Origin of the sequence: Mammaliicoccus sp. JADD-157 (assembly GCF_049310805.1) — a bacterium.
GTDB classification, from domain to species: Bacteria; Bacillota; Bacilli; order Staphylococcales; family Staphylococcaceae; genus Mammaliicoccus; species Mammaliicoccus lentus.
This window is the reverse complement of the sequence record NZ_JBMOVZ010000001.1, coordinates 115,344-230,686: the sequence shown is the minus strand read 5'-3', so window position 1 is coordinate 230,686 and position 115,343 is coordinate 115,344. Positions and strand designations below refer to the sequence as shown.

Annotated in this window: 107 protein-coding genes (2 of these 107 cut by a window edge); 37 read left to right on the top strand and 70 right to left on the bottom strand. The window is 31.3% G+C overall.

The features are described 5' to 3' along the window. Both ACO6VN_RS01150 and ACO6VN_RS01145 read right to left on the bottom strand, forming a co-directional pair. Window positions 1-198 carry the 5' portion of a Na+/H+ antiporter NhaC family protein gene (locus ACO6VN_RS01150; protein ID WP_194200643.1) on the bottom strand. It extends 1,317 nt beyond the left edge of the window, so the window shows 198 of its 1,515 coding nt (coding positions 1-198); it begins with the start codon at window positions 196-198; its stop codon lies off the left edge, out of view. 438 nt (window positions 199-636) lie between these two features. Beyond that, complete coding sequence (locus ACO6VN_RS01145; protein WP_422404124.1) at window positions 637-1,596, bottom strand: zinc-binding dehydrogenase; 960 nt, start codon at window positions 1,594-1,596, stop codon at window positions 637-639. A gap of 507 nt (window positions 1,597-2,103) precedes the next feature. Between ACO6VN_RS01145 and ACO6VN_RS01140 the strand changes: the two genes are divergently transcribed. After that, window positions 2,104-2,526, top strand: a complete 423-nt coding sequence (locus ACO6VN_RS01140) for an NUDIX hydrolase (protein ID WP_064211484.1) — start codon at window positions 2,104-2,106, stop codon at window positions 2,524-2,526. 402 nt (window positions 2,527-2,928) lie between these two features. Here ACO6VN_RS01140 and ACO6VN_RS01135 read toward each other — a convergent pair whose 3' ends face one another. From ACO6VN_RS01135 to ACO6VN_RS01125, 3 genes are read right to left on the bottom strand one after another with little or no spacing between them, the layout of a single operon-like run. Next, window positions 2,929-3,942: a LacI family DNA-binding transcriptional regulator gene (locus ACO6VN_RS01135; protein ID WP_194200641.1), complete on the bottom strand. Its 1,014-nt coding sequence runs from the start codon at window positions 3,940-3,942 to the stop codon at window positions 2,929-2,931. Further along, entirely contained in the window at window positions 3,942-5,174 is a 1,233-nt protein-coding gene (locus ACO6VN_RS01130; protein ID WP_368733960.1) for an MFS transporter, read from the bottom strand. The genes ACO6VN_RS01135 and ACO6VN_RS01130 overlap by 1 nt, the downstream gene beginning before the upstream one ends. Window positions 5,175-5,198: 24 nt before the next feature. After that, on the bottom strand, window positions 5,199-6,620 hold the full coding sequence (locus tag ACO6VN_RS01125; protein WP_422404123.1) for a GH32 C-terminal domain-containing protein: 1,422 nt from the start codon (window positions 6,618-6,620) through the stop codon (window positions 5,199-5,201). A gap of 685 nt (window positions 6,621-7,305) precedes the next feature. On the opposite strand from ACO6VN_RS01125, the gene ACO6VN_RS01120 reads away from it, so the two are divergent. Next, on the top strand, window positions 7,306-8,532 hold the full coding sequence (locus tag ACO6VN_RS01120) for a hypothetical protein (protein WP_194200639.1): 1,227 nt from the start codon (window positions 7,306-7,308) through the stop codon (window positions 8,530-8,532). A 30-nt stretch (window positions 8,533-8,562) separates the two neighbouring features. Here ACO6VN_RS01120 and ACO6VN_RS01115 read toward each other — a convergent pair whose 3' ends face one another. Genes ACO6VN_RS01115 through ACO6VN_RS01090 form a run of 6 tightly spaced genes read right to left on the bottom strand, consistent with a single transcriptional unit; the run spans window position 8,563 to window position 15,444 of the window. Further along, entirely contained in the window at window positions 8,563-10,038 is a 1,476-nt protein-coding gene (locus ACO6VN_RS01115; protein ID WP_422404122.1) for an aldehyde dehydrogenase family protein, read from the bottom strand. A gap of 10 nt (window positions 10,039-10,048) precedes the next feature. Beyond that, complete coding sequence (dapA, locus tag ACO6VN_RS01110) at window positions 10,049-10,930, bottom strand: 4-hydroxy-tetrahydrodipicolinate synthase (RefSeq protein ID WP_422404121.1); 882 nt, start codon at window positions 10,928-10,930, stop codon at window positions 10,049-10,051. A gap of 25 nt (window positions 10,931-10,955) precedes the next feature. Beyond that, a complete protein-coding gene (gene nhaC, locus ACO6VN_RS01105; RefSeq protein ID WP_064211487.1) occupies window positions 10,956-12,413 on the bottom strand; it encodes a Na+/H+ antiporter NhaC in 1,458 nt (485 codons plus the stop codon). Between the two features lie 25 nt (window positions 12,414-12,438). Further along, entirely contained in the window at window positions 12,439-13,245 is an 807-nt protein-coding gene (locus ACO6VN_RS01100) for a hypothetical protein (RefSeq protein WP_282862583.1), read from the bottom strand. Window positions 13,246-13,261: 16 nt separating this feature from the next. Then, window positions 13,262-14,278: a proline racemase family protein gene (locus ACO6VN_RS01095; protein WP_017000674.1), complete on the bottom strand. Its 1,017-nt coding sequence runs from the start codon at window positions 14,276-14,278 to the stop codon at window positions 13,262-13,264. Window positions 14,279-14,280: 2 nt separating this feature from the next. Further along, the gene (locus ACO6VN_RS01090) at window positions 14,281-15,444 is read right to left on the bottom strand and encodes an NAD(P)/FAD-dependent oxidoreductase (RefSeq protein ID WP_107360096.1); all 1,164 of its coding nucleotides are present in this window, start codon (window positions 15,442-15,444) and stop codon (window positions 14,281-14,283) included. Window positions 15,445-15,576: 132 nt separating this feature from the next. On the opposite strand from ACO6VN_RS01090, the gene ACO6VN_RS01085 reads away from it, so the two are divergent. The 5 genes from ACO6VN_RS01085 to ACO6VN_RS01065 are packed head-to-tail and all read left to right on the top strand — an operon-like array spanning window position 15,577 to window position 19,930. Further along, a complete protein-coding gene (locus tag ACO6VN_RS01085) occupies window positions 15,577-16,947 on the top strand; it encodes a sigma-54 interaction domain-containing protein (RefSeq protein WP_422404120.1) in 1,371 nt (456 codons plus the stop codon). 56 nt (window positions 16,948-17,003) lie between these two features. Next, window positions 17,004-17,270, top strand: coding sequence for a (2Fe-2S)-binding protein (locus ACO6VN_RS01080; RefSeq protein ID WP_064211492.1), 267 nt, complete (start codon window positions 17,004-17,006; stop codon window positions 17,268-17,270). After that, a complete protein-coding gene (locus ACO6VN_RS01075; RefSeq protein ID WP_422404119.1) occupies window positions 17,263-17,598 on the top strand; it encodes a (2Fe-2S)-binding protein in 336 nt (111 codons plus the stop codon). The genes ACO6VN_RS01080 and ACO6VN_RS01075 overlap by 8 nt, the downstream gene beginning before the upstream one ends. Continuing rightward, window positions 17,591-18,784: an NAD(P)/FAD-dependent oxidoreductase gene (locus ACO6VN_RS01070; protein WP_216683655.1), complete on the top strand. Its 1,194-nt coding sequence runs from the start codon at window positions 17,591-17,593 to the stop codon at window positions 18,782-18,784. The genes ACO6VN_RS01075 and ACO6VN_RS01070 overlap by 8 nt, the downstream gene beginning before the upstream one ends. A gap of 39 nt (window positions 18,785-18,823) precedes the next feature. Then, on the top strand, window positions 18,824-19,930 hold the full coding sequence (locus tag ACO6VN_RS01065) for a M24 family metallopeptidase (protein WP_422404118.1): 1,107 nt from the start codon (window positions 18,824-18,826) through the stop codon (window positions 19,928-19,930). A gap of 124 nt (window positions 19,931-20,054) precedes the next feature. On the opposite strand, the gene ACO6VN_RS01060 is transcribed toward ACO6VN_RS01065, so the two are convergent. Further along, window positions 20,055-21,371 (bottom strand): MFS transporter, encoded by a 1,317-nt coding sequence (locus ACO6VN_RS01060; RefSeq protein WP_064211494.1) that lies wholly within the window; start codon window positions 21,369-21,371, stop codon window positions 20,055-20,057. Between the two features lie 365 nt (window positions 21,372-21,736). Here ACO6VN_RS01060 and ACO6VN_RS01055 point away from each other — a divergent pair, with 365 nt between their 5' ends. The 3 genes from ACO6VN_RS01055 (at window position 21,737) to ACO6VN_RS01045 (ending at window position 24,640) form a co-directional block, all read left to right on the top strand. Then, a complete protein-coding gene (locus tag ACO6VN_RS01055; RefSeq protein ID WP_422404117.1) occupies window positions 21,737-23,062 on the top strand; it encodes an MFS transporter in 1,326 nt (441 codons plus the stop codon). A gap of 34 nt (window positions 23,063-23,096) precedes the next feature. Next, a complete protein-coding gene (locus tag ACO6VN_RS01050) occupies window positions 23,097-23,870 on the top strand; it encodes a sugar phosphate isomerase/epimerase family protein (protein WP_422404116.1) in 774 nt (257 codons plus the stop codon). Between the two features lie 107 nt (window positions 23,871-23,977). Further along, a complete protein-coding gene (locus tag ACO6VN_RS01045; protein WP_422404115.1) occupies window positions 23,978-24,640 on the top strand; it encodes a YIP1 family protein in 663 nt (220 codons plus the stop codon). A gap of 96 nt (window positions 24,641-24,736) precedes the next feature. On the opposite strand, the gene ACO6VN_RS01040 is transcribed toward ACO6VN_RS01045, so the two are convergent. Further along, a complete protein-coding gene (locus tag ACO6VN_RS01040; RefSeq protein WP_064211496.1) occupies window positions 24,737-25,297 on the bottom strand; it encodes a GNAT family N-acetyltransferase in 561 nt (186 codons plus the stop codon). A 226-nt stretch (window positions 25,298-25,523) separates the two neighbouring features. Between ACO6VN_RS01040 and ACO6VN_RS01035 the strand changes: the two genes are divergently transcribed. The 3 genes from ACO6VN_RS01035 (at window position 25,524) to ACO6VN_RS01025 (ending at window position 27,179) form a co-directional block, all read left to right on the top strand. After that, window positions 25,524-25,892, top strand: coding sequence for a hypothetical protein (locus ACO6VN_RS01035; protein ID WP_017000663.1), 369 nt, complete (start codon window positions 25,524-25,526; stop codon window positions 25,890-25,892). A 179-nt stretch (window positions 25,893-26,071) separates the two neighbouring features. Continuing rightward, window positions 26,072-26,701: an NAD(P)-dependent oxidoreductase gene (locus tag ACO6VN_RS01030; RefSeq protein WP_017000662.1), complete on the top strand. Its 630-nt coding sequence runs from the start codon at window positions 26,072-26,074 to the stop codon at window positions 26,699-26,701. 70 nt (window positions 26,702-26,771) lie between these two features. Continuing rightward, window positions 26,772-27,179 carry an Rrf2 family transcriptional regulator gene (locus ACO6VN_RS01025; RefSeq protein ID WP_017000661.1) on the top strand — a complete coding sequence of 136 codons (408 nt, stop codon included), beginning with the start codon at window positions 26,772-26,774 and terminating at the stop codon, window positions 27,177-27,179. A 175-nt stretch (window positions 27,180-27,354) separates the two neighbouring features. Here ACO6VN_RS01025 and ACO6VN_RS01020 read toward each other — a convergent pair whose 3' ends face one another. The 8 genes from ACO6VN_RS01020 to ACO6VN_RS00985 form a co-directional block, all read right to left on the bottom strand. Next, window positions 27,355-28,506 carry a polysaccharide deacetylase family protein gene (locus ACO6VN_RS01020; RefSeq protein WP_103268733.1) on the bottom strand — a complete coding sequence of 384 codons (1,152 nt, stop codon included), beginning with the start codon at window positions 28,504-28,506 and terminating at the stop codon, window positions 27,355-27,357. Window positions 28,507-28,591: 85 nt separating this feature from the next. Further along, window positions 28,592-29,245, bottom strand: coding sequence for a CPBP family intramembrane glutamic endopeptidase (locus ACO6VN_RS01015; protein ID WP_070045783.1), 654 nt, complete (start codon window positions 29,243-29,245; stop codon window positions 28,592-28,594). A gap of 87 nt (window positions 29,246-29,332) precedes the next feature. Continuing rightward, window positions 29,333-30,376 (bottom strand): sensor histidine kinase, encoded by a 1,044-nt coding sequence (locus tag ACO6VN_RS01010; RefSeq protein WP_422404114.1) that lies wholly within the window; start codon window positions 30,374-30,376, stop codon window positions 29,333-29,335. Continuing rightward, a complete protein-coding gene (locus ACO6VN_RS01005) occupies window positions 30,377-31,057 on the bottom strand; it encodes a response regulator transcription factor (RefSeq protein WP_422404113.1) in 681 nt (226 codons plus the stop codon). A gap of 4 nt (window positions 31,058-31,061) precedes the next feature. Continuing rightward, on the bottom strand, window positions 31,062-31,499 hold the full coding sequence (locus ACO6VN_RS01000) for a DoxX family membrane protein (protein WP_282862566.1): 438 nt from the start codon (window positions 31,497-31,499) through the stop codon (window positions 31,062-31,064). A 71-nt stretch (window positions 31,500-31,570) separates the two neighbouring features. Then, on the bottom strand, window positions 31,571-32,077 hold the full coding sequence (locus ACO6VN_RS00995; RefSeq protein WP_282862565.1) for a DM13 domain-containing protein: 507 nt from the start codon (window positions 32,075-32,077) through the stop codon (window positions 31,571-31,573). A gap of 92 nt (window positions 32,078-32,169) precedes the next feature. Then, complete coding sequence (gene rpiA / locus ACO6VN_RS00990) at window positions 32,170-32,850, bottom strand: ribose-5-phosphate isomerase RpiA (protein ID WP_282862564.1); 681 nt, start codon at window positions 32,848-32,850, stop codon at window positions 32,170-32,172. A gap of 211 nt (window positions 32,851-33,061) precedes the next feature. Beyond that, entirely contained in the window at window positions 33,062-34,204 is a 1,143-nt protein-coding gene (locus ACO6VN_RS00985; RefSeq protein WP_422404112.1) for an NADH-dependent flavin oxidoreductase, read from the bottom strand. A gap of 339 nt (window positions 34,205-34,543) precedes the next feature. Between ACO6VN_RS00985 and ACO6VN_RS00980 the strand changes: the two genes are divergently transcribed. The 4 genes from ACO6VN_RS00980 to ACO6VN_RS00965 are packed head-to-tail and all read left to right on the top strand — an operon-like array spanning window position 34,544 to window position 38,064. After that, entirely contained in the window at window positions 34,544-34,990 is a 447-nt protein-coding gene (locus ACO6VN_RS00980; protein ID WP_216683647.1) for a PTS sugar transporter subunit IIA, read from the top strand. A 10-nt stretch (window positions 34,991-35,000) separates the two neighbouring features. Next, entirely contained in the window at window positions 35,001-36,407 is a 1,407-nt protein-coding gene (locus tag ACO6VN_RS00975; RefSeq protein ID WP_216683646.1) for a PTS fructose transporter subunit IIC, read from the top strand. Beyond that, entirely contained in the window at window positions 36,407-37,270 is an 864-nt protein-coding gene (locus ACO6VN_RS00970) for a ketose-bisphosphate aldolase (protein ID WP_216683645.1), read from the top strand. The genes ACO6VN_RS00975 and ACO6VN_RS00970 overlap by 1 nt, the downstream gene beginning before the upstream one ends. Before the next feature lie 23 nt (window positions 37,271-37,293). Beyond that, entirely contained in the window at window positions 37,294-38,064 is a 771-nt protein-coding gene (locus ACO6VN_RS00965; RefSeq protein ID WP_194200618.1) for a DeoR/GlpR family DNA-binding transcription regulator, read from the top strand. Window positions 38,065-38,251: 187 nt separating this feature from the next. On the opposite strand, the gene ACO6VN_RS00960 is transcribed toward ACO6VN_RS00965, so the two are convergent. The 7 genes from ACO6VN_RS00960 to ACO6VN_RS00930 all read right to left on the bottom strand — a co-directional run bounded on the left by ACO6VN_RS00960 (window position 38,252) and on the right by ACO6VN_RS00930 (window position 45,823). Then, window positions 38,252-39,613, bottom strand: a complete 1,362-nt coding sequence (locus ACO6VN_RS00960) for a PTS ascorbate transporter subunit IIC (RefSeq protein ID WP_135031510.1) — start codon at window positions 39,611-39,613, stop codon at window positions 38,252-38,254. Between the two features lie 21 nt (window positions 39,614-39,634). After that, window positions 39,635-39,919 carry a PTS sugar transporter subunit IIB gene (locus tag ACO6VN_RS00955; protein WP_017001091.1) on the bottom strand — a complete coding sequence of 95 codons (285 nt, stop codon included), beginning with the start codon at window positions 39,917-39,919 and terminating at the stop codon, window positions 39,635-39,637. Between the two features lies 1 nt (window position 39,920). Beyond that, a complete protein-coding gene (locus ACO6VN_RS00950) occupies window positions 39,921-40,361 on the bottom strand; it encodes a PTS sugar transporter subunit IIA (RefSeq protein WP_422404111.1) in 441 nt (146 codons plus the stop codon). A gap of 2 nt (window positions 40,362-40,363) precedes the next feature. After that, window positions 40,364-42,310: a BglG family transcription antiterminator gene (locus ACO6VN_RS00945; RefSeq protein WP_422404110.1), complete on the bottom strand. Its 1,947-nt coding sequence runs from the start codon at window positions 42,308-42,310 to the stop codon at window positions 40,364-40,366. Between the two features lie 209 nt (window positions 42,311-42,519). Then, on the bottom strand, window positions 42,520-43,497 hold the full coding sequence (locus tag ACO6VN_RS00940; protein WP_017001094.1) for a fatty acid desaturase: 978 nt from the start codon (window positions 43,495-43,497) through the stop codon (window positions 42,520-42,522). Window positions 43,498-43,839: 342 nt separating this feature from the next. After that, window positions 43,840-44,916 (bottom strand): M42 family metallopeptidase, encoded by a 1,077-nt coding sequence (locus ACO6VN_RS00935; protein WP_017001095.1) that lies wholly within the window; start codon window positions 44,914-44,916, stop codon window positions 43,840-43,842. A 181-nt stretch (window positions 44,917-45,097) separates the two neighbouring features. Beyond that, the gene (locus tag ACO6VN_RS00930; protein ID WP_017001096.1) at window positions 45,098-45,823 is read right to left on the bottom strand and encodes a GTP pyrophosphokinase; all 726 of its coding nucleotides are present in this window, start codon (window positions 45,821-45,823) and stop codon (window positions 45,098-45,100) included. Between the two features lie 205 nt (window positions 45,824-46,028). On the opposite strand from ACO6VN_RS00930, the gene ACO6VN_RS00925 reads away from it, so the two are divergent. Beyond that, window positions 46,029-46,616, top strand: a complete 588-nt coding sequence (locus ACO6VN_RS00925) for an AAA family ATPase (RefSeq protein ID WP_422404109.1) — start codon at window positions 46,029-46,031, stop codon at window positions 46,614-46,616. 556 nt (window positions 46,617-47,172) lie between these two features. On the opposite strand, the gene ACO6VN_RS00920 is transcribed toward ACO6VN_RS00925, so the two are convergent. The 11 genes from ACO6VN_RS00920 to ACO6VN_RS00870 all read right to left on the bottom strand — a co-directional run bounded on the left by ACO6VN_RS00920 (window position 47,173) and on the right by ACO6VN_RS00870 (window position 57,087). After that, window positions 47,173-48,198: an NAD-dependent formate dehydrogenase gene (locus ACO6VN_RS00920; protein ID WP_218707801.1), complete on the bottom strand. Its 1,026-nt coding sequence runs from the start codon at window positions 48,196-48,198 to the stop codon at window positions 47,173-47,175. 166 nt (window positions 48,199-48,364) lie between these two features. Then, a complete protein-coding gene (locus ACO6VN_RS00915; RefSeq protein ID WP_135031574.1) occupies window positions 48,365-48,724 on the bottom strand; it encodes a DUF2294 domain-containing protein in 360 nt (119 codons plus the stop codon). 89 nt (window positions 48,725-48,813) lie between these two features. Next, window positions 48,814-49,215, bottom strand: coding sequence for a PTS sugar transporter subunit IIA (locus ACO6VN_RS00910; protein WP_064211211.1), 402 nt, complete (start codon window positions 49,213-49,215; stop codon window positions 48,814-48,816). 26 nt (window positions 49,216-49,241) lie between these two features. Next, a complete protein-coding gene (locus tag ACO6VN_RS00905) occupies window positions 49,242-50,099 on the bottom strand; it encodes a PTS system mannose/fructose/sorbose family transporter subunit IID (RefSeq protein WP_017001103.1) in 858 nt (285 codons plus the stop codon). Continuing rightward, entirely contained in the window at window positions 50,086-50,973 is an 888-nt protein-coding gene (locus tag ACO6VN_RS00900; RefSeq protein WP_216683638.1) for a PTS mannose/fructose/sorbose/N-acetylgalactosamine transporter subunit IIC, read from the bottom strand. The genes ACO6VN_RS00905 and ACO6VN_RS00900 overlap by 14 nt, the downstream gene beginning before the upstream one ends. A 17-nt stretch (window positions 50,974-50,990) precedes the next feature. Next, on the bottom strand, window positions 50,991-51,470 hold the full coding sequence (locus tag ACO6VN_RS00895) for a PTS system mannose/fructose/N-acetylgalactosamine-transporter subunit IIB (protein ID WP_216683637.1): 480 nt from the start codon (window positions 51,468-51,470) through the stop codon (window positions 50,991-50,993). A 28-nt stretch (window positions 51,471-51,498) separates the two neighbouring features. Then, on the bottom strand, window positions 51,499-53,283 hold the full coding sequence (locus tag ACO6VN_RS00890; RefSeq protein ID WP_216683636.1) for a glycoside hydrolase family 35 protein: 1,785 nt from the start codon (window positions 53,281-53,283) through the stop codon (window positions 51,499-51,501). Window positions 53,284-53,305: 22 nt separating this feature from the next. Beyond that, window positions 53,306-54,250: a tagatose 1,6-diphosphate aldolase gene (locus ACO6VN_RS00885; protein ID WP_216683635.1), complete on the bottom strand. Its 945-nt coding sequence runs from the start codon at window positions 54,248-54,250 to the stop codon at window positions 53,306-53,308. Beyond that, window positions 54,251-55,186, bottom strand: a complete 936-nt coding sequence (locus tag ACO6VN_RS00880; RefSeq protein ID WP_422404108.1) for a 1-phosphofructokinase family hexose kinase — start codon at window positions 55,184-55,186, stop codon at window positions 54,251-54,253. 12 nt (window positions 55,187-55,198) lie between these two features. Next, complete coding sequence (locus ACO6VN_RS00875; protein ID WP_070045756.1) at window positions 55,199-56,308, bottom strand: SIS domain-containing protein; 1,110 nt, start codon at window positions 56,306-56,308, stop codon at window positions 55,199-55,201. Window positions 56,309-56,370: 62 nt separating this feature from the next. Continuing rightward, window positions 56,371-57,087, bottom strand: coding sequence for a GntR family transcriptional regulator (locus ACO6VN_RS00870; RefSeq protein WP_194200605.1), 717 nt, complete (start codon window positions 57,085-57,087; stop codon window positions 56,371-56,373). A gap of 404 nt (window positions 57,088-57,491) precedes the next feature. Here ACO6VN_RS00870 and ACO6VN_RS00865 point away from each other — a divergent pair, with 404 nt between their 5' ends. Further along, the gene (locus tag ACO6VN_RS00865; protein WP_422404107.1) at window positions 57,492-59,111 is read left to right on the top strand and encodes a peptide ABC transporter substrate-binding protein; all 1,620 of its coding nucleotides are present in this window, start codon (window positions 57,492-57,494) and stop codon (window positions 59,109-59,111) included. Between the two features lie 93 nt (window positions 59,112-59,204). Next, complete coding sequence (locus tag ACO6VN_RS00860) at window positions 59,205-60,467, top strand: Gfo/Idh/MocA family oxidoreductase (protein ID WP_194200603.1); 1,263 nt, start codon at window positions 59,205-59,207, stop codon at window positions 60,465-60,467. A 260-nt stretch (window positions 60,468-60,727) separates the two neighbouring features. On the opposite strand, the gene ACO6VN_RS00855 is transcribed toward ACO6VN_RS00860, so the two are convergent. The 3 genes from ACO6VN_RS00855 to ACO6VN_RS00845 all read right to left on the bottom strand — a co-directional run bounded on the left by ACO6VN_RS00855 (window position 60,728) and on the right by ACO6VN_RS00845 (window position 63,437). Continuing rightward, entirely contained in the window at window positions 60,728-61,519 is a 792-nt protein-coding gene (locus tag ACO6VN_RS00855; protein ID WP_422404106.1) for a class I SAM-dependent methyltransferase, read from the bottom strand. 167 nt (window positions 61,520-61,686) lie between these two features. Further along, window positions 61,687-62,118: a universal stress protein gene (locus ACO6VN_RS00850; protein WP_064211219.1), complete on the bottom strand. Its 432-nt coding sequence runs from the start codon at window positions 62,116-62,118 to the stop codon at window positions 61,687-61,689. A 176-nt stretch (window positions 62,119-62,294) separates the two neighbouring features. Continuing rightward, on the bottom strand, window positions 62,295-63,437 hold the full coding sequence (locus tag ACO6VN_RS00845) for a polysaccharide deacetylase family protein (protein ID WP_422404105.1): 1,143 nt from the start codon (window positions 63,435-63,437) through the stop codon (window positions 62,295-62,297). A gap of 308 nt (window positions 63,438-63,745) precedes the next feature. Here ACO6VN_RS00845 and ACO6VN_RS00840 point away from each other — a divergent pair, with 308 nt between their 5' ends. After that, window positions 63,746-65,116, top strand: a complete 1,371-nt coding sequence (locus ACO6VN_RS00840) for an MFS transporter (protein ID WP_315293952.1) — start codon at window positions 63,746-63,748, stop codon at window positions 65,114-65,116. A 500-nt stretch (window positions 65,117-65,616) separates the two neighbouring features. On the opposite strand, the gene ACO6VN_RS00835 is transcribed toward ACO6VN_RS00840, so the two are convergent. Continuing rightward, the gene (locus ACO6VN_RS00835; protein WP_194201163.1) at window positions 65,617-65,955 is read right to left on the bottom strand and encodes a hypothetical protein; all 339 of its coding nucleotides are present in this window, start codon (window positions 65,953-65,955) and stop codon (window positions 65,617-65,619) included. Window positions 65,956-66,218: 263 nt separating this feature from the next. Here ACO6VN_RS00835 and ACO6VN_RS00830 point away from each other — a divergent pair, with 263 nt between their 5' ends. From ACO6VN_RS00830 to ACO6VN_RS00820, 3 genes are all read left to right on the top strand, one after another. Continuing rightward, window positions 66,219-66,326 carry a putative holin-like toxin gene (locus ACO6VN_RS00830; protein ID WP_235854121.1) on the top strand — a complete coding sequence of 36 codons (108 nt, stop codon included), beginning with the start codon at window positions 66,219-66,221 and terminating at the stop codon, window positions 66,324-66,326. Window positions 66,327-66,661: 335 nt separating this feature from the next. Continuing rightward, window positions 66,662-66,769, top strand: a complete 108-nt coding sequence (locus ACO6VN_RS00825) for a putative holin-like toxin (RefSeq protein WP_016999361.1) — start codon at window positions 66,662-66,664, stop codon at window positions 66,767-66,769. Window positions 66,770-67,094: 325 nt separating this feature from the next. Further along, entirely contained in the window at window positions 67,095-67,202 is a 108-nt protein-coding gene (locus ACO6VN_RS00820; RefSeq protein WP_016999360.1) for a putative holin-like toxin, read from the top strand. 205 nt (window positions 67,203-67,407) lie between these two features. Here the strand turns inward: ACO6VN_RS00820 and ACO6VN_RS00815 are convergent, their stop codons facing one another. Continuing rightward, the gene (locus ACO6VN_RS00815; RefSeq protein WP_194201162.1) at window positions 67,408-68,376 is read right to left on the bottom strand and encodes a quercetin 2,3-dioxygenase; all 969 of its coding nucleotides are present in this window, start codon (window positions 68,374-68,376) and stop codon (window positions 67,408-67,410) included. Window positions 68,377-68,608: 232 nt separating this feature from the next. Continuing rightward, window positions 68,609-68,929: a MazG nucleotide pyrophosphohydrolase domain-containing protein gene (locus ACO6VN_RS00810; RefSeq protein ID WP_016999358.1), complete on the bottom strand. Its 321-nt coding sequence runs from the start codon at window positions 68,927-68,929 to the stop codon at window positions 68,609-68,611. 387 nt (window positions 68,930-69,316) lie between these two features. On the opposite strand from ACO6VN_RS00810, the gene ygjK reads away from it, so the two are divergent. Continuing rightward, window positions 69,317-71,659, top strand: a complete 2,343-nt coding sequence (gene ygjK, locus ACO6VN_RS00805) for an alpha-glucosidase (protein ID WP_216683272.1) — start codon at window positions 69,317-69,319, stop codon at window positions 71,657-71,659. A 96-nt stretch (window positions 71,660-71,755) separates the two neighbouring features. On the opposite strand, the gene ACO6VN_RS00800 is transcribed toward ygjK, so the two are convergent. Together ACO6VN_RS00800 and ACO6VN_RS00795 are read right to left on the bottom strand one after the other, a co-directional pair. After that, entirely contained in the window at window positions 71,756-73,081 is a 1,326-nt protein-coding gene (locus ACO6VN_RS00800; RefSeq protein WP_135031551.1) for a 6-phospho-alpha-glucosidase, read from the bottom strand. Window positions 73,082-73,102: 21 nt separating this feature from the next. After that, window positions 73,103-74,677, bottom strand: coding sequence for an alpha-glucoside-specific PTS transporter subunit IIBC (locus tag ACO6VN_RS00795; RefSeq protein WP_016999356.1), 1,575 nt, complete (start codon window positions 74,675-74,677; stop codon window positions 73,103-73,105). A 151-nt stretch (window positions 74,678-74,828) separates the two neighbouring features. On the opposite strand from ACO6VN_RS00795, the gene ACO6VN_RS00790 reads away from it, so the two are divergent. Beyond that, window positions 74,829-75,590, top strand: coding sequence for a MurR/RpiR family transcriptional regulator (locus ACO6VN_RS00790; protein ID WP_016999355.1), 762 nt, complete (start codon window positions 74,829-74,831; stop codon window positions 75,588-75,590). Between the two features lie 46 nt (window positions 75,591-75,636). Next, a complete protein-coding gene (locus ACO6VN_RS00785; protein ID WP_016999354.1) occupies window positions 75,637-76,590 on the top strand; it encodes a 2-hydroxyacid dehydrogenase family protein in 954 nt (317 codons plus the stop codon). 53 nt (window positions 76,591-76,643) lie between these two features. Here ACO6VN_RS00785 and nagE read toward each other — a convergent pair whose 3' ends face one another. From nagE to ACO6VN_RS00725, 12 genes are all read right to left on the bottom strand, one after another. After that, window positions 76,644-78,131 (bottom strand): N-acetylglucosamine-specific PTS transporter subunit IIBC, encoded by a 1,488-nt coding sequence (nagE, locus tag ACO6VN_RS00780; protein ID WP_194201157.1) that lies wholly within the window; start codon window positions 78,129-78,131, stop codon window positions 76,644-76,646. A gap of 297 nt (window positions 78,132-78,428) precedes the next feature. Next, window positions 78,429-79,811: an MDR family MFS transporter gene (locus tag ACO6VN_RS00775; protein WP_194201156.1), complete on the bottom strand. Its 1,383-nt coding sequence runs from the start codon at window positions 79,809-79,811 to the stop codon at window positions 78,429-78,431. Between the two features lie 213 nt (window positions 79,812-80,024). Next, window positions 80,025-80,378 (bottom strand): zinc ribbon domain-containing protein YjdM, encoded by a 354-nt coding sequence (locus tag ACO6VN_RS00770; RefSeq protein ID WP_016999351.1) that lies wholly within the window; start codon window positions 80,376-80,378, stop codon window positions 80,025-80,027. A gap of 69 nt (window positions 80,379-80,447) precedes the next feature. Then, on the bottom strand, window positions 80,448-81,035 hold the full coding sequence (locus ACO6VN_RS00765) for a hypothetical protein (protein ID WP_016999350.1): 588 nt from the start codon (window positions 81,033-81,035) through the stop codon (window positions 80,448-80,450). Window positions 81,036-81,049: 14 nt separating this feature from the next. After that, window positions 81,050-82,642, bottom strand: a complete 1,593-nt coding sequence (locus ACO6VN_RS00760; protein ID WP_194201155.1) for an ABC transporter permease — start codon at window positions 82,640-82,642, stop codon at window positions 81,050-81,052. Between the two features lie 2 nt (window positions 82,643-82,644). Further along, window positions 82,645-83,541 (bottom strand): ATP-binding cassette domain-containing protein, encoded by an 897-nt coding sequence (locus tag ACO6VN_RS00755; RefSeq protein ID WP_422404104.1) that lies wholly within the window; start codon window positions 83,539-83,541, stop codon window positions 82,645-82,647. 6 nt (window positions 83,542-83,547) lie between these two features. Continuing rightward, window positions 83,548-84,183 carry a TetR/AcrR family transcriptional regulator gene (locus ACO6VN_RS00750; protein WP_016999347.1) on the bottom strand — a complete coding sequence of 212 codons (636 nt, stop codon included), beginning with the start codon at window positions 84,181-84,183 and terminating at the stop codon, window positions 83,548-83,550. 172 nt (window positions 84,184-84,355) lie between these two features. Then, window positions 84,356-86,233 (bottom strand): BglG family transcription antiterminator, encoded by a 1,878-nt coding sequence (locus ACO6VN_RS00745; protein WP_147640969.1) that lies wholly within the window; start codon window positions 86,231-86,233, stop codon window positions 84,356-84,358. 37 nt (window positions 86,234-86,270) lie between these two features. Continuing rightward, window positions 86,271-87,653, bottom strand: a complete 1,383-nt coding sequence (locus ACO6VN_RS00740; RefSeq protein WP_422404103.1) for a glycoside hydrolase family 1 protein — start codon at window positions 87,651-87,653, stop codon at window positions 86,271-86,273. Beyond that, entirely contained in the window at window positions 87,650-87,964 is a 315-nt protein-coding gene (locus ACO6VN_RS00735) for a PTS lactose/cellobiose transporter subunit IIA (RefSeq protein WP_016999344.1), read from the bottom strand. The genes ACO6VN_RS00740 and ACO6VN_RS00735 overlap by 4 nt, the downstream gene beginning before the upstream one ends. A 17-nt stretch (window positions 87,965-87,981) precedes the next feature. Further along, entirely contained in the window at window positions 87,982-89,262 is a 1,281-nt protein-coding gene (celB, locus tag ACO6VN_RS00730) for a PTS cellobiose transporter subunit IIC (RefSeq protein WP_422404102.1), read from the bottom strand. Between the two features lie 9 nt (window positions 89,263-89,271). Then, window positions 89,272-89,586, bottom strand: coding sequence for a PTS sugar transporter subunit IIB (locus ACO6VN_RS00725; protein ID WP_016999342.1), 315 nt, complete (start codon window positions 89,584-89,586; stop codon window positions 89,272-89,274). A gap of 188 nt (window positions 89,587-89,774) precedes the next feature. On the opposite strand from ACO6VN_RS00725, the gene ACO6VN_RS00720 reads away from it, so the two are divergent. The 3 genes from ACO6VN_RS00720 (at window position 89,775) to ACO6VN_RS00710 (ending at window position 94,948) form a co-directional block, all read left to right on the top strand. Continuing rightward, entirely contained in the window at window positions 89,775-91,769 is a 1,995-nt protein-coding gene (locus ACO6VN_RS00720; protein WP_016999341.1) for a catalase, read from the top strand. A 405-nt stretch (window positions 91,770-92,174) separates the two neighbouring features. After that, on the top strand, window positions 92,175-93,536 hold the full coding sequence (locus tag ACO6VN_RS00715) for an amino acid permease (protein ID WP_016999340.1): 1,362 nt from the start codon (window positions 92,175-92,177) through the stop codon (window positions 93,534-93,536). Between the two features lie 407 nt (window positions 93,537-93,943). Then, window positions 93,944-94,948 (top strand): LacI family DNA-binding transcriptional regulator, encoded by a 1,005-nt coding sequence (locus ACO6VN_RS00710; RefSeq protein WP_135022085.1) that lies wholly within the window; start codon window positions 93,944-93,946, stop codon window positions 94,946-94,948. 20 nt (window positions 94,949-94,968) lie between these two features. Here ACO6VN_RS00710 and ACO6VN_RS00705 read toward each other — a convergent pair whose 3' ends face one another. Together ACO6VN_RS00705 and ACO6VN_RS00700 are read right to left on the bottom strand one after the other, a co-directional pair. Next, window positions 94,969-96,189: an Nramp family divalent metal transporter gene (locus ACO6VN_RS00705; protein ID WP_135022083.1), complete on the bottom strand. Its 1,221-nt coding sequence runs from the start codon at window positions 96,187-96,189 to the stop codon at window positions 94,969-94,971. A 38-nt stretch (window positions 96,190-96,227) separates the two neighbouring features. Continuing rightward, a complete protein-coding gene (locus ACO6VN_RS00700) occupies window positions 96,228-97,172 on the bottom strand; it encodes a dihydrodipicolinate synthase family protein (protein WP_422404101.1) in 945 nt (314 codons plus the stop codon). Between the two features lie 387 nt (window positions 97,173-97,559). Here ACO6VN_RS00700 and ACO6VN_RS00695 point away from each other — a divergent pair, with 387 nt between their 5' ends. The 4 genes from ACO6VN_RS00695 to ACO6VN_RS00680 all read left to right on the top strand — a co-directional run bounded on the left by ACO6VN_RS00695 (window position 97,560) and on the right by ACO6VN_RS00680 (window position 101,951). Continuing rightward, window positions 97,560-98,726: a hypothetical protein gene (locus ACO6VN_RS00695; RefSeq protein ID WP_216683266.1), complete on the top strand. Its 1,167-nt coding sequence runs from the start codon at window positions 97,560-97,562 to the stop codon at window positions 98,724-98,726. 19 nt (window positions 98,727-98,745) lie between these two features. Then, window positions 98,746-99,966, top strand: a complete 1,221-nt coding sequence (locus ACO6VN_RS00690) for an amidohydrolase family protein (protein ID WP_422404100.1) — start codon at window positions 98,746-98,748, stop codon at window positions 99,964-99,966. Between the two features lie 234 nt (window positions 99,967-100,200). Beyond that, complete coding sequence (locus tag ACO6VN_RS00685; protein WP_016999337.1) at window positions 100,201-101,052, top strand: ABC transporter permease subunit; 852 nt, start codon at window positions 100,201-100,203, stop codon at window positions 101,050-101,052. Then, complete coding sequence (locus ACO6VN_RS00680) at window positions 101,052-101,951, top strand: ABC transporter permease subunit (protein WP_064211234.1); 900 nt, start codon at window positions 101,052-101,054, stop codon at window positions 101,949-101,951. The genes ACO6VN_RS00685 and ACO6VN_RS00680 overlap by 1 nt, the downstream gene beginning before the upstream one ends. A gap of 200 nt (window positions 101,952-102,151) precedes the next feature. On the opposite strand, the gene ACO6VN_RS00675 is transcribed toward ACO6VN_RS00680, so the two are convergent. Continuing rightward, the gene (locus tag ACO6VN_RS00675) at window positions 102,152-103,162 is read right to left on the bottom strand and encodes a hypothetical protein (protein ID WP_422404099.1); all 1,011 of its coding nucleotides are present in this window, start codon (window positions 103,160-103,162) and stop codon (window positions 102,152-102,154) included. Window positions 103,163-103,318: 156 nt separating this feature from the next. Between ACO6VN_RS00675 and ACO6VN_RS00670 the strand changes: the two genes are divergently transcribed. Further along, entirely contained in the window at window positions 103,319-104,167 is an 849-nt protein-coding gene (locus tag ACO6VN_RS00670) for a CPBP family intramembrane glutamic endopeptidase (RefSeq protein ID WP_422404098.1), read from the top strand. 90 nt (window positions 104,168-104,257) lie between these two features. Here ACO6VN_RS00670 and aldA read toward each other — a convergent pair whose 3' ends face one another. Next, a complete protein-coding gene (gene aldA, locus ACO6VN_RS00665; protein WP_422404097.1) occupies window positions 104,258-105,682 on the bottom strand; it encodes an aldehyde dehydrogenase in 1,425 nt (474 codons plus the stop codon). 83 nt (window positions 105,683-105,765) lie between these two features. Next, window positions 105,766-106,899, bottom strand: a complete 1,134-nt coding sequence (locus tag ACO6VN_RS00660; RefSeq protein WP_422404096.1) for an MFS transporter — start codon at window positions 106,897-106,899, stop codon at window positions 105,766-105,768. Window positions 106,900-107,035: 136 nt separating this feature from the next. On the opposite strand from ACO6VN_RS00660, the gene ACO6VN_RS00655 reads away from it, so the two are divergent. Further along, window positions 107,036-107,866: a LysR family transcriptional regulator gene (locus ACO6VN_RS00655; RefSeq protein WP_231051445.1), complete on the top strand. Its 831-nt coding sequence runs from the start codon at window positions 107,036-107,038 to the stop codon at window positions 107,864-107,866. Window positions 107,867-108,260: 394 nt separating this feature from the next. Here ACO6VN_RS00655 and ACO6VN_RS00650 read toward each other — a convergent pair whose 3' ends face one another. From ACO6VN_RS00650 to ACO6VN_RS00630, 5 genes are all read right to left on the bottom strand, one after another. After that, window positions 108,261-109,631, bottom strand: coding sequence for a sugar porter family MFS transporter (locus ACO6VN_RS00650; RefSeq protein ID WP_016999332.1), 1,371 nt, complete (start codon window positions 109,629-109,631; stop codon window positions 108,261-108,263). Between the two features lie 48 nt (window positions 109,632-109,679). After that, window positions 109,680-111,101: an L-arabinose isomerase gene (araA, locus tag ACO6VN_RS00645; protein ID WP_422404095.1), complete on the bottom strand. Its 1,422-nt coding sequence runs from the start codon at window positions 111,099-111,101 to the stop codon at window positions 109,680-109,682. Between the two features lie 20 nt (window positions 111,102-111,121). Then, window positions 111,122-111,814 carry an L-ribulose-5-phosphate 4-epimerase gene (locus ACO6VN_RS00640; protein ID WP_194200132.1) on the bottom strand — a complete coding sequence of 231 codons (693 nt, stop codon included), beginning with the start codon at window positions 111,812-111,814 and terminating at the stop codon, window positions 111,122-111,124. A 10-nt stretch (window positions 111,815-111,824) separates the two neighbouring features. Continuing rightward, complete coding sequence (locus ACO6VN_RS00635) at window positions 111,825-113,426, bottom strand: xylulokinase (RefSeq protein WP_422404094.1); 1,602 nt, start codon at window positions 113,424-113,426, stop codon at window positions 111,825-111,827. Between the two features lie 127 nt (window positions 113,427-113,553). Further along, a complete protein-coding gene (locus ACO6VN_RS00630) occupies window positions 113,554-114,642 on the bottom strand; it encodes a GntR family transcriptional regulator (protein ID WP_422404093.1) in 1,089 nt (362 codons plus the stop codon). A gap of 186 nt (window positions 114,643-114,828) precedes the next feature. Here ACO6VN_RS00630 and ACO6VN_RS00625 point away from each other — a divergent pair, with 186 nt between their 5' ends. Further along, entirely contained in the window at window positions 114,829-115,011 is a 183-nt protein-coding gene (locus tag ACO6VN_RS00625) for a VraH family peptide resistance protein (RefSeq protein WP_422404092.1), read from the top strand. 67 nt (window positions 115,012-115,078) lie between these two features. Here the strand turns inward: ACO6VN_RS00625 and alsE are convergent, their stop codons facing one another. Next, a protein-coding gene (gene alsE / locus ACO6VN_RS00620; protein WP_422404091.1) for a D-allulose 6-phosphate 3-epimerase crosses the window boundary here: on the bottom strand, window positions 115,079-115,343 show its 3' portion. Its footprint extends 419 nt past the window's final position; the window shows 265 of its 684 coding nt (coding positions 420-684); its start codon lies off the right edge, out of view; its stop codon occupies window positions 115,079-115,081.

Sequence of the window (115,343 nt, the reverse complement as noted above, 5' to 3'; positions counted from 1 at the left end):
ATTTCCATCATCAGACATTGTTGTATAGATAAAATCTTTAATTAAAACTTTTAATGATTGTATAATATGGAAATTATTTAATAATAATATTCCTGAAAAAAGCCCTATAAATAAAGAAATAATCACACTTCTTGTAAGCAATACCATAAAAATTGCTATTATCGGTGGTATTAACGATAAAAACCCGAACTCATCCATAAAATTCCCCTTTGTTTTAAAATTTCTAAAAATTCTGCAAACTAATACAGATAATTTTACTAAAATATAAGCAAATAGCAATAACTTTTAATGTAATTGCATCTTTTTTATTCAAATTATTTATTCATTTTCTAAATTATAAATACTATTGAAACATATTAAAATAAAGTGTAAATTTTATAACAAAACAAAAAAACTCACTACCGCAAATAGTGAGGGGGTTGATGCATTATTACTACTCTTTTTCGTTAATTGAATTATAAACGTCATCATCGGACAGTTTATAGAAAATCGTAAATATTAAAAATATTATATAAATAGATAATAATCATGTGTCAAAACGAGCGTTTTTAAACAGTAAAGACACCAATAAAATAAATACTCCTATAAAGATATGCCATGTATATGGCATCCTTCTACCAACTTCTTGTTTATTCTTTAATTAATATTTATAACAACTCTTTCCCCATTCTGAGGTTGGTATTCCCAAGCATCAGAAATATCGTTGAAATCAAATTCTTTTATAGGAACAGAGATGTTACCTTTATCTAATAACTTAAATACAACATTCTCAGCTTTTTTTAAAGTATCCTGATTATAATAATGAACAAAACCTACTATCTCGACCCCAGAAGTACGTATAGAAGTAGCATCGATAGATATTCTCTTTCCTGCTGATTGTCCAACTTGAAATAGCTTAGTTACTGTTGAAAAATCAAAAGACTCTGGTATTAGGCTACCTAAAATTAATTCAGTAGGTTCTCCCCATAAATAATCAATTATCAAATGAGGACGATTATTTTTAATTGATTTTGCTAGTAAGTTCTTTTCTTCTGTTAAATTAAAAACTTTATCTGCACCTAATGATAATAATTTATTAAGTGTTTCTTTGTTTCGTCCTGTAGCAATAATAGTTTTTGCGCCTAAATGTTTAGCAATTTGTACAGCTATTTGTCCCGCAAATCCAGTTGCCCCATTGATTAAAACAACCTTTTCTTTAAGAGTTTCTTTTGAAGCCACTAATGGTATTGCAGAAGTCATAGCTGATTTTGGTACTGTAGCTATTTTTTTCAAATCAGTTTTTGCAGAAACATATGTTAAATTTTTTTCAGAAACATAAGCAAATTCAGCAAGTGATCCATAAGGAGGTTGTAAATTAGAAAAAGAAACAGTCTCCCCTGTATCAAGTTTACCGATGCCGCTCAAACCGGGAATAAAGGGTTTAATTTCAGTAAATTGACTACTTGTATAATGTTGTCCAGAAAATATTAATTTATCTACATTTTCTAAAGCTACTGTTGAAACGTTAACTTTTACTAACTCATTATTATTTTGCGGTTCAGGGAATGTTCCGATTTCTGGTATGCTATTTGTATTTTCCATAATGGCTACTTTCATAAAAAACCTTCCTTTCTTAATATCGAAATTGTATCACTTGATTCTACTGTAGATTCACATGCTCTTTTGACGCTAGTTTTTTTAAATCGTAGTGCATTCTACTAGGCTTTTTGTTTCTTCGAAAGGGGCTGGAGTTAGGAGTTGATTCCAAAATCAATTTTTACAGTAACTACATGATTATAAATATATAAAAATTGTATCTTATCAGTAATTACTTTTCAAAAATTCATTTAATAATTCCTCAGAAAGAGCTTTTATTGTAGTCTCTTTGTTTATAGCCGGTTAAGAGTGTATAGAGTATGTATACTAAATCCAAATATATTAATTCATAAAAAGGTTTGGTTAAAAAACAATATGTTTTATGGTATAAATAGTTATCAGAAACAAAATATTTTGGTGCTAAAATTAGTGAAATATTTATTGTATATTGAATTTGAACTTAAAAGAAAACTAAAAACAATTTTAAAAACAGATTAGTTTTTAGTTATTAAAAAAGGTGGGTTTTAGATGAACGAAGTGAAAGTCGTTTATGGTTTAGTAAAAAATGAGAATGATGAAATATTGGCTGTTCATAATATTAAACATGATACTTGGAGTTTACCTGGTGGATCTGTTGAAATAAACGAAACTTTGAGAGAAGCAGTAATAAGAGAGTTCTATGAAGAAACTGGCTTTGATGTAGAAGTAAAAAATATAGTTGCAATTAACGAGGGAAAAATCTTGAATCATAACAATCATGCTTTATTTATTACATTTAATTGTAAAATAACAGGTGGAAATATTAATAATAATTCGCCGAAAGAAATATCAAAAATAAAGTGGATAAAAAGCAATAAAATAGATAATTATATTACATATTATCAATCACCAATTAAAGATTTATTTAATTATAATGCTGAATATTTTTACGAAGGTGAATTCGAAATATAATTTTTCAACCATCAATTAACAGGAAAGTAATTTAAAAATCACGCTTTAAGACCTGCCAATTTCGAGCAACATTAATCCACACTAAAAAATCCCCTCACTATTCGCAGTAGTGAGGGGATTAGTATATAAATTAATACTTATTTTCGTTAAACCAATAATGGCATCGTACTGGATGAAATACAAAATAAGATTTTATCTATATCGAAATTTTAAATTTCACTATATTATTCATAATTTTTTCAGATTTCTTGCTAATGTTAAAGACAATAAAATATTTGGAGGAATAATAATATGGTCAAGGATTATATCTAGTATTGTTATAGGAATAATTATTTTTTATAATGACTTAGACTTTTTCATATCTTATTAAATAAACTGAGTCTCTCCTAAAATTTCTTGTGTTTATAAACTTTTAATAGATTGTCTTTTTATAATAGGTGTATCTATATATATTGATTTTGAATCTGGATGCTCACCAACACAATCGTTTAATTTTAACAACTCCCTGACTCCACGGACTCCCAATTCATAATGAGGTAAAGCAACTGAAGTTAATTCAGGATAAAGATTTTCTGAAATAATTTTTTGGTTATCAAAACCGATAATAGATATATCTTCTGGTATAGAAATGCCTTTTTCTTTTAATCCATCATATAAACCCATAGCTACACGATCATTATGACAAAATACTGCAGTTGCTTTTGATTGAATTATTTCATCAGTAACTTTGAATCCTCCTTTTTGCGTTGGATCTGTATAAATTACTAAAGATGGATCAAATTTTAAGCTATAATTTTCTAGTGCTTTTTTATATCCTTTCAACCTATATTCCTGGGCAGGTGATTTTTTATTTGTATTTATAAAAGCAATTCGATGATGTTTACATTTAATTAAAGTTTCAGTAGCAGCTTTTCCACCCTGAAATTCATTAGGTATTACAGAAATATAATTATTTTGGGGATCAAAACAATTAACTAATACTGCATCAGTTCTTTCCAACAACTTTGGTGTAGTTATAGAATGATGATACCAAGTAGAATAAATAACTCCTTTAACTTGGTATTCAATCAACATATCTAAGGCTTGTTTTTCAATGTCTTCTTTACCTTCCGTATTAACTATTAAAAGGAGACTTCCATTTTTCCAAGCCTCTTCTTGAGCCCCTTTAATAATTTCTCCCGCAAAAGGAGACGTAGCTACATCATCTGTTACAAAACCTATCAGTTTAGACTTTCTATCCACTAAACTTTTAGCTAAAGCATTAGGGAAATATCCTAATTGTTCAGCAGTTTCACGGACTTTTATACGAGTACTTTCTGGTATTCTTGATTTATTTTTATCATTAATAGCCCAAGAGGCTGTAGCTACTGAAACATTGGCTGCCTTAGCTACATCATGTAAAGTTACTTTTTTCATCAATTTACTCCTTTTATTTTCCAAACAGAAAATGCTGCTATAATCGTTATTATAATAGCAACTGGAAATACAATATTATATGAACCTGAAATGGTTACTAATGTAGATGTAACACCAGAACCTATAGCTTGTCCCGCTGTGGTAGCTACATTAATAAAGCCTAAATCTTTCCCAGCATTTTCTTTATTAGGCAAAACATCAATATTTAAAGCTTGATCAACAGACATATACATACCATAGCCTAATCCTGCTATACCTGCAAATAGCAACATTCCAGTAACTGTAGGAAAAACCCAAGGTATCGCTATCCCGATAGCATAAAGAAAACACGAGAGAATTACAGGAGCCTTTCGTTTACCAATTTTATCAGATATTGGTCCTGATGTCATTGTAGCCAAGAGAGATACAGCCATAGTTATTATCGACATTATTGATATAACACTAGCAGCACTTTCTTTATTCTGACCGACGTGATCTTCAAGAATATACAATTGGTAAGACACAATCATCTGATAAGCAATTATTAAACTTGAACGACATATAAAAGCTTTCCAAAAATCTGGCGCTTTCATTGGCGGTGTAAAAGATTGTATAATTATAGACCAAATACGTTCTTTTTCACTATCTGAAGGTTTCATATTGCTACTTTTTTCTTTAGGTAGTAGCAAGAATGTTATTATCCCAGCCACTATATACATAGAACCTGAAGTAATAAACCCTGCTATTGTATGGAATATAAATAATGAACCAAGTAAAGTACCCATAGCTTGGCCTATTGTAATCCCTCCGCCATAAGATGCAGATACTAATCCTCTATTCTTTTCTGGTACTCTATCTGATAGAGTTGCTACTATAGGAGCTGTCATCATATTTTGACCGATATTGGCAAAACAATAAGCTATTAAAATGCCATAGCCTGTTCCAGGTATGCCTATTAAAAAAAAGGATAGTGCTGCTACTATTGCTCCTCCCATATACCAAGGAGTTCTTTTGCCAAATCTTGACCTTGTCCTATCAGACATAGCACCTACAAAAACGTTAATAAATAAAGATAGTACAGCTCCAGAAGCGTTTATAGTTCCTAAAAAAGCTTCTGGATGAGCCAACCCAATATCTTTTAACCTAGATGGCATTAAAACAGAGGCAATCATATAAAACCCCATATTCTGTAATATTGCAAACAATCCAAAACCTATAGTGAAACGAAAAGTATAAACCTTACCTAAATTCACATGTCATCCCCCTTAGTCTCTAAATTATTGTTTTAAAGTTTTTACTTCAAGGTTTGTTAAAGTCATTTTTCCATCATTTGAAAAATAACCAATTCTTCCGGTTTGTCGGTTATAAACCCTCGTACTCAGTGATATTTCATCATCTAAAATAATCATTGCTATACTACCTTCCAATAAAATCTCAATTTTGTGTGCGCCTTCTTGAAGATTACAAGGACGTTCTAGTTCTAAATAAAAAGGAACGTCTCCTGAAACCTGCCATTGCTCATTTCCTGTTTGTTTTCTAGGCCATCGATCAAATACCATTCTTGATTGGTTGGGTTCTAAACGAATAGCATAGTTTTCATTACCATCTTCAGAAGCACGTAATAATAAACCACATTCTTTAGTGTTTTTACCTATATTTATATTAGCCTTAATATACGCAGTATTTGGAATTTCTTCTTTGGATAAAATATATTTATAACTATCCCATGAATTCAACACTTTTTTTTCTATGGAAATTGGCAGCTCCTCTTTAAATTTATTTTTTAGAGAGCTTGGTAGACTAAATGCTAAAGTTCCATCATCCTTTTGTTTAGCTTCTAATGTAGCTATATTACCAGCCCACTGCCAGTCACCATCATCATTTTCATTTGTTTTTGTAGAAATCCATCCGGTAAAATAACGACGTCCTTTTAAAAATGTACTTTTAGATGCATAAAAGGCTCTACCATCGATTGTATCTTTTTCAGGTGCGAACCAAGGACCGTCTAGGCCTTTCGACATTCTATATCTCGTAGTAAATTTATCAGTGAATTCCGAATAAATTAAGTACCACCAGTCCCCCCATTTAAAAACTTCTGGACACTCCATAGCAACAAATCGATTAGGATCCCAAAAAATCTCACTTTCTTCCCAGTCATATAAATTATTTGATTTATATTGTGCTATAACACCTCTTCTTCTTTCAGGACCGTAATTTTTTCTAGCAGTAATTAACATACGCCACACATTATTTTCATCTTTAAATACAAATGGATCTCTCCAATCGTATTTTTCATACCCAATACCTGGACCAAATGTACAATTATATTTACGATGCCATGAATTCATATCATCATAACTTATAGCATGCATAATAAATTGTTGAGATTTTCCATTTTCATCAATCATTTTAGGATTATTCCCAGTATAAAAAAGATGATGGTTTCCTTTTTCATCAGTAACTACACTACCTGTATAACAATTAAAATCTATTTCTTCTATGCCACCAGATGAAAAAGCAATATTATAATCCTGAAAATGAGCGTAGTCATTTGTTGTTAATAAAGACCAAGGTGTCCCACTATTCTTATCTTTTCTATTTTCTAAAAGATAATATAAATATACATTACCATTTTCTTGAAAAGGTATTACATCACCAACATAAGCCCCTTCTGGACGGTAAAAAATTTCATGTTTCATAATAAATTAACTCCTTTTTAAATTTTTGCTTAAACGTTTAAGCATGTTGTTTGTTATTATGCAATCGCTTTCTAAAAAAGTCAAGGGATAATTATTTTAGTGCTAACTTCATATCTTTTTGACTATTTATAGCAAATGATACACAAATGACTTAATTCTGAACTATATTATTAATGGATTATTTGAATTACTATTATCAAAAATTGCGATAAAAAATAAAAGCGCTACAAGTTTTGATTTTGTAGCGCTTTTATTTTATAAATCTATCTTTTTCAAATTATTTCGGATATATCATTTTATTGTTTTTATGCTTCTTTATCTTCTTGCTGTTGGTCAATGTACTAGCATTTATATAATATATTATAGTTTCTATCATAAAATATTCTCTACTAAATATTCTCAAAAGAATAATTAAGTTGCTTTTTGTTCTAATATATTTTCATATTTTTAATCTACTCTTTAAAAATCTTTTCGAAGTTATGGTCATTTTGAATAAAATATGTATTTAACTACTTTATCTTTCTATGTTTAAATGTTTTATATTATGAATAAATCGTTTGTTTCTTAGTTGTCTTGTAAACAGTATGCTAAATTTCAATTTTGGTGTAAAGTAACAATTAAAGGTGATAATAATTCCATTTTACCAATGATTTTATTATATTCATTTGAGAAAGGTGGTAATTTAATGAGTATTGAACAATTATTAAGTAATGATCTGCAATTATCTAATTATCAAATTCAATCACTTAAGATTCTTTCTTATAAACAAGAAGAGATTATTCAATATTTATCCCGATTAGAAAGTAATTACCCTTATATTCAATATAAATCTAATAATAGCGATAATACTATGTCTATGGATGACTATAGATGGACTAATAATAATATAAGAGAAGATTTAATCGAACAACTTTTAGATTATAATTTAAATAGTAAAAATTTTAGTGTTGCTAAATTTATAATTTTAAATCTTGATAATAAAGGTTTTTTTGATATAGATCAAAAGTTATTCTGTGATCAGCAAAATATTGATTTCGAAGAGTTTATATCAATTAAAGAGATTATACAAAATTTATCACCTATTGGTTGTGCTAGCAAAGATACTTTTGATTTCATCTCATTTCAATTGCGAAAAAAAGGTTTATGGGATAGCTGTTTATTCAATCTATTTCGAAATCATCTTAATGATATCGCTAATCAAAATTTTACTTTTCTTGATAATCACGATATATCAAACGAATCATTTACAAATTATTTAACTTATATCAAAGAGCAAGAAATTTTCCCTTATCTTGAATCTAATACTCCACAAAATGTTATTCCGGAAGCATATATAACCATAAATAATAATGGGTTTAAAATTAAAATGAATGATGATTATATCAATGCTTTATCACTAGATGAAAGTGTTCCTATTCACGATGAAATATATAAGCAAAATGAAAATAAATTTAATCATTTAAAAACTATGCTCTCTAAACGTTCTGAAACTCTATATAAAATAATTCATATGATTATTACTTTCCAATATGAAGGTCTCTTGTCTAATAATCAATTAAAATATCGACCATTAACTCAAAACATGATTGCAGAAGGTGTTAATCTTCACCCTTCTACTATTAGTCGTGGCGTTCAATCGTGCTATATACATATAAATAATAATTTATATAGTTTATCCGATTTATTAGTTCGACCACACAATTCAAACATTTCAACTAATTATGTTAAACATATGATTAAACATATAATAAAAAACGAACCTTTTAAACAACCTTTTTCTGATGAAACGCTTGTCTCTTATTTGAAAGAGCAAGATATTTCAATATCTAGAAGAACTGTTGCTAAATATCGTAATGAGTTACAAATAAAAAACTGTAATCAACGTAAAAAACTATACAAAGAAAAAAATTAAAAGAATAGGAGGACAATTCCTCCTATTCTTTTATAATTTTACCCATACAAATTTAACTTCAGTATAATTGTCTAATGCATAAGTGCCCATTTCTCTACCAATACCTGATTGTTTATAACCACCAAATGCTGCAGCTGGATCTTCTAAATTATAATCATTTATCCAAACTGTCCCTGCCTCTAATTGGTTTGTAACATTTATTGCTCTTTGAATATCTTTTGTCCATACTGCTGCAGCTAGACCATATTCACTAGCGTTAGCTCTTTCTACTACTTCTTCTTCTGTTTCAAATGGCAATATACATGCCACAGGTCCAAAAATTTCTTCTTGAACAATACGCATATCATCTGTTAAATCTGTAAACACAGTAGGCGGTACAAAATATCCTTTATTGTCTTTTAAAGTTTGTTGATAAGCTATATTTCCGCCTTCTTTAACACCTATGTCTATATATTCTTGAACACGTTGCTGCTGTTTACGTGAAATTAATGGTCCCATATCGATACCTTTTTCAGTACCTACTCCGATTTTAATCTTTTTAGTTTGTTCAATGAATTTTTCTATAAACTCTTCATAAATCGAAGACTGAACAAATATTCTTGTACCTGCACTACAATTTTGACCATGGTTATACATGACCCCATCAACTGCAGTATTTGCCGCTTCAGACAAGTCAGCATCCTCAAATATAATATTGGCTGATTTACCACCTAATTCTAATGTAATGTTTTTGACTGTATCTGCAGCTTTTTTCATTATTTCTTTACCTGTTACCGTAGAGCCTGTAAAAGCGATTTTACGTATTTTAGGATGAGTTGAAATCGCTTTTCCTGTTATTGTGCCTCTTCCTGGAACCACATTAACAACACCTTCTGGAATACCAGCTTCTTTAATTAATTCCGCAGCATACAATAATGATAAAGGCGTTTGTTCTGCAGGTTTTATTAAAATTGTACAACCTGTTGCGAGTGCAGCTCCCATCTTCCAGGAAGCCATGTTTAACGGAAAGTTCCAAGGAATGATTTGACCTACGACTCCGATAGGTTCATGTACTGAATAATTAAAGTATTCAGGGCTGATAGGCGTTGTTTGTCCTAATACTTTTGTAGCCCATCCAGCATAATATCTAAATTGATTAATTGCTCCTGGTATATCGTCTGTAAGTGCAATTTCATATGATTTACCATTGTCTAAAGCTTCTAAATAAGCTAACTCTTCTTTGTTTTCTTCTAATAAATCTGTGAATTTTATAATAAGATCACTACGCTCTTGTGCAGATAATTGACTCCACTCACCTTTAAAAGCTTTTTCAGCACATTGTACTGCATAATCAATGTCCTCAGTTCCCGCTTCTACAACTCGTGTAATAATTGTATCGTCGGCTGGGTTATATACTTCAAAGCTATCACCACTTTTACTACTCACATATTCATTATTAATAAATAATCCTATATCGTTATTAATAAAAGTTTTTACCTTTTCTGGCATCTCTATTTTATTTGTCATAGTATTCCTCCTAATTTAAAGTTGTCATAATTTTTTTCAATTTATTAATTTCTTCTTCCTTTAAACTCCTTCTTGGCGGTCGACTAGGTCCCCCATTTAAACCTTTAATTTCCATTCCCGCTTTGACAATTTGTACATACTTCCCACTATCTTCTATAAATTGTAATAAAGGTAATAATTTTTTATAAATTTCATGCGCTTCTTCAAATTCTTTTGATTGTATTTTTTCATATAATTGTTTAGCTAAATTTGGTGCTAAATTTCCTGCAACTGAGACCCATCCTTTTGCGCCCATTACAAAAGATTCAAATGCTAAATCATCACTACCACAGAATAATGTTAAATTGTCACCTGTCGCGTAATGTATATCTCTTAATTTTTGAATAGAGCCACTAGACTCTTTCAAATGAGTAATGTTTTTCACATTGTTACCTAAATCAATTAATGTATCTTGACTGATATCTATTCCTGAAGTGAAAGGATTATTATAAATCATCACTGGCAAAGAGGTACTATCAGCAATATCTTTAAATTGATGATAAACTTCTTCATCTGTAGGATGAGCATAATATGAATTAATAACTAAAACGCCATCTGCGCCTAATTTTTCGGCAGTTTGTGTTAAACGAATAGCGTCATTCGTATACTCACTAGCTGTACCAACAATAATAGGAAACTCGCCATTCACAGCGGACACAACTGTTTTAATGATTTCTTCTTTTTCTTCTTCTGTTAGTGATACAAATTCTCCTGTACTTCCATTTATTATTAGACCGGAAACTTTTTGTTTAATAAAATAATTAATATTTTCTTTTAAACCTTCATAATTCACTTCATAATTTTCTTTCATTGGTGTCACAATAACTGGATATACCCCATTAAAATTTTTCATTTCTCATTTCTCCTTTATTCTTATTTTATGAACTAACAATATTTTTATTCTTATCTTTATTGGCTAAACCATTTTCTGTCTCCATGTTTTCTTCGTTATAATATTCATCTGACTTCCACATGAAAATTCCTTTAAATCCATAAATAATCGAAATAATAATAACTACAATTGGATACCACAAGAAAGGCACGTAATGTATAGTAGAAACACCTAAAGTGGTAGCCATAAATACGCCACCATCAGACCACGGTACCATTGGTGTAGTTACTGTTCCTCCAGCTTCTGTATTTCTAGATAATACTGTTCGCTTAATCTTTAACTTATCATAATTTTTTTCTGTCATTTTTGTTGCTGTAAGTAGAGATACATATGCAGCACCACCAAAGACGTTTCCAAATATACCGGCTAACAGCGTAGTTACAGTTAAACGACCTGGGTCAGAAGCCCATTTACTAAACATATCACTTATTTTTTGAGTAACACCTATCGCTTCCATTAACCCTCCTATACCTAAAGCTATTATTACAAGCAATACTGTTTCCAACATGAAAGTAATGCCCCCACGGTTTAACAAATTATCGATAAATGGTACGCCTGAGGAAATATCGTTACCTCTATATAATATTTTGATACTTTCAACAAAAGGAATGCCTTGGAACCAAACAGCCCATATTGCACCTAGTAAACTCCCGAATAATATTACTGGCACAGAAGGTATCTTTAATGCTAGTAGCACTATAACAACGATTAATGGGATTACCATCCACCATGAAATGTTAAATTGGTCATTTAATTGACCCATGGCTTTTTCTGCTTGCGCCAAACTTCCGTCTTTACTTTTTATCGTCAAGTTAGTGATTCCAAAAAGTATTAAAGTAATAATTATGCTTGGAATAGATACAAATGACATAGACTTGATATGATCAAACAAGTCGACTTTAGATAAAGACGCTGTCATAACTGTTGTATCAGATAGCGGAGACATTTTATCTCCTACATAACACCCAGAAATAACTGCTCCAGCCACAAGTGCTAATGGTAAACCAAAGCTTGTTCCTACACCGATCATTGCAATACCCGCTGTTCCTGCTGAACCAAAAGATGTTCCAGTCGCTAACGAAGTCACCATACATATGATAAATGCTGTCACAAGAAAGAATGTTGGATTTATAATATGTAATCCCGCATAAATAATACTTGGAACAATACCACTGGCAATCCATGTACCAATTAATGCACCAATTGAAATCATTACCAGTATTGCTTCCATCCCTTCATATATTCCTTTACAAAGCCCTGCCTGAAGTTGATTATATGAATGCCCTATTTTTAGACCTACCGGGATTATGATGAACCATATTAGTAATAATGCTAGCTGAATAGGTAATTCTAAATAAATCACTACTACAAACATGGTTATCATGAATGCTATAAGAATAAATAAAATTTCTTTTCCTGTCGGTAATCTGTAATTGTTATCCATTTTTTCCCCACCCTTTTGTTAACGCTTATTGTAAAATGAATCCTTTTTTAAACGGATCTGTATCAGACATATAAAATTGGCTAGAGCTAAGTAATGATCCTTCTAATATGAATTTTTCATTTTGAATTTTTATACGTTGCTTTGTCATTGTTAATAAACTGGTTATATTATTGTGTCGATGATAAATGATAGAATACGCTGCTGTATCGGGTAGTCTCACAATTTCGTCTTTATGCATAACTAACACACGATGCGTTTCACTATCAAAATATATATAATTATCAACATTATTGTATTGATATATTTTTTGGTAAGAATTATATAAGTCTAAGATGTTTTGTATTGTCATGGATTTTAAATCAATTGTTTTGATAAACCCATAACTTGTATTATCAACTTTATAAATATCCATCTCCTTAGTCTCTTTCAACAATTTTACTGATGATACCGTAACTTCCATATGCTTATCTTTGTTTGAAGTCCCTGTATATAAACCATTAATTTCAATATCAAAATTCATACCTTTATATGCTGTGTTCTGTAACATAAATATAGTTGCTTGAGAAATTTCATGATGTTGTAATGAATGTCCTAACGGCTGAAACGTCACCACTTTACATTTGTCACCAATTATTGTATAAACACAAAATAATAAATAAGGGTGCCCTCGAGGTTCGGTGTATATCGCTGATAACTTTGAAATATGCCGTTCTTTCCAATCTGCGTTTAATACTTGATCTGTAGAAGTTTTAAGTTCTTCAAAAGGAACAAACCTAAAGAGACCACCTCCAATTTCACAATCATAACTCGTACATAATAATTGAGTATCCATCATTTATCCCCCTATGTTAATTTAATGGTGGTATGAATAAGTAATTATCTTCGGTCGTTTTTTGATTATAATAAAAATCATGACGCCCCATCGGCCAAGCTCTTCCTGAAATGTTAATATCCACATATTCGTATCCATTCACATTTGTATTAGCTAACACCGTCCCTTTAAAAACAGACCCTATAATACTTTCATGTAAAAACACATTTCCTTTTTCTAGTTCACCTTTATAAACTAATGTAGCTATTTTAGCTGAAGTCCCTGTTCCACATGGAGACCTGTCAATGCCGCCTGGGGGTACCACAACAGTATTTTTATAATTAACATCTTTATTGACTACCTTTTTAGAAGAAAATTCAATATGTGTTAATCCTTGTATAAATGGTTTTTCAGGATGTTGAACATTGTATGTTTTATTAATTTCATTTCTAACTTCAATAGCTTTCTCAACAATATACTTACTATTTTCAGGTGCTAATTCAATATTTAATCGATCAGCGTCTATAATGCCATAAAAATTCCCACCATAACTGATGTCTACAGAAAATTCTCCTAGCACCTCATGGTTTACATTTACCGTTTTTAAATAAAAACTTGGAACATTTGTAAAACTCACTTCTTGAACTTCTCCATCTTGAATCTTTGTTTCTGTTTTTACTAAACCAGCTGGCGTATCAATATTAATTTTTGTAATTGGTTCATTTTTTTCAACATAGCCTAGTTCAATAAGTGCAGTACAAAAACCGATAGTGTCATGTCCACACATAGGAAGGTATCCACCTGTTTCTATATAAATTGCTCCAAAATCAGCTTCATCGTTACATGGGTCTACCATAACTACCCCACTCATTACTTCATGACCTCTAGGTTCGTTCATTAAAAACCTACGATAATGGTCATAATGTAATTTCATATATTGCATTTTTTCTGCTACTGTATTTCCTATCATTTCAGGCATACCGCTTAAAATCGTACGCGTTGGGTTTCCCCCAGTATGTGTATCAAATGTTGAAAATAAACGATCATATTTCATAATTAGGCCTCCTTGAAACGGTTCACTGATAGAGGGGAAATATCAATTTCTGTTTCTTTTCCTGAAATGAGTTGTTCTATAAATAAACCTGTTATTGATGATAATCCAATACCGTCTCCTTCATGTCCTGCAGCAACATAAAAGCCCTCAACGTCTGTTTCACCGACAATTGGTAAATGGTCTTCTGTAAAAGGTCTTAATCCACAATAAGTTCTAATCAAATTCATGTCTTTTAATTTAGGATAAAAATGAATTGCTCTTTGTGCGATTAACCGATTAACTTTTGAACTAACTTTTTTATCATATCCTTTAAATTCTCTACTTGACCCAATAAGGAAATTTTGACTTTCAGTAGGTTCAAATACTAAAGCAATTCCATAATCTTTCATCTCTTTAGATACTTGTCTCTCCCCTTCAAATTTGGACATCAAATATCCAAACTCCATTACTTTTCTTAGTCCCATTGTTTCATTTCTAGATGCTACTAATATCTGACCTTTTCTTGGATAAATAGGTATATCAATATTTAGCATTTTTCCTATTTGAGGAGCATATATACCACATGCGTTAACAACTTTATTTGCATAAAAATAGTAATTAGTAGTCTCAACAAGAAACTTTTCATTATCCTTGTTCACATTATTTACATGTTCATATTCGTATACTTTTAATCCATATTGCTTAGCAGATTCAATAAAACTGTACGTTAGCATATAAGGATTAACTGTCGAATCTGTTGTACATTCTAAGCCTCCGAGTATATGGTCAGAAAAATACTTTGATTCATTTTTAATATCTTGCTTATTTAACATCTTAAAATCTAAACCATAATCACATTGTTGTTGCACCCATTGTTCTGCAGCTTGCATTTCTTCATCATTTTCACAGACCAATATACTTCCAGGTCTGCGATATTCAAAAGGTAAAATTAATTCTTTACTCAATTCATGAATCAATTTTTGACTGAGTAACGTCATTTGACTATCAAACCCTGGTGTTTTATCAATCGCTAAAATATTTCCATCACAATGCGAAGAAGTTAAAGAAGCAATTTCTTTACTTTCAACTAAGCCAACATCATAACCAGATTTTGATAAAAAATAACTAATACTTGCCCCTATAATGCCACCACCAATTATGAGGACCTCATGATTTATAGTATTCAAAATTTCCACCCCCTTACTAATTCATAAGCAACTTATATGCCAATAATGAAATTTTAAAATCGTTGTAAAGCGCTTTCGTAAGTGTTAAGTTTTATATAATATTTATGACTTTTTTTACATAGGGGGGCTAAAATGAATAATTTAGAGTTAGAGTCATTAGTTGAAGTATTAATTAATTTCAACCATCAAAGCTATACAATTGTTGATAAAGACGGCCGGGTAGTTTATTGGAGTAAGGAAGCATCTAACATATTTCAAATTTCAAACGAAGATATTATAGGGAAACCAATTAGCCAATTTTTTAAAAAGAAAGATTTAGTTATTTTAGAAACTTTGAAAAAAGCTAAACCTTATCAAAAAAAAGAACATTACGCTGGTAATGATAAGTATGTAGATATCATTTCAAAGCCTATAATTGCTAATAATGAGGTTGTTGGAGCAATTGTTACGGAATTAGATGTAAGCGATCAAGTTCATAACCGTAATAGAATAAAACAATTTGAAAATCAAATTTCAATACTAGAAAATCAAATTTCAGAATACAATAATCATGACGCCTTTAGTTCTATAATCGGTAATAGTAGCAATATGACCCGTGTAAAATATTTAATAAAAAAAGCAGCACAATCCGAAGTTAATACATTGATTACTGGCGAAAGTGGTGTTGGAAAAGAATTATTTTCACGCAGTATACATGATTTCAGTAAACGATTTAAACAATCGTTTGTAACAGTTAATTGTGGAACTATACCAAATAATCTTTTCGAAAGTGAAATGTTTGGATATGAAAAAGGCGCTTTTAGCGGTGCTAATCAAAAAGGAAAAGAAGGATTGATTGAAAGAGCTCATAAAGGCACACTTTTTCTTGATGAAATAGCTGATATGCCTCTTGAAATGCAAGTTAAATTACTCAGAGTAATTCAAGAGAAAAAGTTTTATCGTGTGGGTAGCACTAAAGAACGTTCTATTGATATACGTATAGTTGCAGCTACAAATAAAAATTTAATGGAGGAAGTACAAAAAGGAAACTTTAGAGAAGATTTATTTTATAGACTTAACGTAGTAAATATCGAAATCCCCCCTTTACGCGATAGAAAAGAAGATATAGAAACATTATCATATCACTTCTATCAACTAGCTAAACAAAATTATGAAATCAAACTGCACCCTATTCCGCTAACTTTAATGCAAAAATTTAAAAATTACTATTGGCATGGGAACGTCCGTGAATTAAGAAATATAATCGAAAGATTAGTTATTTTTTCAGAAGATGGTTTAATACAAGAAAGTATCTTTGATGATTATATTAACTTTAAAAATACTAATAATCCAGAAGTTATAGAAACAGGTAGTAGTCTATCAGAGCAATTACGATATCACGAAGGTCAAATTATAAAAAAAGTTTATGAACAATGTAATTATAATAAAAAAACGACAGCTACAAAGCTAGGTATTTCAAGACCCACATTATATTCAAAATTAAGCCTCTACAATATTACTTAATAAGTTTGGCATCAAATTTGCTATATATTTATAAAATAGTAAATGAGGTGTTACTTATGGAAGATACAATTATTTGTCGTTGTGAAAATGTAACTTTAAAACACATATTAGAAACCGTAGAAAAATATGATAGTAGCGTCAGAGAAACTAAGTTGCGTACTAGAGCAGGAATGGGATTTTGCGGTGGTAGGACATGTAAAAATCATATTGATAAAATTATAAATAAAAACAAAAAGATAAGTAATGAATTTACAACAATGAAAGTTCAACCTCCAGTACGTCCTATTACATTTGGGGAGATTGGAGATGATTACAATGACTGAACGTATTTATAACCATCCTTTATTAAAAAACATTGAAACCGAACGCGTTGAAATATCCTTTAACCATCAACCTCTAACATGTAATATAGGCGAAAGTGTGGCAAGCTGTTTACTAGCCAATGATATCCGCACCATTCGGCGTCATGAAGAGGATGGTTCTCCTAGAGGTATATTCTGTAATATCGGTCATTGCTTTGAATGTAGAGCTAATATAGATGGTAAAAGTGGTGTGAGAACTTGCCTTACACCAGTAAAAGAAGGAATGTCTGTAATTAGTGGTGAATCTCTTCCTCACGATGTAAAAGAATGGAGTAAAAATCATGTTTGATGTAATAATTATTGGCGCTGGACCTGCTGGAGCTTCTGCTGCACGCATACTTATGAAAGATAAAAAAGTATTATTATTAGATGAATATTACAGGATAGGCGGAAGATTAATCGGACAACTCTATGAAGAGAATAATGGATCAATATGGAATGGATATGAAAAAGCAGAAACATTATCTGATGATTTACATCATCCTCATTTAACCGTGAAATTATCAACAAGCGTTACTGATATACAACACTTTAAAGAATACTACCGTATTAATACTACAAAAGGTAACTTTGAATCTAAATACTTAATTGTATGTACCGGCGCTCAAGAATTAACACCAGCTTTACCTGGCGCAACATTACCAGGAGTAATGACTGTAGGCGCTGCTCAAGTATTAACTAATGTTCAACGCGTTGCTCCAGGAAATAAAGGAGCAATTGTAGGTGTAAACGTCTTAAGTAGTGCTATTTTATCAGAGCTACATATGGCAAACATCGAAATAAAATCGATGTCTATTCCATACCACAATAAAATTAATACAGAGGAAGCTAAACCTCTCTCTGTATTCAACAGCATGTTGAACGTTTCACATATGGCTCCAAATATCTTCATAAAACTAGGAACAAAATTATTAAAAGCTATACCTAAAATTCAACCTCTTGCGTTTAAATTCCTTCCTCGAAAAGGAATAAAGATTTTTGATACACCTGTTTATTTTAAAAAAGCAGTTACATCTATTAATGGAAAAGAAAAAGTAGAATCAATCACCTTAAAAAACGTAGACAAGCATGGCAATATAATTTCAAATAAAGAAGAAATTGTACCTGTAGATTTTGTATGTTTGTCTGGGGGTTTAACACCTTTAGCCGAGTTACTCGGGCTATTAAACGTATCATTCATCTATATAGAAAGTTTAGGTGGATATATTCCATTACACAATGATGTTATGGAAACAGAGGTGAATAACCTTTACGTTGCTGGAAATATAACAGGAATTGAAGGTGCTAAGGTAGCTATGAAACAAGGAGAAATAGCAGCTTATCAGATTTTAGGTTCTTTTGAAAAAGTAAAAGAAACTAAAAACAGTCTAGCAACTGAAAGAAAACAGGCAACAATCCAGTTTCATAATAATATTAATAAAGGACGGGAAAGTATTCAAAATTACTGGGAGTTGTCATTACACAAAAATAGGTGATAACATTAAGGAATTGGAAAGAATTATAGGAGGTCAAACATGATTAATTACAATCAACGTATGAATACATTAACAACAAGGTTAAAACAAGAAGGTGCTGACTTAGCTATTATTATGGACCCTTCAAATATTTTCTATTTTACTGGCTTTAATTCAGATCCTCATGAACGCTTTATGGGATTAATAATTAACTTAAAGATAGAAAAATACACACTTTTTGTACCTGCATTAGATGAAAGTGCAGCTGCCGAAGCATCAGCAGTGCAAAATATTGTAACTATAAGCGATGAACAGAATCCATTTGAAATTGTTCAATCCCATATAAGCAAGGAAGGTATATCTAATATTTATCTTGAGAAAGGATATATCAATATTGCACGTTATGAAGGTTTCCAAAACATCTTTGATAAATCTTCATATCATGATATGAGTTCAATAATTAATGAACAAAGATTGATAAAATCACGTCAAGAAATCGAATACTTACAAGAAGCTGTTGATATTATTGAGAAAGTATTATCAGAAGGTATTAAAAAAGTTAAAGTTGGCATGACTGAGTTAGAACTTACAGGGGAATTAGAATTATTAATGAAAAAATACGGCGCAATTGGACCTTCATTTTCGACTACTGTGTTATCAGGTGAAAAAGCTGCTTTACCACATGGTTCTCCTGGTGAAAGACAATTTAAAAATGGTGATTTCTTACTTATCGATTTTGGTGTAATCACACAAAAAGGTTACTGTTCTGATATGACACGTACCTTTATTATTGGTGAAGCAGACGAAAAGCAAAAGAGCATTTATAATATTGTTAAAGATTCTAATCAAGCGGCTCTCGATTTGGTTAAATCAGGAGTGCCTTTGAAAGAATTCGATATTGCTGCACGTGAAGTCATTAAACAGAATGGCTATGATGAATATTTTAATAATCGTGTTGGCCATGGTTTAGGTATAGAAGTACACGAAGCTCCATCAATCCATGAATATAATGAAGATATTGCAAAAGCTGGACTATTCTTTACAATCGAACCAGGAATTTACATTCCTGACTATGGCGGTGTTCGTATTGAAGACGAAGTATATATTAATGAAAATGGCGAAGGAGAAATATTAACTTCCTTCCCTAGAGACTTAAGAATATTATAAAAAGTTAACGAAATAAAAACCCTCACTACCACAAATAGTGAGGGCTTTTTATTGATGTATAATTGAATACTTATTTACATTAATTAAACTATAAATACTCAAATATGTTTGTTAAAATACTTTATCACCCTTCTGCATCAACATTGGGTTTTGACCCTTTAAGTGCTTTGTTAGAAGTAGCTTTAAAATACATCGCAAAAACAATTAATCCAATTAAATTAATAAACATTAAATAAAATGCTGGTGCCAAGCTACCATTTTTTAAATTACCTAGTACCGATAAGATAAATGGTGTAACCCCGCCAAATATAGCTGTCCCTAAATTGTATATAATTGAAAGGAACTTCATTCGTACGTTTGTATGAGTAATTGCTGGGAGTGTTGAAGGCATTACGCCATTAAAGACAGATAGCATAATCGCGAGTAACATTACGCCTATGAAAACTGTCAATAGATGATGATTGGAGTCCATAAGAAGGAACGCTGGTATTGAAAAGCATACAAAGCTAGACAACCCAAATAACAGGACCCTTTTGTTATTGAATTTGTCACTCAATACACCGAACATAAAGATAAATGGTAACATCAATATTAATGCAATTGCATTAATAATTGTAGAATACTGAGCATCTATTCCTACATTACTTTTTAGAAATGAAGGTAAATAAGTTAAGAACATAAAATTATTCACATTTAAAAATATAACGCCTACAGCCATTAAAGCCGCTTCTTTTTTATAATCTTTAAAAGCTTTTAAGATATTATTCTCTGAGTCCTCTACTTTATTTGTAAAGGACGGCGTTTCGTCTAGTTTAAGTCTTAAATAAACAACTACAAGACCAAATGGCGCTGCTAGTAAAAATGGTATTCTCCAGCCCCAAGTTTCTATTTGATTTCCAGTTAAAAAGTATAAAAGTGCCGCTACAGTTATTGCAGCTAAAGCATTACCTACCATAGTTCCCATTTCTAAACCGCTCGTAAGTTTACCCCTTTTGTTATCTGGAGAACTTTCAACAATATAAGTCATGGCGCCACTGTATTCACCACCTGTAGAAAAGGATTGCGCCATCCTCACTACTAATAACAATATGGGTGCCCATATCCCTATCTGATCAGAAGTAGGAAGTAATCCGAGAGCTAATGTAGAGACGGACATAATAGTAATCGTAATCGTTAACACAACTTTTCTACCATGTTTATCACCAACATATCCAAATACCAATGAACCAATTGGTCGCATTAAAAACGCTATGGCAAATGTACCAAAAGTAAACATTAATTGATTTTGGCTAGCTACATCTCCGAAAAAGTTATGGCTAATATAAGTTGCTAATTGTGCATATAAAGCAAAATCAAACCACTCAATAGCATTTCCCATAGATGTTACAACGACTTTCTTTCTTGCTCTTGAAGTTTTTACTAAGTTCTGAGATGTATCCATAAATTGCCCCTCCCTTTAAAATATTACAAATTTCTTATATTAATATTTTATAATTAGAGAATATTAGAAACATACTGTAAACTCCCAGATGTAATAACCCGGTATCAGAATGTATTCAATAAATTCCCTTAGTATAAGGCTTTAAACGTTCATCTCTTTTTATGTATTAGATAGGAGTATTATTTCTACTGTTATAAGACATTTTATGTTTACAGCATTTTAATACCGACTTAATACGTAATCAATAGTTCCTTTGTAAAATTAAATAGTAATATATAATTTTAAAATATTATAAGTAAATTATGTTATTACAAATTTATTGTGGGTACATTTTTTTAACAACTACGGAAAACAAGGAGACGTATATGAGTTTTAATTATCTAGATTATCCAGAAGATCAAGCTAAACTTAGTAAGTTTCAGCGTAAGGTAAAAATTGTTTCTGCTGGAGGAACGTTCCTTGATGGATTTGATTTAACAATTATAGCTGTCGCTATGCCATTGATTATTAAACAATGGAGTGTTAGTCCAATTGAGGAAAGTTTATTAACAGCTTCAGCCATTATCGGTTCCTTCATTGGTGCTGCATGGCTCGGTAAATTAACGGATACATTGGGAAGAAAGGCTATGATTACCGTTGATTTAATAGCCTTTGTATTATTTGCTGTTTTAACAGCAATAGCACCTAATGCATTATATTTAATTATATTTCGATTCTTTCTTGGTATAGGTATAGGTGCGGACTATCCTATTTCTTCCACGTTAGTGTCAGAATTTAGTTCCTCGAATAATCGAGGTCGACAAGGAACCTTTTTAGGTATGATGTGGTTTGTTGGTGCCGTTTTCGCTTATATAACTGGAATGCTTTTAGTACCATTAGGCGATGATGCATGGCGTTATATGTTTTTAGTAGGTGGATTACTTGCTGTAATCATCTTTATTTTTAGAATAGGACTGCCAGAATCACCACGTTGGTTAGCATCTAAAGGCCGTGAAGAAGAAGCACAGAATATTATTTATCAGCTTACTGGTAATAAGGTAAAAGTAGAACCTGTAGTCAATAAAAAGGTAAAAGTAAAAGAATTATTTACTGAAAAATTTAGAAAGAGAACTATTTTCGTATGTGGTTTTTGGTTTTGTTATGCTACAGCATATTATGGAATTTCCATGTATACGCCAACTATTTTAGCTTCAGTTACTGAAGGAACATTAAATCAAACATACATAGCTTCATCTATTGTAAGTATTTTAGGTTTAATCGGCGCGCTTATCGGTTCATATTTAGTTGATAGATGGGGACGAAGACCACTTCTGATAACATCATTCTTTGGGTTAACAGTAGGTTTAACTATATTGACGTTAAACCCCAATCCTACTTTAATGTTCTTAGTAATTTTATTTAGTATAGCAGTTTTATTTTCAAATATGGGTGGAGGTATTTTAAATTTTGTATATCCAACAGAGTTATTCCCAACAAATATACGTGGAACTGCATCAGGATTTGCTACATCGGTTAGCCGTATTGGATCTATTTTAGGTGTGCTTGTTTTCCCAAACTTTGTTGCATTATGGGGCAATCAAGTAGCATTAGGCTTCTTTTCTTTAATAGGTTTGGCTGGTTTCCTAATCACAATTTTTCTAGCTCCTGAAACAAAAGGCAAGAGATTAGAAGAAATCAATGATGAAAATTAATAGAAAAATGTCACGTACAAAGGAGATTATTCAAGTGGAAAAATGGATTAGTTTATGGTCTATTGGACAAGAGTATAGTTTAGAAGACATAAAGCAAATTAAAGAACATGGCTTTAACGGCGTTGAAATTTGGGCAGAACATCATTTAGCAGAGCAAGCTTTCAAGTATGCAAATGAATGTGATTTGCAAATTGGCTTACATCTACCTTTTCATGATTTAAATTTAGCTACACAATATGATGAGATAGCAGAATATACGCTAGCATTAACAAAAAAGTGGATAAAGAAACTAGCATATTATAATGGAAGTCATGCTGTTATTCATGGAGGTCAAGCAATGGCCTCTGAAGATTTGGATAAAGTCTATCCGATAATGATTGAACGATTAAAAGAATTGAGCGATTTTTCTCTAGCCAACAATGTTGAATTACTTTTCGAGAACCAAATACCTGATGGACTAAACTATATGCATATATTACCTTCTAATATTGAAGAATGGCTAGATGTGTTAAATAAAACAAACACTAAAGCTTGTTTAGATATTGGACATTTAGCTATTCAAGGAGACGAATTTAAAGACACAGTAAACAGATTAGGTGGATTACTTAAATCAATTCATTTATCCGATAATGATGGAAAATCAGATTTACATTTACTACCTAACGATGGAACAGTCATACAAAATAATATAATAAATGTTTTAAGTAAACAAAATTATCAAGGACCAGTTGTTTTTGAAATAAACCCTTATAAATATTCATTAAAAGATATTTTAGAGCATCCATCTGTTAAAGAATTTAATATTTAATTAACCACCCTTTTATTTACCATTATTTTACAATTGAGTTATTTTAAATAATGGTTATTAATGTTATTATATTGATAACTATTATTTGAAAGGAAGGTTATACATATATGGAAAATTCTAATGCAAATCAAACAAGTGCAAAAACATCAGACTTACCTCTTTTAAATCACTTTAGTAAGTTAAGAGAAAACCCTAAATGGATTGTAAAGTTAATTATATTCACTATCTTGTCATTTATATCTTTACTTTTGACGAATTATATAACTGATAATACTGAGATACTTAAAAAAGCTGGTTTGGATTCATCTCAAATTGAACAACAAAATGAAATGGATATAGGGACTTTAATTGGCCAAACTGTTGGTGGTGTTATTTTTGGCTTATTAATTATCTTTTTAATATTCTTAATTATTTCAAAAATTATGAAATCTGATGCACGCGCAATTCATATTTTTTCAGCTTCTATTTCATATTTAATTATTACTACTGCTTTTTCAATAATTGTTTATGGTATACAAGCATTATTTGGACTAACGTTACCTGATACACAGATTGACAGTCTAAATGTTTTTGATAAAGGAAATCAATATTTGTCAGTTTTTAATTTATCAGGTTTATTATCAGCATATTTAATCTTTGCTGTGTATTATGGGACAAGTAAGTTATCTAAAAAAGCTTCTATTATTTGGGCAATTGTTGCTTTAATCGTAACTATTGGCTTTGGATTAATCAGTGCATCATTTATTAATGCGATTCAAGGTTTAGTCTAGTATGTGTTAGCTTTTTACAATTTATTTTGTAACAATACTTTTTAGAGCGGGATAGAAACCTTTTACGAAAATAAAACTTCTACCCCACTCTTTTATTTAATTTAATATATTTAACTTCCTATTTAATACTTCTTCCATTAACGACCAACCTTCACGATCATCTCCAGTTGGATCATAAGGTTCAAATCCATAGTTTAAGTACATATTTATCGCTTGATAACTTGTCGTTTGCGTTGTTAAATACACTTTATTATGGTTTTCTTTTATTAATGTATTCAATGCTGCGGTTAACAATGGTTTAGATAATTTCTTCCCTTGATATTCTGGTTTTATTGCAACAAAATGTATTCGTCCTTTTTGTTCACCAGTTCCATCTAAGTCTCCGAACCAAGCTGATGTTGTTCCAATTGCTTCTCCATCTTCATTCTCTATGAAAAGACATCTATGTTTCATTTCTTCTATATTAGAGCCGAATTCTTTATCGAATCTTTTGAGTGCATCCTCGACTGTTTTAAATTCTTCAGCAGCAGTTTCTATTTTTGCCCACTCTATTTCATCGCCTTCTCTAAATTTTCTGATTGAATAGCCTTCAGGTAAATCAAATTGTGGGATATTTTCTAAATTATCTCTGAACATCTTCAACTTAATTCTTTTCATTTTGTAACCTCCAGTTTTATCATTCACTAAAAATTATATCTAATATATACAATTAAACCAAAATATCTACTGTCATATGGCATTCATTTTTTTAATACGATTGAAATAAAAGACATTTGCTTTTTATTTCGTTGTAACCTATGAGATGAAAATTGATGTTAAAGTGTATTAAGTAATTACGAAAGAGATAAAAAATAATCAATTGCATATGGAGGAATATTTTACTATGAAAAAATTATTAATCGCATCAACTGCAGCAGCAAGTATTATTACAGCTGGATTTAGCGCTAACGCTGATGCAAGTGAATATACAACAACTCAAGCAACAGAAGCAGCATCTACTAATGAAGTATATAAAGAATTTATCGCAGCTGGTGGAACAAAAGCATTATGGGATAACATTGTAATGCCAGAATCAAGTGGTAATCCAAATGCTGTAAACGAACTTGGATACAGAGGCCTTGGTCAAACTAAAGAATCTTGGGGCACTGGAAGTGTTACTGAGCAAACTAAAGGTATGATCAATTACGCTAAGGAACGTTATGGCTCTGTAGAAGCAGCAATTGCATTCCGTCAAGCAAATAACTGGTGGTAAAATTTAAATCATAAGCATTTTCAAATATAAATAATAAAAACTCCCAATCTAGATGTTAAATCTAACAGATTGGGAGTTTTTTAATGCTATCGCATTTTAAAAGTTTTATTTTTGACATTTTCAGATGATAGTTCTATACTCAACTTGTATCTAAAATAAATACAAGTGAGGTTATTAATATGAAAATAGGTATCGTAGCAGCTAATGGAAAAGCAGGACAACTTATTACTAAAGAAGCTATTAATAGAGGTTTAGACGTTACAGCTATAGTACGTAACAAAAATAAAACTGTTGCTGAAAAATCTATTATTAAAGATTTATTTGATTTAACGTCAGAAGATTTAAAGCCATTCGATGTTATAATTGATGCTTTTGGTGAAGTACGTGAAGATAAATTACATTTACATCAAGATTCTGTTCATCATTTAAATAAATTACTATCAAATACTGATACAAGATTAATTATTATAGGCGGTGCTGGTAGTTTGTATGTGGATGATAAATTAGAAACACAACTATATAACACCCCTGATTTCCCTGAATCATATAAACCACTTTCTATAGCTCAAGGTAAAGTGTTAGATGACTTGCGTAAAAGAAATGACATACGCTGGACATTTGTTAGCCCTGCTGCTGAATTTATTGCGGACGGAGAAAGAACTGGAACATATATTTTAGCTGGAGAAAAATTTACTTTAAATGATAATGGTGAAAGTAAAATTAGTTACGCAGATTTTGCTATCGCAATGGTAGATGAAGCTGTTAAAGGCGACCATATTCAAGAAAGAATTTCAGTTTTATCAAAATAAATGCTTCAGCCCTCTCGCTTTTATTAAGCCTCATAGTTATAATGAATATGAATCTAAGAGGTGATAAAGCGTGAACACTCAAATTTCAGTTGGTATTCATATACTGTCTTTGCTATCTATTAATGAAGAGCCCCTTTCAAGTAAATATTTAGCAAGTAGCATAAATAGTAATCCAACACTTGTAAGAAAAATATGCAAATATTTGAGAAACGGTAAACTGATTGAAAGCCAACAAGGTAAGTCAGGTTATCAATTATCTAAACCAGCAAATAAAATAACTTTAGGTGATGTATACCAACTTATACAAGAAGAAGAACATTTCCTAAAAATACATCAAGATACAAACCCTAAATGTGTCGTCGGTAAAAACATTCAATCTACTTTAGATAATATATACAGTGAAGTGGATTCAAAAATTATTAAAGAACTCGATCAAACAACTATAGATGACTTATCCAAACAAATATTAAGTCGATAAAGAAGCTCCTTTCAAAGTTTACACATATAGTGTCTAATTTGAAAGGAGCTTTATATATGAGTAAAGAGAAGAATAGTCTCAAGTTCTAACGGGCTAGTTATTTTTGTCTAGCTCGTTACATTTTCTAACAGGCTAGACTTTTCAAACAAGCATGTTAGCTCTGTATTTTTCAAACTTAAAATTGGCCTCCACTACTATCACTACCACCTTTAAAGTATTTTCTTTCTTCTTTATTAAATACTTGATCTGGGTCCATATATGGCTTTAATTTATATTTTCCTTTTGATAAATTCAAACCATCTATTGCAATTCTATCTTGTGTAACGGCATGGGGTGTTAACTGTTCATATGCTTGTGGTCCAACTGATGCTATCAGTTTAAAACCTTCTTTTTCTGATAAATACTTAAATGCTGGAGAACCAATTTCTACTCTTGCTCCGAAAGGATAAATGAATAAATCAGTCTTACCTATAATCGGTTCTACTTCTTTCTTCCATCTCTTCGTATCTTGAACAATTTGATTATAACTACTATTTGTAAAGTTTATATGGCCATAAGAATGACTGCCAAATTGCCACCCGTCACGCTTCATGACTTTCACTATTTCTTTAGCGTCTTGCTTTCTTTCTTCATAGTCTTTACTATCTAATTCATTTGTACGATAACCCAGTACGCCCTCGTAGCCTGTTAATGCAACAACACCTTTAGCGCCTTTATAAGAGAAATCTTTATGTTCTTTAACATACTCATTTAAAATTGGTACAATTGCTTCTTGTGAAGATTTAACGGTCTTCCCATGATCATCTGTTGATTCTGAAATCACTTCTTTATTTTCATTTAATACGAGTCGATTAACATTACCATTTTTACGCATATAGTCGTAATAATTCATATCATCAATTGACAAAATTAAAGGTTTTTTCCCTTTTGGTAATTTTAACTCTTTCTTCTTAACTTTATCTCCTGAAAAATCATATGCATCATGAGGATCTATTAAAATATAATTATTCTTATGCAGTTCTTTAATGGCAGCTTCAAATTCATGTGTTGTTAACATCCAATCAAAATATCCTTTTGCTTGTTCTCCTGTAAACGCACGTTTAGGATAAGGTACATTAGGATGGACAAACAAGTGATGGATAACGCCATTATAGGGTTCCAAACTTTTTTCATCTTCTTTATCTTGTTTAGCATCATATTTTTGCGAAACTTTATTTTCAGTAGCCTTCTTTGGTGCTTTATTCGTTTTCTGTTCATCTTGTTGACAACCGGAAAGTACTGTTACGATAACTATTAAATATATAATACTGTTTAGTATTTTTTTCAAGAAGTCCCCATCTCCTTTTTAAATATATTTATAGTTATAATACTAGTGTTATTTCCAATTAATGTAAAGTGAGATAAATAATAATTTAATTATAAAATAATATAAAGATTAAAATATGTAGAAGATTATTGAATGCGTGGCATAGTATGGCAAGTTCAAAACGCTTAGTCAAAATATAAATTGCGCCAAATACTAAACCTAATCCACAATAAATTAAAAATTCCCCGACGTTTAAAGGTCCATGGATCAAGCCAAATAGAACACTAGACACTATATATCCAACTAATAAATGACCTCTAAAAATACCTTTCATAATAAGCATCCTAAAGATGAGCTCTTCAAAAATCGGTCCTAAAATTACGAAAATTATAATGGATATCATGATAGGTAAATATTTCAAATCTTGATAAACCTCTAATTGATTATGTGGCTGACCAATTATTAATGAAATTGACCAGTAAATAACAAGACCAATTAAAGTAGCACATAACATATATAACAAATGTGTACGTTTAATTGGCTTTACTTCAAAAATATTTAATTTAAACTTTTCTATAAGATATAGTGACAACCCAAATAACACAACGCCTAAAAGCAATATCCATAAATTTTGAGCCAGACCAATAGAAGTGTACGCTCCAGTTAGCATGATAATGAGTAATATAGATTGCCAAAATACATATTTATATCTTTTTGTAGATATTGGATTCGTATCATTTAATACTCTGTTTAAGTTCATTTTATTCTTCCCCATTTTTAATAAAGCCATCCCTAATTTATATCAATTCTTTTATATTATTATACCAATAATCTTAGTTAAACACTTTTATTTCATAGGAATTTTCAAAATAAATGAAGATCCAATATTAATTTTACTTTCAACTTCTAAAACACCATCCATTTGATGTGCTAAATTTCGCGCAATATACAAACCTAATCCAGACCCACCGGTAGTCTTATTTCGAGATTCTTCAACTCTATACGTTCTATCAAAAATACGGTTTAAATGTTCGCTCGCTATACCCGGCCCATCGTCAGACACAGTTATAACAAGAAGGTTCCCCGCTTCTTGATTCACTTTTAACTCTATTCTTGAACCAGGGCTTGTAAATTTTATCGCATTATCAATGATATTCAATAAAATACGTTCTAATGGAACCCGATATTGTTTAAAGGATTGCACCTCATCACATAAATTAACATCAATCGTTCTCGATTCGCACGCGGCTTGTTGTTCATAAGTTTGTAATATAGAAACGAACAACTTATCTATATAAATCGTTTCAAGTTCATAATTGTTCCTTGAAACAGTATTCAAACTCATAACACTCGTTAATTCATCAAACATAGTAGCTATTCTTTGCGATTGCTTAATTAATACATCGTAAGCTTTATTTTGCTCCTTTTTTGTTGAAATAACACCATCTTTGAGACCTTCCGCATATGAGGTAATACTTGCTAAAGGTGTTTTTAAATCATGTGATAAATTTTGTACCATTTCTGATTTTTCCTGTTGTTCATGCTTCACTTGTTCAATTTGTGTTTCAATATTTCGTGCCATCGTATTAAATGAATGACTAAGTTCTCTCATCTCTTTCGGACTATCAATATTAAGTTCTGTTTCATTATAATGACCTTGGGCTACACGTTTCGTCTGCAAATTCATTAAACGAATCCGTCTGACGAGTGGATTAATAAATAAAATACAAATAACTGTTGTTAAACAACTTGCGATAATAGCACTTATAGTTAGTAACAACGTTGTATGAGCATCGAACCACATCCATTTATATGCAACCGTTAAGATGGCTGTCGTTAACACAATGCTACTTATAAATGCGATTAATATTTGAGTTCTGATTGTTAACATTTATTTCGCCCTCTCGAATTTATATCCCAATCCCCAAACTGTCGTAATAACATAATCGTGGAAATCTTGTCGTTCTAACTTTTCTCTAATTCTACGTATGTGTACATTCACTGTATTCGCATCTTCGTAATAGTCATATCCCCAAACTTTCTCTAATAATTCAGATTTAGAAATAACTGTTTTTTCACGTTCAGCTAAATACCATAATAAATCAAATTCTCTTACACGTAGTGGAATCTCTTCATCGTTTATTTTCAATACTTTCTCATGTTTGCATAATGTCATGGAATCGAATGTTAAATAATCTTGTTTATTAAATTTTCTACTACGACTTAATAAATTATGTGATCTTAAAATTAATTCTCTAGGACTGAAAGGTTTCTTTATATAGTCATCTGCCCCTAAAGTTAAAGCATAAATTGTGTCATTTTTTTGTGTCTTTGCTGTTAAATAAATAAACGGGATGTCAAGACCTTGTTCTTTCATCTTCTTAACCACTTCATAGCCATTTACCTCAGGCATCATAATATCCAATATCATCAAGTCAATAGAATCATCTATTTGCTCAATTGCTTCTTGACCATTAGTTCCTGTTATTACTTGATGCCCTTCATATTCAAAATACGTTTTACAGATATCCAGAATATCTTGTTCATCGTCTACGATTAGTATTTTTGCCATGTTGTCATCCTGCTTCCTTCTTATTAAACTTATTGATAAATTTTTTTACAGATGTGGAATTAATACATTCTTTATTAAGTGCAATAAATATAAATCCAGATAATTGTACAGGGTATGTAAAAATCATATCTGCTAGAATGTTATTAATCATAATGAATATACCAAATAAAGCTGCAGAATACTCTAGGAAACCTATGATGAGAGCCAGACCAATCATTATTTCACCAATAGGAATAATCCATTCCCAATAAGAAGTGTAAGGTTCAATAATAATTTTAAAGAAATGTTTATACCATTTTGGAGAGTCTTGATTTTGTGCAATGACTTTAGTAAGACCACCTAAACTGAAACCACCTGTTAACTTTTCATAACCTTGTCTTAAAATATATATACCACTTACAATGCGTATGATTAAAAATAGAATTTGATATAATTTTTTCATGATGTTTTCTCCTTTATATAACATGATAGGGAAAAACGGTTTACCCGAATTCCCCTAATAGAAGTAATTTTTTATTTTAATTTGGCACTACCGAATGTTACATGTGCTTTATTACAATATATTGTTACTTCGTTATATTTTGAAACATCCATATCTTTTAAATCAAAAGTTTGTTCCATTTTGTCATAATCTACTTTATCAATTTGCATACCGTTCTCAACATCGCCATCTTTTGTTAAATAAACATGTAAGTCTGGACCTTTAGAAGATTTATAATCAGTAAGCATTAATTTATGATCTTTAATAGTTGCTTTACCTTCAACCATTTCACCATTCATAGACTTAAACATACCAGACATCATCATATCGTCTTTTTTCATATCTTTATCTTTCATGTCCATGTCTTTGTCTTTCATCTCTTTATCTTTCATGTCCATGTCTTTATCCATTTCTTTATCTTTCATTTCACTTTTTGTTTCCATTTTTTCGTCTTTTTTCATATCGTCATTACCACATGCACCTAATAAAATCGTAGTTGAAAGTGCAAGTGCTCCTATAGTTGTAGTTGAAAATTTCATTTAACACATCTCCTTTTAATTTGATATGTTAATTGTATAAAGTACAGCTCTATTAAACCATTAACTGTTTATTAACTACCATAAAGTATTTCTTAAATATTTATTTCATTAATTTCATTTGTTGCACTTCGACTTACGAGTACTTTTTTAGTCATGTTAATAAACAATCCTGTTTCTACAACTCCAACTATAGATTTAAGTTCATGATTCAAGTTTTCAGGGTGATGAATTTCTGAAAAATCACAATCAAGAATATAATTTTGATTATCAGTAACAAAAATCTCTTCTTCTTTTTTTCTTAAAATCGCTTTACATCCTAACGACTCTATAGATTGCGCTGTGATTTTCCATCCAAATGGTATGACCTCTATCGGCAACTTAAACTTACCAAGTATTTTGACTACTTTTGATTCATCTACAATAACGATGAATTTTTTTGCTGCATCAGCAACTATTTTCTCCCTTAATAGCGCACCGCCGCCACCTTTAATCAACTGTAAATTCTCATCCACTTCATCTGCACCATCAATTGCGATATCTAAACTTCTTATTTCTGAAAAATCACTAAGAGGAATTTCAAATTTTTTAGCCCATTCTGCTGTTTTTTCAGATGTAGGTACACAAACAATATTTAATCCTTCTTTAACCCGCTCACCTAAATGTTTAATAGCATAATACATCGTAGACCCAGTACCTAGACCTACTTTCATATCATCTTCTATATATTGAATAGCCTCTATCGCTACACTTTCCTTTAACTCATCTTGATTCATTATGGACACCTCAATCTATATTTATATGTTTAAAATTCAACTTAACATCATTATAAATATACATAGTGCAAACATCCTAACGTATTGATTGAGAATACTTTGATATTTCATAAAAAATCACCCATAAAAATTAGAATTGAATCTAAATTTTATGGGTGACTATCATTTTATATTTATTTTGTAGGGTATCTATGTGAAAACATACAAATTATCATTTTGTATTTGAAGGTTCTTCATCTGTTCTTGGTAACGGGTAAAAACCGGCATTAAATTGTTTCCATAATGGTTCTGTTAATTCATGTTTGTCTGTTCTTTCAGGATCGAACATAGATACAATTTCATCTTCTTTACCTTGTTTAATTTTGCTAATGAATTCGTAATCTAATAGCAATTCTCTACCTAAAGCGATAAGAGGTGCACCAGTTTCAAGAGCAGCGATAGCATCATCAGCTGTAAATATAGAGCCAATACCTATTAATGGTAAACGTCCATTTATCCAGTCTAACAATAATTTAACACGTTGTTCTCCTTTATATTCACCTTCTCTTGTTTCAGAGTGAATATCCATTAGAGATACGTGTAAATAATCTATCGGTTTTTCAGACAATGTTTTGACAAGTTGTTCAGTTAATTCCATAGAAATACCTGGAGATTCCACTTCTTCTGGAGAAAAGCGATAACCTACTATAAAGTCTGGTGTAGCATGTTCATTTACGACTTTTGTTACTGCATCTACAACTGCTAGAGGGTAACGTAAATGTTCGCCCCACTCATCATCTCTTCTATTATAGTAAGGAGAGAAGAATTGATGGATTAGATAGTGATTGGCACCATGAATTTCAACGCCATCAAATCCCGCTTCAATTGCGATACGTGTTGCTCTTGCAAATGATTCAATAGAATGTTCAATTTCTTCTACAGTTAAAGGTCTAGCTTTATGTGTCTCTTTTTGACCGAACCCTCTAACTTCTACTTCACTCGGTGCAGCAACGTCGCCATCAGGTGTTAAACCAGGTAGTGACATTGCACCGCCGTGATGAATTTGAATTAATGCTTTAGCACCATTTTTCTTCATAACTTCAGCTTGCTTAGATAATCCACTTATATCCGCTTCTTTAGAAACAGAAGCTTGTCCAGGAAATGCTTGACCAAGCGGTTCAACATAACTTGCTGCAGTCAAAGCAATCCCAACATCTTGAGAGCGTTTTTCTATATATGGTAATTCAATATCAGAAATACTGCCATCATCATTAGAAGACACATGTGTTAAAGGCGCTAACACAAATCTATTTCTTAATACTACACCATTCGGTAATTTTAATTCTTTAAATAAAGGTTCATATTTCTCGTTCATTTTTTAAGTCCTCCTTATGACATAACACTATAACATCATTATTTTAGAAGTTACTAATTTAATGCTTATAGCTATGGTAGGAATTTTATATATTGAAATTCCTTGTATAAAATTAACAATAATTATTATTAATTTTTGTATTCTGTATTTGTTTTTAATTACTTCTTTAAAGAAATACATTTTTATTTAATTGAACGATTTCATTCATAATTATTAACTTTTTGACTTACATTTATCACTAATGACATAAACCGTTCAAACTATTGAACACTATGAATCCTATTGATATGCTTATACCCAATTAGTAAGCGCTTACTAAAGATACAAGGAGCTGTTATAGTGAAAATTTTTGATCTTATTGATAAAAATACTTTTATTTTTGACGAAACAATTTCTACTAAAAGTAAACTCTTTAATTCACTCACAGAAATATTAGATGAACATGGATATTTAAAGAACAGGAAAAAGTTTCTAAAAGATCTACTTAAACGAGAAAGTATAGTTTCTACCGGAATTGAAGATGGTTTCGGTATACCTCACGCCCAATCTAAATATATAAATAAACCTATTATTACTTTTGCAAAAACTTCTAAAATTAGTGATTACAAAGCATTAGATGATTCTGAAATTAACATAGTTTTTCTTATTGCATTACCAAAAATTGCACAAGCTTCACACTTAGATTTATTAAGTGAATTGGCTCGTCTTTTGATGAATCCAGATTTACGACATGACATTAAAAATGCTGAACAAGCAGATGAAATTTTAGATATTTTATCTGTATAGGAGGAATATTATGAATATCATTGGAATTACAGCATGTCCTACAGGTATAGCCCACACTTATATGGCTGCTGAAAAATTGACTAATACTGCTGAAAACCTAGGTCATAATATAAAAATTGAAACACAAGGTTCAAAGACTGAAAACATTTTAACTGAAGATGATATAAATAACTCAGATTTAATTATTTTAGCAATAGATAAAGAAATCGATTTAAGCAGATTCTCTGGAAAAAAAGTCAAAAAGATTTCAACAGCACAAGCAATTAAAATGCCTGAAAACATCATAGAAGATGCTATAAATGATATCGATATGACAAATATTGAAAATAATGAAAGTAATACAAATAATAAATCAGGTATATATAATCACTTCATGAATGGTGTAAATTATATGCTTCCATTTGTAATTGCAGGAGGTATATTAATAGCCATCAGTTTTGCTTTTGGTATAAATTCTGCTGATCCTGATTCAGAATCATATAATAGATTTGCAGCTGCCCTTTCTAAGATAGGTGGAGATACAGCATTCCAATTAATGGTTCCAGCTTTATCTGCTGGTATTGCTTCTTCAATAGCTGGCAGAGCAGGTTTTGCGCCTGGTTTGGTTGCAGGAACTCTTGCAACAGTTGATGGATCAGGATTTTTAGGGGGAATGATTAGCGGGTTAATGGCTGGTTATATAACAAATATTTTAGCAAATAAAGTTAAAATACCAAAATCAGTATCTGCACTTTATCAATTAATAATTGTACCACTTTTTTCTATATTTATAGTGGGCATTGCAATGATTTTCCTAATCAACACTCCAATATCATGGCTACTAGATACACTGACTCACTGGTTAAATGGTTTAGGACAGTCATCTGGTATGTTATTTGGCTTATTAATTGGAGCTATGATGGCAGCAGATATGGGAGGGCCTATTAATAAATCGATTTCTACATTTTCTATAGGATTAATGTCAGCCGGTGTTAATGCGCCTATTGCTGCTTGTATGGTAGCTGGTATGACTCCTCCACTAGGTTTAGCTTTAGCGACACTTATTTTCAAAAGTAAATTTACTAAAGAAGAAAGAACATCTGGAAAATCTTGTTGGGTATTAGGTGCGTCATATATTACAGAAGGAGCGATACCTTTTGCTGTTGCAGATCCGCTTAGAGTCATCCCTAGTCTTATATTAGGCTCTGCAACTGCAGCAGCAATATCTATGAATGGTGGTGTAACTTCTTTAGCTCCTCACGGAGGTATATGGATTTTATTTATTCCAAATGTAATTAATCATTTATTTATATATATCATCGCCATCATTAGTGGAACAGTGGTTACAGCTTTGTCAGTTGGGTTACTAAAGAAAAAAATCACTTTTGAACAAAAAAAGAAATCAAATGAAATTATTAAAAATAAGGTGGAGTTATAATGTTATATAATATGAAAGATTTACTAAAAGTTGCAAATGAGCATAAATTTGCTGTTCCTGCATTTAATATATCTAGTTTTGATATGCTTAAATCAATTATGGAAGAAGTTGAAAGGCTAGAGTGTCCTGTTATTCTAGAAATACATCCAGATGAAATTGAATATTTAGGAAATAATTTTGTGTCAATTGTAAGAGCTTATGCTCTTAATAGTAAAGTTCCAGTCGTTATTCATTTGGATCATGGTAGTACACTGTTCGATGTTACAAGAGCAATTAGAAACGGTTATACTTCAGTAATGATTGATGCTTCTACTCAATCTTTCGAAGATAATATTTCTATTACTAAACAAATAGTTGAGTTAGCACACAATGTAGATGTTTCAGTAGAAGCAGAACTAGGTACAATAGGAAATAACGGTTCTAGTGAAGGTGGAACTGATGAAATTATATACACAGATCCTGATCAAGCAGAATATTTTGTTAAAGAAACCAATATTGACACATTAGCAGTAGCCATTGGTACATCACATGGTTTATATCCAAAAGGAAAGAAACCAGAATTAAATATAGAGTTACTTAAAGAAATAAATTCAAGATTATCTATTCCTATTGTATTACATGGTGGCTCTGGAAATCCTGATGAAGAAGTACGTGAATCTGTTCTTTATGGTGTGGGTAAAGTAAATTTAAGTTCTGATTTAAAAAGTGTCTTTTTTGAACAAGTTAGACAAACTTTAATTGATAATAAGAATATGTATGAACCTAATGAAGTTTATCCAGAAGCAAATAAAAAATTAAAAAAAGTAGTTGAATATAAAATGAATTTACTAAACACTATAGGTAAAGCAAAATTATATAAGTAATTTCTACAAAGGTGGTTAAATCCATGCTTAAAATAATAGAAGAACGTCAACAAATTATAATCAATCATTTAAAGATTGTTCAATTTGCAAGAATACAAGACTTGATAGAACTCGTAAAATACAGTGAAGCTACTGTTAAAAGAGATTTGATAGAATTGGAAAAAAAGGGCCTCGTTAGAAGGACTCGTGGTGGAGCTATGATTATCGATAATCAAAAAATAGATTTGCCTTATTTAATGAAAATAATTAACTTTAATGAACAAGATAATAAACATAAATTAGCAGAGAAAGCAAAAGACCTTATTAATGACGATATGGTAATATTTATAGATTCAAGCACCACTACTTTACATTTAATTAAAATGTTAGCTAAGTTTGAAGGTTTACAAATTATTACGAATGGTGTTCTTACTGCTTCATTATTATCAGAGTTTACTGACGCTCATATTAATATTCTAGGTGGGACAGTTATAAAAAAAAGAAATACCATAAATGGTTCTAAAGCTTTTAATGATGCCTTAACTTATTATGCAGATATCTCTTTTTTATCATGCAGAGGATTTGATTTTAAAGAAGGAGCAACTGAAACTACAGAAGGAGAAGCATTGATTAAACAGGCCTTTAGAAGGAATTCTAAACACTTAGTGTTACTAGTAACTGATGAAAAATTCAACAATAAATATATTCATAAAAGCTTATCTTTACAAGATGTAGATACCATAATTACAGATTATAAACTAACTCAAGACTCTATTAACTTATTACAAAAAAATAATATTAAATGGATACTTTAATTTCTATCAATCAGAGTAATTTCAATTAACAAAAAGATTTGTATAGACACACCAATCCCCTCACTATTTCCATTAGTGAAGGGATTTTTAGTTTAGTATGTCAACTTATCATTTTACTAAAACTGTTTAGCCAAACAAAGTCCATACTCTGTTGACAGGATAATATATATCAAATAAAACGATATATTTATGATTTTTCTTCAGACAGTTTATTATTAGCTCGTTTTTGCAACAGTACACCTAATAAACCAATGATAATTACTAATGCAATAACGCCTGCAATTCCTAAGAACTTAGTAATATATCCGACTACAATTCCTACTGCTAAGAAATCAGTATCTGAGAATGTTGTGGAAGCTGCTCCTAGATCTCCCATAAATGGTATGAATAGCAATGGTAAAAATGTAATTAAAATACCATTCAATGCTGATCCTGCAACTGCTCCTTTTATACCTCCTCTTGCGTTACCAAATACACCTGCTGTAGCTCCTAAGAAGAAATGTGGTACAACTCCTGGCAGTATAACTACTCCACCGATTAAGAACATAATAAGCATTCCGATTACACCAGTTATAAAACTAACGAAAAATCCTATCAACACAGCGTTTTGAGCATATGGAAATACGATAGGACAATCTAATGCTGGTTTAGTATTTGGCACTAATTTCTCTGATATACCTTTGAAAGCAGGTACAATTTCAGCCAAAATCAAACGTACACCTGTTAAGATAATAAATACACCTGCAGCAAAAGTTACACCTTGAATAACCGAGAACACAATAAAGTTTTGACCATCACTTAGTTCAGCGTGTACATATTGTGGACCTGCAAATAGCGCTGCAATAATATATAAGACAATCATCGTTAATGAAATACTAATTGTACTTTCTCTAAGAAAACTTAAACCTTTTGGAAATTTAATATCTTCAGTTGATTTAGATTTCCCAGAAAATAATTTACCTATTTCTCCAGCTGCCCAGTAACTCACCGTTCCAAAGTGACCGATAGCGACTTGATCAGATTTAGTAATTTTTTTCATTGTAGATTGGCCAAGTGCTGGAAGTATTGCCATGATTAATCCTAATATAATAGAACCCATAACAACTGTTAAAGTACCTGTAATATTACCTACTGTTAATAATATTGCTAAAAATGCAGCCATATAAAATGTATGGTGACCTGTTAAGAAAATATATTTTAAGTTTGTGAACCTTGCTATAAGTATATTTACGACCATACCGAACATCATGATTAAAGCGGCTGTAGTCCCGTAATCTTTTAATGCTATAGATATAATCGCTTCATTATTTGGCACAACCCCTTGAACGCCAAATGCTTCTTGGAACATCTTACCGAATGGTTCTAATGATTGAGTTACAACGTCTGCCCCTGCACTTAATACTAAAAAGCCTAATATCGTTTTAATTGTTCCAGATGTAATATCTGCTCCTGATTTTTTCTGAACAATCAAACCTATGAACGCTATAAGCGCTACTAGAATAGCGGGCTGACTCAAAACATCTACAATAAATCCTAATATTGAATTCATAATGCCCTCACCCCTTTATAGTTAAATAATATTCATTTCAGTTAATTTTTCACTTAATTTATTTTGTAATTCTTCTTTATCTAATATGTTATCTAATACAACAACTTCACCTAATCTTTGCGCGTTTTCTTCTAAATCTCTTCCGCATATAAATAAATCTGCCATATCAGGACTAGCTGTCATAATATCACTGTGCTCTACCTCTACATCAGATGGTGCTTGTAAATTTCTCAGAGCTTCTTGTGCATTCATTTCAACCATAAAACTACTTCCTAAACCGTGTCCACATACTACTAAAATTTTCATATTAATCATTCTCCTTAAATATATTTATTATTTCTTCAGAATTTTTTGCTTCTATTAATCTATTTATTCTTTGTTTATCACTTAGTTTAGTTGCTAATTGTCTTAAAATATCAAGATGGGCTTCATTATCAACAGCGCTCAAGACAAATATTAGTGATGCATAATGTCCATCTTCAGAAAAATTAATGTGTTCGTCTAATTTCAATAGACTTAGACCTACTTTTTCAACATTGTCTCCCGGTCTTGAATGCGCAATAGCTACTTCAGGAGCTATAACAATATAAGGCCCCATTTCATGCACACTATCTATCATAGACTCTACATATTTTTGAGTGAAATACCCTTCATCTAACAAAGGTTTAGAAGCTAGTTGTATACTTTCTTCCCAACTGTTAACCTTCTGTCTTAAAAGGATATGTTCTTCCTTAATAAAATCTGTCACGTTTATATTTCCTCCTTACTATGACTAACAGAATGAATGAGCTCTATAATTTTTTCTTTATTTCCATTTAGTAGTTCTTTTCTTTTTTCTTCATCCATTATTAAATGACTAAGTTGCCCTAATGCATTTAAATGTATTTGCGCTTGACTAGTTGCTAAAATAATAATAATTTTAACTGGATCATATCTATCGTGACCAAAAGAAACACCATTTTTAAAATGCATTATAGACATACTTACAGGGACATTTACATTTTCAAAGTTCGAATGTAGTAACGCAATATTAGGTCCAATGACCATGTAAGGACCAAATTTATCTAAATGCTTTATAATGTCACCTGCATAAGCTGCATTTACATGCCCTTCATCTATTAATACTTTTACACTCTCTTTTATAGCGTCATCTCTGCTTTTACCTATGACATTAGTTTGAATATGATTGAAAGGAAGTACATCTTCTAAAGTTGGACCTATAGTTTTATAGCTTGAAACGTACCTTTCCCTAAAGTCATTAATCAGTTGATTTAATCGCTCTCTATCTTCTCTGTTAAGAAAAGGAGATACTTCTATCGTCGGAACAGAAAAATCTTCGACAGGTACAGTAGACAGAATATAATCCACACCATGGGACTGTAGAATTTTTTCAGTAATCTCATAGATAGAAAAAGCGTCTAAAATTTCAAATTCAGGATAAATATTTTTTATACGACTTTTTAATAATTGTGAAGTGCCAACACCTGAACCACATAATAATATAACCTTAATTTGTGTTGTTTGTTCACTAGATAACCGTTCAATAGAAGATGCAAAATGTAATACAAGATAAGCTACTTCATCATCGCTAAATTCTATATGAAAAGGATTCTCTAATACGTATATTTGTTGTTTTACTGCATGAAACAATTCTTGATATTCATCAATGATTTCCCCTTTTAAAGGATTAGAATGTGCCATGTTAAATGTCATTCTATGAATTGCTGGTTGTAAATGTGTGATTAAACCAGTCATTAGCTTATGATCATGAATTAGGGGTATACCTATTTGTGCACTTACTTTTTGGATGAATAATTTTGAGATTTGAGTTATATTTTTGTGTTCTTGATACTCATGGTAAGAAGTAACACGAGCGCCTAATAAATGTAATGTAATAAAAGCTGCTTCACTTTTAGGAAACTTAATTGGGAATATTTCTTCTAATTGCTGAGTAATTTTGATCGCAATTTCAAATACATCAGTTTGTCTCAAACGTTCGTATTCTTCATCTGGTATTTCAAACATATACTGTTCCTTAGCCCGATGAATAGCTATTATTATGTGATATATCAATCCATCTATTCCTACTTGTACGAGATGAAAATCTTCTTCATTTAAAATATTGATAACAGTCCGTCTTATTTTTTCTAAATCTTCTTTAGAAAAGTTTTTCATACCGATGTGAGGCGTAGCTTTTCTAAAATACTCGCTTACGATATTTGCGTATGCTTCTCTCAAGTTTTTTTCATTACCTTCAATTATAAAACCTTTATTTTTCTTATATTCTAGAAGTAATGAATATTTACCTAGCCATTCCTGTACAGATTTCAAATCTTCTACTACTGTTCTTCTAGATACATTTAAAATATCCGCGAATGTTTGAGAATTAATAGGTTTAGAAGATTCAAACAACCTCAATATAATTTGTTCTTTTCGTTCAATTTTAGAAAAATGTACATCCATTTCTACGTTAGACTCAGATAAAAAACTAGTTTCGTCTTGAGATGTAATTTTTACACCTAAACTCTTACTGCGTTCGATTTTAATTTTTAATTGGTCTGCAAAAGATTCAATATATTCCAAATCATATTGAATTGTGCGTTCTGAAACTTGGAATAAAGATGCTAATTCAGTAATCGTTATAAAATCTTTAACGGGTGATAAATGAGATACGATATTTCTTTGACGTTCACTCAACAATCAAATGACCTCCCTAGTTATATTGTAAGCGTTTACCTATACTTTTAGATGTGTAAACTTCTTCGTTTAATAATCCGAAACATTTCACATCAAAGCAAGTAAAAATATTAAACGTAATTTAGATATTTGTAATAATTAAACAAAAAAACTGCCGACAAAGTTTATACTTTATCGACAGGCTGGAATATATTATTCGATTTCAATTCTTATACATGTTTAGTTTTAAAACGACGTGTATACTCTCTAAATGTAATAAAACATTTATTTTTTTCGTCGTATAATTTATATTTCAAAGATTCTAGACTATCTTTAATCGTGATTGTCGTCGCGTGTTGTAATGGTGGTGTCTTCTCGTGTGCTTGTTCTAATTGATAGTTTGGTATTCTTGGGCTTAAATGGTGGACATGATGGTAACCAATATTACCTGTCATCCATTGAAAGACTTTAGGTAATTTATAGAATGAACTACCTTCAATCGCTGCTTTAACATAATCCCATTCAGATGATTCTTCAAAATATGCATCTTCAAATGTATGTTGAATGTAAAATAACCAAATACCCATCATACCTGCAATAAATAACATTGGTAATAAAACGAGCATAAATGGAACTGCTCCTACTAGGAAGAACATTCCAACGTAGAATAAAAGCAATACAATATTATGCATCCAAGTATTGCGCTTTTCCTTAGGTTTAGCATCTTTAGCATTCATTCTATTTGAAATAAGCATCAAGAATATTGGTCCTAATATAAACATTACAAACGGATGTCTATACATACGATATTTAAATTGAGTAAATTTAGAAGCATCACGATATTCTTCAATTGTCATTACCCAAATATCACCAATACCACGTTTTTCTAAATTACCACTGCTTGTATGGTGAATGATATGTTCTCTACGCCATTTTTCATAAGGGAAAAATGTCATAAGACCAGTTATATTCCCTAATAAATCATTGTTCTTTTTCTTACTTAAGAATGATCCATGACAGCAATCATGAAAAATTATAAATGTTCTAATTAAAAATCCTGAAGCTAACACACCACATAATATCGATAACGACCAATGTAATTGATAACTTAAAAATCCGCCAGTTACCAATAATACAAGTGGTATTATTGTATTTATAATTTGAATAGTACTTTTCTTTAGATTGTTGTTTTCAAACGGTTTGACCATTTTGCGAAGCAACTTCTTCTTTTCTTTTTCGATATTTTTCCACGTCCCTTTATTCAATAAATATAAGAATAGGAACTACTTTAAAGAGCTAAGCACTTCCATCTCTAATTCTTATAATAAATCATAATATCAAGGTTTACAAACAATAGCCATTTAAAAATTAAAAAATATTAATACAGAAAATTGTTTTATTTTAATAATAATTTAGCACTTAGTCATAATAGTAGATGTAGAAACTGTTGTTAAAGGATTTCGGTTATAAATAAAAAGGATTTCTCACTAGTTTTACTACTAATGATGAAATCCTTTTATGTTAAAAGTCATTATATATTTTTTGTTCTGTTACCACATGATATCTTTTACAGTATCGTCATTTAATGCTTTAACAATTTCTGCAACAAGTTTCACAGCGTTTAAGTAATCTTCTTTATGAAGTACAGAAACGTTAGAGTGCATATAACGTAATGGTACTCCGATTGAGATAGTTGGTGTGCCTTCGTTTGCAACATGGATACTACCTGCGTCTGTTCCTCCGCCAGTAATGTTATCCCATTGTACGTCTATATTTTTCTCTTTCGCTACATTTTTAATGAATTTTCTAAAGCCAACATGACCGATATTTGTACCATCCATTAATAATACAAGTGGTCCATTACCTAACTTCGTATCATGATCTTGCCCCTTCATTCCAGGTGTATCGTAAGCAATACCTACGTCTACTGCGATTGATAAGTCTGGTTTAATTTTGTTAGCTGCTACTTTCGCTCCACGTAAACCTACTTCTTCTTGTACAGTTGCACCTGAAACAAGGTTAATACCTAATTCATCATTTTTCAGTTCATTTAATACATCAACACTTAAAGCACATCCAAAACGGTTATCAAATGCTTTTGCTGTTAAATAGTTTCCATCACCTAGCTCTTCAAATTCTGAATAAGGTGTTACCATATTACCTATTTCAACGCCTAATTTTTCAACCGCTTCTTTATCACCTACGCCTAAGTCGATGAACATATCTTTAATTTCTACTGGTTTTTTGCGTTCTTCAGGACTTAATACGTGTGGTGGTTTAGACCCAATAATACCTCTTAATTCTTTACCATCATCTGTAGTGACAGTCACTTTTTGAGATAACATAACTTGGTTCCACCAACCACCGATTGGCGTAAACTTAATATAACCATCGTCATCGATACGGGTTACCATAAATCCAATTTCATCTAAATGACCTGCGATTAAAATTGTTTTAGATCCATCTTTAGCTTTCTTCTTCCCGAAAATACCACCTAAATTATCTTCTACAATTTCATCACTAACCGGTTCTAAATACTCGCGCATTTTAGATTTAACATTGTATTCATATCCAGAAATGCCATTAATGTCTGTTAATGTTTTTAATAATTTTACTGAATCAGCCATTTTACTTCCCCCTTAATATTTTTTCAACATTTCTATTTTATCATTCTCTTTAACAAAAGTGTTATGAGAAGGATTGATTTGATTGATTTTTCAGTTATTTTAACAAATTATTTTCTGAATAATAAAATACACCCCGATGTTAAATTTCTCATCTAACTTTGAGGTGTATTAATCCATATAATTATTCTGTTTCAATAAATGTACTCTTATAAATTTCATTGTTCATTTCTTGCATTTTTCTTTCGACATTAGTAATTTCAGCTGAACATTCTTTTAGTTTGTCTTGGTATTGTTCTGTTGAAATATGTGTGTTTTTGTATCTAAGCTTATGTTCTAAACTTGCCCACATATCCATACCGATTGTTCTAATTTGAATTTCCACTGGCGTCACTTCTACCCTTTCAGCTAAAAATACTGGTATAGAAACTACTAAATGCAAACTTTTATAACCATTTGGCTTAGGATTATTAATGTAATCTTTTCTTTTTAATAATTTAATATCTTCTTGTCTTAGTAGCAACTGTTCAATCGTATAAACATCCTCTAAATAATTGCATACTACACGAATACCCGCTATATCTTGTAAATTATCGCGAGCTGACTTTGCGTTCAATGGAAAACCTTTTCTCTTTAACTTTTTGACTACACTTGGGAATTCTTTAACCCTTTTTTCCATATGATGGATAGGATTATGTTTGTAAGCTACCTGAAATTCATCATCTAAAATTTTGAGCTTTGTACCAATTTCTTCTAAAGCCGAAGCGTAAGTATGTTGCAATTCCACAAAATTAAATAACTCTTCCATCGCTTGTTCCGTCGTTTGAGGCCTCTCAATTTCATTCAAATGATTTGTGAACTCTTTTTTCAACTCAGTTAAATTAATTGATGGTTTTCTTTCTATATACATAGATATTCTCCTTATATTTTTAAATAAAAATATATTTTCTTACTATTAATTATATCATTTAAAAATTTTACATCAAAGAATGAGAGGCTGAGTTTAGGTAATAATGAAGAAAGAAGAAAATAAAATAATGAATAAGTATATGGTATAATTCATATAGTAAAGAAAGTATCATTGAAATAATATTCTAAAATCTAGGGTGAGTTCTATGATTATTTGGCTTAACGGAGCTTATGGATCTGGAAAAACAACTGTTGCTTATGAATTACAGAAGAGGTTAAAAAAATCTTTTATTTATGATCCAGAGAATGTAGGTTTCTTTATACGCAAGAATACTCCTAAAGAGTTGCATAAACATAACTTTCAAGATCATGAACAATGGCGAAATTTTAATTATGAAATGTTAAAACAAATTGCAAATTCCTATGATGGTATAATAATTGTTCCTATGACACTCATCAATTTCGATTATTATCGTGAGATTGTAGAAAAGTTAAAAAGTGATGGTATCCATTTAGATCACTATGTTTTATATACTGATAAAAATACTATATTAAGACGCTTAAATAAAAGATTAGAATTTGGTAATACTTTTGCAAAATCACAAATAGATTATTGTATTAAAGCTTTTAACACTAAGATAAAAGATAATAAAATAGTAACAGATAAATTAAATGTTGATGATATTGTAGTAGAAATATCTAAGAGAAGTGACCTTAATCTATTAAAAGATAATAGAAAATTTTTAAGGAAGAGAATTGATAAAATTTTAACAACTATAAAACATATTAGATAATAAAGAGTCCAGTAGATAAATAATATATGGACTCTTATTTTTATGTGATAATTAACTAACTGTCATTCTAACAAAACACTTTTTCAACAAGCTCGTTAGACCAGGATTCTTCTTGATTTGAAAGTTCTGACGCCCGGCGAATTGTATGTGTGAGAGACTACACTACAGGCTCAAACCATACCCATGCAAGCATGCACTTTCAAAAGACACAGATTTACTCACTCCTAAAACGATTGCTTTTTTAATCATTTCATACTTATTTTATAATTTTCGAAGTGATGTTTTTTTATCCTTAATCTAATTGCAAATGGGATTAAGTAATATTTGCTAGTATACATTTTCAAATCTCTTGATTCATCATTGTAAGATTTTAAAATAGCAAAGCTTACAAATAATAAAATTATTTTTTTCAATTAACAACTTCCTTACTAAGTTAATTTTTAAATGTTGGAATATCTTCTCTTATAAACATATTGAGTTCGGTATTTCAGTGATTTTTTGCACAATAAAAAAGCCATCTTAATATTTAAAGATGGCTTTTAAAAATAAACTTTACTTATTTCGTAGTGTAACTTTTACTTGTAATTTGTCCGCCATTAACTATAATATCTTTGTCTTGGAACGGTTCATTGTTAAAGAAACGAGATAAAATATCTTTCACGCCTTCTTCAATACGTTCTTGTGCTTCTAAAGTCATACCTGAATAATGCACTGTCATTGCATTTCTAGGCATATCTCTCCATGGGTGATCAGCTGGTGCGGGTTGTGGATACCATACATCTCCTGCGTAACCTTGAATATGATTTGTTTTGAGTAATTCTACTAAATCAAATGTGTTTACGATTTTACCACGTGCTGTATTTACTAAATAACTGCCAGCTTTCATTTTGCTTAACACATTGTAATCAAACAGATTATCTGTATCTGGTGTTAAAGGTGCATGAATAGTAATTGCATCACTTGTAGAAACAAGTTCATCAAAACTCACGAATTTAGAATCTTTATTATCTTTTTGGTTCATTGGATCATAATGTTGAATTTTAACGTTAAATGGTGCAAGACGTTCAGCTACTAGTTGACCAATTCTACCAAAGCCAAAGATACCGATTGTTTTGTTTTGTAATTCATGTGCATGGTTACCAACTTGAGATAAATTCCATTCTCCTTCTACTGATTGACGGTGACCTTCTTCATAATTACGTAATAAAATTAGTAAATCCATAACAGCATGTTCTGCTACACTGACAGTATTACTTCCTGTTACTTCAACTACACCTATATTGTTTTCACTAGCTGCTTGTAGGTCAACATGGTCAGAACCTACTCCGGCTGTAATAGCTAATTTTAAGTTAGGTGCTTTTGCAATACGTTCTTTAGTCATATAAGCAGGGTAGAATGGTGCACTAATTACAACATCCATATCTGCTAAGTGTTTGTCTAAATCCGCTTCATTGTCCGCTAATATCACAAGTTCGTGACCTTTTTCTTCTAAAAATGATTTTAACCCAATTGCTTTGTTAGTATTAAGAAGTTGATTATCTTGTCCTTCTACTGATTCTGGAAATAATGCTACTATTTTCATAATAAATTCTCCTTGTAAATTATATTTTAAAATCCCTATACTGCTTTGATGCTTTTGCTTTTTTCTAAAACAAAAAAACTCGACACTATTTGCATATACCACCTCCTTGAATGATTAATTCAAAGCGTAGTTAGCAAACAGCACCGAGTACCTTACACCATCTAGCTTATTCTATTGATTTATCGAACACAAATATTGATACAACTTCATCATCAGTTAAATCAATATCTGTAAATAATTTAACAAATTTAGCTTCAACAAGATTTTCCATTTCTTCTAAGTTAATATCACTATACAACTGTTTTATTTTTTCAGTTCGCGTATAGTGTAACATCGCTTCGTTTCGTTGATCATTTAAATAAAACATCTCAACTTTACTTAAAGCACCTGACATGTGAGCAATAGCCCAATTACCTTTAAAAAATACTTGTATTCTTTCAGGACCTTTACCTACATGCTGTTTGCGATAAGAGCGAATAAGATTAGAAAATTGTTGTTCTTTTTTATTAGTATCTATTTCTCTCACCTTTTCAATATAAGAAGAACACTTTCTTTCAATTTCCATTATATACCTTTTGATTAATAAATCAAGCTCATGAATTTTTAGACAATTTTTTATTCATCTTCTTCACTTTCAGATTCGTTTATTATATCGTTTACTTTTACGATTCCTTTTCGTCCTTTATAGATATAATCTACTTCTTCATTAATCATTTGGCCATTTAGATAACTTATTATCATAGGTAAGTTCATTCCTGTATATAGCTCTAGTTCTTCACCTTGCATTATAAGTTTACTTATTATATTTGCTGGTGTGCCTCCAAGTATATCTACAAAAACTACAACATCATCATCTTTATCAATATGTTGCGTGAATTTTTTCTCTAAGTCTTGTGGTCCGTCTTCTTCTAATAATGATACTGTGAAAATATGTTCTTGAGGACCTAATATCATTTCAACACTGTCTTTAATACCTTCACAAAATTTTCCGTGACTTACTAAAATTAATTTCTCCATAATTATTTATCTCCTTTAAATATTTATTAACTTGGAGTAATAATACCTAATGCTGATAGAATGATTGATACAATTAGCACAATAAATATAGCTCTTGTAGCATTCATATGTTTGCGTCCAAGTAACCAATAAATACTTAATGCAATAATTAACGGTAATAATTTAGGTAAAATCATATCAACGTTTTCTTGAATATCAATAGTTACATCACCAATGGTTGGTTTCCAAGCAAATTCAACTTTTACTATGGATGCTACTAGTGCGCCAACCATAAAGACCCCAAGTAATGTCGCTGCGTTTGTTAATGTTTCTAATCGATGTTGCATTGTCGTAACAAGTGATACCCCTTCTTTATATGCATATCCTAGCTGTTTCCATCTGAAGATCACAATAGCTACTGTTGCAAATATCCATATTAGTGCTCCGACTGGATTACCTTGCTGTGCCATGTTACCTGCTAAAGCCCCAAAAATAGTAGGTATTAAAGAAGCAAATAGAGAGTCACCTACAGCAGCAAATGATCCCATCAATCCTACTTTCATCCCTTTTACTGTGTCTTTAGCTTTATATTGTTCTTCTTCTTCCATTGCAAGGTCAATACCTGTAATAATAGTATTGAAGAAATTACTCGTATTGAAAAACTGAGAATGTATTTTCATCATTTCTTTTAATTCAGGCGAATCGTCTCCGTAAATTTTTCTTAATTGAGGTAAAATGATGAATAAATAACCACTACCTTGCATACGTTCATAGTTCCAACCCAATTGGTAAAACAGTAAACTGCGTCGGTTAATTTGGTTAAAGTCTTTTTGAGTTAATTGATACCCTGTAGAAGATGGCTGTATTTGTTCATTATTTTCTGGTGTATTATCAAAGCTCGTCATCGTCTATCTCCCCTTCCTCGTCATCTGCAGAAGCACTATTTTGAGTAGGCGATGGCTTTTCAGTATTGCGTTTATAATCTATAGCTGCTAATGAAAAACCGATAAGTGCTACAGCTAACATTGGTAAACTAGATTCTGTAAAATCGAATTTTTTAGACATACCTGACACTGCGTTACCAACACTATTAACACTAGTAAATACTGTGGAGAATATTGCGGTAATAATAAAACCTAAAATGAAATAAGGAAAATGTTTTTTGACTGGTAAATATCTTAATAATATTGCAAAACCTACAGCCGGCAACACTGCCCCAGCTGTCGTTAATCCATCCCCTAACCACTTAAGATCTGTGTTTAAATAATTTACTACTGGGCGTACTACATGTGCACCAAAAGCTAATGCTAAAGCTACTGGAATCATTCTAGATAGCGACCACGGAATTATTCCGAATAGAAAATTCCGCTCTATCGCTTTGTAATTCATATTCTCAATGTGTGTATCAATTCGATGTGCAAAAAATGTATTAGTCATACGTGCTAAAACATCCATTTGAATCATTAAACTGGCAACTGGTATTGCTAGAGTTGATAAAGCTTGTTGCGTATTCATATCTAGTGCAACTGAAAATGCTACAGCTATTATAGTACCTGAGTTCGCATCAATTTTAGAAGCACCCCCGAATGTACCAACTCCTAAAACAACTAATTGCATACCACCACCGATTATTAATCCCGTCTTCATATCTCCCATTATCAAACCGGCAATTAACCCCGCAAATACGGGTTGGTTCAGTGTATTGAACTGTAATTCATCTAATATTTGGTAACCTGCATAAATCGTTAAGAAAATCACTTGCCACCATAAGATATCCATGATTCATCTCCCCTTTATTATTTATTGAGTAGAGACATAAAGTTAACTGCCTCATCGTTAGGCACCATCTGCGAAACAATTTTTAACCCTTTATCATTCAACTTTTTGAAAACATCAATATCTGTATCAGTGACATTAATAGATTTTGTTAATGATTGAGTCTCTTCTGTTTGAGACATGTTACCAACATTCAACTCATCTAGTTTTACGCCATGTTCTAGCAACTGTAAGAATCTATCTGGCTTCCTAGCAATAACCATTAAACGTTGAGAATCGTATTTCCCATTATTTATATTATGAGCTGCTTTTTCTATTGGTAAGACACTTAATCTAATTCCCGATGGTGTCGCAAGTTTTAAGCTTTGTTTATCAATATCACTTTGTGCTATTTCATCGTCAATGACTAAAAAGCGCGTAATATTTAATTTTGTAGCCCATAAATTAGCTACTTGTCCGTGGATTAATCTTCCGTCAACTCTATTTGCAATGATTGTCATAATTAATTACCCCTTCGTTTTGAATAAGTTAGTTATCTATTTTATTATCAATTGTTATAGGTGATTTCTTTAAATTAATAGTTGAACTCGCTTTATTTTCTGTCTCAAAAATAACGATTTCATTTTCTCCAACATTTAAGAATGATTTGGAGATATAAAGTGATAAAGTAGGTCCAATTTCCCAGTATCTACCTATATTATGTCCATTAACTAGAACTACACCTTTACCAAACTGTTGCATATCTAAATATGTGTCATAAGTTTCTTCAAGATTAAATTTATAACGATGAAATGAAGGTGTGCCTTTTATATAATTTTTTTGAAAATGTTTTGACCTTAATTTATTGAATTGAATATCGAACTGTTCATAATTCTGAACAAAATGTAAATCTTGCATTAATCCTTGTCCAAGCCCTTTACGTTGAGTGCTAGAAAGTAGCTTATGACCATAATTTACACGCCCCATATTTTCAACTAAAACATCAATTTGAGGTTGCTCATTTTGTAATTGAACTTCAATTTGTGCTCCTATTTCATCTTGATACGCTACATGTTCTAATTTATTATCGATAAATAAATGTACTCTATCTCGAGCATCGATTATTCTTAAATTCTCTTTGTGACTTTCACGTTTGATATGAGTACGATAAACAAAGTATCCATAACCATCTCCTGCTTCCTCCATAGTTTGAGGGTATTTAGAAGTTGTTTTGATTGATATATCATCTAAAATTTCAAATAGACTTACTTGATCTGTTACTTCTATATTATTGATTTCCATAAATTCTCGATATTTAGGAGGGCGTTGTTGGATATCGTTCTTTTCATTTTTTACTAAATTTTGTAATGCAAAATATTTATCAGTAGGATTACCTGATTCATCAAGTGGTGCATCATAATCATATGATGTGATTTGTGGTAAATCTGTGTTACCACGTGCCGAACTGCCATTCCAAAATCCAAAATTGGTTCCACCATGGAACATATATAAGTTAATATGACCATCTCTAATTGCTATTTTTACATCATTGATTAAATCATCCGTATCACGTTTAATGATTTCATCGCCCCAGCGGTTAAACCAGCCATCCCAAAACTCCATACACATTAATGGCCATTTCTTCGAATATTCCTCTTGAAAATTTTTAAGATTATTAAAGTTTTCATGCGTTCGAGAACCAAAATTCCCAGTCACTAAAATATTTTGATCAATCATGCTTCCAGCACTTAAGCACTGGTTCCAAGCTCCATCTGATGTAAATAATGGAACTGTAGTACCTCGCTCTAACATTAAATCTTTTAAGCGCGATAAATATTCTTTATCTTGACCGTAAGAACCATATTCATTTTCAACTTGCATCATAATAATCGGTCCATTTTCGTCAATTTGTAGAGGCGTTAAAATTTTAAATAATTCATCATAATACTTAGCAACTTTTTCGATGAAACTTTCATCTGAAGAACGTATACGCATATATCGATAATTTAATAACCATGCTGGTAATCCACCAAATTCCCACTCTGCACAAATATACGGTGAAGGGCGAATTATAACGTATAACCCCAATTCCTCAGCTATCTTAATAAACCGCTTTATATCTTTGTTTCCTGTAAAATCATATTCATCCTCAATTACTTCATGAAAATTCCAAGGTACATACGTTTCTACTGTATTAAACCCTAAAGATTTTAAGTTATATAAACTTTGATACCAATCCCCGCTTGGGATTCTAAAGTAATGTATTGCACCAGATAATATTTGTAAAGGACGTCCATCTAAATAAAATGTTTCTGAAATTTCGAATCTACTCATTAATTGCACTCCCGTTTTAAAGTTATTTGATTGGTGTAGCGTTAATTTGGTTAACTTGATTTAATGCTTTCAAGTTTTGTAAACCTATATCATTTAACCATTTTTCTGAAGCATCCCATCCATCAGTAACTAAAGTTTCAGTAGCACCTTTCCATGTAGCTCGACCACATAAGACACCATTAAATTTCGAACCAGAATCTTTAGCAAATTTTAAACTTTTGTTAAATAAGTCAGCCGAAATACCACCACTTAAGAAAATATAAGGAAGGTTTGTGCTATTGTTTTGTTCTTCAAAGTATTGCGCCGCCTCTTTCTGTGTGTATACAACTTCTTTATCTCCTAATCCTTCTACATAGTTCATGTTTACAGGTGTTTCTACTTTTAATACATCAGCTTTATAACGTGGTTCGCTAAATGAATTCATTGCACGAATAACTTTGTTCGGTCTTAATTTAGCAAATTCAGGTCCTTTTTCATCAGTAATATGACTATCATAAGTCAATATTTCTAGTAAGAACGGCACATCTTCTGTCTCGCATTCGCTACCGATACGCTCCACAAACGCCTTTTTCTTATCGTTAATCTCATCAGACTCATCAGCATCGTAATAAATCAAAATTTTTATAGCATCTGCACCTTTTTCTTTTAATTTTTGCACTGATTGATTTTCAATAAGTCTTGGTAAACGTCCTGGCACACTTTTTTCATATCCTGTTTGTTCATATGCAAGAATTAACCCTGCATCTTTATCTTTTTTTCGCGCCGCTTCCATCCCATATTCTGGATCCAATAATATACTAGAACCATAAGGCGTTAATATTTCTGAAACTAAGCTTTTAAATGATGAAATGTTTTCTTCATTTGCATAATCTTTCAATAACCTTTCCAAAGCGCCTCTTTGGTCAATCGCAATAGCTGAAAATACACCATTTTCATCTAATAATTTACTCAAATCTTTTTTTGTCATTTATAACAACTCCACTTTAATTTTGTTAGCAAACTCTTGAGCTTGTTCTGGATTGATATGACCTGTTTCTTTTTGTGTTGCGTTAGACATACCACATGATAGTGCTAAACGTATTATTTTTTCATTTTCGTTATAAAATTTTTCCATACCAAATGCGATACCAGCAACTGTGGCGTCACCTGAACCTACAGAGTTCTCAGCTGTAATTTCAGGTATTTCTGCTTTGTATATTTTATCTTTTAATTTAACTATTGCTCCCTTATCTCCAAGAGTGACAAACACATCTAAATCATTAAATAATGTATGCGCTTTCAATAAGTTGTAAATTTTTTTGTCACTCAGACTTGATCCATTTACTAACGTTTTAAATTCTTCTTCATTTGGTTTTATACAGTGTACCGGTGCTTTCGTTTCTAATATATCTATTAATTCTGACGCCCTTATATCTAAAATATTATAACTATCGCTCGAATTTTCTAAAATGCTTTTAACATGATTCTTTGATGTATTGCCTTGTAATGCAGGTGTACTTCCGCTAATAGCCATAACATCTATATGATTATGATTCTTTTGAAAATTATCTAGATAATCATGTTGTTCATCATGTGAAATTTCAGGGCCTTGCTCAAGTATTTCTGTTTGTTTCGAGCCATCGTTAATAGCTATACACTGGCGGGTACTGCCTTTGATATGAGTAGCAATTGTCGGTATACCTATTTCATTCAGTTGTCTTTCTATCCATTGGCCATTTTCTCCACCCAAATAAGTATGAGCTTTTAAATCTGCTCCGAGCTGCAATAACACTTTGGAAACATTCAACCCTTTTCCGCCCGCATTTTTAATTGTTTGAACAGGTCTGTGTACGTTCCCTAACTGTAATTGCTCAACATTGTAAGTGATATCTATGGATGGATTAAAAGTATGTGTGATAATCATGAAATACCTCCATTATTGCTCAAAGTCATAAATTGTAACGCCTTTAACAACGCGGTTAATAAAACCTGTAGGACTCGGATTGTCAGGATTCAAACCAAATTTAATAGACTGCTTGCTTGCTAACAATTGACCAAATATGAGATAAGTTAAAGCTAATTCGAAGTCATTGAAATCTTCAGCATTATTTAAAGCAACCGCTTGATTGGAATCATCATTATTAGGCCCTAAAATAAGTATTTGATAATCTGGATTACCACTTTCTATTTCTTTAATTAAGTCCTTTTCGTATTGACGACGGTATGAGTGATTACTACGCAATAGTATAAATATTGATTCTTTACTCAGCCCTGCTTTTGGACCATGCCTAAATCCAAGTGTTGTTTCACGCGATATACCAATCTGACCACTAGTTAATTCATTTAACTTCAAAGCAACTTCACGTGTAAGCTCACCTATAATCCCAGTACCAACATAAAATACTTTTTTGTAATCATATCCAGAAATTTTGTCAGCTAATTCTTCGATACTATCAAATGATTTTTCAGCTTTATCATAAAAGTCGTTGGATACTTCGCCACCAAATAACAAATATGCTGATAAAAGCATAGAAGAAAAACTTGAAGTCATAGCAAGTGATTTATCATTTGTTTCCTCAGGTAATATAATTTTAAAAATATTGTCGTTTTCATATGTACCTAAAAAACCATCTTTATTATTCGTAATAAAGATATGAAACGCTTTATCTGCTAATTGATCAGCTATTTCAATTGTCCCTTTTGTTTCTGGACTATTTCCTGAACGAGCAAATGATACAAATACATAAACAGTTCCCTCTTCAATAAATGAAAGTGGATTAGTTACGAAATGAGTTGTAGAGACATTCTCAAAATCCCAACCTTCACTAAATTTATTTGATTTAGCTAAGCGTAATATATCGCCTACATATGCTGAAGAACCTGCACCAGTAAAATAAACTTTCACAGGTTTACCATCCGCATGTTCATTAACTTTATTTACAAAATCAACGAACTCCTGTTTAGATGAGGCTACAATACCTTCTGTTTCTTTCCATATTTTTGGCTGTTGTCTGATTTCTTTATAAGTACTTGTTTCATTCAACATACAAATCCTCCTAATTGGTCATGTTGTCATAACCAGTATTGTTAAATTATATACCGTTAAATCTAGCCAATTAATTTAACGGTATATTTGTAATCTTTTGCTTTGGCAACCGTTTCAGTATATTCAATAATGCCTTCTTCAATATAACTAAAGCGCTCTATAAACATGCAAGTATCGTTTATATCTGTTTCTAAATATTTAGCTTGTGGTTCGGATAATTTTCTTGCAGTTAAATTTTCATACGCGCGAATAATTTGGATATCATAGTATTTATCTAATGTGTTATATAAAGAATGGCTATTAAAATCAAATTTTTCTAAGCCCTCGCAAAACTTAACTGGTAAATAACTCGTTTCAAAAATCAATGGTTTGTCGTTGGCTAACCTTAAACGACGTAATTCATAAACTTCTTGATGTGGCAGTATCCCCATTTTCTTTTGTAAATGTTCTGTAGAAGCAATTTTTTCAAGGCTTAACATTATCGTGCTTGGTTGGTCTCCATTCTTTTCTATCTCATCTTTAAAACTATAAAGACTATCTAGCATTTGATTGTACTGACTGCCTAGTACGATAGATCCACGTCCATGTTCTCGTCTAATATAGCCTTCTTCTTCTAGAAGTTTTAAAGCTTCTCTTATAGTTATACGGCTAACATCATATTGCGAATATAAATTCCGTTCAGAAGGTAATTTTTCTCCTTCTTTGTATTGACCATTTTGAATCTTATACTTTATGTCTTTATAGACTTGAAAATATAAAGGTGTATTTAAGTTTTTCATTTTTTCTCCTTGCTGGTTATGACCACTTTTAGTTTAATACTTTTAAAATTAAATGTAAAGTCACATTATTTTTCTCATATTTCACCACGTTTTTGAAATTTAGCTGAAAATAATGTTGTTGTTTTTTGATTGTTTATGTTTATTTATAATAACAAATTTTTTTGAAATGAGTAACTTTTTCATAAAACACATTATAATAAAATTTTTTCACACCAAAACATAAAGAATCAATACTTATAGAAACACTGTTATAAAGCCTCTCAATCGTATAAAATTATATATTAAAAATCGCTCGTTATTGTTTCAATAAAAATATTTATTGCATAAAATTAATTGAAAATTCAAATTTCTATGATAGTATAAACATGATTTAACACTATCAAACAAATAAGGGGATTGATTTGATGAATAATTTTTATAAAATGGGCATTTATGTATTAGTTTTGGTAATATTTTTAGCTGGATGTAGTGGAACAGATGCGGGGAAGAAAGAGCCTAAGGACACACTGAGATTAATAGCGCCTTCGGATTTAACGACCTTGGATTCTAGTTTGGCAGTAGAAGCTGGAGCGTTTGAAGTCATGAACGCAACCCAAGAAGGATTATATCGTTTAGATAAAGATGATAAAGCAGAACCTGCAATTGCAAAAGGTGATCCAAAAAAATCAAATAACGGTAGGACATGGACATTCGATTTAAGAAAAGATGCTAAATGGTCAAATGGAGAACCAGTCACAGCACATGATTTTGTTTACGCTTGGAGAAGAGCTGTAGATCCTGAAACAGCTGCTGAGTATGCATATATCATGTATGACATTAAAAATGCTGAAGCTATTAATAAAAGTGAGAAAAAGGTTGAAGAATTAGGTGTTAAAGCGATTGATGATCATACTTTAGAACTGACTTTAAACGAAGAACTACCGTACTACAAAGAATTGTTAACATTTGGTACATTCATGCCACTAAATGAAAAATTCGTTAAGAAACAAGGCAGTAAATATGGTACATCAGTAGATAAAACATTGTACAGCGGGCCGTTTGTTATGAAGAGTTGGAAAGTTGAAGATAACTATAAACTTAAGAAAAACAAAGAGTATTGGGATAAAGATAATGTTGCTCTTAAAGGTATTGATTACAGCGTTATTAAAGATGAGCAAACAGCACTCAATTTATATAATAATGACAAAGTTGATACGACAGAGTTAAGTTCACAAAATGTAAATTCAAATAAAGATAAAGAAGGTTTCGACACAAAGCTAGAATCTGCAACTTACTATATACAAATAAACACACAGACAAATAAAGACCTTCAAAATAAAGATTTAAGAGCTGCAATTGCTCAAGCGATTGATAAAAAAGCATATGTTAACAATAATTTAAACGATGGTTCAGCACCAATTGATACTTTTACACCTAAAGAAGTTTTTACAAATGACGAGAAACAAGATTATAACAAATTAGTTAACCCACCTTATTCTTACGATGTTAAAAAAGCACAAGCATCGTTAGAAAAAGCTAAAAAAGATTTAGGAAAAGATAAAATCAATATTGAATTTTTAACATTTGATCAAGACAATGCTAAAAGAGACGCAGAATATTTTAAAGAACAAGTTGAAAAACATCTACCTGGTGTTACGATGTCAATTAAGCAACAACCTAACAAACAAAAAATCGCTTTAACTAAAAAAGGTGACTATGATGTAGCTCTAACAGGATGGGGTCCAGACTATCCAGACCCTATGACATTTTTAGATTTATTCCTGAGCGAAACAACTAAAGGAGAAACAGGATACAATAATCCTAAGTACGATAAAATAATAAACGACGGTAAAACAACATTGCTTAAAGACCCAGATAAAAGATGGGATGAATTAGCAAATGCAGAAGAAATATTGCTAGAAGATGCGATGGTCATACCACTTTATCAAAAAGGTAAAGCGAGATTAACAAAGAAAGAAGTAAATGGGCGTATTATTCATTACGTAGGGACAAAAGAATATAAACATGTAAAATTAGACCGATAGAACAATCAACTATGAACAATATTAAAAAATCATATTTAACAAGCAATCTATTATATTAATATAAAACTTTTAAAGCATAAAGGGGACTTTTCAATGACAATTAAAAAAGCAATTTTGTTAGGTGCAGGTGATAGAGGGGGTCGCGTTTATGCGAATTTAATAAAGTCACTGCCTCACAAAATACAACTAGTAGGTGTAGCAGAACCTGTACTTGAACGAAGAGAAAGAATAAAGGAAAATCATGAACTTGATGATAACTTAGTACAGCAATCATGGGAAAGCTTACTAGATTTGAAACCAGACGCAGAAATTGCAATTATTTGTACACAAGATAAAGCACACTTTGAACCAACTATGAGGGCGTTGGAGTTAGGCTATCATGTATTACTTGAGAAGCCGATGTCTCCTAGTCCAGAAGAATGTATTAAAATGGTGGAAAAAGCTGATGAAATGAATAGAACATTAACGATATGTCACGTTTTAAGATATACTCCGTTTTGGGACAGAATTAAAAAAATTGTACAAAATGGTGATATCGGTGAGATTGCTTCCATTCAATTAAATGAAAATGTTGAATATATGCACATGTCTCATAGTTTTGTACGAGGTAATTGGAAGAACAAAGAAACATCAAGCCCAATGATATTGGCAAAATCATGTCATGATATGGATATTATCAGCTATATTATGGATAAAGACTGTAAAAGGATTAATTCTTTCGGATCACTCATGTACTTTAATGAAAATAACAAACCTGAAGGTGCACCGTTACGCTGTTTAGAAGGTTGCCCAGTAGAGAATGAATGCCCATTCCATGCAGGACGTTATTATTTAGGTATCGGACGTGGTTGGGCGATGAAATTTACAGAAGAAAATTCTAATGAAGCAATTGTAGAAAGGTTAAATCATACTGACTACGGTAAATGTGTGTTTCAATCAGATAATGACGTGGTTGACCACCAAGTCGTTAATATGGAATTCGAAAATGGTGCAACAGCAACGTTTAGCATGAGCGCATTTACAAGAGAGCAAACAAGAATTGTTCAAATAATGGGTACTAAAGGAGAAATTAGAGGGAATATGCAAACAAATGAAATAAGCATTTTCGACTTTTTAACAAGAGAAGAAAAAGTTATTAAATTCCCTGAAGTGAGCAGTGGTCACGGTGGTGGCGACGAAGGAATTATAAGAGACTTTATTGACGCAATTAATGAGTCTGATGAAAAAGCTTCTAGGTCAGTAGCAAGCAAGTCTTTAATTAGCCATTTAATGGCTTTTGCTGCAGAAGAATCAAGATTAAATCAAGGTCAGTCAATCAATATAGACGAATATTATGAAAAACTATCTTCATTTTAAAACAAAAGGGAGTGGGACAGAAATCTCATTTTATTAAAAAGATTTCGTAGTCCCACCCCGGCAAGGATGACTAGGTATGAAAAAAGCTTGTTATAAGCGCATTTTCATACCAGTCAGCTACTGCCAATACAAAAAGAGAGTCTGGGACAATTATTTATGTCCCAGACTCTTTTAAGATTTAAATTAAGTATATCTAGTTCAAACTTTATTGAAAGACTCATTTTAACAATCAATATATTATTTTAATATAGCAAGTAGATTTATTTTATTCCAACAACACGTATCCTTTTATAGTCAGCTCTCCACGTTTCTCCATCATGTAAGACAGACTTTAAATTGTTTTCAGTATTTTTAATAATATTTTGTTTCGTATTTTCGTTCAAACTTTCAAATATTTCATTACTGAACATTTGAATCCAATTGTTTAACCCCTCTTCTCCTATTAAAGGTGTTGGTCTATCAAAATATTCGGCAAATGTAACCGTGAATCCCATTCTTTCCATTAAAGTCGTGTATTCTCCAATACTAGGAAAATACCAAGGAAAGTGTTTACTATCATAATTTATGTTTTCTTCTTGAATTTGATGAATCACTTCATCAGTGATGGTTTGAACGTTATGTTTACCACCAAACTCTGCAACAAATCGCCCGCCTGGTTTTAAAGATTTATAAATATTTTCCAAAGCTTTTTTAGGTTGTTTAATCCAGTGCATTGTAGCATTAGAAAATATCGCATCGAACAATTCTGAATAGCTAAAATCAGTTATATCTTGTGTTGAAAAAGAAATATAAGGGTACTTTTCATTAGCTTGATTAACCATCTGATTTGATTTATCAATGCCGACAACGTTAGGACATTGTTGATAGATTTGATGAGCTAAATCCCCTGTCCCACAACCAAGATCTAGTATATTTTCATCATTTTGAGGTTTTAATAATTCAATTAAATTGTTACCATATTCAGAAACGAAAGAATGTTTTTTATCATACAAATCAGGGTTCCAATAGTCTTTATGACCTTCATAATTATTTAGATTTTCCAAACTATACATCCTTTCTATAATTTTATTGCTTCTCTACACAATAAAATACTACGGCGTTTGAATCAATATCGTATTACAATGAATGAAAGAGTCTGAGACAATTATTTATGTCTCAAACTCTTATAATAATCATTATATTTCTTGAAATAATTTTAAAAGACTACCTGAAACAACCCTTATTTAACAATTAATACTGGAACTGGGCTTCTTTTAGCAATTTTATGTGTAACGTCCCCTAAGACATGTTTAATATTCAAGCTAACTCTGTGGTTACTCATTATTACTAAATCGAAATCCCCACTTTCTATATCTCCCTTATTAATTTTTTCTAAAATTGTATCTTTAATAGGTCCAAATTCTATTTCTACTTTGTAACGGATGCCTCTTTCATCTAACTCTTGTAAAAATGGCGCGAGTTGTTCTTCTTTTTCTTTAGCAATATCATTTGAGTGCTTATTATAATATTTAACGCTAGTTGCAAGAGCATTTTCTGTTACAACATGATAAATGATGACTGTGGAGTCTTTATCTACTACTTTTTCTAATTGCGCTGGAATAGAACTAAAATCATTCCCGAAATCATAAGGTAATAAAACATTATTAAACATATTTACCAACCTCCATGTTTTTAGTACTAAAGTACCTCTTACTTATATAGTACCCTAAATATACTTTTGTAAAAGAAAAATAAGCCTGTTTGGGAGTTTAGTATAAATTAATTTTCTATTACTAAACTCTCAAACAGGTTTATGGTTAAAATTGTTATAAGGAAATTATAACTGTATTATTCTATTTCATAATCCTTATTACCTTTATAGTATTGTCTATCTTCTTTATTATAAACTTCTTCAGGTTTGAAAAACGGTTTAAGTTTATATTTGAATTGATGTAAGTTTAGGCCATCTATAGCAACACGGTCTTGATATATATCTCTGTTTGAAAGGCTTGTGAAATTGTCTGGGCCAACACCTGCCATGTATTTGAATCCCGCCTCGTCTATCATATAATTATAGGAAGTAGAATTTCGATCTTGTGCTCCATGTGGGAAGATGAATAAATCTGTTTCACCTACAATAGGTTCCACTTCTTTTTTCCATCTTTTTGTGTCTTCAATAATTTGCTCATCTGAACTATCTTCAAAATTAATATGACCATAAGAATGACTGGCGAATGTCCATCCATCTCTTTTCATTGAGTCAGCTACTTTTTTAGCTTGTTTTTTTCGTTGTTCATAATTTGGATGTTCCAATTCATTTGTACGATAACCAAGTGCTCCCTCATAACCTGTCAGACCAACAACTGCTTTTTGTCCTTTATATGAAAAATCAGGATGTTTTTTTACATAATCATTTAATAGTGGTACTGCATCGTTTGTTTTAGATTGTTCCATTTTCCCTTGGTCATTTTTCTTTTCAGCAACCGTTTCATTGTCTTTATTTAAAGTTAAACGTTCTGTGTAACCATTTCCTTGCATATATTCATAATAATTCATATCATCCATGGACATTATTAATGGTTTTTTCCCTTTAGGTAATTTAAGTTTTTTTCGTTTAACAGGCGTTGACTCTAAATCATAAGCATCATGTGGATCTATTAATATGTAGTTATTTTCATGGAGTTTTTCAATAGCTTTATTAAATTCATTTACTGTAACCATCCAATCATAATTCCCTTTTGCTTGTTGTTGATTATCCGTATAAGCTTTCTGTGGATCCGAGATGATAGGATGAAAAAAGACATGACTTACTTTACCATCATATTCTACTAAGTTTTTTTCATCCTTATGATGTCTTTTATCATATTTATTTTCTATTTTATTCTGGTGTTTATGCTCTTTTTTTCTTTTCTTTACATGTTGCTTCCCGCTTTGGCACCCGCTAAGTATTAAAACGAGTGCGATTAAAAAAACAATACTTTTTCGCTTCATTTCTCTTCCCCCTTCTTTTGTAAAACCAACTTACTCTTTAAGTCAACGACCTTAAAAGTTTACTTTAACACTTTTTGTTTAAATGGTAAAAATAGCGGAACACCATTTAATATTTCCACTTATTAAAGGTTATTACTTAAATTTTGTTTATTTTTTCATTTATTAAAGAAACAAATGACTTTTTGCACTTTTCTGAATATTTTACTAAAAGTGTTTAAATCCACTGTTGAAAGCGTTTTTATTTGCTGATATCGTAGGCATAGTATGCACTATTATTTCTCAAATTAACTATATAAAGGGGTGGCATTTTGAAAAATGAAACTTATGTTGGCGGAAATAAATTACTTCTAGCCATTGTATTGTCGATTTTAACGTATTGGCTTTTTGCGCAATCATTTCTGAATATCGGCTCACTTGTACAACAAACGTACATGACTAATGATGCCATAATCAGTATTGCGGTTAGTTTGACATCACTGTTTACTGGGGTGTTTATGGTTGCAGCTGGTGGTACAGCAGATAAATATGGTCGCGTAAAAATTATGCGCGTAGGACTGATTTTAAATATCATCGGTTCTATTTTCGTAATTTCATCTGATTTGACGCCGTTATTGCTAATAGGTAGAGGTATTCAAGGATTTTCAGCAGCTTGTTTAATGCCAGCAACAATTTCATTAATTAATACATATTATCATGGTAAAGAACGTCATAAAGCATTAAGTATGTGGTCTATAGGTTCATATGGTGGTACAGGACTTTCATCTGTATTTGCAGGCTTTCTTGCAGCATATATTGGATGGCAGTGGATTTTCATAGTATCCATTATTGTGACTGGTATTGTACTTATACTTATTAAGGATGTACCTGAAATTAAAGCCGACAGAAAGAATACGTCGAAATTTGATTTCTTAGGTTTATTATTATTTGTTATCAGTATGTTAAGCATTAATATAGTAATTACACAAAGTAGTGAAATTGGTTGGACAAGCCCTATCATTATTGTTTTACTACTTATATTCATCATTTCAGTGGTACTCTTTTATTTTTATGAAAAACATAAAAAAGATCCTTTAATTGATTTTTCACTATTTTCAAGCAGGTATTTCATTGGAACAGTGACATCTAACTTTTTATTAAATACTTCGATTGGCGCACTATCTTTATATAATCTTTTTACACAACAACATTTTCAAATATCCGGTTCTATTTCAGGATTAATCACCCTTCCATACATGTTTGGTGTACTCGCAACAATTAGAATTGGTGAGAAAATGATGGAACAATATGAAGCTAAGAAACCAATGAAAATGGGTTCACTAATCGTAACAGTAGGTATTTTATTACTGTCGTTATCATTTTTACCACAAACACTATATATCATAGTTAGTTTAATAGGTTTCTTATGTTTCGGTATGGGACTCGGATTCTTCGCCACGCCTGCACTAAATACTGCTGTAGTTCACACACCTAAAGAAAAACTAGGCATTGCATCAGGTATTTATAAAATGGTCGCAACGATAGGAGCTGCTTTCGGTATTACAATATTTACTACTGTTTATCTCGCTATTGATGAACAAGTATCTCGTACTATGGGTAGCTTTATTGCATTTCTTGTATGTACTTTATTTATGTTCTTATCATTTATTTCAACAAAATATATTATTCCAGATAAGGAATAAACGATAACTATACTTATAATAACAAGGTATAAAAAAGACACGAGAATGATTACTTTCTCGTGTCTTACTTATATTCTTCGCAAATAAAGTTATTTGTTGTATTAATATTTACATTTAGCCTATTCCAGTATTCTTTCTAAGTATACTTCTGTTGTCTTCTGCAATATTTTATAAAATTACATACGTAAAGTATTGTCATTAAAAGAAATGGAATTGTAATGATAAAAGTATTTAAACTACTAATGTTAGAAACCCATAAAAATAAAGATAACATCAATACATAACTAAGAATTACTACAAAAAAAATATAGGCCAACTAAACAACCTTCTATTATCCACACTTAACACCTCTGAATGAACTCTTTCTAATACTCATCTTTCAAATTATATTTATTTTTATAATAACAAATCATCAGATGTTAATAAACGCATTGGCTATTTAAATTTCTTGCGATATGCCATGTTTTTCCCTGTATTCTTTAATTTTATTTTGCAATACTTCAACGCTTAGATGAATATTTTCTTTTTGTTGTAAAATAATTAAAAGCTAAAATAAGTAAACTTACAATTAAAAAGTATACTTCTGGATATTTAGAATACCATGAATTTTCAACATTTGGTGATAAGCCTGTAAATTTCAACAATAGTAATAATAAAATACAAAAGAGAACCCAAATAAAACTTTTAGCGAGGATTTCAATAAATATTTTTCGTTGTCTTTCATCATAAGGATCTTGCTGACTACCATTATCTATCGTCTCTGATGGTAAATATTTATTTGTGATAGCAGTCCAAAGACAAGAGAATATTAGAATAATAACAAAAGAAATAAACTTCATTATAACTTCCCCCATATATGTAAAAAGTTTTTTACATTAAAGAGTGTAGTAATTTTCAAAACATATATCAAATACTTTTTACATATTTCGTCTATTTCTGAAGGCTAATTTCACTATATATTATAGGAAATTAATCAAGAGTCACCTCCTAATTTTTGGTATAATATCATTGAGCAAGTTGGATAGATGGTGGCTATCTCAGTATAAAGTGAGGTGATGCGTATGTACGTATCTACAAAATCTTTAGAAAGGAGAAGCCTTTTGTGGTAACGTTTGTTGATGCCTTACATCTCATGTTTAGTTTCGGTATGTTTATACTGGCTTTCATAAGTGTAGTCATTGCAATTATTAAACTAAGCCATAAAAAATAACCATCTAGCGTAAACTTTGACAAAGTAACTAGAGGTTATTTTTATAATAAATTAGAGTTATAAGTCACCGTCTTTTTAACGGGCTCTTTGGACAACATGTTCGCGCATGTTGTCCTTCTTTATTTTTACACTTAAATAATATCATGATTTTACACAATTTGTCTATTTCTGAAGGCTAATTTCACTATATATTATAGGAAAATTAGTCAAGATTTATCTCCTAATTTTTTGTATAATTTTATTGAGCAAGTTGGATAGATGGTGGCTATCTCAGTATAAAGTGAGGTGATGCGTATGTACGTATCTACAAAATCTTTAGAAAGGAGAAGCCTTTTGTGGTAACGTTTGTTGATGCATTACATCTCATGTTTAGTTTCGGTATGTTTATACTGGCTTTCATAAGTGTAGTCATCGTAATTATTAAATTAAGCCATAAAAAATAACCATCCCAACTTTTGACCGAGTAGGTAGAATGGTTATTTCTTAATTTACTGAAAGTCACCGTCTTTTTAACGGGCTCTTTGGGCAACATGTTCACGCATGTTGTCCTTCTTTATTTTTACAGTTAAATAATATCATGATTTTACACAATTTGTCTATTTCTGAAAGCTGATTTCAATATATGTTATAGGAAATTAATCAAGATTCACCTCCTGATTTTTGGTATAATATCATTGAGCAAGTTGGATAGATGGTGGCTATCTCAGTATAAAGTGAGATGATGCGTATGTACGTATCTACGAAATCTTTAGAAAGGAGAAACCTTTTGTGGTGACGTTTGTTGATGTCTTACATCTCATGTTTAGTTTTGGTATGTTTATACTGGCTCTCATAAGTGTAGTCATCGCAATTATTAAATTAGACCATAAAAAATAACCATCCAACTTTGACCGGTTAATGGTTATTTTTAATCAATTTTAACTAAGTCACCGTCTTTTTAACGGGCTCTTCGGGCAGCATGTTCGTGCATGTTGTCCTTTATATACATTTATATTATACCATGATTTTACATATTTCGTCTATTTCTGAAGTTGCTATATTTTATAAATTCTTGTAGCTTATTTATGAAATTGCTGACTTATTACTCAATAAATTTAAGATCTAAAGAATCTATGTTTTCTATAACTTTTTTAAAGTCTAATGAACTAGGAAGGTTTGGGAAAGTATTATGTTCATATGGCTCTCCTAGGGTTCTGAAAAACGGTTCAAATAAACCTGGAACTAATAAACCTATCATTTTTGTATAGTGTGCATCTAGTCGATATGAATGAATAGTTTCGGCTGGTGCATGTAGAAAATCTCCAGGATATAATGTGACTTTTTCATTTTGATTGCCTACCCACATTGTTACTTTACCCTCAAAACAATAAAATGTTTCAGTATGTTTTTCATGGTAATGTGGAACAATAGGATCGCCAATTGGTCCTTCTGAAGAAACGACGATGTATCTATCGTTAGTGTCTTTTTGTGTAGTTATTAATGAATGTAATTGATCTCCTGTTAAAAGATTTTCTCCTTCACCTGAGCGCCAATAAGTAATTTCTTCATTACTGATATTGTTAAAAGTAAATTCTATATCATAATTATATTCTAATTCTTGTTTATTAAGTGAATAAGTTTCTTCTATATATGATGGGTGTTTAGGATGATTATATGGTACTCCTAAAGCTTTATATATGTCTACTGCACTTCCATTAACGACGTATGATAAAATTTTTGTTCTATGAGCTTTCATAACATATTTATGTACTATACCAGGTGGAATAAGAATATAATCTCCTCGAGTTAAAGTGATTATATCTTTTTCTAATTGTATATCAACAACGCCTTCAGTCACCAATAGTGATTCATACATATTTTTATGAAGATGCATAGGAAAGCTTTCATTCATAGCACCAGTTATTGTAATAACTTCGAACAAGTTTCCTGTACTTTGGTTTGTAGCAATGATTGTATAAACCTGTTTATTCCAAATATAATGATCACCTTCCCCATTTTCAATCACATAAGGTGTTTTGTCTTTAGGTAATTCATTTTTTAGTATATTCACTCTTGTTCCTCCTATTTTATGATATTATCTTCTCATTCTGTAGCAATCATATATTTAATTGTAGCTAAAATAAATTCACCAAATAAGTGACAATTTATTGAATATTATTTTTTAAGATTCTGCCTAACTGAATATATACTTTTACTAATATAGATTTAATTACGCTCTAAAAATCAAAAAAGCCAATCGTTATAAACGAATGACTTTTTTGATTTTGTTTCAATTATATTTATTATTCATCAGTGTACCGCTTCGAAAGTTTTTCTTTATGAGCGTTAAACACTTCTTCTAAAGAAATATCATATTTGTTAGCAATCACTATAACGTTACCTAATACGTCTCCCAATTCTTCTATCAAATCATTTTTGTTGTTCATAAATGAATCTGTTATTTCATCTGGTCTATCTCTCCCTATTTCAAGAGCTCTTATAGATCTCGCCACTTCCCCAGTTTCTTCAGCTAAAAAACCTATCCGTATAAAAATATCTAAATCTGACCATCCTCTATCTTCATAATAATCATTTACCCAATTTTGAAATTCAGTTATATTCATTCCTCACCACTCCTTAAATTTGCTACTATAAATTTTAGCAAACTAGTAAGAGTTTTGTTTATTTTTCTAAATAAATAACGAAATTTAAATTATTGTTTTCTGAAAATTACATTGAAAATAAGAATATAACATCAGAAAAAGTGGTTATTTCAAAATAAATTTACAATATTAGTTTCCTATGACAAAAGGAATTATGAATGATATGATGATATTAATTAAGCATTTTAATCTACGTGTTACTGATAAGCAGGCATGAGTAGATATGATAGTGATCAACAGATATTAGGACTTTCCTAACCTGTTTATTTCTTCATCTCTACTTATGCCTCTTTTTATGGAATAAAATGCTTAAAAATAAGTAACTAAACAATAGGGGGATTTAGTTTTATGAAGAAAATTGCAATTGCATGTTTATCGATTCTCATTACCTTTACTGTAACAACAGCTTACAGCAATATAAGTAACGAGAACATTGTCCACGCAACAGAGAATGATAACAGCAAACCAAAAATTAACCAGTTTGCTAACTTGTTAGATTTATCTGCAAATCCAACAGAAGAAACTAATGGGGTATACGAAACAAACAAATACAATCACTTTTCTGATTTAGGTGCTTGGCATGGTTATTACTTACCTGATAAAAATAATAAAAAATTATTAGGTGGATTTGCGGGTCCTTTAATAGTCGCTGAAGAATATCCAGTAAATCTTTCAGATTCAATAAATCGCATTAAAATTAAAAATAATAAAACAAATGAATCATATGATCTTAGTAAAAGTAATTATATTGATTTATCATCATATCCCGGTCACTTACATCAAAAATATGAGTTAGATGACTTCACATTAGATTTATCATTAATTTTTGTAAGTAATCGTACTGCCTTAATAAAAACCAATATTGAAAATACTAGTGAAAACAATTTGGAATTAGATGTTTCTTGGGAAGGAAGAATTTTTGACCAAGTTAAAGACGAAGATAAAAATATCAAAATGGGTACAAGTCTTAAGAAAAAGAAAAATGCTATAGAAGTGAACTTTGATAAAGTGAGAGAAGATTCTAATTATCTTTCAACAGATCAAGTGAAGTATTATATCTCTCATGACCAAGATATCAAGACAGATATTAATAAATTAAATTATAATTCTAAATTAACAGATCCTATAAAGATTAAACCAAACGAAACGTATAATACTAATACGACAGAAACTTATACTTTTACTGATGATGAATTTTCTAAAGAAAAAGTTAAATTAACTAAATTTAGTAAAAATACTAACCATTACTTCGAAAAAAATAAAAAAAGATGGCAAGCTTATCTTGATAAAACCTTCGATAATGACAATGTAGATAAAAATCCTGAGTATAAAAATTCAACTGTAAAATCAATGGAAACACTGATGACAAACTGGCAAAGTCCTGCTGGAGCGATTAAACACGATGGCATAGTACCTTCAATGTCATATAAATGGTTTATGGGAATGTGGGGATGGGATTCTTGGAAAGCCGATGTTGCATTGGCTAAATTTAATCCTGAATTAGCCAAAAATAATATGCGTGCTTTATTTGATTATCAAATAAGCGCCAAAGATGATGTTCGTCCACAAGACAAAGGTGCCATCATTGATGCAGTATTTTATAATTTAGACTCTTCACGTGGCGGAGATGGAATAAACTGGAACGAAAGAAACTCTAAACCACCTTTAGCTGCATGGGCTGTCTGGAATATTTATAAAGAAACTAATGACAAAGAATGGCTTAAAGAAATGTATCCAAAATTAATGGATTATCATAAATGGTGGTACACTAATCGAGATCATGATGGCAATGGTGTTGCAGAGTATGGAAGCATGGTAAGTGATGCAAATTACAAAAAGAACGACAAAGGAAAAACAATCAAAGATAAACATGGGAAACCCGTACTAGATGATAAAGCAGTAATTGAAGCTGCAGCCTGGGAAAGCGGAATGGATAATGCCACTCGATTTGATATAGAAGGTAGTGGCAAAAAAGATAAAGGTGTTAAAGTTCTTGAAAATAAAAAAGACAATGAAACAATAGGTTATTCAATTAATCAAGAATCTGTAGATTTAAATGCTTATCTTTATTCTGAAAAATATTTCCTAAAATATATGGCTAAAGAGCTAGGCATAGAGAAAGATCAAAAAACTTTAGCTAAAGATTCAAAGAAATTAAAAGATTATATACAAAAAAATATGTATGATGACAAAACAGGATTCTTTTATGATTTACAAATAAATAAAGATGGGACTCAAAAGAAATTGTTAGTAAACAGAGGCAAAGGGACTGAAGGATGGATTCCTTTATGGGCATCTTTAGCTACTGATGAGCAAGCAGAAAATGTTAAAGATAATATGATGGATGAAGAAAAGTTCAATACGTACATGCCCTTCCCAACAGCTTCAAAAGACAACAAAAAATTTAGTCCTGACGAATATTGGAGAGGTCCAGTATGGCTAGATCAAGCATTATTTGGGGTGGAAGCATTACAAAATTATGGATATGAAAAAGAAGCAACAGAACAAACTAAAAAGTTATTCAATAATGCTGAAGGATTAATGGGAAATGGTCCTATTCATGAAAATTATAACTCTTTAAATGGAAAAGGAATCAGTACTAAAAACTTTAGTTGGTCAGCTGCAACATATTATTTATTATATGAAAACAATATATTAGATAAAGATACAACTACTCATAATAGTCAGTAATAAATTTTAATTAACCAAAAACCCTCCAACCCGCTTCTATTTCCAGCGGTTGGAGGGTTTATTTCAAATCAAATTTGTACCTACTCTATTCTCTTTCTATTTCAAATCTGGCCAATATCCTTTGTTTGCTTCTATCAGATCATCTAATATATCTTTAGCAACTTTAGCGCTTGGTATTGTTCGAGATAAAGTAAGTGCTTGCCATAATTTTTGATAAGATTGTTCTTCGTATGCTTCTACTGTAAGTTTTTCTACGCCTACTTGTTGTTCCATTAAACTTTTCTGGAATCTAGGAATCTCACCTACTGATAATGGTTCTGGTCCTTCACTGCCCACTAAACATGGTATTTCAACCATTGCTGTAGGTTCAAAGTTTGATATTGCGCCTTTATTCTCAACAATCATTAACATTCTTTCTTTCGTATTGAATGCGATTGCTCTAGCTAAATCAACGATGTAAGACGCATGTTCATCTATCGTTAATTCTGTTCCTTCTGCTGTACCTTTATTGATGATATTTTCACATTCTGTAAATACAAATTTTTCTCTTCCTGCCATCACTTCATTTGCTCTTGTATATTCTTTATTTGAATGTGCTACTTCGTAATCTGGGTATAAATAATATTTTAAGTAAGTATTTGGCAATGTATCTTTATCTATTGCTTGTACGTCTCGTGCTTTTTTAAATGTATCGCTCCAACTTGCTTCTTTTTCCATATCGCTACCTGTATCAGTTGCATAACCATGTTGTTCTACATGTTTAATAATTTCAGGCATCAAGTCTTTACCTGATTTATCTCTTATATCTGTCCACCAACCAAAATGATTTAAACCATAATATTTTACGACCATTTCTTTTCTTGAAGATAATCCTATATTACTAGCCATTAACTCTTCAATTCCGATAGGCATATCACATATATTTAATATTTTAGAGTTAGGTCGTAATTTACGTGTTGCTTCAGCAACAATTGCAGCGGGATTTGAATAGTTAAGCATCCATGCATCTGGTGAATATTTTTCCATATAGTCGATAATTTCTAAGACGCCTGTTATTGAGCGCATACCATAAGCTATTCCGCCCGGCCCACAAGTTTCTTGTCCTACTACGCCATGTCTTAATGGAATCTTTTCATCTTGCTCTCTCATCGCATACTTACCTACACGTATATGTGCCATTACAAAATCAACGTTTTCAAAAGCTACTTTTGGATCTGTGCTCGCTAATAATTTTACTTCTGGAGCGCGTTCTTTAAGTAGTATTTCACAGGCATCTGCTATCGTTTGTTGTCTTTCCCCATCATTATCATATAATTTGATTGTATCAATTGGAAAATCCTCTAAATGATCTAACAACATAAGTATGATTCCAGGCGTAAATGTACTACCGCCACCTGCTATTGATATATTAAACTTTTTCATCATAACAACCTCCATTTATTTTTATATCATTGTTTCAAATGAATCTCTGATTTGAGGAACGCTTAAACCGACAATTACTTGTACGTTAGTACCGCTCTTAGCTACGCCGTGAGCCATTTGGTTATGTGTGAAATAATCATTATCTTTCACAAGACTTGGATCATTAACAGTCACCCTTAACCTTGTGGCACAATTCGTAACATCTTTAATGTTATCTTTTCCACCTAAACCTTCTAAATAATAAATTGCTTTTGTATCATATTCTGATGCGTCACTTGGAACATTATCACCATTTCCTTGTTTCGCTTTATAATCTTCTTTCGTATATAATTTAGCATCTCCATCTTCCGGAACACGTCCAGGTAATGGTACGTTGAATTTTTCAATAATAAACTTAAATACGAAGAAGTAAATGACTACAAAAATAATACCAATTATAAATTGGGCAATATACGTATTGCCGTGACTTGAGAATAACGGTATCCAGTTTATGGCCGCGATTTCAATAGCACCTCCGCCTTGAATACCAACTACTCCAAATAAATACATGATTGTTACCATTGTTGCACCTAACAATGCATGAATTAAGAATAAGTACGGTGCAATAAATAAGAATGTGAACTCTAGTGGTTCAGTTATACCTGCAAATACAGCTGTTAATCCTGCTGGTAATACTAATGCTAAAACTTTTTTCTTGTTTTCTTTTGGTGTCGAAGCATACATCGCTAATGCAATACCTAAACAACCGAACATTTTAATGTTTCCTTGTAATAAGAAGCCGTATGGATAAGCTTCTTTTAACGATTTTGCTGAGCTAGAGAAGTCAGATAAATGCTTTATCCAATAAGGTTTTAATCCCCCATCTACTACAGCTGGGCCGTATTCAAATGGTGTATAAATAAAATGATGTAGGCCTGTAGGTATTAAAATTCTTTCTAAGAAATGGAACAACCATACACCTACAAATCCTGATTTCACCATGACGCCTTGTAATGAAGCAATACCGTCTTGAACAGTTGGCCAAACAGTACAAACAATAAATGCTAGTGGAATCATAACGAAGAATCCTATCATTACAACAAAAGGTAACCCTTGGAATATACCGACCATTTCCGGTAATTTTTTATCGTAAAAACGGTTATGTATCCAAATAACAATTGCTGAAATAAAAATTGCTCCGATAATACTTGTATCTAAAGTTGGTATTCCAGCTATTTCTTTAACACCTGTTAAATTCTCAACGCCTTTAGATAAATCGACACCGAATGTCTTTGGCCATAACGTTAAAATCGCATTAATGTAATTATTGAATACTAAGTAAATCATTAAAGCTGCTAGCGTCGCTCTACCTTGCGCCTTTTTCGCTAGTGAAATCGGTAGCCCAATTACAAATGCAAGTTCCATATGATCAAATATAGTCCAACCGCCTGCTTCAATTAAACTCCATATTTTAAACCACATCGTACTTTCGTCTGCTATAGAGCCCATTATATCCGGATTTTTAAATAAAGTTGCTAACCCTACAACTATCCCGAAAAACGCAAATAGTAATACAGGTACTATCATCGCACTACCAAATCGTTTGATTGCGTTCATACCAACACCCCTTTTGTATCATTGATTACCTTTAGACTATAGGAAGCGCTTACAATTTCCAATAGGTTTGACGTAAATAGAAATCACATAGTAAACTTAGATTATATTTTCATGTATTGAAAATTTTTTCACACTAACTGGAGGTTGCATTATGATTTTGGATAAACTCGTCAATAAATACTATCAACAATTAAATGATAATGACATACACATCATACAAACGATGAATCAAAACATTAATCTTATACATCGTTTGAAAATCCAGGAATTAGCTGATATTTCACATACTTCTATTTCCTCTATTCATAGACTGTCACGTAAACTCGGTTTTGATGGTTACAGTGATTTCAAGGCATATATTAAACTGAACAGAGAATTCACAACAGTTTCAACTGATATAATAGATAGTTTAGAACAAGATTTACAACAAACATTTAAACACTTGAAGATGATTGATTATGATTTTATAAGTGAGCAAATTGATAAGGCGCCTTTCATCTATATATATGGTACTGGTATTGCACAATTAAATGCTGCAAGAGAAGCTCAACGTCATTTTCTATCTATTAATAAACGAGTAATGGTCATCAATGATGAAAATGAATTAAAAATAGCGATGGATCAAATGGATGAGAACGACCTACTGTTTATCATTTCTTTATCTGGTGATACAGCGCACCTTAAACAAAACATTGAGATTATGCATACACGAAACATACAGTATATTTCTATTACAACATTAAAAGATAACTTCTTAGCGCAAAATGCTAAATACAATATTTATGTTAATAGTTCTCCAATACAATTGTTTAACCAAATATCATATTCAAGCTTTCTTCCTTACCATATAGCTTTTGAAATAATTGTTCGAAAGTATAGTGAATGGAAACAGCTACATCAGGGTATAGACTAATATATGATATATTAGATATGGATAGATTTTTAGGAGGTAAAATATTATGGCAAAAGTTTTTATAACAGGGGAAATACCTACTGAAGGTTTAAATTTATTAAAAGAACATTTCGAAGTGTCTGTTTTCAAAGGTGAAAAATTAATTACTAAAGAAGAATTACTTGAAAATGTAAAAGATGCTGATGCAATTATCAGTCCACTTTCTACTAATATAGATAAAGAAGTAATTGATCAAGCTGAAAACTTAAAATTCATTGCTAATTACGGAGCTGGCTTTAACAATATCGATGTGAAATATGCAAGAGAAAAAGGTATTGATGTTACAAATACTCCAAAAGCTTCAACAAATGCAACTGCTGATTTAACGATTGGTATTTTACTTGCAGCTTCGAGAAGAATTGTAGAAGGAGATAAACTTTGTCGCACAACAGGCTTTAATGGTTGGGCACCTTTATTCTTTAGAGGTCGAGAAGTCTCCGGTAAGACTATCGGTATAGTTGGCCTAGGAGAAATAGGTTCAGCTGTAGCTAGACGTGCCAAGGGATTTGACATGAACATTATATATACTGGACCAAACAGAAAGCCAGAACAAGAGGAAGCTCTAGGGGCGTCTTATGTTAGTCTAGATGAATTATTAGAACAATCAGATTTCATCACATTGAACGCAGCATATTCTGATGATTTACATCATTTATTTAATAAAGAAACGTTCAAAAAAATGAAAGAAAAAGCGTATCTTATCAACGCATCACGTGGCCCAATAGTAGATGAAAAAGCTTTAGTAGATGCATTAAATAATAAAGAAATTGAAGGTGCTGCATTAGACGTTTATGAATTCGAACCTGAAATCACAGACGAACTTAAATCTATGGACAATGTTGTGTTAACACCACACATTGGTAACGCAACTTTCGAAGCCAGAGATATGATGGCAGAAATTGTCGCAAACAATACAATCAAAAAATTAAATGGCGAAGAGCCTGATTATATTGTGAACTAAAAACTAATAAAAAACAGCCATTCGTTTAATCAACGAATGGCTATTTTTTATATTTATCTATCCTCTTGTTCCATTTGCATCAGTTCATCTGCTGTAAATTGTACATCTGTACCTATAATGATTTGTATATTCTTATCACTGATTATTTTATTGCCTAACGCACCAGATTTTTTAATTTTTTCTTGATCTACGATTCCTGTATCATTTAACGTCAATCTTAATCTTGTTGCACAGTGGTCAATAGCTTCAATGTTATCTTTACCACCAATTGCTTCATAAATTAATTTCGTTTTATTAGATACATTCAAGTCGCCATCTTTGCCTAGTGAACCTTCCCCGTCTTCTGCTAAGCTTGGATCTTGTTTAACCGCTTCTTCCATCAGACCGTCTCTACCTGGCGTTTTTAAGTTGAATATTCTTATCGCAAAATCAAATACTAAGAAGTATATAACTCCCATAACAAGTCCTAATACTAACAACATAATTGGTTTATTTGCTATTGGAATACTTAAACTTAACAAGTAATCAATCAATCCTGCACTAAATGTAAATCCTGCTGTCCATTGGAATGTTGCTGCGATAAATAGTGAAATACCTGTTAGTATTGCATGAATACCGAATAATAACGGTGCTGCAACTAAGAATGAAAATTCAAGTGGTTCTGTAATACCCGTTATAAATGAAGCAAGCCCTGCTGCTAACATTAATGAACCTACTACTTTTTTATTTCTTTTTTCAGCATTTTTCCAAATTGCTAATGCTGCTGCCGGTAAACCGAACATCATAATTGGGAATAGGCCTGCTTGATAACGCCCAGTAATACCTTGTTCTCCATTACTTGACCAGAAGTTGGCAATATCATTAATACCTGCTATATCAAACCAGAACACTTGGTTTAAAGCATGGTGTAAACCAAACGGTAATAATAAGCGGTTAAAGAACCCATATAACCCTGCTCCTGTTGGTCCTAATTTAGAAATAAATTCACCGAACATAATAAGTGAATTATATACTGGTGGCCATATAAACATTAACGCTACTGAGATAACCAACATCGTTGCTGCAGATAAAATTGGTACTAAACGTTTACCACTAAAGAACGCGAATGCTGTTGGTAATTTAGTATCTTTAAATCTATTGTATATAGCTGCTGTAACTAAACCACAAATAATACCGACAAACACATTACTTATATCTCCGAAAGCTAAATCTACTTTTCCTTCGGCTATATGTAACGTCTTAGCCATCGATTCCGTACTTAAAACATTTGTCACGACTAAAAATGATACAAGCCCACTTAATGCAGCTGCCCCATTTTTATCTTTTGACATCCCGAAAGCTAAACCGACTGCAAATAGAATCGGTAAACTATCAATAACTGCTAATCCTCCACTTGCTAAGAAGTTAGCAACGCTGTTTCCTTCCCCATTAATTGCACCAGAATCAATAAATGATGCTATACCTAGTAACAGACCTGCTACAGGTAATATTGAAATTGGTAACATGAGGGACTGTGCAAATTTTTGCATATAAGCCTTCATCTTTTTCTCCCCTTAATAAAGCTATTTTTTCTCGTACTACTATACCATATGTACCACAATTTTAATTATATGTACATAAAAAAATTGTTGTATAAATACTTTTAAAAAATAATTTTTTATTATTAATTCGAAACATTAAAGGTTATTATTATTTTAAATTTATAGTTCATTTGAATAATCTGTATTTAGCACATCTAACAATTTTATAAATAAAAAACCAGTCTGGAACATATGTAAATGTCCTCGGACTGGTTCTTCATATAGATAGTAGATTTTTAAATTTTAATTAGCTAACATTTACTTTTCATCTTTCAATTTGAGAGATAGTACAAATGCTAAGCCTGTAATAATAACAGCAACTACAAAGGATATATTAACGCCGTGTATCAACCCTGATATGCCTTCGCTAGGTATTGCAAATAATGTCATTATTGTTATAAATAAAGCCGTTCCTATTGAGCCTGCCATTTGTCTGAATGTATTGTTCATTGCAGTTCCATGAGGTATAAGGTGCTTAGGTAACTGGTTGATTGATAAAGTTGTCATAGGCATCATAACCATTGCGATTGTTAACATACGGAACATGTTAACAACTGACAAGAATGTAAAGCTAGTGTCTGAAGTTAATTGTGTAAATGGCAATGTCGTTAAAATTAATAAGAATAGTCCAATACGAGCAAGCCATTTCCCTCCAAACTTATCAAATAAATATCCAGTAACTGGGTTCATCGCCCCCATTAATATAGCGCCAGGTAATAAAACGAGTCCTGATTGTAACGCTGAAAAGTGCAACATATTCTGCATATATAACGGTAATATGATATTTGTGGCTATCATTGCCGCAAAAACAAACATACTTAAAACTGTTCCAAGTGTAAAAACAGGATAAGAAAAGACTCTAAATTCTAATAAAGGTCTTTCCAGTTTTAATTGTCTTCTTACAAAAATAAACATCGTTATTGCACTTAAGATAAGTATAATAATGAAAGTAGCATTCGCCCATCCTATTTCACTTACAATACTAAACGCATATAATAAACCACCGAATCCTAATGTAGATAAAATGACTGATAGTTTATCTAACTTAGGTTTAGTTAATTCGGTTACGTTAACTAATAAAAAGTAAGCAAAAATAATATTAAATACTGCGATTGGTAAGATTACATAAAACACACTTCTCCAAGGGAAGTGTTCTATTAATACACCTGATAAAGTAGGTCCTATAGCAGGTGCAAATGCAATTACTAAGCCAAACAGCCCCATTGCTGTACCTCTTTTTTCAGTAGGGAATAATAGGAATAAAATTGTCTGCATCAATGGCATCATAATCCCCGCACCAGATGCCTGTAATACACGTCCTATTAATAACACAACAAAGTTAGGTCCTACCGCACATATAAGCGTCCCAATTGTGAACAAACTCATTGCTGTTAGAAATAGTTGTCTAGAAGTATAACGTTCAATTAAAAAAGCAGTGATAGGAATCATTATCCCGTTTACTAACATAAAAATCGATTGCAACCACTGCACAGTACTTTCATTGATTTGTAAATCCTTCATAATGGAAGGCAACGCGGTTCCCAATAAAGTTTGATTTAAAATCGTAATAAAAGCTCCCGATAAAAGCACAATAAATAAAGGGAGATTCTTAATAAATATTGAATTTTCGCCTTTAGCCATATAATTTTCTCCTTCTTTTAAAATCATTTCTTTATTTCATCTAAAAGATTTTGATCATATAAGTAACGATTTATCGAATAATATAATCTTAACATTTATAAGCAAATTTAATAAGACGGATGCCTATTATACTTTTCTATAAAAAATACTCCCTTTAAAGCTTTCACATTTTAGTGTCTGCTTTAAGGGAGTACATGTTTTATAATTCATTTATTATTTATTTACTTTTTTAACAACTGAAGACTTCAGTCCAATTTGGCCAAAGCCTGGTATTTTACAATCAATATCATGGCCATCTTCAGGATCAACTAACTTAATACCTTTGACTTTTGTACCTTGTTTAATTGCAGTTGAAGAACCTTTGACTTTTAAATCTTTTACTACTGTAACAGTGTCTCCATCATTCAGTACAACACCATTAACATCTTTAATTACATTTTCTTCTTCATTTGTGTTCTCATCATTAGCTGTCCACTCAAAGTTACACATCGGGCAAATGTAAAGCCCTCTATCTTCATAAGTATATTCTGATTCACACTCAGGACAATTAGGTAAAATTGCTTCCATCTATAAACCTCCGAAAATTTGATAATTCATCTATAATTTACCACATTCCTAATAATAAAGCTCTTAATTTTACGGTTTCATCACAATATATGAAGTAATAGTGTTTATCCGTGCATCTTTTTTATGATTTTCGAAAGTGTACATATCCGCAAAGTATACTTTCTCTCCAGTTGTGTTAATTATCGTCCCATGCGTAGAACCTTCTTTTCCATGTGAAAGCATCGTCTTAACTTCTAAACTTGAAACTTTTTGTAAATGCTTTTTTATTTCTTGTATAAAATTGTCTTTTCCGTATAAATCGAATTCACCAGGAACATGCCAGATAAAATCATCAGTTAGTAACTCGTTAATTGTACTTTCATCCCCTACAGTAGTAGCAATCAATAAATCTCTCATAATTTTCCTTTTAGGAGCATTATCACATTTCAAATCACCAATTACGGTAAATTTTAATTTTCTTAAATCTTCATCTATATTGCTAAAAGACATGCCTTTATCTTTCAATGCATCTTTTAAAATATTAATTGCCTTAGGTCCAACACCATGAAGTTTTGATAAATTTAGTTCATCTAATTTTGAAACCTGTTCTAACGTTGAAATATTGATCTCATTCAATGCTCTTGAGGCAGGCTTACCTATTTGAGGTAAAGTTGTCATAGTTAACATCCCCTTTAAGAAATATCTTTTCTTCTAAAGCCAATCAAACCGACAATAATCATAATGATAGAAATAACTATTAATACACTTATACCCGTATAATCCATTTCATCTACAGGAATTTCTGGTATATGTTGAAATGGTGTTAAATTTTTCAACCATTCTTTAACATCTAATAATTGTCCAAGATATACTACAAAGAATGTATAACCTAAATATAAATAAACAATGAAATGCCCTTTATTTAACCATCCTATTAGAAGTACACCTATACCTACAAATGTGATAATTGCAGGTATATAAACAATGCCTGACTTAATCATTGTCCAAAAAGTAAATGGATTATCTAAGACAGATGCTTGAGCAATATACATACCTAATGATGCCAAGAAAATCATCATAACAGCATTTATTAAGCTTATAACTATAAAACCCGAAAAATAATACGTTCTTGAAACAGGTTTTGCAAATATATTTTCAATTCTTTGCGTATTAATCTCGCTTTTAATTTTATAAAGGCTCATAATAGCCGGTATTGTAGCAACAATTGCAATAATAACCATTAATGTAGGTAAAAATGACTCAATATAGTTATCTCCACTACCCGCTAGCATTTTCTTAAGCATTTCATTATCACTAATAAAGTCGTCCATTTCACCAAAGACTGAGCCGTATGAGGCACCAAATATAAACATACCAATTGCCCAGGAAATAATTCCGACTTTATATAATTTGATTTGCATGCCAATTGGAGATAACCAATATTTTTTAGCATATTTATTACCTGGTTTAGATGGCAACAATCCAGATTCTAAATCTCTATTAAGGTATAGATACATTGTAATCATAATTAATATTATACCGACAATAAACATGAGCACTAACGGCCACCAATTGTTTTCTGAAAAGGCAAATGTACGCGTTAGCCATCCTAAAGGCGAGATCATCGAAATACTATCGTTTAATACATCTCCTATTGCGCGTATTAAATAACTTAATAGCAATACTGAGATGCTTAGTCCTGTTACATTGCTAGTTGTTTCAACAAGTTGAGCAAATAATGTTGCTATCAAACCAAAAAGTATACCAATCATACTTAGCGATAAACCGTACAACAATGAACTTTTCACATCGATACTTTCAATATTTAATAGCGGTAGTGTTATCGTTATTAAAATGCCTATCGCTAAGTTCACAATAATCATGTTCATCATTGAGCTAATTAAAGGTGACATCTTACCTATTGGAAGTGCTCTAATCATTTCAATCCTACCAGTAGATTCATCTCCTCTTGTATCTTTTGCGACAAGTAATATACTCATAATCGCTACAAGTATGCCTGTAAATAAAAGCATTTCATGCGTAAACAACACACCTACTGATACATGTTCAAACTTACCTGGACCTAACATAGCTTCCATCGCAGGGTTTTGAGAAGTTTCTACAATTGGTTGCATATCAGATTTATTAGGATACATACTTTCAAAAGTCGGAGGTATAATAAGCGTTAATGCAACTATACCAATCACCCAAAATAACATTTTCCATTTATTTGTCTTTAAATAAAATGCTGTTAATTTCCCTAAACCATTAAAGAGATTATGCATGATTACTCACCTCTTTCAATATCTTCGCCATAATGTCTCATAAATAAATCTTCTAATGTCGGAGGCATGCTTTCTAATTTCAACAATTCAAATTGGCTTAAATATTTAATTACTTCAGAAACACATTCTGAGTCAACTTGAAAATGGTATACACCATCTTCAATCACTACATCGTGAACACCTCTTTGTTCTTTCAATCCATCCAATCGCTCCTTAGATTGAACAACAAAGTGCATTCTTGTTAAATGTCTTAAATCGTCTAATGTACCCATTTCTACAATTTCGCCTTTTCTAATGATACCTACGCGATCACATAATTGTTCTACTTCACTCAATATATGACTGGAAAGTAACACACTTTTACCTTCTTTTTTCTTTTCTAATACACATTCTTGAAAGACTTGTTCCATAAGTGGATCTAGCCCTGAAGTTGGTTCATCTAAAATAAATAATTTAGCATCTGTAGTAAAAGCTGAAATAAGCGCGACTTTTTGACGATTACCTTTAGAATAAGAACCGCATTTTTTCGTAGGGTCTAAATCAAATTTTTTAATCAATTCATCCCTTTTCTTCACATCATATGTGCCACTCAATTTTAAAAATAAATCTATGACTTCACCACCTGTTAAATTAGGCCATAAGTTCACGTCACCAGGTACATAAGCGATATCACTATGAATCGTTACGGCATCTTTCCAAGCGTCCTTACCAAATACCTCTATAGAACCGAAGTTTGTCTTTAGCATACCTAAAATGGCTTTAATCGTCGTAGATTTCCCTGAACCATTTGGACCGATAAAACCAAATATTTCTCCTTCTTCAACTGTAAAATCAACGCCTTTTAATGCTTGAAACTTACCAAATGATTTTGTAATATTATTTATCTTTAACAAAGTCATAACTATTCACGATCCTTTATAGAATATTTTTCTCATTTCATTTATATACGCATCAAATTCTTCGTAAAAAATACTGTAGTCATTCGAATTAATCATTTCATCCGTTACCCTAGCCATAATAGATTCAGATAAACCTGCAATTGAAAATTGAATTATTTTAACAGATTGATTAACATCCAAGTCATCTCTAAATAATGATGTATCTATATCATCAAATAATTGAGACTGAACCTTGTTCTGTAAATTTACGATATACTCTTTTTGTCCTTCCGTGATGTGTTGAAAATTATCTTTATCAATAACTACTTTTGATAAAAATTGAGACATGCTAGGATGCATTGTAAATAAATCCGACTTTATCCTCGTTTGGTGTACTAAGCGTTTAAATATATCCTTCTCATCCATATCTATTTGTTCAAAATAATAACGCTCAATAAACTCTAAACAATAATCGACTAAAAACTTAAATAATCCAGCCTTATTCTCAAAATAATAAAAGAGCATACCTTTACCAATGCCCGCTTCTTGAACAATACGATTTGTTGAACTACGACTAAAACCATGACTAGCAAACTCTAAAAGGCTAGCATTTATGATTTTCTGCCTTTTTGCTTTATCTAAATTATAAAAAGTATCACTCATATAAACACCTTCTCAATTTCATTAGACCACTTCGGTCGACTACATCATACAACTTTCGACCAGTGTGGTCAAATTTTAAGTAAAAAAAGAGAGCGAGACTATGAAACCTTTTAACAAAACAAGATTTCTGTCCCACTCCAAAAATAATTCTTATAATCCTTTAATTAATACATTAAAAAGAAAAGTACTTCCAAAATTCTTTGTCATTATTGGATTCAAGCAATTTAAGCACACTACTATAATCATTGATAATATCTGTTAAGTTTTGGTAGACCTTCTCCAAATTAATAGTCGTATTCTTTTTTAATCCTAGGCAAAATATAATTTGTACTTCTTTATCATCCCATGCTATTGGCTTTTTCATTGTCATCATAAATACAAATGATTGTTTAGCTAATGGCATTACTGGATGAGGAATTGCTACTAAATTTCCATAAGCAGTAGAAGCATATTTTTCTCTTTCAATAATACTTTGTAAAAACCCTTCTTCTATTAAATTTTGATCTGTTAAATACTCATTCAAATAATTCAAAACGTCTTCTTTGTTATTGAAATCTTTATTTAATTCTAGCATTTTTATTAATTGTTCTTTATTATCTAAAGGTTTTAAATCAATGTAACGTTGAATCATATTGATATTATTTTGTGAAAGAATGGGGCTAACATACAAAATCGGTATATTAATATCATGGTTGATAGGCACAGTTGAAATAATGATATCAGCTTTATTAATGTTAGCCTTTTCGATATTATATAATTCAATGATTTCAGTGATTTGAATCTGATTACCAAAATTCTGTATCAATTTATATTTAATGAGTTGTGAACTCGTTAACCCAGAATTACATACAAGTATGATATTTAATTTCTTCTCGTCTATGTTATTTCTATTTAAAGCCATTTCAAAATGTAATGCTAAGTAACCTATCTCACTTTCAGAAACTTGGACTTTCAAATCTTTTTCAATCATTTTACTTGCTACAACTCCAATATCAAATGCAAAAGGATAATTTTGTTTAATTTCTTCTAACATAGGATTTCTTATATTCATCTTATATTTATATCTGTTTATAGATGTTAATAGGTGGAGGTATATATTTTCTTTTAAAGCTTCATCTGATTGCAAATCTAAATAGAAAACACGTTGTACATTATCAAGCATGTGTTGAATCATTTTATCTACTTCTTCATTTCTTGGAATATTCGAAACTTCATTCATTATTCCAGTAGAAACAAAATGAATATATAAATACTCTATTTCTTTTTTGGGTAGTATTAAATTAAAACGTTCTTCAATAAAATGAACCATATCATCAAAGAAATGTTTTAATTCAGTAGATAAAGGTTGTTCTTCTATTTGAAATTTCTGTTCGATCATTGAATTATTTCTCATTCTCACGACTGCAATATTAATATGCGTCACTAAATTATCTAATTTCACTTCAGGAATTTCTATGTTATAAATTTTTAATAGTTTAACAAGCTGGTTTTTGACACTAGATGTATCTTGTTCTGAAAAACCAATATCACTTTGCTGATTATTTAATAGAAATTCTGCTATTGCATACCTTATTTGAAATTCTTTGCCTATAATTTTCATACCATAGTTTGGACGGCTGACAATTTCAATTTCATATTTGTTTAATATTTGCCTAATTTCATTCATATCATTTTTAAGTGTTCCCGTACTTACAAACATATTTTCACTTAAAGATTCTATTTTTGTATAATCATTAGAGAGCAATAGTTTTCTCATAATAAATCGTATTCTACTATCTTGATTGTTAAAATTTAAGTTTTCATCTTTTAAATATCTTTCATTTAAGAAATAATTAAATAAACCCTCATCTATAATAAAAAGATTATAGCCTTTGGACTTCTTAGTTTGAATAAGAAATCCAAAAGCTTCACTTTCTTCATTTATTTCTTTTATTTGGGTTCTAATTGTTTTTGATGACAAACCTAATAATTTAGCGATTGCATTGCTCGTAATATATTCCTTTTGATGCTGATACAATATTTTCACGATGTTGAGATGTCTGATTTGCATCATATTCTCTCCTAATATACTCTATTTTTACCTCATATTAGTCAATTATTTCATTACTTGAAGCTAATTCCTTAAACCATTTCCCACTTTGTTTGATTGTTCTTTCACCATTTTCTATATTTACTGATACAAAGCCATATCTATTTTTATAGGCATTCATCCAAGACCAATTATCCATGAATGTCCACATGTGATATCCCGTACAATTTGCACCCTCTTGTATTGCTTTATTTAACCATATCAAATGTGATTTTACAAAGTCGATTCTATATACATCATTGATTTCACCATTTTCGATGAAGCGTTTTTCATTCTCAACACCCATGCCATTTTCAGATATAAAGCTTTCAATATTGTTATAGTTTTCTTTAAGGTTAACCATAATATCGTATATACCTTTAGGGTAAATCTCCCATCCTCTGTAAGGGTTCATTTTTCGGCCAGGCATTTCATAATTATCGAAATAATATTCTGGTAGAAATGGTGCTTCAGGATTAGGCATTGTATCTCTAGCTTTTACTCTTCTAGGTTGATAATAGTTAACACCTAACAAGTCGATTGTATACTGCTCTATTAATGCTAAGTCTTCTTGTTGATAATGAGGAACTAAATCATGTTCCTTTAATATATCGACTAATTCTGCTGGGTATTTCCCTTTTGTTACAGGATCTAAGAAACTCTTATTAAAGAATAAATCAGCAATTTTAGCTGCTTTTAAATCCGCTTCATTTTGACTTCTTGGATAAGAAGGCGTTAAGTTTAAAATAATGCCGATTTTACCTTGAAAATCATTTTCTTTGAAAGCTTTTATTACTTTAGCATTAGCTAGAACCGTATTAAATGCTACTTGGAAACCTCGTTTGGCATCTACAATATTAGGATAATGGAAATCGTATAAATATCCCCCTTCTACTGGAACGATTGGTTCATTGAATGTGAACCAATATTTAACGCGATCACCAAACAATTCAAAACATTTCACAGCGTAATTCACGTAATCATTAACGACATTTAATGATTCAAATCCAACTTGTTCTTGCTTTTTATAAGGCATATCAAAATGATATAAGTTAACAAATGGTTCGATATTATTAGCTTTCAATTCATTAATCACATCATTATAGAATTGAACAGCATCATCATTTACTTCGTTAGTATCTTGGTTGATTAATCTAGTCCATGAAATTGAAAGTCTAAATGAATTATGTCCCGTTTCTTTCATTAACTTAATATCTTCTTTATATCTGTTATAAAAGTCTGAAGTTGTATTAGGACCTACATTGTTAAAAAAGCGATTTGGTTCTTCTTCATACCACTTATCCCAAATTGTTTTATCCTTAATTGAATCTGTTCCTTCTGTTTGCGTTGCGCTTGCTGCACTACCCCACCAAAAATCATTTGGAAATATATATTTTGTCATGATTTCATCTCCTTATATAAATCTACCATTTCATTTGCTAAATCTTTTACTGTTATAGCGTTCATTAAGTGATCTTGAGAATGGATAAGCAATAAATTCAACTCACTACTTTCACCATTAGCTTCATCTTGTAATAATTCTGTTTGAAATTTATGAGCTTTATTTATTTCTTTTTCAGCCTCTGAAATAAGCATTTCTGCTTCTTTAAAGTTTCTTTCTTTAGCACATTGGATAGCTTCCATTGCACTTGAGCGACCATTCCCACCATATAATATTATTTGAAATGCCTTTTCGTTAATTGAAACTGTCATAAATTTTCCTCCATATTTTAATTTTCTTTTTCTTGTCTTAAATAGTTTTTATCTAATAATTTTAAGAATGGCCACCAGATAACAAATGTTATGACTAAATTCACTAGCTGTAACATCGCACCTTGCCACGAGTTACCTGTAGCTAAATAACCACTAATAAATATTGGTGTAGTCCATGGTACGATTACACCGGATGGTTTCGGTACTAGTCCTAAGTACATTGATGTATAACTTACAATCGTTATGATAACTGGTGATAAAATCCAAGGTAAAATAACTAAAGGGTTCATAATGATAGGTAAACCAAATAAAATCGGTTCATTTACGTTAAATATAGAAGCTGGCGTACCTAATTTAGCTATTTCTTTATTTTGTTTACTTCTACAAAGTAGATAAATACCAAGTACGACTGCTAAAGTTCCACCAGTACCTCCCATGCCTACTAAAAATGTATCAATAAACTGTTTAGTAATGATGTTCGGTAGTTCTACACCTTGTTTAAATGCTGCAAGGTTCTCATTATTTAATGAATACCAAATTGGATCGAAAACTGTATTCACAATAATTTGTCCGTGTAACCCGAAGAACCAGAACACTTGAATGAATAGTACTGCTACAATTGTTGCTGGTAAGCCTCTTCCTAAAGCAGTTAATGGTTCTTGCACTATTGTATAAATTAAATTTTGTAACGTTTCGAACGGTGTTAAAGCTACTACAATTCTAAGCACTACGAATATCGTTAAAGTAAAGGCAACAGGTAATAATGCACTAAACGATTTCGCTACTTGATCCGGCACACCGTTCGGCATTTTTATTGTTATATCTTTTTTAGTGAAGTAACTATACAGTTCGGCACTAATAATCGAAACAATTATGCCTAGGAACATACCTTTAGCTCCTAGTATTTCTGTAGGTATAACTCCTTCTGTTTTACCTACAACTTGTGGTGTTAGTATTAAAACAGCACTTAAAGCTGTTACTGCTCCATAAATACCTTCTAACTCATTCCGCTGGGTTAATTTATAACCTATCCCAATAATCACGAATAACCCCATAATCGAGAGCGTCGCGTCCGAAGCTGGGCTTATAGCATTTTGCCAAGCTGTAAACTGGCTTTCTGAAAGTATTTTATCTAAAAATGGAAAGTTTGCTATTACAATAAATATAGATCCGAATATAATCAATGGCAGTGCTACCATAAAGCCATCTCTTAATGATGCTAGGTATTTATTGTTGTTTAATTTGTCTGCTATTGGCAACAAGACATCTTCCAATTTCTCCATAAATGTATTTTGCATATTTATCACCTACTCTTCCAGTAATGATAAAGCTTGTTTTAATACGCCTTCACCATCTATTCTTCCATAACTAACGGAATCAATTGCTTCAATTGGTAAATTAAGACCTTTATCTTCAGCTGCTTTTAAAAATTTCTTTCTCATAAATCTCATTTGTGGACCTATTAATAACACATCATAATCTTCAAGTGAGTGGAAAGCATTGTCACTAGACATCGCTTTTATATTTACATTTATATCTTGCTTTTCAGCCGCTTCTTCCATCTTAGTTACTAAAAGACTTGTAGACATTCCTGCTGAACATGCTAATAAAATATTTTTCATTTTTTCTTCCCCCTTTGATTTGTAATTCAATTGTATATTGTATACGTTTTCATATCGATACAACTATTTTCCACTAATAGAGGAAGCGTCGTTATATTTTGAAAATTCCTTATTCTTTCCTATATAAATGTTTCTTAAAATTTTTAACGGGAATAACATTAATATCATATATTTAGGGGGGCTTAGAGTTGAGTAACAAAAAGAAAGAACAAATTGATGAAGTAACTAAAAGCAATGACGGTAAGGCAATGACGACAAATAATGGCGTTAAAGTGAGTGAAGATGAAAACACGTTAACAGTTGGTGAACGTGGTCCTAGTTTACTAGAGGACTTTCATTTTAGAGAAAAAATCATGCACTTTGACCATGAACGTATTCCAGAACGTATTGTACATGCTAGGGGTTTCGGTGCCCACGGTGAATTCCAAGTTTATAAAGACTTGTCACAATATACTTCAGCCGACTTTCTAACTCATCCTGAGAAAACGACACCCGTATTTGTAAGATTTTCAACAGTTCAAGGTTCTAAAGGTTCACCAGACACTGTAAGAGACGTGCGCGGATTTGCGACAAAATTCTATACTGATGAAGGTATTTTCGATTTAGTAGGTAACGATATTCCTGTATTCTTTATTCAAGATGCTATAAAATTCCCTGACTTAATTCATGCAGTTAAACCTGAACCTCATAATGAGATGCCACAAGGTGGTACTGCACATGACACATTTTGGGACTTCTTTGCGCAAAATCCAGAAAGTACGCATACTACAGTTTGGGCTATGAGTGACCGTGGTATTCCTAAAAACTTTAGACAAATCGAAGGTTTTGGTATACACACGTTCCGCCTTGTTAACAGTGAAGGACAATCTTACTTCGTGAAATTCCATTGGAAACCATTACACGGATTAGAATCATTAGTTTGGGACGAAGCACAAATCCTTCACGGTAAAGACGTAGACTTCCACCGTAAAGATCTTTATGAATCTATTGAAAAAGGTGACTATCCTGAATGGGAATTAGCGCTACAAGTTATTAAACCAGAGCAAGAATTCGACTTTGACTTTGATATTTTAGACCCTACAAAAATTTGGCCAGAAGATCAAGTACCAATTGAAGTTGTAGGTAAAATGACGCTTAATAGTAACGTTTCAAACGTATTCGATGAAACAGAACAAGCAGCATTCCATCCAGGTCATATTGTTCCAGGTATCGACTTTTCAAATGACCCATTATTACAAGGTCGTTTATTCTCATACACAGATACGCAAATTTCAAGATTAGGTGGACCAAACTTTAATCAAATACCAATTAATAGACCTGTAAATGAAGTTCATAACAACCAAAGAGATGCAATGCATCAAATGAATATCAACTCTGGACAAGTTGCTTATCATAAAAATGCATTAAACAATAACGACCCACATCCTACTCCGAAAGAAGAAGGCGGTTATGAACACTATCAAGAAAAAGTTGAAGGTCATAAAATACGAAAACGAAGCGAAAGCTTTAAAGATTATTATAGCCAAGCAAAACTTTATTTAAACAGTTTAAGCCAAGCAGAATATGACCATACTGTTGATGGTTTCTCATTCGAAATTGGTATGTGTAATTCTATAATGGTTAAACAAAACGCTGTAAACCAATTAAATAAAGTCGATCGCACATTAGCAGAACGAGTTGCGAAAAACGTTGGCGTTGAAGTTCCTGAAGAAAATGAAGAAGTTCAATCTGATGCGAAAGATAGCCAATTAACAATGGAAAAATATGATATTCCAATTGCAGCACATTCAGTTGCAGTATTAGTAAATGGAAATATCGATGTAGACACATTAAAATCTTACGCGAAAACATTTGCTGAAAACGACTTAAACTATGCATTTGTAGGTCAATATCCTGAGAACTTAAGCGAAGACTTTGGTATTACTGAGACATTTGACACTGCACATTCAACATTATTCGATAGTACAATCGTATTATCAGATGGCAGTGACATTAAGCCTCAAGTAGAAGAATTCGTTGAGCTCACTTACAAACACAATAAACCATTGATTGTAAACAAAGCAGCATCCCAAGGATTAGGAAATGCAAAATTAAAAATTGATGCTCCTGGTGTATTTGTATCTGACGAACCAGAAACAATCGTAAAAGCATTTGATCGCGCAAGATATTGGGACAGAAAATAATATACTGGTTAAGCTGAGGCATACATTTTATGCCTCAGCTTTTTTATTTGCGGTTCGATATTTTTATTTATCGGACTGTGTTTCATCTATGTAGAAGTAAGCTATTTTAAATATTGGGTTTATGTCTCTGATTTTTCTATATTAAAATAGATATTTTCATGATTATCCTAGTAATATTTATGTATTTTTAATGTTATTTATACGTTATCTATCACAATTGATTAAAAAATAATATGTGAAACGCTTACATTAACACGGTTCTAATCATTAAAAACATTGTAAGCAATGTATAAATATAATTTCTTCTGTTTTTTTCTAAATTTCGTAGTATAATGCTTTTTATATTGAAATTTGTTATACAAATTTTCACATGTGTTTTTTTAAGATTAAGGAGAGCTGAAATAAATGGATAATCATGAGTTACAACGGAGTATGTCCAGTCGACATATTCAGTTGATTGCAATTGGTGGCGCAATTGGTACTGGCCTGTTCCTTGGAGCTGGTAAAAGTATTTCATTAGCCGGTCCATCAATTTTATTAGTATATATTATTATAGGATTTTTCCTATTTGTAATGATGAGAGCATTAGGAGAGTTACTATTATCTAACAGTGAATATAATTCATTCACAGATATAGCCGAACATTATTTAGGACATTTATTTGGATTTTTAACTGGTTGGACTTATTGGTTCTGTTGGGTAGCAACAGGTATTGCAGATATTACCGCAGTAGCAAAATACATACAATTTTGGTATCCAAGTATACCCTCTTACGTTTCTGCTATCGCAACTGTAGTCATCTTATTAGGTTTAAACTTATTGACAGTTAAATTATTTGGCGAAATCGAATTTTGGTTCGCATTAATTAAAGTAATCGCTATTGTGTTATTAATAGTTATTGGATTCTGGTTAATATTTACTGGTTTCAAATCAACTACTGGTATTCAATCTGGGTTCCATAACTTATACACACACGGTGGTTTCTTCCCGAATGGTCCGATGGGATTCTTACTCGCCTTTCAAATGGCGGTGTTCAGCTTTGTAGGTATTGAACTTGTAGGTGTAACAGCTAGAGAAACGAAAGATCCTGAAAAGAATTTACCTAAAGCTGTGAATTCAATAGGTATCCGTATTTTAATTTTCTACGTATTAAGTTTGCTCATTATTATGAGTATTACACCTTGGAATAAAGTTTCTGCAACAGAAAGCCCGTTCGTTAATTTATTCGTATTAGCAGGTATACCAGCAGCTGCAGGTATTGTAAACTTTGTTGTATTAACATCAGCAGCAAGTGCAGCAAACAGCGGATTATTTAGTAATAGCCGTATGGTCTATGGACTTGGTCAAACAGGACATGCGCCAGAAGGATTAAGCAAAACAAACAAGCGTGGTGTGCCATATCCTGCTCTAATTTTCTCAGGCGTAGTATTATTCTTCGCTGCAATATTAAATTACTTTATTCCAGACGATGTATTTACACTCGTCACAACACTTGCAACAATATTCTTCATCTTTATTTGGTCAGTAATTTTAATTTGTTATATAAAATATAGAAGAGAAGATGCAGCATTACACAAAAAATCAAAATTCAAGAACCCATTCGGTGTTATCGGATCATACTTGTCATTAATCTTCTTTGCATTTGTACTCGTCGTTTTATTCTTAGCAGAAGATACAAGAACAGCTTTGATGTATTCACCATTATGGATTATCTTATTAGTAAGCGTATATTACATTAATAAAAACAGAAAAACTGCTAAACATTAATAGTTTATAGAATAAACAGGTGAGCCCTTCATGTTATATGGGTTCGCCTGTTTTTGTATGTATAAAAGGTTTTGTTGACACGTTTACGAAGTATTGGCAATAAGAGTACCCTTGTTGACACGTTTGTGAAGAATTGACAATAAGAGTACTCTTGTTGACACGTTTGCGAAGAATTGACAATAAGTGCACCCTTGTTGACACGTTTGCGAAGAAAATATGTAAGCAAACCGTTAGGCCATAATATTAAAAAAACAAATTAAATTATTAATATATCAATAGCAATAGAATTATGTTTAATTATGGTAAAATAGCAGTAATATTAGTATAGACAAAATAATATTCATTCTATCATTTTACTCACTCCTTACTAAAATCAGTAAAATCGATATATTTCAAAGGGGTATTATATGAAAAAAAAACAAATTAGTATAAAAGATATCGCTAAAAAAGCAAACGTATCTATTGCTTCAGTATCAAGAGTTATTTCTAACAAGCCTGGTGTAGGAAAAGAAACTGAAAATAGAATTAGAGAAATAATGGAAGAAATGAATTACCGCCCCAATATTAATGCTCGAAGCTTAGTTAAGAATAATACAGGTAATATTGGCCTTATCGTCCCAGGTGGTTCTAATACAATACACAATTCATTCTTTCTAACAATTATTGAAGGTATTTCTAGAGTAATAGAGCAAACAGAGTACAACTTAATTATTTCATTTACTACTAAACAACATAAAAAAATATTAGATACAAATATAGTTGACGGTATATTATTATTGGCACCAAGAGAAAATGAAATTGATTTAAATTGGCTAAAAGATTTAAATTTACCTATAGTAATTATTGGTAGTTTTTTAGAAAATTCTAATTTCGATTGTGTAAGTGCCGATGAAATATCTGGAGTGAAACTTTCAGTTGAAAGCTTGTACAATAAAAATCATAAACATATTGCTTTAATCAATGGCCCGTCCACTTCTTATCAGAGTAAAATCTATAAACAAGGCTACAAAAATACAATAGATGAACTCAACTTAAATGAATATATTTTAGAATTACAAGAATTTGATATAAAAGGCCAAGAAACGATTGTAAAAACATTTTTGGAAAATAATCATGATATTACCGGATTAGTGTGTTCCTCAGATAATATTGCTTTGGGAATACTTAATATAGCAAAAGATTTAAATATAAATATTCCTAATCAACTATCTATTATAGGTAGTGATAACACCCCTGTTACAAACTTAGTTTCTCCTAGACTTTCCACTACAAACGTTGACCTTAAAAATATAGGAGAAACTGCAATTAGTCGATTATTCCTAAAATTAAACACTAAAAATACTTATAGGAATATAAATTGTATATTTCCAATGGACTATATTGAAAGAGAAACAACAGCTTCCTTAAAATAATTTAAGAAAGCTGTTGTTTTTTAAAATAATTTAATTAATGAGACTACTATTAAACATAAGCAAAATCCATAGCTAATTACCATAGCTCCTTGTAATATATAAGGTCTTTTTTCTCCTTTATTTACATCTTTTTTAAACAATAAAATTGTCATAAAAAATCCAGCAATAGGAGTCGCTATTGAAGTAGCTATATTAGATATATATATAAGTTCTATTGGAGATCCACCGTAACCAAAACTTACAATTGAAGAAAAAATCAAAACAACTACAGCACCAATTTGTATAGACTTATGATCTAAATTTGTAGGTTTATCAAATCCTGCATTTAATAAAACAACAGATCTGTGAGTATTACCTAGTAATGAAGAAAATGCTGCTGCTAGTAGTGCTATCCCCATTATAATCGGGGCATACTTTCCTAAGAAAGGCTTTAGTAAACTACTTAATTCAGTTGGTGAAGAAATAACGATATGTTGAGGGTGTAATACGATAGCACCAACCAACACAATAGAACCACTAACTATAATAATACCTAAAACGTGTGCAAGTGCATCTGCTAACATACCGCCATTGTATAAATCATTTTTAGACCATTCTTTTTCTTTACTCAAATAAGTTCCATATATACCGGTTGTTATTGATGCATGCGTACTTATGAAGCCCAATGCTAAATACAAGCTACCCTCAGGGAATTTCCAATGTGTTAGTCCATTGATAGATTGTTTTATATCTGGACCGCCTACGCTAACTAAAGATATATAAAATGCAATAATCATTCCAAATATACATAATAAAATTAGCTTTTCAATCTTAGAATAGACATTTTTGGAAAAATAGCAATATACTAAAATGATCAACATTAAAATTGCACCTATTTTCCAATTTATCCCGAACAGCAAATTCATTGCAGCTCCAGTTCCCGAAATATTACCTATAGTAAAAAATACACAAGATAAAAAAGTAGATAGACCTACAATGATTGCTGATGTATTCCCAAAATAATGACGGATAGCTTTTATTGACGGCATACCTGTCAACAATGTAATGCGGTATGAAGCAATTACGAACGTTATTCCCATAAAACCTATAGGTATAAATAACCAAAGTAATTTATAACCATGAGAAGCTCCTACCATTGAAGCTGTCGTAATTACTCCAGGACCAATAACTACACCAGTTAAAACAATTCCAGGACCAATTCTTTTTAATAAGTCCCAAAAACTTAATCTTGTTTTTTCCACTTATATCACCACTAACCAAACAATTAAAAGAAATTCTTTTAATTGTTAATTTGTTTTAATAATCCCACAGATTTCAAACCTTCCTTTATTTCATCTTTTTCTTCTTGAGTTAATGGTTCAACAGGTTTTCGAGCGTTATTAGTTTTGATTATGCCTCTTTGATACATAGCTTCTTTCATTCTCAAATGTGAACTTGAAGAAGGTTGATCCATTTTATATATTGCATGTTTTAATTTATAAATTTCATCATAAACACCTTTGGCAGATTTAAAGTCGTTATTTTTAACATGTTCTACTAAATCAGAAATTAAGTTAGGTACAAAACAACCAAATCCAACTAATGCGCCTTCTATACCCTGTACTAATGTAGGTAATAAGTATTCATCATGACATGTTAATATGGCACAATCTGGCGCCTCATTTTGTAACGAACGTACATGAAGTTCATAAGTAGCTATATCTCTCTCACCTAATTTAAATGCTACTACATTAGGAATTTCCGCCATTTTCAATAATTGGTTAGTAGTATATGAAGCTTTAGTATCTGCTGGGTATTGATGAACTACAATACCAATATCAATTGCATTTGCAACATCATTAAAATAGTTTACAGGAGAATCTTCTTGCATACTAAATCTTAACCAAGAATGTGGCGGCATTAATAAAATTGCTTCGCCTCCAGCTTTCTCGACTGCTTGGGCATGTTGAATTGTTTCAATAGTGCCTTCAGCAGAAACGCCTGAAATAACTGGAATTTTTCCTTTCAGCTCGTCTACTGCAATACTAACCACACGTGCTCTTTCATCAGGTAATAACGTCATAATTTCTCCGGTATGTCCATTAACCACAATACCTTTCACTCCATCATGACTTGCGACCCAACTGACAAGTTCTCTAAAACTCTCTTCATCAATAGAATCATCTTCATTAAAAGGTACTAATACTGCTGGAAATACACCGCTCCATTTTTCTTTGTTTTTCATAGTTATACACCTCTTTATAAAATTTACGTAAACGTTTACGTTGTAGCCAATATTAAAGTAAGCGTTTTCTAAAGTCAAGAAAATTTATACTTTTAATTTATTTTTACTCTAGTCATGCACCTGTTTTTGTATGTATAAAAGGTTTTGTTGACACGTTTGCGAAGAATTGACAATAAGGGTATCTTCATCTACAAATTTTTCTAACTAAGCATCCTCACTCGCTCTATTCTCATTCATAATATTACTATTACTATTCTTTATAAATATGAAATCAAATTATAAGTGTAATATTTATCTATATATTCTAAATATTTAGAATATACTATTAACTAATGTATTCTAATGTGCTAAAATCGATTTCATTATAAAGAAAAGGAAGTGAAGGTTATGGTGAGTGAACCACTAATTTCAGCAACTATTTTATTTGCACTAATTGTTTTAGGAGAAATCATCTCTTATTTAACTAAAGCGCGTGTTCCAATGTTATTAACAGCAATGGTCAGTTATTTGTTATTAACATGGGCCGGAGTATTACCTGAGAAAATTTTAGATAACGCCATATTACCTTCGCTTGGTGCGCTTGTTATTGGGCCAGTTATTATGCATATGGGAACAATGATGCCGTTACACATTCTAAAATCACAGTGGAAAGCTGTTGTGATTTCCGTATTCGGTATTATCGGTTCTACAACATTAATTCTTGTTTTTGTAACATTAATGTTCGATTTTCGTACAGCAGCTTCTGGTGTAGGTCCGATTGCAGGTGGTATTGTTGCCCTACTTATCACTGTTGAAAAATTACAAGACTTAGGTTTAGCTAATTTAATTGTATTACCCGCAATTGTTCAAGCATTACAAGGCGTAATTGGTATGCCTCTAAGTGCTGTATTAATGAAACGATATTCACGTTATTATCTTAAAAACCGTGAACATGATAAAAATGTCGCAACAATTTCTAACAAAGATAAAACTAAAAAAGAAAATATTTTCAACAAAAATCCTTTGTTACAAAACAATGTCATTAGATTGTTTATTATGTTCTTCTTAGCAAGTCTTGCTTTTATTATTGGCAGTGTTACGGGTATTCACTATACACTTCTCAGCTTATTATTCGGAGTTATAGGTCTGAAAATTGGCTTATTCGAAGAAAAAGAAATGCAGCATAACCAATCATTCACTATTATGATGGTTACAATTATTTTAATTGTTATCGGTTCAATGGGTGGTATCAAACCTCATGATCTATGGACGCACCTACCCGCTATTCTTTCTATTCTCATCATCGGTACAATTGGAATTCTAATCGGTGGTTATGTAGGAGCGAAATTAATTGGTTGGAGACCGGCTAAAGCGTTACCTGTTGCTTTAACAGCACTTTATGGTTTCCCGGGAGACTTCATTTTATGTGAAGAAGTAAGTCGCTCAGTAACAGACGATAAGGACGAACGTGAAGATGTATTTAACGAGTTACTAAGCCCAATGATTATCGGTGGATTCACGACGGTAACAGTAGCTTCTGTTATTCTGACGTCTATTCTTATGAACTTTATTTAATAATATAGGAGGAAAAAACATGATTATAAAAAATATAAATTTAATTGACGGGACAGGAAATGAAGTTCAACAAAATGTTGATATACAAGTCGAAAATGAAGTAATCACTAAAATTGGTCAAAATTTAAGTGGTGAAGATACGTTAGATGGTAAAGGACAATATTTATTGCCTGGTATGATAGATAGCCACGTACATGTGATGCTAGAAATGGAACCACTTGAAAACCGTTTATCTACTCCATTTTCATATAATTTCTATAAAGCAATGGATCATTTAAAACGCACAGTTGATGCTGGTGTAACAACAGTTCGAGATGCATTAGGTGCGGATTTAGGCGTAAAAGAAGCTGTCAATGACGGGTTAGTGTTAGGACCTCGCTTACAAATTAGTGTGAACGCATTAACTATTACAGGAGGTCATGGTGATAGCTATACTAAATCTGGTATCCAACTACCAATTTTACAAGATGGATATCCAGGTATGCCAAATGGAATTTGTGACGGTGTACAGGAAGTACGTAAAAAAGCTCGTGAAATGTTAAGAGCTGGAGCAGATGTGCTTAAAGTACATGCAACAGGTGGTGTAACAAGTGCTACCGATCATCCAGACTACACACAATTTTCATTAGAAGAATTAAAAGTTATTGTAGAAGAAGCACAATTTAGAAATAATCGTAAAGTAATGGCGCACGCTCAAGGTTTAGAAGGCGTTAAACAATGTATTGAAGCGGGTATCCATTCAATTGAACATGGAATCTATTTAGACGATGAAGCTGTTAAACTCATGAAAGAAAAAGATATGTATCTTGTTCCAACACTACTCGCTCCACTTTCAGTTATTGAATTCGCAACTGAATTAGGTATGAGTGAAAACTCAATCAATAAATCAAAACAAGTTATGCAAGATCATATCGACAGTTTCAAAAAAGCACATCAAGCAGGTGTTAAAATCGCGATGGGCACAGATGCAGGTGTATTCAAACACGGTACAAACCTTAGAGAGTTAGAGCTTATGGTTGAGCACGGTATGACTGAAATGGAAGCAATCGTATCATCCACTAAAGTTGCTGCAGAATGTTTAGGATACGATGATGAACTCGGTACAATCGAAGAAGGTAAAAAAGCCGACTTTATTTTACTAGAACAAAACCCATTAGAGGATATCGCAGTATTGAGAGATCCAAACAAGATTAAAGTCGTAGCTATAGACGGTAAAATTGTAAAAGACGTTAGAGCATAATTAGAACATAAAAAAACTGACCTCAATTTGAATATGAGGTCAGTTTTTTTAGTTTTGCATCCAATGAAAAGATAAACAATACCGACATGTATATGATCACAAAAATTTATACACTTAATGAAAAAACCGCTAATTTTTCTGAATTATGTTAATATTATAATTACTCGATAGTAATTTTAGACCCTTTATAAACTTAATTTTTTTGATAATTTATTTAGAAAAAGGTGTATTCTTATGACGAAGTTATTAAATATTATAATTACAATCATTACTTTCTTATTAATAGCTTGTACGCCATCTCTTTTTGAAAATCAACAATTCAATATTTCGAAATATATTAGAACAGTTAAAAAAACATCTTCTTATATATTCCATCCTCAAGATATTACTTTTACAAATAAAATTTCTAATATAGATAGAAATCTATTCCCTTTTTTTATTGAGCCATTAATCAACTCATTGATTATATTGTTTTCTTCACTCATAATAGCATTTATCTTTTCATTTATTTTTACTTACCTGCTATATTCTAACAAATTTATTAAAAGATATTATGTAAAATTAAATACATTTTTATCTATAATTCCTGATATTTTTTATATTCCTTTCGCTATCTCACTAGTTGTAATTTTTTATCAATATACAGATATTTTGTTGTTTAATATAGCTGATGATTATCAAAATAAAGCTATAGTCTTTCCTATTTTGGTATTATCGATAATTCCTTTTGTAAATAGTAGTACTTATTTAAACTCTATTTTAGACGATGAATCAAATTCTAATTATATTCAATTTTCTAAATCTAAAGGGTTAACCAAAAAAGAGTTGTTTTATCACCATATTTTGAGAAATTTAACCATTTCCTATCTTATCAACTTTAAACACATAATATGGATTACACTTTCAAGTTTGTTGTTGTTAGAAAGAATTTTTAACATACATGGTCTGTCTTCTTTTATTTTTGACTACGGCGATCCTGAAGTGTTATTTGTAACATTTATCTTAATTTACATACCTATTTCGCTTTCTTTATTATTTATAGAAAAGATAATAACTAGAATGACAGGCATTCAAGGGGGATTATGATGAAAAGAATATATACACTATTAATTTTATTATTAATACCCGCTTGTGTAAGTATAGTTTATTTTGACATTTTAAAAATCACACCAAAAACTATAAATTTTCTTTATAATTCAAATGGCGAAATTATAAAGAGTTCTCCATTTCCACCGAGTCTTCATGCTTTATTTGGTGTTGATAGTGGATCTAAAAATATGCTGTTCGAAGTTTTATCAGGCTATAGAATAACTTTATTTTTAATAATAATTATAGCTTCATTATCTATGTTAATATCTATTTTTATTGGTACTTATTTAGCTTTTAACAATAAAAATATTGGTTTTTATAAATATTTTTCTAATGCCTTGTTTTATATACCTCAAACAATTTTAGCTTATATTTTATTACAACCTTTACTCTATGAAACAATTGATGGATTTTCTACTAGTTTTAGTTATAGAGCTCTTTATAATATTATAATACTAATTATTTTAATGACGCCTACAACAACAATATTGATAAAAGATGCTACATTATACATTTTAAATAAAGAATTTATAAGTGTTGCTTATACAATTAGTCCTAGCAATTTTCATATATTTTTTAAACATGTCTTACCAAATGTCACAACACAATATTTTATTGTTTTTTTACGAATTTCATTCCAAACTTTGTTAGTTATGACTCATTTAGCATTTTTTAAAATATTTTTTGGAGGAACTAAAGTTTGCTACGGACCTGCTTGTGAAATAACAGAGCGGCCTAGTATTAATGAATTAAGTAGTCTTCTAGGATTTCATTCAAACGAATTAACAACAAACTGGTGGACTTTTTACGCGCCATTAATAGCAATATTATACATTTTTATTATCATTAATTTATTATCTAAAGAACTAACTTATAGATTTCAACTTTATAAATAAAATATATAATCTATACAGATTTTGTAAAGTGCTGACGCCTAGGGAAATAGTATGTGTGAGAGACTACAGGCTCGAGCCATACCCCAGGCAAGCATGCACTTTCAAAATCATATATAAAATTCTCCCAATCCATTGGACTGGGAGAATTTATTTGAATTAGCAATCTATGTTCCAAAATTTCAATTTTTGGATATCATTTTTTATATTACATTCACCTTATAACTTGTCTCGCTTTTATACGTTTTTCCTTTTTTTAATATAGATGATGCTTTTTCACCATATAAATGGATGTCATCAGGAATGGATTGGGCTTCTAATGTAAAGCCTCCGTGTTCGACTATACTATTTTTACTGTCATTCCAGTCTACTTCGTTTAATGTAAATAGAACAACAACGTCATTATCTGTCGTCATACTAACTTCCATTTCTCCATTTGTTACTGTGAATGTATCCTCATTTATTTTGATTGGGTGGTCAATACCATTATATTTCTTTATTTGGTCCAAGCCACTTTCGAATATATCTTTAAAAGATAAATATTTTTTATCAATCGTTTCATTAAGATTTACTGTTTTTTCATTTTCAACAATTTGTTTATCATTCAATGTGTACATTTGAAGATTTTCATTTTTAATTTCGTGATTATCAATTCTTTGTTCAACGTTATTTAAATTAAAATATACGTGATTCATTGGATTAAATAATGTATCCTCTGTACTAGTAGCTTCGTAATTAATCGTCCACTCCATTTTTGATAAATCGTAACGATGGAAGACTTTAATTTGAATATCACCTGGGAAATGATCATTTTTTGATAACAGTTCAGCATTATATATGATAGTGACCGCTTCATCTTCATTTATAATTTCATAATCACAAATTTGAGTATGTAATCCGTTAGAACCACCGTGTAAATTATGCTCCGAGTCATTTTGTTCTAATTCATACATTTGATTGTTTAACTCAAACTTTCCACCATCAATTCTGCCACCGTATCTACCGATAGTAGCACCAAAGAAATATGGATTTTCTTCATAATATTGAATTAAGTCATCTTGTGCATCCGGCCCTAATACAATAGATTTGCCATTAACTTTCCAATCGACTATTCTCATACCAAAGTTCGTGAATTTTATTTCTGAATAATCATCATAAATTGTTATTAAATCAATATTTTTATCTTTATCTAAAGTTTCAATATTAAAAGCCATTACCTTACCCCTATTCTTTATATGATAACGTTTACTTACTATAAATTTTAACATAACATATAAAACAAATCTGGTTTAAGTTATACTTCTTAATAAAGAAAAAATAATTTAATTACTCAATGCAAAATCAATATATTCTTAAGGGAGAAAATTTTCATGTCTAAAAATTTTAGTCTTCTTCACCTTATATGGTATGTATTATTAACTTCATTATTAATTTCTTTTTCAAGTGTTATCGGTAATTTCTTTCATGAACAAAATTTATTATCTTGGAATATGACTGTATTAGTACAAGGTGTTGTCTTTTCATTAGCAACATTAATAACATTATTCATTATTTCAAGAAAAAATAAAGATATATTAAAATCTTTATTATTAACTCAATTTAAATTTACTAAATATACATTAGTGGCTATTTTAACGCCTTTTGTATTAGTTGTTTTAGGGTTATTATCTGCTTATCAGCTTGGATTAATTAGAGACATTCAGTTCAATTTATCTTCTGGAGTTATCTCAGCTATATTATTAAATATTGTTACTGCTTTTTTATATGAAGCATTTCCTGAAGAAGTTTTTATACGTGGTTTAGTATTAAACGAGTTAAGTAAAAAATTCCGTTTTATCGTTACAATATTTCTTCAACCAATATTATTTGTTTGTATAGCAACGTTCTCAACAACAGTAACGAGCTTCGTCCTAAATAAATCTCTAGATATAAATATATCTTACGTTATTCTTATATTTACATTTGGTATTGCATTACAGTTATACAAATACTGTAGTGGCTCACTTTGGGTTAACATACTATTTCACCTTGTTTACTTAGGCGTTACAAGGTATATAGCTTCAAATGGAACGAACCCAAAATACCCTAACCTCATCTCTTTTAAAGAAGATATTCCTGGAATAATGATTATCTATTTATCCTTTGGCTGGGTTATTATTGGCAGTATATTAGTATTATCAATCCTCGCTTTAGTTAAGAGAAAGAGATCTAAAATCTAATTATTTAGCGTTACAAATAAATTAGGCTGAGACATTTATTAATGTCTCAGCCTGATTATTTTAAGAACAATTTCTCATACCTAACTCATTTTATTCATAACGTATATAAGTTACTGTCGTATTTAAATATTCTTCAAATCCGTTAATACCATCTGCGCCACCTAATCCTGATTGACGCCATCCTGCATGATAACCTACAATTGCTTCTTCTGCTTCACAATTAACATATACTTCTCCGAATTTTAATCTTTCACTTGCTAACATTGCTTCTTTTAGGTTTTCAGTAAATATATAAGAAGAAAGACCATATTCAGTATTGTTCGCTTCATCTATGGCTTCGTCGAAAGCGTCATAACTAACAATCGGTAATACTGGTCCAAAGATTTCTTCTTTCATCGCTACAGAATCTTTAGATAAATTCGTTAACACTGTTGGTTCATAGAAGAATCCTTTACGATCTATTATGTTACCACCTAATTCTACTTTCGCACCTTCTTTAATAGCAGTTTGTACCTTGTCATCCACTGCTGATAATTGTTTTTGGTTAATCATTGAACCCATCGTTGTTTCTTTATCATTAGGGTTTCCAGGGCGAACGTCTTTCATTTTACGCTTAACGATTTCTAAAAAGTCATTGAATACGTCTTTTTCAACATATATACGCTCAGGACATGTACATACTTGACCACTATTATTAATTCTTGCTTGTACAATGTATTCAGCAGCTTTTTCTAAATCTGCATTTTTCGTTACAATCGCTGGTGCTTTACCACCAAGTTCTAAGTTTACACCTTTAACATTACTAGCTGCATTCTCCATAACAGATTTTCCAGCACCGATACTGCCCGTAATAGAAATAAGATCTACATTTTTACTTTGAGATAGATAATTGCCGACATCTGAGCCAGTACCCGTTAAAATTTGAACAAGGCCATCTGGTATATCTGTTTCTTGGATATATTCAGCTATTTTGAAAGTTCCGAAAGGTGTTTCTTCACTTGGTTTTACAACAATAGAACAACCTGTAACAAGAGCCGGAATAAGCTTTCTCATTAATACAAATATTGGTGCGTTCCATGGAATAATACCGACAGTTGTCCCTACAGGTTTTTTAGTAAGAATAACAGTTTCATTTTCAACCTCACTTTGAAGAACCTCACCGTTATTCTTTCTAGCTAAACTACACATATATTTAATATATTCAATAGACTTATCAATTTCCCCAATCGCAGAACTATATATTTTACCTTGCTCTTCTACATAAATTTTAGCAAGTTCATCTTTGTTTTTCTCAAGTTTTTCAGCCAATGCCTCAACTATTTTTGCACGTTTAATAATATTAACCTTTTCCCATTCCAACTGAGCAGCATTAGCACCTTTAATAGCCTTCTCAGCATCATCCTCATTCGCTAAAGTCACTGTATCGATAACCTCTTCAGTCGCAGGGTTAATAACATCTAAATCTTCAGTAGATTTACTTTCAACAAACTGACCATTAATAAATAACTTATTCACAAAATGACCTCCCTTTTTATTAAATAATTCCCTTGAAAAGAATTAAGTAAACAAATATAGGGGATAGAATGTGAATGTACATTCTAATCAAAGAATATGTTAAATGATTGAATAATAATTCCTAAAACTACAAATAAAACAGCACCGTAAATTAAAGTATCAATATTTAGATCTTGAGCAAGAATAAAACCACCTATAGCTGCCCCAATTGAACTTCCTAAATAATTTAAGGAACTATTTAAAGCAACAGAAGCACCTCCATGTTCAGGGTGGTTTTTCAATAATATATGTTGTTGTGGAACTTGCGTAGCCCAGCCCATACAACCCCATAATAAAAATGGTAACAGACCAATTATAGGTAATTTAATTAAAAGAGGTATGAGTCCTATACTAAATGCCAGAATTATCAATATTATAAGTACTAATACTTTAGTATTTTTAAATTTATCAATTACTAGTCCAATACCAAAACTTCCAATTAACCCGCCAACACCCCATGTAGTTAAGAAAATAGTAATGTAATCTGATGAGAGTGATTCATTGATAACTTGAGACAAATAAGTATATAAACCTAAACTTGCTATTGAAGCACACATAGTTACTAATACAACTTTTAATACTTTTGGATTTATAAATAATTTAAATCTTTTTCTTAAACCTGGTACAGTTGGAACTTTAAACTTGGGAAATAATACATAAATACTTATAAACGCAATGAAACTTATAATTACTATAATCCCCATAGCAAATCTCCAATTCGTTAAATTTGAAATTTTTAACCCAACTGGGACTCCAATAACAGTACCAACGCTCATTCCTGCTATAATAAAAGCTAATGCTTTACCTTTATTTTTATGTTCTACTAAATATCCACCAGAACTTACTGCCATTGGTGAAAATAAGCCTGCTCCTAAACCTGCTATACCTCTCGATATTATGTATATATTGTAAGTAGTTGATACCATAGTCATAAGATTGGCTAAACCAAAAATTAACATCGCCAATAAAAGAATGTTTTTCACAGAATATTTAGCTAATATAGTTGAAAAAAGTGGAGCAGATAAAGCAAAGAATAACGTAAATACAGTCACGCCTTGACCAATTTCTGCATTATTTTTATCAAAACTTTTACTCATATCTGGTAATAATCCAGCAACAATATATGCATCCATACCTAAAGCAAACATACCTAATGTTAAGACCCAAATTTTCTTCATAAAACAACCTACCCTATCTTTTATATTTTTATTTATACATAGTTCTTCTAATGCTTTTAGCGTAGTATTATTTTTGAATTAGTGGAATAATGAATATATTAAAAGAGGGGTTACAATAAAGTTAACGGAGGACTATATGAACATTGAATATATAAATGATTTTATTAAAGTAGCTGAACAAAAAAGCCTTAGCAAAGCTTCTAACATACTTAATATAAGCACACCTGCGCTCAGTAAAAGAATTAAAAATATCGAAGAATATTTTGAATGTGAATTGTTTTATAGAACATCTCGCGGGATATTTTTAACTGAACAAGGAGAGTTAGTTTTAGGTAATTTAATTTCTTTAAAGAATGAAATTGAAACTTTAAAATCACAGTTAAGCAAAATTAATAAGTCGACTATAAATATTGGCTTATTACCTAGTTTTTCATTATATAAATGGTCCAATCAGAGTGAAAGCGCAATTAAAAATACACTATCCATAAAAATACAAAGCAATACTCAAGTGTTACTGAATGATTTATATAATGGAGATATTGAAGTCATCATTGGAGACATTACATCATTGAACAGCAAAGACTTACATACTAAAACATTATATCAAGAAAAATATATGGTCGTTTTTTCGAATGAAAGTCGTTTAAGCACATTGAAAAGTGTGAACATAAACATTTTGAAAAACGAAAATATTCTTACGTTATCCCCACCATGTGATACTTTATCTTTTATCCAACAAAACTTTTCTAATATTAAATTGAATATTGAATACAGAAATGATTTGGAATCTATATTGGCGAGCGTTAAAGCAGGTCATGGAATTACAATTATTCCACAATCTTTATCCATGAAAATTGAAAATATGAACCTTGAATCAATAGAATTAGAAGATTACTTAAGAGAAATTGGATTAATATCATATAATCAAAACGTGATAAAAAATGTGTATAGCATTATATCTGAATAACATAGAAAGAGTTTTGAATGATAAAAACACTTTTCATACTTTAATTAAAATTATTATTCGAGATACTTACTATAGAAATTCATTCATGATAACGTGATAATATAATATTATTTCTAGCGTTCCTTTTCCCATTTTTACTACAATTAATATGGTAATTTTTAATATTGTTGTTTCTAAAAGACAAAGCACATAATAAAAGGGCTTTGAAGTGATTTAGGATATCACAATGTTGCACGTGGCACTCGTCTTGCAACATTCTAACCCTTTATGTTGCACGTGATGTCTGTCTTGCAACATCCGTCCTCAAATCTTCCACCATCAAAAAACTCTCTTCTTTGTTTCCACTTTTCAGTGTCTACGTTGAAGAGAGCTTTCATTTTATTCATTATCTATTCTATACATTTGATTCCGCTGGTTCATTCATACGGTCATCTAAGTATAATTCGATTTCTTCTAGTGTTTTTCCTTTTGTTTCATATAATACATATTTAGAGAATAAGAATCCTATCACACATATACCCGCAAACATAAAGAATATATTACTTAATCCAATGCTTTGCATAAGTACTGGGAAGAATAACGCGACTACAATATTTCCTAACCAGTTAACCATTGATGCAATTCCTGTCGCCATCCCTCTTGCTTCACTTGGGAACAGTTCTCCTACTACAATCCAAGTAACTGCTGCCCAAGAATATGCATAAAATATGACATATACGCATATAAAAATAAATACGAGTGATATTGCCCACATATGTCCGTCATTTGTATATGGATAAATAATACCTACTAATAATAAGCATAGTCCCATTCCTATTGATCCGGACATAAATAATGTTTTTCTATTAAACTTATCTACAAATATCAATGTCACAATTGTTGCTAGCACGAAGACAACACCGACACCCACTGTTGAAATTACACCACTGATTGTTGATCCAAACACATCCCCAAGTATTTGTGATGAGTAGTAGAAAATTGTATTTGCACCTTGTATTTGTTGTAAAAATGTTACACAACAACCGACAAACACTGAAAATGTAACAGCTTTTGTAAGTTTGAATTTCTTCTGTTCTTTACTGATTGCTTCATTAATTTGTAATATTTCTCTATATTCTCTTTCTGCTTCACGTTCTGTTCTAATTTTCTTCAAATTACTTAATGCTAAATCTGTAAGTCCTTTTTTAATTAGGTATCTAGGTGATTCTGGTAAAATAAATGCGCCTATGAAGAGTACAATTGCTGGTACAACTGCGCCTCCTAGCATCCATCTCCAACCTTCAAAGACACCTATAAATGCATAGTTCACACCATAAGATATAAGCATACCGATTGTTATCATCAATTGGTTCAAACCAGATATTTTACCTCTAATGACTGGTGGAGATATTTCTCCCATGTACATTGGTACGAGAGCCGAAGCCGAACCAACTGAAATACCTAGTATAAATCTAGAAACAATTAATATTTCTGGATTCCCTGAAAAACCACAAGCTAATGATCCAACAGCGAAGATAATTGCTGTAATTAGAATCATCATTTTTCTGCCCCATTTATCAGCTAATGGCGCCATTGAAACTGCACCAATCATTGCACCTAAAAATAGTATTGAAGTAATTGTTCCTTCTAGTAATGGACTGATTTCCCATGTTTCTTTAATTCCTGGTAAAGCTCCGTTTATAATACCGATATCATATCCAAATAAAAATCCTCCGAAAGCACCAAATGCATATATTAAACCTGTCTTTGGCTTTTTATCTCCCATTTTCATTCCCCTTTGTTATTGAGATTTGAATTAAATTATCGAATTTGCCTAGTTAATTAACTTATATTCCAGGTTAAACAATGTTGCTAAAGTTACGATTTGTTCTTTTGTTAAGCTTAAAGATATGACTGTATGGTGACCGCCACCTTGAGTGATCCATTCTTTTATACCTTCATGAAAACCTGGTTTTACTTTCCAAATCACACGTGCAACTGGTAAATGAGGAGCCGCTTCTTCTGGAACAAAAGCTTCTACTTCATTGATTAACATTCTAAAATGAGTTCCCATATCTGAAATAGATACAATTACGCCCTCTCCAGCTTCTCCGTCAAATACTAATCTGGCTGGGTCATTTTTGCCTCCAATACCAAGTGGGTTTACAACAATTTTTGGTTTTGTTTTTGCTAAAGTAGGATCTACTTCTAACATATGTGAACCAAGTATTGCTTCACGTCCTGATCTCATTTCATATGTGTAATCTTCCATGAAACCTGTTTGCGTATTGTGAGACATCACTTTTAATAACCTATCTAAAGCTGCAGTTTTCCAATCTCCTTCTCCAGCAAAGCCATATCCCTGTTCATTCAATCTTTGAACTGCTAAGCCTGGTAATTGTTCCATGCCATATAAATCTTCAAAGTTAGTAGTAAATGCTGTATAACCACCTGTATCTAAAAATCGTTTAATGGCAATTTCATATTTGATTTGTTCTTTAACTGAACTTTCCCATTCGCTCACTTCATAGTCACCATAATCAAAGTCGTATAACGTTTTATATTCATCGAATAAGTTATTTACTTCTTGTTCAGAAACTTCATTAACAATTGATGTTAAGTCACCAATTCCGAAATAATCTACTGTCCAACCTAATTGAATTTGAGCTTCTATCTTATCGCCTTCTGTCACAGCAACATTTCTCATATTGTCTCCAAATCTCGCAACTTTGATATTGAAGCTTTCGTTGTATGCATATGCTACATTCATCCAGCGACTAATTTGTTCGTGTACTTCATCTTCTTCCCAATGACCAACGATTACTTCATTATTTTTCTTTAATCTTTCATTTATGTAACCATATTCTCTATCACCATGTGCTGATTGGTGTAAGTTCATGTAATCCATATCAATTGTGTCCCATGGAATATGATTATTAAATTGAGTAACAAAGTGTAGAAGCGGTTTTTGTAAAATTCGTGTACCTCTAATCCACATTTTTGCTGGAGAGAATGTATGCATCCATGTGATAACACCTTGTACTTCATCTTTGTAGTTAGCTTCTTTCATAACTGATGTAATTACATCTTGTGATATTGCTAACTCTTCTTTTAATTTAATTGGATAAGGTAAGTTTCCTTCTTTATTTAAAGTTTCTACAATTGTTTGAGCATTAGCTTTCACTTGATTTAATGCTTCGTCCCCATATAACTCTTGTGATCCTACAAAAAACCAAAATTCTTTTTGATTACTCATTTTTATTTTCCTCCTTTAGATTATTGTCCGTAATATGAATTTTCTCCGTGTTTTCTTTCATAATGTTTATTCAAGATTCTATTTGGTAAGTGTTCGCTTTCTTGATTTAATTGAAGTGTAAACAAATTCATCTTACATACTTCTTCTAGTACTACCGCATTCATTACAGCTTTCTCTGCATTTTCTGCCCAAACAAATGGTGCGTGACCATGTAAGAGTACTCCTGGCACTTCATTTGGATTTATATTTCTTTCTTCAAAAGTTTCAACAATGACGTTTCCTGTTTCATGTTCATAATTTTTATTAATCTCTTCTTCTGTTAAATGCCTTGCACATGGAACTGGTCCAAAGAATGTATCAGCATGTGTCGTTCCATAAACAGGTACATCTAATCCGGCTTGTGACCAAATCGTTGCCCAAGTAGAATGTGTATGAACGATGCTGCCAATATCTTTGAATGATTTATATAATACCGCGTGTGTAGGCATGTCTGAAGAGGGATTTAATTCACCTTCGATTACTTCGCCATCTAAATTACAAACGACCATGTCATCTGCAGTCATTACATCGTAATCGACGCCACTTGGTTTAATGACGAATAAATTACTTTCTCTGTCGATTGCACTGACATTACCCCATGTATATTTAATGAGCTCTCTTCTTGGTAATTCGAGGTTTGCTTCAAACACTTCTTTTTTTAAATTTTCTAACATGTTTACACTCCTAACGAATAAATTGAGATGCTTTTCTTTCTATTTCTAAACCTTTTTTATATTCAGTTATAAATTGTTCATATTCTTCTACATCTTTTTCAGATGGTTGAATAACACTACCTTCTTGTTGTCCGAATATGTCCTCTTCTAAATATTGATTTAATGGTAATTGGCTATCGTTGTTGACCATATATCTTGCAAGTATAGCCATCCCCCATGCGCCACCGTCATTAGCCGTCTTTAACACTTCAACTGAACTATTTAAAGCTGCGCCTAATATACGTTGTGCAATTTCTTCCGTCTTAAAAATGCCTCCATGAACAACAAATGAATCGATAAGTACTTCCTCTTCTTCTTTAAGAATATCTACGCCGATTTTCAATGTGCTAAACGCTGACATAATATGCGTCTTCATAAAGTTTGCTAAATTGAATTGGCTATCTGTAGGTCTCAAGAAAATAGGTATGCCTTTGTTTATTTTTGTAATGTTTTCACCTGATATATATCCATAAGATAATAGGTTCCCATTTCGCTCATCTGCATGTTGTGTATGATTAAATAGTCGTTCATAAAGTTGGTTTTTATCGACTTCCACACCCATTACTTCAAAAGTCTCTTCAAACAAATTCACCCAAGCATTAATGTCTGAAGTACAATTGTTTGTATGAACCATTGCGACTAAATCCCCAGATGGTGTTGTCACAATATCTATTTCTGGATGTACTTTGCTTAAAGGTTGGTCTAATACAAGCATTGCAAATGCACTCGTACCAGCCGATATATTGCCTTTTTTCTTTTCAACACTATTAGTAGCGACCATACCAGTACCTGCATCACCTTCAGGAGGGCAAAGCGGCACACCTGGTTCTAAATTATTTGTAGGGTCTAATAACTTAGCACCTTGTTCTGTTAAATAACCTGCATTTGTACCTGCTGTTAGAACTTTTGGTAAGACTGATTCAATATCCCATTCAAATTGTTTATCTTTGATAAGTTCATCAAACTGATTCAATTTTTCTTGGTCATATTTTTTAGTATTTTGATCAATTGGAAACATACCTGAAGCATCGCCTACACCTAATACTTTCTGTTCTGTTAAATACCAGTGAATGTATCCAGCTAAAGTTGTTATAAATTGAATGTCTTTGACGTGCTGTTCCTCATTTAAAATAGCTTGGTATAAATGCGCTATACTCCAACGTTCAGGTATATTAAATTGAAAATAATCTCTTAATTTATTTGCTGCTTCTTCAGTATATGAATTTCTCCAAGTTCTAAACGGCACAAGCAAGTCATCGTTTTTATCAAATGCTAAATATCCATGCATCATTCCGCTTATCCCTATAGATTTCACTTTTTTAATCGTCACATTATATTTTGATTCAATGTTATCTGTCATTGATTTATAACTTTTTTGTAAACCTATCCAGACATCATTAATTGAATAAGTCCAATACCCATCTTTGAATTCATTTTCCCATTCAAAATATCCAGATCCTATCGTTTCAAAGTTAGTATCGATGGCCACTGTCTTAATCCTAGTTGAACCCAATTCGATACCGATAGATATCTCACCGTTCGATATTTCTGAATGAATTTTACCTTGATTCAAAATACCGCCTCCTTCTTGCAATCGTTTTCAAAAAGAAATATATCATCACTTGACCGTACATGTCAAATATAATTTTTATTTGTCCATATATGTAATGAACGCAAAAAAAAATACTTAAGTACAAAACTTAAGCATTTCTCTTTTTAACACTATTTCTTATTATAATTTCTGTATCCATAATAGTCGTTTCTCCAATTTGACCGGAATTTATAGCCTTTATCATCCATCGTGCTGCTTCTACTCCAAGATTTTCTTGAGGGTGAGAAGTAGTCGTAAGTGATATATCTTCGAGTTGACTTAAAATAGAGTTGTCTTCCCCAACTACGGAGTAATCATCAGGTACACATTTTCCATTTTCTTTTAAACGCTTTATAAATGAATAAGCAATATCATCGTTATAACAAACAAAGGCAGTAGGATTGATTTCACGATTTAATAACTCTTTTATGATTAAATCTAGAACTTTATCTTTTGTCTCAGTTGTATAAGTAAAGATATTTTCACCTTTAAATATCGCACCTTTATCCTCAAAAGCTTCTATATACCCTTTCATACGAAACTTACCTTGCATATCATCTATTTTAGTTATTAGAACAATGTCATCATGACCTTCATCTAATAAATAAGAAGTCGCAAGAAATCCAGATTTTGTGTCATCAATACTTATATAAGGAATGTTCAACTCTTCATAGCAAGCATTAATCATTAGCACAGGTATTTCTTTACTTTTTAATAACGAATAAAAAGATAAATTAGGGTTAAACACATTACTCTTCGTCGGTTCAACAATCAAACCTTGAACACCTTGTTCTATCATCATCTCAAGACAACGTCGCTCACCAGCATGTGTATTATTCGTACTCGCTAATATAAGAGAATAACCATTAGCACCTAATATTTTTTCGATTCCTCTAATTATACTTGGGAAAATATAATCAGAAAGATATGTAACGATTACACCGATTTTTTTGGTAGAAGTATCATGATTTGTTTTTTTCAAATAGTTATCACTAACAATTGAGCCTAGACCTTTTTTCTTTATGATATAACCATCTTGTACTAATAAATCTATAGCTTGTCTTATTGTATAGCGACTAACATTGTATTGTTCTTGAAGCTTTTTCTCAGAAGGGATCGTTTTACCATACTCATATTCATTATTTATAATTTTATCTTTTAATTGGAAAGCAATTAATTTATATTTAGGTTCAGCCATAAACTATCTCCATTCCTTGTAACTAAGTTATTTCAATTATATAAATTATAACATAACAAATATTATAATTATAAATAGCTATTATACACATTTTAAATATACAATTACTCTTTAACTTTTACATTTTATGTTATTATATACATAGATTATAAATATTAAAACATTGAGTTTTATAGGAGTGATTTCATGAAAATTAAAGATGTTTTAAAGAAAAGTTTCAATAATTTACTAGACCTTGAGCTTAACTGGTACAATGCTGCAGTGCTAATAGTATGTGCACTCGTATTAAGCGCAATTTTCACACCACTTTTAGGTATACCAGTAGGTCTCTTAGCAGGCGCATATTACTTGAAAAATTATAAAGATTAGATTGAAAAAACACAGGGTTCTTGTTAAGAACCCTGTGTTTTTTGGTAAAGAGATATTCATATGATTTTTATACTTCAGTTAATGCTTGATTAAAATCATGCAACATTTTTTCCCATGCTTTACCTATACTTTCATCTAAACCAAATAAACCGCTTCTTCCCAAGATATAAATATCGGGATTAGCTTTTTGTATTTTTTTAAAAGTTTTTTTATTTGATGATCCGTCCATTTCAATTGAATACTTATATTGATTTTTATCACGAATTTTTCTTAATTCAACTATTTTATCTAAAGTTTCATCGATAAATTTTTCTCCTGCAAATCCTGGGTCC

Coding starts and splice junctions, on each gene's coding strand:
- ACO6VN_RS01145 (WP_422404124.1), bottom strand. CDS start 1,596: ATGAAAGTAGCCATTATGGAAAATACAAATAGCATACCAGAAATCGGA.
- ACO6VN_RS01140 (WP_064211484.1), top strand. CDS start 2,104: ATGAACGAAGTGAAAGTCGTTTATGGTTTAGTAAAAAATGAGAATGAT.
- ACO6VN_RS01135 (WP_194200641.1), bottom strand. CDS start 3,942: ATGAAAAAAGTAACTTTACATGATGTAGCTAAGGCAGCCAATGTTTCA.
- ACO6VN_RS01125 (WP_422404123.1), bottom strand. CDS start 6,620: ATGAAACATGAAATTTTTTACCGTCCAGAAGGGGCTTATGTTGGTGAT.
- ACO6VN_RS01120 (WP_194200639.1), top strand. CDS start 7,306: ATGAGTATTGAACAATTATTAAGTAATGATCTGCAATTATCTAATTAT.
- ACO6VN_RS01115 (WP_422404122.1), bottom strand. CDS start 10,038: ATGACAAATAAAATAGAGATGCCAGAAAAGGTAAAAACTTTTATTAAT.
- dapA (WP_422404121.1), bottom strand. CDS start 10,930: ATGAAAAATTTTAATGGGGTATATCCAGTTATTGTGACACCAATGAAA.
- nhaC (WP_064211487.1), bottom strand. CDS start 12,413: ATGGATAACAATTACAGATTACCGACAGGAAAAGAAATTTTATTTATT.
- ACO6VN_RS01100 (WP_282862583.1), bottom strand. CDS start 13,245: ATGGATACTCAATTATTATGTACGAGTTATGATTGTGAAATTGGAGGT.
- ACO6VN_RS01095 (WP_017000674.1), bottom strand. CDS start 14,278: ATGAAATATGATCGTTTATTTTCAACATTTGATACACATACTGGGGGA.
- ACO6VN_RS01085 (WP_422404120.1), top strand. CDS start 15,577: ATGAATAATTTAGAGTTAGAGTCATTAGTTGAAGTATTAATTAATTTC.
- ACO6VN_RS01080 (WP_064211492.1), top strand. CDS start 17,004: ATGGAAGATACAATTATTTGTCGTTGTGAAAATGTAACTTTAAAACAC.
- ACO6VN_RS01075 (WP_422404119.1), top strand. CDS start 17,263: ATGACTGAACGTATTTATAACCATCCTTTATTAAAAAACATTGAAACC.
- ACO6VN_RS01070 (WP_216683655.1), top strand. CDS start 17,591: ATGTTTGATGTAATAATTATTGGCGCTGGACCTGCTGGAGCTTCTGCT.
- ACO6VN_RS01065 (WP_422404118.1), top strand. CDS start 18,824: ATGATTAATTACAATCAACGTATGAATACATTAACAACAAGGTTAAAA.
- ACO6VN_RS01060 (WP_064211494.1), bottom strand. CDS start 21,371: ATGGATACATCTCAGAACTTAGTAAAAACTTCAAGAGCAAGAAAGAAA.
- ACO6VN_RS01055 (WP_422404117.1), top strand. CDS start 21,737: ATGAGTTTTAATTATCTAGATTATCCAGAAGATCAAGCTAAACTTAGT.
- ACO6VN_RS01045 (WP_422404115.1), top strand. CDS start 23,978: ATGGAAAATTCTAATGCAAATCAAACAAGTGCAAAAACATCAGACTTA.
- ACO6VN_RS01040 (WP_064211496.1), bottom strand. CDS start 25,297: ATGAAAAGAATTAAGTTGAAGATGTTCAGAGATAATTTAGAAAATATC.
- ACO6VN_RS01035 (WP_017000663.1), top strand. CDS start 25,524: ATGAAAAAATTATTAATCGCATCAACTGCAGCAGCAAGTATTATTACA.
- ACO6VN_RS01030 (WP_017000662.1), top strand. CDS start 26,072: ATGAAAATAGGTATCGTAGCAGCTAATGGAAAAGCAGGACAACTTATT.
- ACO6VN_RS01015 (WP_070045783.1), bottom strand. CDS start 29,245: ATGAACTTAAACAGAGTATTAAATGATACGAATCCAATATCTACAAAA.
- ACO6VN_RS01010 (WP_422404114.1), bottom strand. CDS start 30,376: ATGTTAACAATCAGAACTCAAATATTAATCGCATTTATAAGTAGCATT.
- ACO6VN_RS01005 (WP_422404113.1), bottom strand. CDS start 31,057: ATGGCAAAAATACTAATCGTAGACGATGAACAAGATATTCTGGATATC.
- ACO6VN_RS01000 (WP_282862566.1), bottom strand. CDS start 31,499: ATGAAAAAATTATATCAAATTCTATTTTTAATCATACGCATTGTAAGT.
- ACO6VN_RS00995 (WP_282862565.1), bottom strand. CDS start 32,077: ATGAAATTTTCAACTACAACTATAGGAGCACTTGCACTTTCAACTACG.
- rpiA (WP_282862564.1), bottom strand. CDS start 32,850: ATGAATCAAGATGAGTTAAAGGAAAGTGTAGCGATAGAGGCTATTCAA.
- ACO6VN_RS00985 (WP_422404112.1), bottom strand. CDS start 34,204: ATGAACGAGAAATATGAACCTTTATTTAAAGAATTAAAATTACCGAAT.
- ACO6VN_RS00975 (WP_216683646.1), top strand. CDS start 35,001: ATGAATATCATTGGAATTACAGCATGTCCTACAGGTATAGCCCACACT.
- ACO6VN_RS00970 (WP_216683645.1), top strand. CDS start 36,407: ATGTTATATAATATGAAAGATTTACTAAAAGTTGCAAATGAGCATAAA.
- ACO6VN_RS00965 (WP_194200618.1), top strand. CDS start 37,294: ATGCTTAAAATAATAGAAGAACGTCAACAAATTATAATCAATCATTTA.
- ACO6VN_RS00960 (WP_135031510.1), bottom strand. CDS start 39,613: ATGAATTCAATATTAGGATTTATTGTAGATGTTTTGAGTCAGCCCGCT.
- ACO6VN_RS00955 (WP_017001091.1), bottom strand. CDS start 39,919: ATGAAAATTTTAGTAGTATGTGGACACGGTTTAGGAAGTAGTTTTATG.
- ACO6VN_RS00940 (WP_017001094.1), bottom strand. CDS start 43,497: ATGGTCAAACCGTTTGAAAACAACAATCTAAAGAAAAGTACTATTCAA.
- ACO6VN_RS00935 (WP_017001095.1), bottom strand. CDS start 44,916: ATGGCTGATTCAGTAAAATTATTAAAAACATTAACAGACATTAATGGC.
- ACO6VN_RS00930 (WP_017001096.1), bottom strand. CDS start 45,823: ATGTATATAGAAAGAAAACCATCAATTAATTTAACTGAGTTGAAAAAA.
- ACO6VN_RS00925 (WP_422404109.1), top strand. CDS start 46,029: ATGATTATTTGGCTTAACGGAGCTTATGGATCTGGAAAAACAACTGTT.
- ACO6VN_RS00920 (WP_218707801.1), bottom strand. CDS start 48,198: ATGAAAATAGTAGCATTATTTCCAGAATCAGTAGAAGGACAAGATAAT.
- ACO6VN_RS00910 (WP_064211211.1), bottom strand. CDS start 49,215: ATGGAGAAATTAATTTTAGTAAGTCACGGAAAATTTTGTGAAGGTATT.
- ACO6VN_RS00905 (WP_017001103.1), bottom strand. CDS start 50,099: ATGACGAGCTTTGATAATACACCAGAAAATAATGAACAAATACAGCCA.
- ACO6VN_RS00900 (WP_216683638.1), bottom strand. CDS start 50,973: ATGGATATCTTATGGTGGCAAGTGATTTTCTTAACGATTTATGCAGGT.
- ACO6VN_RS00895 (WP_216683637.1), bottom strand. CDS start 51,470: ATGACAATCATTGCAAATAGAGTTGACGGAAGATTAATCCACGGACAA.
- ACO6VN_RS00890 (WP_216683636.1), bottom strand. CDS start 53,283: ATGAGTAGATTCGAAATTTCAGAAACATTTTATTTAGATGGACGTCCT.
- ACO6VN_RS00885 (WP_216683635.1), bottom strand. CDS start 54,250: ATGACAAAAAAAGATTTGAGTAAATTATTAGATGAAAATGGTGTATTT.
- ACO6VN_RS00880 (WP_422404108.1), bottom strand. CDS start 55,186: ATGATTATCACACATACTTTTAATCCATCCATAGATATCACTTACAAT.
- ACO6VN_RS00875 (WP_070045756.1), bottom strand. CDS start 56,308: ATGTTGAATGAAACAAGTACTTATAAAGAAATCAGACAACAGCCAAAA.
- ACO6VN_RS00870 (WP_194200605.1), bottom strand. CDS start 57,087: ATGAAAAACTTAAATACACCTTTATATTTTCAAGTCTATAAAGACATA.
- ACO6VN_RS00865 (WP_422404107.1), top strand. CDS start 57,492: ATGAATAATTTTTATAAAATGGGCATTTATGTATTAGTTTTGGTAATA.
- ACO6VN_RS00860 (WP_194200603.1), top strand. CDS start 59,205: ATGACAATTAAAAAAGCAATTTTGTTAGGTGCAGGTGATAGAGGGGGT.
- ACO6VN_RS00855 (WP_422404106.1), bottom strand. CDS start 61,519: ATGTATAGTTTGGAAAATCTAAATAATTATGAAGGTCATAAAGACTAT.
- ACO6VN_RS00850 (WP_064211219.1), bottom strand. CDS start 62,118: ATGTTTAATAATGTTTTATTACCTTATGATTTCGGGAATGATTTTAGT.
- ACO6VN_RS00845 (WP_422404105.1), bottom strand. CDS start 63,437: ATGAAGCGAAAAAGTATTGTTTTTTTAATCGCACTCGTTTTAATACTT.
- ACO6VN_RS00835 (WP_194201163.1), bottom strand. CDS start 65,955: ATGAAGTTTATTTCTTTTGTTATTATTCTAATATTCTCTTGTCTTTGG.
- ACO6VN_RS00810 (WP_016999358.1), bottom strand. CDS start 68,929: ATGAATATAACTGAATTTCAAAATTGGGTAAATGATTATTATGAAGAT.
- ygjK (WP_216683272.1), top strand. CDS start 69,317: ATGAAGAAAATTGCAATTGCATGTTTATCGATTCTCATTACCTTTACT.
- ACO6VN_RS00800 (WP_135031551.1), bottom strand. CDS start 73,081: ATGAAAAAGTTTAATATATCAATAGCAGGTGGCGGTAGTACATTTACG.
- ACO6VN_RS00795 (WP_016999356.1), bottom strand. CDS start 74,677: ATGAACGCAATCAAACGATTTGGTAGTGCGATGATAGTACCTGTATTA.
- ACO6VN_RS00790 (WP_016999355.1), top strand. CDS start 74,829: ATGATTTTGGATAAACTCGTCAATAAATACTATCAACAATTAAATGAT.
- ACO6VN_RS00785 (WP_016999354.1), top strand. CDS start 75,637: ATGGCAAAAGTTTTTATAACAGGGGAAATACCTACTGAAGGTTTAAAT.
- nagE (WP_194201157.1), bottom strand. CDS start 78,131: ATGAAGGCTTATATGCAAAAATTTGCACAGTCCCTCATGTTACCAATT.
- ACO6VN_RS00775 (WP_194201156.1), bottom strand. CDS start 79,811: ATGGCTAAAGGCGAAAATTCAATATTTATTAAGAATCTCCCTTTATTT.
- ACO6VN_RS00770 (WP_016999351.1), bottom strand. CDS start 80,378: ATGGAAGCAATTTTACCTAATTGTCCTGAGTGTGAATCAGAATATACT.
- ACO6VN_RS00765 (WP_016999350.1), bottom strand. CDS start 81,035: ATGACAACTTTACCTCAAATAGGTAAGCCTGCCTCAAGAGCATTGAAT.
- ACO6VN_RS00760 (WP_194201155.1), bottom strand. CDS start 82,642: ATGCATAATCTCTTTAATGGTTTAGGGAAATTAACAGCATTTTATTTA.
- ACO6VN_RS00755 (WP_422404104.1), bottom strand. CDS start 83,541: ATGACTTTGTTAAAGATAAATAATATTACAAAATCATTTGGTAAGTTT.
- ACO6VN_RS00750 (WP_016999347.1), bottom strand. CDS start 84,183: ATGAGTGATACTTTTTATAATTTAGATAAAGCAAAAAGGCAGAAAATC.
- ACO6VN_RS00745 (WP_147640969.1), bottom strand. CDS start 86,233: ATGCAAATCAGACATCTCAACATCGTGAAAATATTGTATCAGCATCAA.
- ACO6VN_RS00740 (WP_422404103.1), bottom strand. CDS start 87,653: ATGACAAAATATATATTTCCAAATGATTTTTGGTGGGGTAGTGCAGCA.
- ACO6VN_RS00735 (WP_016999344.1), bottom strand. CDS start 87,964: ATGACAGTTTCAATTAACGAAAAGGCATTTCAAATAATATTATATGGT.
- celB (WP_422404102.1), bottom strand. CDS start 89,262: ATGCAAAATACATTTATGGAGAAATTGGAAGATGTCTTGTTGCCAATA.
- ACO6VN_RS00725 (WP_016999342.1), bottom strand. CDS start 89,586: ATGAAAAATATTTTATTAGCATGTTCAGCAGGAATGTCTACAAGTCTT.
- ACO6VN_RS00715 (WP_016999340.1), top strand. CDS start 92,175: ATGGATAATCATGAGTTACAACGGAGTATGTCCAGTCGACATATTCAG.
- ACO6VN_RS00710 (WP_135022085.1), top strand. CDS start 93,944: ATGAAAAAAAAACAAATTAGTATAAAAGATATCGCTAAAAAAGCAAAC.
- ACO6VN_RS00700 (WP_422404101.1), bottom strand. CDS start 97,172: ATGAAAAACAAAGAAAAATGGAGCGGTGTATTTCCAGCAGTATTAGTA.
- ACO6VN_RS00695 (WP_216683266.1), top strand. CDS start 97,560: ATGGTGAGTGAACCACTAATTTCAGCAACTATTTTATTTGCACTAATT.
- ACO6VN_RS00690 (WP_422404100.1), top strand. CDS start 98,746: ATGATTATAAAAAATATAAATTTAATTGACGGGACAGGAAATGAAGTT.
- ACO6VN_RS00685 (WP_016999337.1), top strand. CDS start 100,201: ATGACGAAGTTATTAAATATTATAATTACAATCATTACTTTCTTATTA.
- ACO6VN_RS00680 (WP_064211234.1), top strand. CDS start 101,052: ATGAAAAGAATATATACACTATTAATTTTATTATTAATACCCGCTTGT.
- ACO6VN_RS00675 (WP_422404099.1), bottom strand. CDS start 103,162: ATGGCTTTTAATATTGAAACTTTAGATAAAGATAAAAATATTGATTTA.
- ACO6VN_RS00670 (WP_422404098.1), top strand. CDS start 103,319: ATGTCTAAAAATTTTAGTCTTCTTCACCTTATATGGTATGTATTATTA.
- ACO6VN_RS00660 (WP_422404096.1), bottom strand. CDS start 106,899: ATGAAGAAAATTTGGGTCTTAACATTAGGTATGTTTGCTTTAGGTATG.
- ACO6VN_RS00655 (WP_231051445.1), top strand. CDS start 107,036: ATGAACATTGAATATATAAATGATTTTATTAAAGTAGCTGAACAAAAA.
- ACO6VN_RS00650 (WP_016999332.1), bottom strand. CDS start 109,631: ATGGGAGATAAAAAGCCAAAGACAGGTTTAATATATGCATTTGGTGCT.
- araA (WP_422404095.1), bottom strand. CDS start 111,101: ATGAGTAATCAAAAAGAATTTTGGTTTTTTGTAGGATCACAAGAGTTA.
- ACO6VN_RS00640 (WP_194200132.1), bottom strand. CDS start 111,814: ATGTTAGAAAATTTAAAAAAAGAAGTGTTTGAAGCAAACCTCGAATTA.
- ACO6VN_RS00630 (WP_422404093.1), bottom strand. CDS start 114,642: ATGGCTGAACCTAAATATAAATTAATTGCTTTCCAATTAAAAGATAAA.
- ACO6VN_RS00625 (WP_422404092.1), top strand. CDS start 114,829: ATGAAAATTAAAGATGTTTTAAAGAAAAGTTTCAATAATTTACTAGAC.